Annotated in this window: 82 protein-coding genes, 4 pseudogenes and 1 other annotated feature; of the genes and pseudogenes, 3 read left to right on the top strand and 83 right to left on the bottom strand. The window is 28.0% G+C overall.

Going from position 1 to position 91,007, the window contains the following annotated elements:
• Window positions 1-217 (top strand): IS3 family transposase (locus tag Tmeso_RS09340; RefSeq protein WP_145993145.1); only part of this gene is annotated, 217 nt, incomplete at its 5' end.
• A gap of 440 nt (window positions 218-657) precedes the next feature.
• Here Tmeso_RS09340 and Tmeso_RS09335 read toward each other — a convergent pair.
• The 42 genes and pseudogenes from Tmeso_RS09335 to Tmeso_RS09140 all read right to left on the bottom strand — a co-directional run bounded on the left by Tmeso_RS09335 (window position 658) and on the right by Tmeso_RS09140 (window position 49,087).
• Window positions 658-1,125: an Imm30 family immunity protein gene (locus tag Tmeso_RS09335; RefSeq protein WP_099190504.1), complete on the bottom strand. Its 468-nt coding sequence runs from the start codon at window positions 1,123-1,125 to the stop codon at window positions 658-660.
• A gap of 16 nt (window positions 1,126-1,141) precedes the next feature.
• Window positions 1,142-1,429 carry a hypothetical protein gene (locus Tmeso_RS16715; RefSeq protein WP_207653844.1) on the bottom strand — a complete coding sequence of 96 codons (288 nt, stop codon included), beginning with the start codon at window positions 1,427-1,429 and terminating at the stop codon, window positions 1,142-1,144.
• 240 nt (window positions 1,430-1,669) lie between these two features.
• Window positions 1,670-1,921: pseudogene (locus Tmeso_RS17175) on the bottom strand (RHS repeat-associated core domain-containing protein); the annotation flags it as partial.
• A 1,185-nt stretch (window positions 1,922-3,106) separates the two neighbouring features.
• Window positions 3,107-3,376 carry a hypothetical protein gene (locus Tmeso_RS09325; RefSeq protein ID WP_099190502.1) on the bottom strand — a complete coding sequence of 90 codons (270 nt, stop codon included), beginning with the start codon at window positions 3,374-3,376 and terminating at the stop codon, window positions 3,107-3,109.
• Window positions 3,377-3,395: 19 nt separating this feature from the next.
• Window positions 3,396-10,610 (bottom strand): RHS repeat-associated core domain-containing protein, encoded by a 7,215-nt coding sequence (locus Tmeso_RS09320; protein ID WP_099190500.1) that lies wholly within the window; start codon window positions 10,608-10,610, stop codon window positions 3,396-3,398.
• Between the two features lie 35 nt (window positions 10,611-10,645).
• On the bottom strand, window positions 10,646-11,080 hold the full coding sequence (locus tag Tmeso_RS09315) for a hypothetical protein (protein WP_099190498.1): 435 nt from the start codon (window positions 11,078-11,080) through the stop codon (window positions 10,646-10,648).
• Between the two features lie 305 nt (window positions 11,081-11,385).
• Window positions 11,386-11,718 (bottom strand): hypothetical protein, encoded by a 333-nt coding sequence (locus tag Tmeso_RS09310; RefSeq protein ID WP_099190496.1) that lies wholly within the window; start codon window positions 11,716-11,718, stop codon window positions 11,386-11,388.
• Between the two features lie 145 nt (window positions 11,719-11,863).
• A complete protein-coding gene (locus Tmeso_RS09305; protein ID WP_099190494.1) occupies window positions 11,864-12,355 on the bottom strand; it encodes a hypothetical protein in 492 nt (163 codons plus the stop codon).
• A 7-nt stretch (window positions 12,356-12,362) separates the two neighbouring features.
• The gene (locus tag Tmeso_RS09300) at window positions 12,363-14,015 is read right to left on the bottom strand and encodes a DUF4280 domain-containing protein (protein WP_187296291.1); all 1,653 of its coding nucleotides are present in this window, start codon (window positions 14,013-14,015) and stop codon (window positions 12,363-12,365) included.
• Window positions 14,015-14,533, bottom strand: coding sequence for a hypothetical protein (locus Tmeso_RS09295; protein WP_099190490.1), 519 nt, complete (start codon window positions 14,531-14,533; stop codon window positions 14,015-14,017). Before Tmeso_RS09295 ends, Tmeso_RS09300 begins: the two co-directional genes overlap by 1 nt.
• A gap of 2 nt (window positions 14,534-14,535) precedes the next feature.
• Window positions 14,536-15,519 (bottom strand): pentapeptide repeat-containing protein, encoded by a 984-nt coding sequence (locus Tmeso_RS09290; RefSeq protein ID WP_099190488.1) that lies wholly within the window; start codon window positions 15,517-15,519, stop codon window positions 14,536-14,538.
• A gap of 13 nt (window positions 15,520-15,532) precedes the next feature.
• On the bottom strand, window positions 15,533-16,966 hold the full coding sequence (locus Tmeso_RS09285; RefSeq protein ID WP_099190486.1) for a contractile injection system protein, VgrG/Pvc8 family: 1,434 nt from the start codon (window positions 16,964-16,966) through the stop codon (window positions 15,533-15,535).
• A 22-nt stretch (window positions 16,967-16,988) separates the two neighbouring features.
• Window positions 16,989-17,615, bottom strand: a complete 627-nt coding sequence (locus tag Tmeso_RS09280; protein WP_099190484.1) for a hypothetical protein — start codon at window positions 17,613-17,615, stop codon at window positions 16,989-16,991.
• A 348-nt stretch (window positions 17,616-17,963) separates the two neighbouring features.
• Window positions 17,964-18,587, bottom strand: coding sequence for a tetratricopeptide repeat protein (locus Tmeso_RS09275; RefSeq protein ID WP_242967903.1), 624 nt, complete (start codon window positions 18,585-18,587; stop codon window positions 17,964-17,966).
• Between the two features lie 1,124 nt (window positions 18,588-19,711).
• Window positions 19,712-20,680, bottom strand: coding sequence for an Rpn family recombination-promoting nuclease/putative transposase (locus tag Tmeso_RS09270; RefSeq protein WP_099190480.1), 969 nt, complete (start codon window positions 20,678-20,680; stop codon window positions 19,712-19,714).
• Between the two features lie 129 nt (window positions 20,681-20,809).
• A complete protein-coding gene (locus tag Tmeso_RS09265) occupies window positions 20,810-21,514 on the bottom strand; it encodes an IS6 family transposase (protein WP_099190478.1) in 705 nt (234 codons plus the stop codon).
• A 36-nt stretch (window positions 21,515-21,550) separates the two neighbouring features.
• On the bottom strand, window positions 21,551-21,784 hold the full coding sequence (locus Tmeso_RS09260; RefSeq protein ID WP_099190476.1) for a hypothetical protein: 234 nt from the start codon (window positions 21,782-21,784) through the stop codon (window positions 21,551-21,553).
• 750 nt (window positions 21,785-22,534) lie between these two features.
• A pseudogene (locus tag Tmeso_RS09255) lies at window positions 22,535-22,930 on the bottom strand (SMI1/KNR4 family protein); the annotation flags it as partial.
• Between the two features lie 788 nt (window positions 22,931-23,718).
• Window positions 23,719-23,892 (bottom strand): annotated as a pseudogene (locus Tmeso_RS17170) (IS6 family transposase); the annotation flags it as partial.
• Window positions 23,893-23,997: 105 nt separating this feature from the next.
• The gene (locus tag Tmeso_RS09250; protein ID WP_099190474.1) at window positions 23,998-24,444 is read right to left on the bottom strand and encodes a hypothetical protein; all 447 of its coding nucleotides are present in this window, start codon (window positions 24,442-24,444) and stop codon (window positions 23,998-24,000) included.
• Between the two features lie 6 nt (window positions 24,445-24,450).
• Window positions 24,451-26,340, bottom strand: a complete 1,890-nt coding sequence (locus Tmeso_RS16430) for a CdiA C-terminal domain-containing protein (protein ID WP_207653843.1) — start codon at window positions 26,338-26,340, stop codon at window positions 24,451-24,453.
• 597 nt (window positions 26,341-26,937) lie between these two features.
• A complete protein-coding gene (locus tag Tmeso_RS09240; protein ID WP_099190472.1) occupies window positions 26,938-27,408 on the bottom strand; it encodes an SMI1/KNR4 family protein in 471 nt (156 codons plus the stop codon).
• 885 nt (window positions 27,409-28,293) lie between these two features.
• On the bottom strand, window positions 28,294-28,800 hold the full coding sequence (locus Tmeso_RS09235; protein ID WP_099190469.1) for an ankyrin repeat domain-containing protein: 507 nt from the start codon (window positions 28,798-28,800) through the stop codon (window positions 28,294-28,296).
• Window positions 28,801-28,822: 22 nt separating this feature from the next.
• Window positions 28,823-31,813, bottom strand: a complete 2,991-nt coding sequence (locus tag Tmeso_RS16710; protein WP_207653842.1) for a hypothetical protein — start codon at window positions 31,811-31,813, stop codon at window positions 28,823-28,825.
• Window positions 31,814-31,864: 51 nt separating this feature from the next.
• On the bottom strand, window positions 31,865-32,263 hold the full coding sequence (locus tag Tmeso_RS09225) for a DUF4280 domain-containing protein (RefSeq protein WP_099190467.1): 399 nt from the start codon (window positions 32,261-32,263) through the stop codon (window positions 31,865-31,867).
• Window positions 32,264-32,284: 21 nt separating this feature from the next.
• A complete protein-coding gene (locus Tmeso_RS09220; protein WP_099190464.1) occupies window positions 32,285-32,809 on the bottom strand; it encodes an imm11 family protein in 525 nt (174 codons plus the stop codon).
• A gap of 19 nt (window positions 32,810-32,828) precedes the next feature.
• The gene (locus tag Tmeso_RS09215; RefSeq protein WP_099190462.1) at window positions 32,829-33,455 is read right to left on the bottom strand and encodes a hypothetical protein; all 627 of its coding nucleotides are present in this window, start codon (window positions 33,453-33,455) and stop codon (window positions 32,829-32,831) included.
• Entirely contained in the window at window positions 33,452-34,858 is a 1,407-nt protein-coding gene (locus tag Tmeso_RS09210) for a phage baseplate assembly protein V (protein ID WP_099190460.1), read from the bottom strand. The genes Tmeso_RS09215 and Tmeso_RS09210 overlap by 4 nt, the downstream gene beginning before the upstream one ends.
• On the bottom strand, window positions 34,859-35,431 hold the full coding sequence (locus tag Tmeso_RS09205) for a hypothetical protein (protein ID WP_099190458.1): 573 nt from the start codon (window positions 35,429-35,431) through the stop codon (window positions 34,859-34,861).
• Window positions 35,432-35,456: 25 nt separating this feature from the next.
• Entirely contained in the window at window positions 35,457-36,035 is a 579-nt protein-coding gene (locus Tmeso_RS09200) for a hypothetical protein (RefSeq protein ID WP_099190456.1), read from the bottom strand.
• A 53-nt stretch (window positions 36,036-36,088) separates the two neighbouring features.
• Entirely contained in the window at window positions 36,089-36,865 is a 777-nt protein-coding gene (locus Tmeso_RS09195; protein WP_099190454.1) for a hypothetical protein, read from the bottom strand.
• A 251-nt stretch (window positions 36,866-37,116) separates the two neighbouring features.
• Window positions 37,117-39,696: an acetate and sugar kinases/Hsc70/actin family protein gene (locus tag Tmeso_RS09190; protein ID WP_099190452.1), complete on the bottom strand. Its 2,580-nt coding sequence runs from the start codon at window positions 39,694-39,696 to the stop codon at window positions 37,117-37,119.
• A 25-nt stretch (window positions 39,697-39,721) separates the two neighbouring features.
• Window positions 39,722-40,417: a hypothetical protein gene (locus Tmeso_RS09185; protein ID WP_099190450.1), complete on the bottom strand. Its 696-nt coding sequence runs from the start codon at window positions 40,415-40,417 to the stop codon at window positions 39,722-39,724.
• Window positions 40,414-41,694, bottom strand: coding sequence for a normocyte-binding protein (locus Tmeso_RS09180; RefSeq protein ID WP_099190448.1), 1,281 nt, complete (start codon window positions 41,692-41,694; stop codon window positions 40,414-40,416). The genes Tmeso_RS09185 and Tmeso_RS09180 overlap by 4 nt, the downstream gene beginning before the upstream one ends.
• A gap of 14 nt (window positions 41,695-41,708) precedes the next feature.
• Window positions 41,709-43,529: a PP2C family protein-serine/threonine phosphatase gene (locus Tmeso_RS09175; RefSeq protein ID WP_099190446.1), complete on the bottom strand. Its 1,821-nt coding sequence runs from the start codon at window positions 43,527-43,529 to the stop codon at window positions 41,709-41,711.
• An 18-nt stretch (window positions 43,530-43,547) separates the two neighbouring features.
• Window positions 43,548-44,375, bottom strand: a complete 828-nt coding sequence (locus tag Tmeso_RS09170; RefSeq protein WP_099190444.1) for a PP2C family protein-serine/threonine phosphatase — start codon at window positions 44,373-44,375, stop codon at window positions 43,548-43,550.
• A 5-nt stretch (window positions 44,376-44,380) separates the two neighbouring features.
• The gene (locus Tmeso_RS09165) at window positions 44,381-44,887 is read right to left on the bottom strand and encodes an FHA domain-containing protein (RefSeq protein WP_099190442.1); all 507 of its coding nucleotides are present in this window, start codon (window positions 44,885-44,887) and stop codon (window positions 44,381-44,383) included.
• A gap of 19 nt (window positions 44,888-44,906) precedes the next feature.
• Entirely contained in the window at window positions 44,907-45,464 is a 558-nt protein-coding gene (locus Tmeso_RS09160; protein ID WP_187296289.1) for an FHA domain-containing protein, read from the bottom strand.
• Window positions 45,465-45,709: 245 nt separating this feature from the next.
• Window positions 45,710-45,904: pseudogene (locus Tmeso_RS17165) on the bottom strand (DnaJ domain-containing protein); the annotation flags it as partial.
• Window positions 45,905-45,958: 54 nt separating this feature from the next.
• On the bottom strand, window positions 45,959-46,384 hold the full coding sequence (locus Tmeso_RS09150; protein WP_099190436.1) for a membrane-associated protease 1: 426 nt from the start codon (window positions 46,382-46,384) through the stop codon (window positions 45,959-45,961).
• Between the two features lie 34 nt (window positions 46,385-46,418).
• A complete protein-coding gene (locus tag Tmeso_RS09145; protein WP_099190434.1) occupies window positions 46,419-46,844 on the bottom strand; it encodes a membrane-associated protease 1 in 426 nt (141 codons plus the stop codon).
• 77 nt (window positions 46,845-46,921) lie between these two features.
• Window positions 46,922-49,087: a transcriptional regulator gene (locus tag Tmeso_RS09140; RefSeq protein ID WP_099190432.1), complete on the bottom strand. Its 2,166-nt coding sequence runs from the start codon at window positions 49,085-49,087 to the stop codon at window positions 46,922-46,924.
• Between the two features lie 461 nt (window positions 49,088-49,548).
• On the opposite strand from Tmeso_RS09140, the gene Tmeso_RS09135 reads away from it, so the two are divergent.
• Entirely contained in the window at window positions 49,549-51,447 is a 1,899-nt protein-coding gene (locus Tmeso_RS09135) for a M4 family metallopeptidase (protein WP_099190430.1), read from the top strand.
• 51 nt (window positions 51,448-51,498) lie between these two features.
• On the opposite strand, the gene Tmeso_RS09130 is transcribed toward Tmeso_RS09135, so the two are convergent.
• The 39 genes from Tmeso_RS09130 to Tmeso_RS08940 all read right to left on the bottom strand — a co-directional run bounded on the left by Tmeso_RS09130 (window position 51,499) and on the right by Tmeso_RS08940 (window position 84,635).
• A complete protein-coding gene (locus tag Tmeso_RS09130) occupies window positions 51,499-53,025 on the bottom strand; it encodes a YifB family Mg chelatase-like AAA ATPase (RefSeq protein ID WP_099190428.1) in 1,527 nt (508 codons plus the stop codon).
• Window positions 53,026-53,039: 14 nt separating this feature from the next.
• On the bottom strand, window positions 53,040-53,393 hold the full coding sequence (locus Tmeso_RS09125; RefSeq protein WP_099190426.1) for a YraN family protein: 354 nt from the start codon (window positions 53,391-53,393) through the stop codon (window positions 53,040-53,042).
• A gap of 71 nt (window positions 53,394-53,464) precedes the next feature.
• On the bottom strand, window positions 53,465-53,734 hold the full coding sequence (locus Tmeso_RS09120; protein WP_099190424.1) for an EscU/YscU/HrcU family type III secretion system export apparatus switch protein: 270 nt from the start codon (window positions 53,732-53,734) through the stop codon (window positions 53,465-53,467).
• Between the two features lie 4 nt (window positions 53,735-53,738).
• Window positions 53,739-55,202, bottom strand: coding sequence for a hypothetical protein (locus Tmeso_RS09115; RefSeq protein ID WP_099190422.1), 1,464 nt, complete (start codon window positions 55,200-55,202; stop codon window positions 53,739-53,741).
• Window position 55,203: 1 nt separating this feature from the next.
• Window positions 55,204-55,971 (bottom strand): ribonuclease HII, encoded by a 768-nt coding sequence (locus Tmeso_RS09110; protein ID WP_408646057.1) that lies wholly within the window; start codon window positions 55,969-55,971, stop codon window positions 55,204-55,206.
• A 65-nt stretch (window positions 55,972-56,036) separates the two neighbouring features.
• Complete coding sequence (gene ylqF, locus Tmeso_RS09105) at window positions 56,037-56,906, bottom strand: ribosome biogenesis GTPase YlqF (protein WP_099190508.1); 870 nt, start codon at window positions 56,904-56,906, stop codon at window positions 56,037-56,039.
• A gap of 81 nt (window positions 56,907-56,987) precedes the next feature.
• Complete coding sequence (gene rplS, locus Tmeso_RS09100) at window positions 56,988-57,329, bottom strand: 50S ribosomal protein L19 (RefSeq protein ID WP_099190418.1); 342 nt, start codon at window positions 57,327-57,329, stop codon at window positions 56,988-56,990.
• A gap of 110 nt (window positions 57,330-57,439) precedes the next feature.
• Window positions 57,440-58,165 (bottom strand): tRNA (guanosine(37)-N1)-methyltransferase TrmD, encoded by a 726-nt coding sequence (gene trmD / locus Tmeso_RS09095; RefSeq protein ID WP_099190416.1) that lies wholly within the window; start codon window positions 58,163-58,165, stop codon window positions 57,440-57,442.
• On the bottom strand, window positions 58,165-58,668 hold the full coding sequence (gene rimM, locus Tmeso_RS09090) for a ribosome maturation factor RimM (protein WP_099190414.1): 504 nt from the start codon (window positions 58,666-58,668) through the stop codon (window positions 58,165-58,167). The genes trmD and rimM overlap by 1 nt, the downstream gene beginning before the upstream one ends.
• Window positions 58,669-58,784: 116 nt before the next feature.
• On the bottom strand, window positions 58,785-59,015 hold the full coding sequence (locus Tmeso_RS09085; RefSeq protein WP_099190412.1) for a KH domain-containing protein: 231 nt from the start codon (window positions 59,013-59,015) through the stop codon (window positions 58,785-58,787).
• Between the two features lie 27 nt (window positions 59,016-59,042).
• Complete coding sequence (rpsP, locus tag Tmeso_RS09080) at window positions 59,043-59,288, bottom strand: 30S ribosomal protein S16 (RefSeq protein ID WP_099190410.1); 246 nt, start codon at window positions 59,286-59,288, stop codon at window positions 59,043-59,045.
• 21 nt (window positions 59,289-59,309) lie between these two features.
• On the bottom strand, window positions 59,310-60,665 hold the full coding sequence (gene ffh / locus Tmeso_RS09075) for a signal recognition particle protein (protein ID WP_099190408.1): 1,356 nt from the start codon (window positions 60,663-60,665) through the stop codon (window positions 59,310-59,312).
• Complete coding sequence (gene ylxM / locus Tmeso_RS09070; RefSeq protein ID WP_099190406.1) at window positions 60,662-61,030, bottom strand: YlxM family DNA-binding protein; 369 nt, start codon at window positions 61,028-61,030, stop codon at window positions 60,662-60,664. Before ylxM ends, ffh begins: the two co-directional genes overlap by 4 nt.
• 91 nt (window positions 61,031-61,121) lie before the next feature.
• Entirely contained in the window at window positions 61,122-62,339 is a 1,218-nt protein-coding gene (ftsY, locus tag Tmeso_RS09065; protein WP_099190404.1) for a signal recognition particle-docking protein FtsY, read from the bottom strand.
• Between the two features lie 10 nt (window positions 62,340-62,349).
• A complete protein-coding gene (gene smc / locus Tmeso_RS09060) occupies window positions 62,350-65,910 on the bottom strand; it encodes a chromosome segregation protein SMC (RefSeq protein ID WP_187296288.1) in 3,561 nt (1,186 codons plus the stop codon).
• Window positions 65,911-65,924: 14 nt separating this feature from the next.
• The gene (locus Tmeso_RS09055; RefSeq protein WP_099190400.1) at window positions 65,925-66,992 is read right to left on the bottom strand and encodes an elongator complex protein 3; all 1,068 of its coding nucleotides are present in this window, start codon (window positions 66,990-66,992) and stop codon (window positions 65,925-65,927) included.
• Window positions 66,992-67,702: a ribonuclease III gene (rnc, locus tag Tmeso_RS09050; RefSeq protein WP_099190398.1), complete on the bottom strand. Its 711-nt coding sequence runs from the start codon at window positions 67,700-67,702 to the stop codon at window positions 66,992-66,994. Before rnc ends, Tmeso_RS09055 begins: the two co-directional genes overlap by 1 nt.
• A 130-nt stretch (window positions 67,703-67,832) precedes the next feature.
• A complete protein-coding gene (locus Tmeso_RS09045) occupies window positions 67,833-68,267 on the bottom strand; it encodes a CD1247 N-terminal domain-containing protein (RefSeq protein WP_099190396.1) in 435 nt (144 codons plus the stop codon).
• Between the two features lie 66 nt (window positions 68,268-68,333).
• Window positions 68,334-68,891 carry an elongation factor P gene (efp, locus tag Tmeso_RS09040; protein WP_099190394.1) on the bottom strand — a complete coding sequence of 186 codons (558 nt, stop codon included), beginning with the start codon at window positions 68,889-68,891 and terminating at the stop codon, window positions 68,334-68,336.
• A gap of 25 nt (window positions 68,892-68,916) precedes the next feature.
• Window positions 68,917-69,981 carry a M24 family metallopeptidase gene (locus Tmeso_RS09035; protein WP_099190392.1) on the bottom strand — a complete coding sequence of 355 codons (1,065 nt, stop codon included), beginning with the start codon at window positions 69,979-69,981 and terminating at the stop codon, window positions 68,917-68,919.
• Window positions 69,981-70,424 (bottom strand): type II 3-dehydroquinate dehydratase, encoded by a 444-nt coding sequence (gene aroQ / locus Tmeso_RS09030; RefSeq protein WP_099190390.1) that lies wholly within the window; start codon window positions 70,422-70,424, stop codon window positions 69,981-69,983. The genes Tmeso_RS09035 and aroQ overlap by 1 nt, the downstream gene beginning before the upstream one ends.
• A 47-nt stretch (window positions 70,425-70,471) precedes the next feature.
• Window positions 70,472-70,984 (bottom strand): shikimate kinase, encoded by a 513-nt coding sequence (locus Tmeso_RS09025; RefSeq protein ID WP_187296287.1) that lies wholly within the window; start codon window positions 70,982-70,984, stop codon window positions 70,472-70,474.
• A gap of 1 nt (window position 70,985) precedes the next feature.
• Window positions 70,986-71,261 (bottom strand): late competence development ComFB family protein, encoded by a 276-nt coding sequence (locus tag Tmeso_RS09020; protein ID WP_242967902.1) that lies wholly within the window; start codon window positions 71,259-71,261, stop codon window positions 70,986-70,988.
• A gap of 15 nt (window positions 71,262-71,276) precedes the next feature.
• Complete coding sequence (locus tag Tmeso_RS09015; RefSeq protein ID WP_099190386.1) at window positions 71,277-71,780, bottom strand: prepilin-type N-terminal cleavage/methylation domain-containing protein; 504 nt, start codon at window positions 71,778-71,780, stop codon at window positions 71,277-71,279.
• Window positions 71,773-72,195, bottom strand: coding sequence for a hypothetical protein (locus Tmeso_RS09010; RefSeq protein WP_099190384.1), 423 nt, complete (start codon window positions 72,193-72,195; stop codon window positions 71,773-71,775). Before Tmeso_RS09010 ends, Tmeso_RS09015 begins: the two co-directional genes overlap by 8 nt.
• Window positions 72,196-72,219: 24 nt before the next feature.
• Window positions 72,220-72,897, bottom strand: coding sequence for a hypothetical protein (locus tag Tmeso_RS09005; RefSeq protein ID WP_099190382.1), 678 nt, complete (start codon window positions 72,895-72,897; stop codon window positions 72,220-72,222).
• Window positions 72,894-73,244 carry a type II secretion system protein gene (locus Tmeso_RS09000; protein WP_099190380.1) on the bottom strand — a complete coding sequence of 117 codons (351 nt, stop codon included), beginning with the start codon at window positions 73,242-73,244 and terminating at the stop codon, window positions 72,894-72,896. The genes Tmeso_RS09005 and Tmeso_RS09000 overlap by 4 nt, the downstream gene beginning before the upstream one ends.
• A gap of 466 nt (window positions 73,245-73,710) precedes the next feature.
• Window positions 73,711-74,697, bottom strand: coding sequence for a TolB family protein (locus tag Tmeso_RS08995; RefSeq protein ID WP_099190378.1), 987 nt, complete (start codon window positions 74,695-74,697; stop codon window positions 73,711-73,713).
• A gap of 637 nt (window positions 74,698-75,334) precedes the next feature.
• A complete protein-coding gene (gene aroE, locus Tmeso_RS08990; RefSeq protein ID WP_099190376.1) occupies window positions 75,335-76,180 on the bottom strand; it encodes a shikimate dehydrogenase in 846 nt (281 codons plus the stop codon).
• A 31-nt stretch (window positions 76,181-76,211) separates the two neighbouring features.
• Window positions 76,212-76,733: a tryptophan transporter gene (locus tag Tmeso_RS08985; protein WP_099190374.1), complete on the bottom strand. Its 522-nt coding sequence runs from the start codon at window positions 76,731-76,733 to the stop codon at window positions 76,212-76,214.
• Window positions 76,734-76,855: 122 nt separating this feature from the next.
• Window positions 76,856-77,114, bottom strand: a binding site (T-box leader).
• A 76-nt stretch (window positions 77,115-77,190) separates the two neighbouring features.
• Window positions 77,191-78,366 (bottom strand): NAD(P)-dependent malic enzyme, encoded by a 1,176-nt coding sequence (locus Tmeso_RS08980; protein ID WP_099190372.1) that lies wholly within the window; start codon window positions 78,364-78,366, stop codon window positions 77,191-77,193.
• A gap of 9 nt (window positions 78,367-78,375) precedes the next feature.
• Window positions 78,376-78,936: a Fe-S-containing hydro-lyase gene (locus Tmeso_RS08975; RefSeq protein WP_099190370.1), complete on the bottom strand. Its 561-nt coding sequence runs from the start codon at window positions 78,934-78,936 to the stop codon at window positions 78,376-78,378.
• A 9-nt stretch (window positions 78,937-78,945) separates the two neighbouring features.
• Window positions 78,946-79,788, bottom strand: coding sequence for a fumarate hydratase (locus Tmeso_RS08970; protein ID WP_099190368.1), 843 nt, complete (start codon window positions 79,786-79,788; stop codon window positions 78,946-78,948).
• Window positions 79,789-79,944: 156 nt separating this feature from the next.
• Window positions 79,945-80,160 (bottom strand): hypothetical protein, encoded by a 216-nt coding sequence (locus tag Tmeso_RS08965; RefSeq protein ID WP_099190366.1) that lies wholly within the window; start codon window positions 80,158-80,160, stop codon window positions 79,945-79,947.
• Window position 80,161: 1 nt separating this feature from the next.
• Window positions 80,162-81,319, bottom strand: coding sequence for a Ger(x)C family spore germination protein (locus Tmeso_RS08960; RefSeq protein WP_099190364.1), 1,158 nt, complete (start codon window positions 81,317-81,319; stop codon window positions 80,162-80,164).
• An 18-nt stretch (window positions 81,320-81,337) separates the two neighbouring features.
• A complete protein-coding gene (locus tag Tmeso_RS08955) occupies window positions 81,338-82,849 on the bottom strand; it encodes a spore germination protein (RefSeq protein WP_099190362.1) in 1,512 nt (503 codons plus the stop codon).
• Window positions 82,850-82,970: 121 nt separating this feature from the next.
• A complete protein-coding gene (locus Tmeso_RS08950) occupies window positions 82,971-83,606 on the bottom strand; it encodes a nitroreductase family protein (RefSeq protein WP_099190360.1) in 636 nt (211 codons plus the stop codon).
• A 104-nt stretch (window positions 83,607-83,710) separates the two neighbouring features.
• A complete protein-coding gene (locus tag Tmeso_RS08945; RefSeq protein ID WP_099190358.1) occupies window positions 83,711-84,151 on the bottom strand; it encodes a MarR family winged helix-turn-helix transcriptional regulator in 441 nt (146 codons plus the stop codon).
• Window positions 84,152-84,386: 235 nt separating this feature from the next.
• The gene (locus Tmeso_RS08940; protein ID WP_330400335.1) at window positions 84,387-84,635 is read right to left on the bottom strand and encodes a sigma-70 family RNA polymerase sigma factor; all 249 of its coding nucleotides are present in this window, start codon (window positions 84,633-84,635) and stop codon (window positions 84,387-84,389) included.
• 133 nt (window positions 84,636-84,768) lie between these two features.
• Between Tmeso_RS08940 and Tmeso_RS08935 the strand changes: the two genes are divergently transcribed.
• The gene (locus Tmeso_RS08935) at window positions 84,769-86,382 is read left to right on the top strand and encodes a Na+/H+ antiporter NhaC family protein (RefSeq protein WP_099190354.1); all 1,614 of its coding nucleotides are present in this window, start codon (window positions 84,769-84,771) and stop codon (window positions 86,380-86,382) included.
• A 34-nt stretch (window positions 86,383-86,416) separates the two neighbouring features.
• Here Tmeso_RS08935 and Tmeso_RS08930 read toward each other — a convergent pair whose 3' ends face one another.
• Both Tmeso_RS08930 and Tmeso_RS16425 read right to left on the bottom strand, forming a co-directional pair.
• Complete coding sequence (locus Tmeso_RS08930; RefSeq protein ID WP_099190352.1) at window positions 86,417-90,622, bottom strand: 2-hydroxyacyl-CoA dehydratase; 4,206 nt, start codon at window positions 90,620-90,622, stop codon at window positions 86,417-86,419.
• Window positions 90,623-90,711: 89 nt separating this feature from the next.
• Window positions 90,712-90,870, bottom strand: a complete 159-nt coding sequence (locus Tmeso_RS16425) for a hypothetical protein (RefSeq protein ID WP_187296286.1) — start codon at window positions 90,868-90,870, stop codon at window positions 90,712-90,714.
• Between the last annotated feature and the right edge of the window lie 137 nt (window positions 90,871-91,007).

Raw genomic sequence — 91,007 nt, 5'->3', positions numbered from 1 at the left:
AAAAGGATGCCCTTATGATAATGCCGTAGCAGAAGCTACATTTAAGGTTATAAAAACTGAATTTGCTTTCAATAAAATATTTGAAAATTTCGAACAACTAGAATATGAATTATTTGATTATGTAAATCGGTATAACAATCACAGAATACACGGGTCATTAGATTACCTTAGCCCTATAGAATATAGGTTATTGATGTCCGACAAAAAAGTGTCCTAAAAAGTGTTGACAATCCAAAGGTTTGTTTAAAGAAATGAAAAATCAGCTGAGTGGCTTTGCCTTAAGAAATGAGGTAATTGCTTAAATTTAAAAAATCACAAAAATCATTCTGTTATCTTTATTTTAGTTCCTTATCCCCCTCTAATCCAAATGAATACAACGTTTTTCCTTATTTAATTTTTACTTTTCATAGGCTCATTGATTTTAAAATCTTAAAATTTTGAAACTCGCTATCGCTCAAACAGTCAAAATTTCTTAACAGATTTTAAAATCAATTTCACCTTGAAAACTATAAAATTAAATAATAAGAAAAACTTATGTATTCACTTTGTATTAGGGGTATTTTGTGCTTATTTATATGTTAATGCTTTAATGTATAGAATTACATTCATAATTTTTCAGTTATTATAACATTGTCTAGTTTTTAATCTAAAAATATTTTATTTTTTCAATAGTTCAGATATTATTTCGTTAAATTTTTCTATATACTCAGATTCATAACTTTTTATTTCTTCAAGTATATCAACTATTATTTTTTTTTCAGAATTATTTAATTCATGTATGGCTCTTTTATATTCTTTTGTCCAAATTTCACTGTTTAAAATTCTAATATTAATAATTAGTATCCATTCTTCTGCGTGCGGAAACATAAGTTTGAAACCTCTTAAGAGTTCTAATAATCCTTTTCTTTTGCCTATCCTATCTGATATATAGAATATCGTATCACTTACTAAATCTAAACCTTCTATAGAAGATACTTCATCATCAAATATCTCACATAAATCTTTAATAAGATTAACATCTTCTTCATATGCTAATTTATTGATTATTTTTTCAAAAGTTTCTAAATCTCCTTCGTTATCTAAAAATTTTATTTCTTTAAGTGTTTGAACTTCTTTCTTTAACATACTATATTCCTCCTAATTACTTTTTAAAAATATCGGGAAAAACATTTTTAGACATTTCTATATATTCTCTAAGTATTTTTCTAGTTTCTTTATTGTACAATCCATCTTCTATTAAAATTCTTCGTGTATCCCATATATCAAACGCCAATGCATCTCTATTTGATAAAGCCATATATAAATTTTTTCTATTTCCACCAAATCCATATGTAAAGGTTCTTCTATGTCTTCCTCCTACACCCGGTGAATATTGTTCTAAATTCATTGCCAAACTTTGTCTCATTTTTATATTATTTTTACTTTTCATAAATTGATTAGCTGGCATATGGTGTCCAGTAAGATCATCTCCTGGTTTTCCTAGCTTTCCATAAGCTCCGAATGTTAGCTCATCATCAAGTAAAGTATTACTAGTTTGAGGTATATTCTTTCTTTTGTTTTCAACAAATACTTCATATTCTTTTTTAAGTTCACTTTTTATCTTTTCATATTCAAGATTATCTGCAGAGGCTCTTTCTTTATTTATACTGCATTTATACCCACTTGGATCATAATAAAGTACAGGGTTATTACTACAATATGCATATAAATTCAGTCCATCTCCACGATATACATCTTCTTGTGTAAATCTTCCTATTATAGGATTATAGTATCTTGCCCTTAGGTAATATTGTTGGGTTATACTATCATATTGCTGTCCTGTATAGGTGATTCGATTTTCCAGATTTTCTTCACTTTCTAGTATAACTCCAAATGCATCGTAGTGGTAATGGTTTTGTACATTTTCATTGTTATCTGTTATGTACAGTGTACTTCCTTGTTCATCTTGTTGGTAATAGTAAGTGTTATCTTTAATATCACTTGATATTATTTCATATCCTCTTGCAAAGCGTGATATTTGATTATCTTGTTCGTCTAGTTCTACTAGGATATTTTGTTTATGGAAAATGAATTTTGCTAGTTTTTCATTTTCTTCTATTTCTGTTCTTAGTCCTAAGGCATCGTATCTACTTATTAGGGTGTTTCCTTCTTTTGTTATAGCTTTTGTTTGTTGATTTAAGGCATTGTATTTGTAGATGTTTGAGCCTTGTGGGGTTTCTTCTTTTATTGTATTTCCTTGTTTATCATAATAGAAACTTGTTAAGCCTTGGGTTGTAACTAAGGTTGTCAGTTGATTTTTTACGTTATATGTATATTTTTCTATGCCTATATCGGTTGTTTTTATTAGTCTATTTCCTACGTTATCATAGGTAAAGCTTTCTTTTTTGTTATCGTATTTAGCACTTGTAAGTCTATTTAGACTATCGTATGTGTAATATGTTTGGTGTTTAGTTCCTACTTTTTCAAGTGTATTTCCATTTAAATCGTGTTTGTAGTTATAGTCTACAATTATTTCACCTTTTGATGTTTTTGTTATGAGGCTTGATATATTTTGATCTTTATCATATGTATAATTTATTGATGTGCCGTTAGCGTATATTATAGATTTAATACTATAATTTAGATTATATATATTGTGATGAGATATTGCTTTTTATTGACTAGCATTTATTTTCCTATTTTGAGTTAGTTGTTTTTACAAGAGATTTTATAAAAAGATTTGTTTAGAGAAATGAAAAATCTGATGAGAGGCTTCACCTTAAGAAATTAGGTAGTTGCTTAAATTTAAAAAAACACAAAAACCATACTGTTATCTTTATTTTTGTTCTTTATCACCCTCTAACACAAATGAATACAACGTTTTTCCTTATTTAATTTTTACTTTTCATAGGCTCATTGATTTTAAAATCTTAAAATTTTGAAACTCGCTATCGCTCAAACAGTCAAAATTTCTTAACAGATTTTAAAATCAATTTCACCTTGAAAACTACAAAATTAAATAATAAGAAAAACTTATGTATTCACTTTGTATTAGAGGGGGGTTTGTGATTATTTATATTTTGATATCTTTAATTAAAAAATAAAAATATTCTTCCTAAATATATTCTTATGGAAATGGTATAATTTTAATGTCTTCTTTTCCTTCTTTAGCCCACCATTCAGAATCATGTCCATAGCAAATTTCCTTAGCCCAAAACTCGGCTGTTTCATGATATATTATATCATAACCTTCAATAGCTTCTTCATTTGACCAAAACCAATTTATTCTTTCTATTGCTTCTTCTTCTGTAATTTTAAATAACTTTTTCATTTCATAAACAATTGATATACAAAATTCTTCTGATTTTTTATCAGTCCTAAAAACAAATTTACTCATTTATTATCCTCCATTCTAATTACTTATTCTGTAAGCTTTTATTTAAAAGTTCAATAGCTTTATCTGTATGTACAGAAATTTGATTACCAAATGACTCTAGTTTTCCATCATCTATAAATGTAGTAGGATTAGCTAGCATAGGTCCCTCTACAAAGTCATACTTATGAAGTTCTCCTCCTAACCTATTATGTTTTATAAATTCTTCCCAATCAATATTTGCAGAATCAAATACCTTTCCATTTAGTTCATTAAACTCTAATTTTGGTACTTTAAATACCAATACTTCTCCATTACCCCTAAACTTTCTTTTAACCCACTTAATTGCTTGGTTCTTTTTACGTGTAACATAAAATCCTTTTCCAAAGTCAGTAGTACTTCTGTATGTACTTATATCTATACCACTTTTCTTTATTGATTTTGCTCCTTTATAATTAGTTCCATGATATACTTCAATGAAATCATCTTTACTAGTAACATTAGTATTCCTATTGGCAGAAGCCCGTTCTTTATTTATACTACATTTATACCCACTTGGATCATAATAAACTACAGGGTTATTACTACAATATGCATATAAATTTAGTCCATCTCCACGATATACATCTTCTTGTGTAAATCTTCCTATTATAGGATTATAGTATCTTGCCCTTAGGTAATATTGTTGAGTTATACTATCATATTGCTGTCCTGTATAGGTAATTCGATTTGAAATATTTTCTTCACTTTCTAGTATAACTCCAAATACATCATAGTGGTAATGATTTTGTACATTTTCATTGTTATCTGTTATGTACAGTGTACTTCCTTGTTCATCTTGTTGGTAATAGTAAGTGTTATCTTTAATATCACTTGATATTATTTCATATCCTCTTGCAAAGCGTGATATTTGGTTATCTTGTTCGTCTAGTTCTACTAGGATATTTTGTTTATGGAAAATGAATTTTGTTAGTTTTTCATTTTCTTCTATTTCTGTTCTTAGTCCTAAGGCATCGTATCTACTTATTAGGGTGTTTCCTTCTTTTGTTATAGCTTTTGTTTGTTGATTGAAGGTATTATATTCGTAGATGTTTGAGCCTTGTGGGGTTTCTTCTTTTATTGTATTTCCTTGTTTATCATAATAAAAGTTTGTTAGCTCTTGAGTTGCAGCTAAGGTTATAAGTTGATTTTTTACGTTATATGTATATTTTGCTATACCTGTATCGGTTGTTTTTGTTAGTCTATTTCCTACATTGTCATAGGTAAATCTTTCTTTTTTGTTATCGTATTTAGCACTTGTAAGTCTATTTAAGCTATCATATGTGTAATATGTTTGGTGTTTAGTTCCTACTTTTTCAAGTGTATTTCCATTTAGATCGTGTTTGTAGTTATAGTCTACGAGTGTTTCACCTTTTGATGTTTTTGTTATGAGGCTTGATATATTTTGTTCTTCATCATATGTGTAGTTTGTTGATATACCGTTACCGTATAAAATAGATTTTATGCTATCATTTGGGTTGTATGTATATTGTGCTAATGTATTAGATTTACTGTCTAATATTTCTTTTACTCTATTTGCTGGGTCGTATATATAGTGTGTTGATTTGCCTGTTATGTCTGATATTGTTTTTGTGTTTCCGTTTTTGTCATAGCGGTATTCTAGTAGAGTTTTGCCACTTGCATGTTTACTTTTTAGTCTACCATCTTTGGTATATTTATAAGTGTATGTTGTGTTATTTGCTTTTGCTAGGTTTAGTGTTCCGTCTAAGTTATATTTGAATTCTTCATATATGCCTTTTTGGTTATTTTTATTGTATCCTTTTCTAAAGGTTATGTTATTGTCTATATTGTAACCATAAAGGACTTTGTTCTCATTTCTATCTATGTGTTCTACTTGATTTCCTTCTTCATCATAGTAAAAATATTCGCTGTATCCTTCTTGGTCTTTTATTTTGCTTACTTTATTAAAGTTGTTGTATTCATATGTAATTGTATTTTCGTTTGCGTCTGTGGTGCTTGTTATGTTTCCTGCGTAATCGTAAGTGTATTTCTCTACTGTTCCTTCCGCTGTTACAATTTGTATTATTCTACCCCAGTCATCTAGCTCGTATTTAGTGTTGTTTCCATTACCATCACATATTCCTGTAATGTTACCCCTTATGTCGTATGTATATTTTTGTATTTCTTTGTTTTGTTTTTTACTATTTGGTGTTATTATTTGTTTTATGTTACCTAATAGATTATAGGTATATTCTACTTTATTGTTTACTCCGTCTACTACTGATATTTTGTTTCCTTTATAGTCGTATTCATTTTTTTCGATGGTTTGTCCTAATGGATTTTTAGTTTCTAGTAGTTGTCCTTTTATATTGTATTTATAAGTAGTTCCTTCTCCATCATCTATTTTTTCATTATATTGTTGTGGTAATACTTCTTTTATTATTCTATCATTTTTATCATAGAATAGTCTTGTTGTGTTTTTTAATTCATTTATATAGTGTGTTAGTCTATTTTTGCTGTCATAGATATATTCTTTTGTTATATTGTTAGTGTTATTTATTGTTTTAATTATGTTACTTGTTTTATCGTATTGGTATTCATATTTTCTTTGTATATTATTAGTTTTATCTGTTTGATTTTCTTGTGTTAATCTATCTATTTCATCATATACCCGATTTATAGTGTGTCCTTTTGGTGTTGTTATATTAGTTATATTACCATTTTTATCATAGCTATATTTTGTTATAGCAAAGACTGTTTTACCTTTTACTGCTCCTAATAAATGTTCTCCATCTATCTCTTCTTTCTTTTCTATTAGTTTTCCTGTATTGTCGTATTTATAGTGGATTATTTTGTTTGCGTTATCGTTTATTCTGAATTTTTCATATATCTTATTATTTAAGCAGTCATATTTATATTCTAGTTTTGCACCGTACTTATCATTTACACCTGTTAATCTATTATTTTTATCGTATGTAAAATGTATTTCATGGTAATACAGAGGATAATCTTTTTGATTTACTGGGTCTTTTCCGTGTTTTTCTTTTATCTTATTTGAGTTTTTATCATACTCATAAACAGTTATTTTGTATTTAACTTCTTCATCTATTTTATCTACTGGTTCTCTTTTTTCAAGTATGTTTCCTAGTAAATCATATTTAAATAAAGTAGTGTTTTCTTCTTTATCTATTTCACATGATATATTTCCATATAGGTCATATTCATATTTCTTTTCTATTTCTCCGCTAGGGTCTATTATTGTTGTTAGTCTATTCATGCTGTCATACTCATAAGTATAACCTAATCCATCGTCTGTATCGGAGTTATAGTACTCTGGTGTTATGTGTTTTATAATATTTCCTTGGCTATCGTAAAACAGTCTTTCTACTCCACCGTCTGGATATATTGTTTTTATTTTTCGATTGCCTTTATCATATTCATAAACTATTCCAATACCGTCATCTTTTAAAAAATCATAATAATTTGGATTTATTTCTTTTATTATGTTACCTTCCGTATCTCTTTTATTCTTTATAGTGTTCCCAAGTGGGTCTTTTATTTGGATTAGTTTATCCATGCTGTCATACTTATACTCATATGCTTGTCCATTATCAAATTTAGGATTATAGTTATTTGGAGTAACGAGTCTTGTTAGATTACCCATTTTGTCATAGTATTTTCTTGTTATACTACCATTTGGATCTTTTATATATGTTATATAATTTAGTCTATTGTATCCAAATTCTACTTCTCCATATTCTGTTATAATGGATGTATTTCTTCCTACTTTGTCATAAGTGTATTCATAGATATTATTTTCACTGTCTTTTATACTACTTGGTTGAGGTAATACTCTTTCCCCATTTTCATATTCAAAGTTTTTGATATTTCCTAATGGATCTGTAGTTTTAACAACTCTAGAATAAGAGTCATATTCGTATTTTATTGTTTGCCACAGACCTGTATTTATTTTATTTTTCTCTTCTATAATATTTCCGTTTGTGTTATAGGTATATAGTGTTTCTCCCTCATTATTATCTGATTTTTTAATTAGGTTTTGTTTTTCATCGTATTCGTAATTAACAATAAGCGCATTTGGAAGTTCTTGTTTTACTTTATTTCCATATATATTGTATTCTGTTCTTGTAATATGACCATTTCTATCTTTTTCAAATACTTTGTTTTGATAACTATCATATCCATATTCTTCATATGTACCATCTTCGTAGTATATATGAGTAATTAAATAGTTTTGATCATACTTGTACTTTTCTAGTCTTTTACTTTCACTAAAGTAAAAACTAGTTTCTCTATTTGCATCATCATAAGTAATGGTACAAGTATCTTCAGTTGAATACTCTTGATATGTAACTCTTCCTTTATTGTCAAATTCATTAACAGTATATGTGTTACCATTTTGATCTGTTATAGCACTTACATATCCTTGTTTATCATAATCGTATTTTGTTATACCATAATCTACATGGACTACATGAGTTAAGTAATCTCCTTCATACTTATATTGAACGGTTCTTCCTAATTCATCTTTTATTTCTACTATTTTTCCGTCTTTATATATAAAGTTCAATATATAGTTAGAGAATGTTTTTAAAGTCTTAATTGAGCTTCCTTCATATTTGATTACGATTTCATTTTTATTTTTATCTATTATTTTTATAAGTTGTCCATCTTCATTGTATAAGTATTTTAATTTATTATGATTATCAATAATATTATAAATATTTTTATTAATATCAAAGTTTAAGGTATATAAATTACTTTTCCCTTTTGAATTTTCCCATATGTCATCATTTTTATAAAATATCTCTATATGACCATCAGTACAAAGTAATATAGCTCTTTCTTTTTCTAAATGCAATTTACTTTCATAATTAAATGTCCATCCCTTACCTAATATACCTACTCTATTGTTAACTGAGTTATATTTTCTTTCTATTTTAAATTCCGAATTGATATCAGGTAATACTAAGTCTGTAGCTGGTATGTATAAACTTCCTGTTGATACATTTACAGGGTCTCCTGAGAAAATAGAATTAGTTATTTTATTACTTACCCCTGAACTTATTAAGTTGTCCCAGATGCTTGTATCTCCTGTTGCAGATACATCTCCAACCATTCCTAATCCAGTGTCTAGTGCTGTTTGTGCTGCCCATTTCTTTCCTTTAGTCATCTTGTCAAATCCAAACTTTTTGCTAGTTGCTCCACCAAATGATACCATAGCTATATTAGTTGATGCATTTTTTACATAATACTCTATTCCGTTATTTATTTTTCCATCATCCATATAGTCCATGCCCATTTCTACGGCTGTATTTATACCTGTATCAAGCAAGCTATCTACTACCATACACGCGCCTCCTGCAGCAGCCACGCCCAATCCAGATATAATAACGGATCCATATTTCACTATATTATATATATCTTTTCTTCCTCCACATACAGTATCTCTCATAAAGTTATATGATTCAGAGAAATCTCCACTTTGAGCTTTTGTATAGTCCTGCATTCCTTCACTAGTTTCACTTGCTCCAACACCAACAGCTGCTATACCTGCGGCTGCAATACCAATAGCTAGTCCTCCTGTAAGAACTGTTGCTGCTGCAAAAATAGCAGCTCCTCCTATTGCCATAGCCATTGCTCCAAATCCAATTTTCGATTTACCAGCATTTAGTTTATCTTCAAGTTCTTTTTTAGCACCTGCATTATACTCAGCTATTAATTGTGCATCTTGTGCACTTTGATCATATTCTGATGCTAAAATCATAGGTGGATTTTTATCAGTTGCATTAATTTTTATAAACGTTCCCATTAAATGTGTTTCTTCTTCTAAATTAATACTATTATTGAAATCATTTCTTGTAATCATAAAGCTTTCTTTTGCAGATATTTTTATGCTTTTAGGTCTTAATGGCTCCACATCAGAATTTGGTGGAGGATTTCTTACTCCCAGTTCTATACTTTTAGCAGAAAATGTGATATTTTTACCAGATACATCTATATTGCCACTTTTTTGAAGCTTCAAACTTATATTTTTTGCATCATCAGCTGCAAATATAATATCATTTTCAGTCATTTTCATCTCACTTCCTGTTGTATTTGAAAATGACTTATGATTAGGATTACTTATTTTATCTGCATATTTTGCTTGTCCACTTGCACTTCTTATTGAATGTACTGCTATAGCTTCTTTTTCATCATTAGTTGGAAAATATATATGTACCTTACTTCCTTCTACTGGCATGCAATACCATGAACTACTTTCAAGAGCATATGCGAAAAATTTATTATTTGGTTTTTTAATATAAGTATTGTCTACTTCAAAATGAACTCTAACACTATTCCCTTTTCTTTCTTTAATGATAGCAGGTATAGACATACCGTATATTTTAGGATTCACAGTGTATATACTTTTTACTCCACTGGAAATTTGAAGGTTGTATGCATACCTTATTTCTTCTTTGTATGTATAAATATATACTTTTGTTACTTGACATTGTACGTTATTAAATACTACTTCTTCACCTAGATACAATCTTATATTCGTTACTATTTCCCAAGATGTATAGTCTTGAAGCATCAAAGGAGTTTTACTTCTACTTTTATATTCTTTATAATTTTGAATATTTTTTATAATACTGTAATCATTTTCACTAATTTCTACATTATTGTTTATTTTTGGTAGTCCAAAATATATTCTCCCAAAACTCGCAGCAGCATCAGGTAGTAATAAAGCTTCAAAATGAGTTGCAAGTCTTTTTATAAATTGCCAATCCGTCTCTTCATACTGAAGCAAAAAATCATTTATTTTTGTATTATTTGTAGCCATATCCTGAAAATCTTTCTTAGGATATGCTGATAATATATCTTTAATAACCTGATTGTATGTAAGTTCTAAATCACAAAATGTACGACTTACTTTTTTTATATCAAAGTCATGTGTAAAAGAAATACACGAAAGTTCTAAAAAGTGTAGATTATCTTGGTAGTTTATCTTTACATTTTTAATTTTTCCTTGAAAAATTGGTACTTCTCTTTGTATATGTCTGTTGTATTCATATACTACAATTTTTTTATTAGACGATTCTTCATTTATATACTCAAATACTTTATCTTCTTCTATTAAAATTCTTAAATTAAGACAAATATGATCATTAATATTTTCTTCTAAAGACATATATTCTATTTGTAAAATATCATATGGCAAGTCTATTTTGAATCCTTTATAAGTAACTAACATACCCTCACCTCCTTAAGATCATCACATTATATTTATTAATGCAATTGTTTTTTAGCAGTTATTTTATTCATAAAATCATCTAAGTTCGTAAATCTATTATTATTAAGCATTATTATATTGTTATCATAAAAAACTTTATAAGTTATAGACCCAGTAATACCACTCATAGTTTTTATCTTAGATATATTCTCAATATCTTTTAAATCAATTTCTTTGTCCCCAATAAACTGCTTAATTATTATTTTTTGTCCTTTCATTGTCAATTTTAATGGAAATATTGAAGAATATTTTTGAAATAAAATAGTCGTAATTAAGCTACTAGTAAAAACTCCAATAACAATAGATTGTATGGAAGTATCTTCACTATTTATATTAAGAAAAAATAGTACAGTTGTCATACACATTACAACTATAATAACTGCAATAATAGTATCTACTATTACACTTAAAAGAGTTCTCTTTATATCCATTTTGTTCATCACTCTTTTCTATTTTCAATTTACCCTTTTATAATTTATTTTTTATATTGTTATATACCTTATTAGCTCCCACAAATCTACAAATTGATTGATATATTTTTAAAGGTATAAACATAATAATTAAAGAACCTAACATAAGCACTAGATATAACAATAAACCTTTAAAACTCTTTAATAAGTATATAAATTTAAAAATCCCCATAATATATAGTACTCCACACATTAATAGAAAAGGTCTCATATATTCATCAAAATCAAACATCTTAATAAATTTTTCTTTAAATTTCAATTTATGTTTAATAACTATATGGTATCATTCCTTTCTCTATTAAATCATTTATAATCAAAATCTCCTTTATTTTATAAACATTTGTAATCAACAAAAAAATAAGTAAAACTAAAGTAACTTTATTCTTTCTCCCTGTAATAAAACCTATAATAGATAAAAAAATACTTAATCCTGAAAAAAGAAAAATTATTATTATCGAATTAACCTCAACAATATATGGTAACTCTGTTCCAGAATATTTATAAATCGGATGGATGTAAGCAACTACTACTAAACATATTGCTAATATATTTGAAATCCCACTTAAAACTTTCCTTAATATTTTTATATATTTATTCATCAAGTAACTCCCTGAATAATTTTTTCCTATTATTAATTTGCTCTCCATATTGAGTCACTATAACTTTTTTCTGAATTAGGACCAAAATTAGATAATTGAGCTTATTTCTCAATTATTTAATCTCATTCTATTTTTCAATTCGTTTTTACCATTTTCCTTTATATATCTCTTCTGATTTAGCAAAATCATTCTGAAATTCATCTAATTCACTTATATAAATCGTTATTGATTCAATATATTTGTAATATGCATCTGGCTCTATTATAACCCCATTAACACCTTGAATTTTATAGCATTCTTCTTCATCATCATAAATAAGATTTTCTTCTTTCTCTAATGCTTCTTCAAGCGACATTCCAATTTTTATTTTATCTAATAAAATACCTTCATAATCTTTAAGCGCAGTCATTTTCATAAGCTTACCATTCAAAATATCAAAAATCATTATGCATATATTCTCCTTTTTATATCCTACATGGAAACTTGACATACATTCTGGGATCCAATTCTTTTTATTTCTCCAATCAAAATTATTTAATACATCATAATATTCATTTAAATGTGTTCTCAATTCTACGCCTCCAAGCCCTCTTCCAGGTATTATTGGGGCATATATATCAATAAAATTATCTTTCATAATTAATCTACTCCTTTAACCAATAAAATTCGCACTTCTCAAGTTCAGGATTCCCTATATACTCACTACTTGAACCATTTACTATCTTGTAACTTACATTATTTCCTTTTACTTTAATATAGTCTAATCCATGTCTTCCGCCTCCATTATGTACTTGAATAGTATTAATAGTCCTAGGACCCTTCATACCATCAATTCTTATCATTGTTGCTTTTCCTGATTTAGAAGGTTCTATTCTAACATTATACCCAGAATCCTTAAATATTTGAGCAATCTCATCTACACTTTTAGTATAAATATTTTTCACATTAAAGTTCTCTGTGTTGTTCATAAAGTTATCAACTGACTGTTCATAACTTGTGTCAGTTTTTTGTACAACTTCAACTACAGGCTCATTAATACTTTTCTTTGTGCTACTAGTTATCTTTGATTTCTGATAATTCTCTATTGATTGTGCATTCCATACAGTAAGAAGTGATCCTGCAAGTAAATTAGCTGTCTCGCTTATATCTTTAGTATTATCGACATGATTTGATCTATATAAATAATCCAGCTTATCTACCGTTACTTTTGTTATATCTCCATAAGGAGCAATTTCTTTTAAACGTTCATCAAACCCAGCATCAAAATTAACAAGAAATCCAGTTCTATTTTTTGGGTTTGTTGCTATATATGCTTTATATACTCTAGTTGTAGGATCTTTTTCATTCTTATATTTTTCAAGTTCTGATATATACTTTGCCTGCTCAATAAGAGATTTATTATCATTTTTATAGATATAATTCACATTATTTATAAAACTTACTACACTTGCAAGTTCATCAGCCCGTTCTTTTATTGATTTATTTTCTTTTAAATATGCTTTTCCTGATTGATAATCATAATAGGATGGAGATAATGAATTTTTCTTTTTCTTTTGATCTTTTATAAATATATTTTCTAAATGCTTTTCAAGAACGGCTTTAGTCCTAGGCCTTAAATTTTTAACATTTAACCCTAGCAACACTTTATATTCTCGCTCACTTAGGTCATACTTTTCTTTTAGCCTTGATGCGTATGCTTCAGTTTCTTCCCTCATCCCGTCACTATTTTCATCTAAAGATGGTGGTGGAGATTCCATGGCATCTTCTACCTGTTCTTGCCCATTATCAATTATTGTTATATTTCCACCATAGATACAGCTAAGTGTACTGGTAGTCAATAGTGCCATTTTATCTTCTACTAATACGTCTTCTTTTCCACCTTCCCATTCAATCTTTATTATTGGTATACATTCTCCTGCGCATTTTTTTACAAAATCTTCATTGACTTCTTCCTTTGGCTTTTTGCAAAAAAAGTCCATTACACGGTCCATAAATCCTTTTTCTCTTTCCTGTACTTCCTTCATTATTTTTTCTGCTGCTGCTTTGACAGCTGGATTTTCTGGACTCGTACATCCTCCAAATGATAATATATTTTCGTTTGGTTTGCTATCTCCTATATTTAACTGTGGCATGTTATGTATGAATTCACCATGGCTTAATTGTACAACAATATTGCTTAACCTTAATCCACAAGAACACTGTATTGTTGCTCCATGTACTACGTAACTAGTGGGTTTCTCTGTAACTGCTTTTATAGCGCCATATATACCCGCAGCAACAATTTCTGCACCTATCATCATATCACCTCTACTTCTTCAAAACTCACTCCTACAAAACCTCTTCTTAGAATACTTTCTGCCACATCTAATGAAACAATGAAGTAATTTTTAGTAACTCCTTTTATTTGGAATATGTTGTGATTTTGTATTTTACTTTTATCAAGTACAATATTTTTTTCCCAATCGTTTTTGTAATATGTTGTTTCATCACTGATTGCATCTATAATGTCTGTTAGTACCATATGGTATACTTTTTGTATCTGTTGCTCTATATTAGATAGTACAACTGTTTTATATATTAAAGTATGCTCATGCATTTCAAATACTTTTTTCAATTCTTTTGATATTAAAAATACAGGATTTTCTATAAAATCTGTATAAATGCTATCTTCATCTCCAGTTACAAATATTGTTGAAATCTCATTTAATGTACTTTCTTGATCTTTTGTAAATATTACATGCTTGTTACTTTGAAAATCTCTCAATTTTATCGAATTTACTGTTTCATTATCTTGATTTACAATAAAATATTTCATATTTAATCACCTTTTATATAAATTACTTGAAGCTGTGATGATGAAAGATGTAAAAACGGAACATCCTCTTGATTAAATATTGCTCCATCCAATATAGCTTCCTCAAACTTAACATCTTCAAATTTAACACCGATAAAGTTAACTCCGACTAAATTAGTTTTATTAAAATTTACATTTTGAAGAATAGCATTTTCAAAACTTGCCCCTAATAAAATACTTTTTTCAAAGCTTAAATTACTTATTTTACTATTTTTGAAATTAGAAAACATCATATTTTTTTCTATACAAATAACATCTGAAATTTCAGTATCTTTCCAAACAGAATATACAAGTTCATCTTTATGTGCTTCTTCATTTGTCAACCCTAGGACTTTTATAAAATCATTCATCGTTTTTTTATTATTATCCATTATGTAAACTAACTCACTTTTGTCTTGGTATTCTCCCCATCGAATAAAATAGATATCTGTTTTTTTTACTTTATCAAACCATTCTTCCTTTTCTATATTTTGAAGAATAAATCGTACTGTATAAGCTATATATTCGTTATATTTCATTGCCTGACTTAAAATTATTTTTTCAATATCATATTTGTTTATTTTCCCTATGAATTTCTTACTTTTTTGGTATAGTTCATTATACAAATTCTTTAAAGATTTAAATAAAAAAGACATATCTAATTCCATATGTTTTGCGTTGTCATCTAAGTACCATTCTTGATTATATGTACTCAAAAGAAAAATGTAACTTTCACTTATAATACTCGTCCTTAGTATAGAAAATTGAAAATATTTTATTTTGTAATACTCTAATTCATTTTGAAAATCAGATATATCTTCACATATATTTTTCAAACTATCCATTACAGTACTTCTTAATAAATCTTTATTTTCTATTACATCTTCATAAAATATTTGTTCATATTTGTTTAGTAATTCATTTGTATATTCCTCATTAAAATTAATAAGCGCATCTTCTCTTTTCATAAAAATCACCTTTTTAGTTATTTTTTACTTCTGTTCCTTTAACTAAAACTTCTCCTGCTTGTGTTAATTCTATTTTTCCACCTTTATCACATAAAAGATCTATGGTTTCATTAGCTGTCATTGTTAATGTTTTTTCTGCTCTAATGTCTATAGTTTCTGCTGCATTTACATTTATACTATTTTGCCCTGAAATACTAATACTTCCATCTTTATTTAACTTAATTGATGAAGCTCCACCATCACATGATATTAATATTCCATCTGGAGTAAATTTAACTTCTTTATCATGTGCTGTTCTTAAATATTTAACATCTGGATTTCCCATTCTATCTCTTTCACTTGTATTCTTTGGTACATAGCCACTTACAGAACTAACTGCATAGGATTCTTTTTCTTCTTTTGTTGGAAAGTAGACTCTAACACTATCGCCAATCTCAGGCATACAATACCATCCGCTACCATCTGGAGAAGCTGACATTGTTGAATAGGAAAACCAGTATGCTTTTGATTTATCCTGACTTTTATCTATTTGAAGATGTACTTTTACTGTATCCCTATTTACTTGTATGATTTTGCCACCTATTGATATTCCTATAATTTCTTCATTGTATAGTTTTTTTTGTCTAAGTCCATTTTTCAACTGTACCTTGTACATATTATGTACTATACCATTTCTTAAACAGTGCTCTACGGAACTTATATAAAAATCTTTTTCTTGAAACTTAATATGACTGCCTAACTTTAATATTTCAAATATCTCTATTTCATAAATCGTGTAATCTATTTCTTTTGCATCATTCATATGATTTGCTTTAATATATTCATACATATCTAAATCTTTATATACTGTGTAGTTATTAATCTTTGATGAAATATTTATAAATACATCTGGAGTTCCTATAAAATAATGTATATCTTGAAACTCTATTGCAGGGAATAACCCAGCATTGTATCTAGATATAAATCGTTTTAAAAACTGCCAATCTGTTTCATTATATTGTATAACTATCTCACCTATAGGAACATTGGGAACCTGTATAATATGATTTGATGTACTATAGTCCTTCATAACTTGTTTTATAAGGTCATGAGAGGACATATTTTTGTCTTGAAAAGAACGTGATTTTTTTGAAATGTCCATAAGATGAGTATAGCTCTTTGCCTGTACATATATGTTATATACTTTCTCAGCAACATCTATTTTTATTTTCGTTATTACCCCATGAAATATAGATATCTTCTCATTTTCTTTCATGTAATATACCTCAATAGGGGTATTTTCCTGAGTTGAATGTATCTGTTCCTCTTTTCTTTCATTAACTAATACACCATTAAATTCTAGATATCCATGTTCATTAATATTGTTTGTGATTTTTAAATCCTTTATATATTCCATCTCATATGTAGATATTCTTATATCTTCATATGATAATGCATTTATATTCATATAATCACCCCCCCTGTTTCTTTTATATATTGATTTGTACTAAATTTATTATCCCTTTGATAATATTTTCCCAAACTGTAATATCTTTATAGAAGCAATTAAAATTACCTAGTATAAGTTGTGTATTTGTATTGTCCTTCATAAAAAATATTAAATTATATGTATATCCTTTACCTGTTGGTGTTTTAAATATTCCATACTCTAAGACCATGTCATCTTTTTTAATGTCACCTTCTTCAATCCATTCTAGATACAACTCCATATCTTTAAAATTTTGCTCCATACCCCTTTTAAATTCATCAAAAGTCTTAGTTAAAATTTTTTCTTTAATATAACTACACATAAAACTTACGCCTTCGGTCTCATTCTGTAATGCTATTGCATTAGAATCCTTTACTACTTCTTGAAAATAATTTTCTACCATTGGAATACGTATTTTACCATCTAAGTAATCTACTGTTTTAAAATCGAATTTTCTATCTTCTATTTCTAGGTATTCATTTTTAATACACTCTATAATTTCTTCTAAAGATAAATTTGTATTGTTCTCCTCTTGTATTGTAGAATCTTCTTTTTGCTTAATTTCCTCTTCTTTTAATATTCTTTTTGATTGCTTAAAAGATGCTATTTTTTCATCTAAAAAATCCATATTATACCTCCTCTTTTTAACTAGTCTAAAAGAATTTTTCTTGATAATACACAATTTGGAAGTTTCTGCTCTATATAAATCAAATAACTTCCTATAAATTATAATTTTAATAAATATTTCCATTATTGTAAATCGTCCATTCGGTCTATTTTCACGTTTAGATGACGTAATCGACCTCTAGACCCTTAACCTATAAAATCCTATAAAAGAACCTAATAAAAAGTTAGTACTCAAAACACCTACTAGATTTCTCCTCTTTTTAAAAAAATATATTTTATTATATAATCTTAGTATTATAAAATTAAAATATTTATTTAATAAAAAATAATTTCAATAATAACTTATGAATTAGTTTATAACTACTTCCCCATTATAAATCTGTTTTAGCCACTGCAAACCTTCGAAGTTCAATTTTTTTGCATGTTCATAGAATTCATCACGTTTTTTATAATCACCAAGATAATGATAACCAACAGATAAATAAGCTGGTATATCAGCATATTCTCTGTTTATTTTCCAAGCCTTTTCACCATACTCAACTACTTTTTCAAAATTATTTTCTTTCAGTTCTATTGATATTAAACTTGCGTATGCAATCACTTCGTTTGGATTAATTTCTATTGCCTTAGCAACACATTCTCTAGCTTTTTTTAAATTTCCTTGCTCATTATACATAATACTCTTACCAAGATAAGCTTGATCATTTTCTTTATTTATTTTTATAGCATTATCAAAACATTCTTCTGCTTTATTTAATTTATTTAACCTTAAATATGCCCATCCCACAGCATCTAAAATCGAATCAGAATCTGGATTTTCTTTTAAATACGTCTCACCTTCTTGAACAGCTTCACCATACGCTCCTTTTGCAAATTTTTCGTTTACTTTTGAAAGGGTATATTTTTCCTTATCGTAAGAACACCCAGCTATAGATATTAAAACAATCATCACAGTAACTAAAAGTCTATACATTTTTTTCACATTTAATTCCTCCTTATGATAAACATTATTCATTATACAAAAGCATATAATTTATTTTTGACGTAATAAAATACTTTCAGTTTTTTTTAAAGCTTCAAATAAAACCTCGATTGTTTATTAAATTTATCATTTGAATAATTGTAAATTATTTGCTTCGTACTCTTCTGTATCGGAAGGCTACACTCTTCCTTTTATGGGTATTTTTTACTAATTCAAGCATTGATTAAATATCACTGTTGCTTGTATATGTTTTAATTATTTTTGATTATCACTTGGAATAAAACAACATATATTTCCTTGTTTATCGGTATCTGTCAAAGATTTACCGTCTTGAAATAGAAAATCCAGTATAACTAACTAGAAAAATTAGTATACTGAATTTTTAAAATTTATTTCTTATTTTTGATTTGAAATTCCTCAGTCAAAGTATCTGACCAAGGCATTATTGCTAGTAAGTTTTCTTTGGTGCTTTCTATATCTTCCAATTTCGCCATCTCGTTCATTAAATATAATAGATATTTTTCCGTCTATTACGAAGGGCTTTATAGCTCTTTCAGTCTATTATTATCTATCTCAAAGATTAATCTTCTAATACAGCTTCAATTTTAGGTGATAGCTTTCTGATATATTCTAGTGATCTGGTCAAAGGCCTCTTTGGCAATGCATCTTTTATTTCTCTATCTACATAGTCTTTAAATTCTTCCAATAGTGGTTTTAATTTTTCAAGTCATATATTTATCTAACTTTCGTTCTTTACCGCCTCTACCACAAATGAATACAACGTTTTTCCTTATTTAATTTTTACTTTTCATAGGCTCATTAATTTTAAAACCTTAAAAAAAGACAGATTGAGTCTTTTTCAACCTGTCCTTTCGTTTAATAATAATGTACTTCCAGTCTATAAAAATCCTAATTTATTGACTTTATCTAATATCACTGTTTAAATCTTTGCACCAGAACCTAGCTTTTTATTTTATTGTTAATTTTCAAAAAACAAAAAAGGAAAAACTATATTTCTAATGAAATTTATAGCTTTTCCTTTTTTTATTTTATACGTATTATTTTTGTAATTTTTAATACTTTAGATTATAATTATAATATTATTTTTACAGACATTAATTAACTAACTGTTCTTTTACTTTTTCTATTTCCTCCACAGATACTTCTAATATTTCCATAATGATTTCTATGCTATATCCTCTTTTCAATGCTTTTTTTATTCTTTCTATCTGTTCTTTCTTTATTTTATCTCTTTCATGCTGTGCTCCTTTTTCTTCTCTATGTTTCAATTCTTCCTCTAACTTTTTACCTAAATTACTTACCATATCATCCACCTCCATTTTAGATGTTTCTATTAGTAATTCATATATATTGTCTTTTACTTCTCCTTTAAATCGGTTTCTAAATATATTTATAATCCAACTTCTAAATGCTTTTTCTTGTTCCTTTGTTGCACCTTTTTTTATTATTTTTCCTATTATCTTTAGCCTATTTATTATTTCATCTACTTCTACATTCTGATCTAGTAAAAATATAGAACTTACTACATTTGCTATCTCTATTAATTCTTCTTTATCCATTCTATTTATATCAAACAATAAATATCTAAAATCTATTATATTGTCTTCAAATAATTCATATCCATTTAATATCTCTTTAAAATTCCTTGCTGCTGTCCAGTTATTTTTACCGTTATATAACACTATCGGAATAATTGCAGGTAATCTATAGTCTTTTCTCTTTTTTATATTATCCTTTGTATTTTTAAGTTCATCTCTCCATATTTCTGTCATATACATTAACAGCCTTATTGGCATTCTAAAGTCTACTTTTGATTGAAGTTCTAATAATATATAAAATATTATATCTTTACCATCTATATTTACTTTATATACTATATCTGCTTCTTCCTCTTTAAAATCCTCTTGTATAAATTCTTTATCTATTAATATTAGATTTTCTTCTTTTATTAAATCCACCCAATCTTTTTTTACAAAACTTCTTAAGAATTCCATGAAATTTTTCTTATGTGAAAGTATATGTTTATATCCTAAATCATGTTCGTGATTTATATTATCGTCCATCGTTATCACCAGCTTTTTCTTTAATTATACCATAGAAGAATCTATTTGTTCCACTTCATAATTTTTGTCCTTTTGCCTCTGGTGCAAAAATCAAAATAAAGAAAATTATTTTGCTAAATCAGTATAATCTTATGCAGTCGCTCCCATAATTTTGTTTATCAATCGAACCTCAGAAAGGACACATTGAATTTCTTCAACCTGCCCTTTCCTTATCATATTCATTATTTCAATTCCACAAATAGTTTTTTGTGCTGTTTCAAAGTTTTGAAATCCCATCATAGATTTTATCTTCCCTTTGATAAATCTATGATCCTGTTCCACAATGTTATTTAAATATTTTATTTGCCTAAAACTTGCTCTACAACTTAATACTCCACCATAAATAAGTTCTGGTATAGCCACCTCATAAGCTTTATTCTTATCTACCGTTATCATTCTTGGCTGCTGGTTATGAATTGAGCCTAAGGCTTTCTTAAAGAAATTCTTGGCAGCTTGTTTATTTCTTTTTTCACTAAAATAGAAATCAATTGTATTTCCATTTGAATCAACTGCTCTATATAAATATTTCCATTCTCCTTTAACTTTTATATAAGTTTCATCAACACGCCATGAATCATTTGTTGGCTTTAGATATTTCCTTATTTTCTTATCAATAATAGGAGAATATTCATGTACCCATCTCATTATTGTCGTGTGCGATATTGATAAACCTCTTTCACTCATCATTTCTACTAAATTTCTATAGCTTAACGAATATTTTAAGTACCATCTCACACATAAAAGAATAATTTCTGATTCAAAGTGCTTCCACTTAAATAAATTTTCTGACATAATCGTTTCTCCAATCTTACAATTTTTGAGATAATTATATCACTGTTTTAATTTTTGCACCAGAATCCTCAGAGGTTCTTTTGTGGCACCTTCTAGTTTTATGCTATCTGGTTTTATTGAAAGTTTATTTCCATGTTCACTTCTAAGGTATCTGTTATTTGGGTTATGTAATTCACTACAAGTTTCAGCATTTTTTCTTACACATGAATCGCAAAATGCATCTTCTTTATTTGTTGGGAAATACAGATTTGTATGACTTCCAACTTGTGGCATAGAGTAAAGAGAGTTTCACTTTACAGGTGAATATATGTAATCATGTGCCTTTTATTTTATCATTGAAAATAGTATTTTGTCTTATAGAGTTTAGTTATGATAGCATATATTTATATAGATTTATCTTCCATATAAACATTGCATTAGATCAGTACTAACTTATGTGATCATTCCTATAATTTTATTTATAAATTTAATCCAATAAAACAGCTATCATACGATAACCTCCATAACTTTAAAATTTATTTAACAATATTATTTTTTCTTTTATATCTCCTAATATTATATTTTAAAGAAATATATTCATCACTTATTTTTCTAACTTAATACAACAACATCATTACTAGTTTTCTATATTTCAGAAATGTATAATACAATTTTTAAATGATATCTATAAATGTGCTTAACTCCCACGAAATTACTGATTTTTATCTTTTTACAATTTACTAAGCAATATATTTACTGTACTTTTAATTTTTTTGATTATCTTATTTTATATTATTCAATACATCAACCATGCTCATTTTTATTTCATAATCTACATTTGCAAGCGTATACTATAACTAAATCTTATCTTATAATTTTTAGTTTCCAAAACACAAAACATATATTTATCTAACTTTCCCTCTTTAGCACCTCTAACACAAATGAATACAGCGTTTTTCCTTATTTGAAACTTAGAATCTTTATTGAAAAGATAAAAATTTATATTACTCTTTTAAATTCCGAATCTAAACCAAAACTTTAAATTTAAGCAATATATAGATTTTCAATAAATTCTGTGAAATTTCTACTTACCAACCTTATACAATCTATCTCTAATATTCCATCTTCTTCTATATAAGCCATATCACAATGATAAGTTGCTCCCTTATTATTTCCTTCTACAGAAATGCCTATTAAATTTTCTACTGTATCTATTCCTATAGGAAGTAACTTAGATGGTATTAATTTTCCTTCTTTATTGTATACACAATAATTTTTTTCAAGATTAAACTCTACCTCATCTAAAAGAGGGTAAAATAACATAATTGAAGAAGTTATAATTCCATTATCATTTTCATCTTTAGTATCAAATTTTCTTCTATCCGTCTTTCCACCATTATTTAATAGTAAAAACTGCCTATAATCATTAGGAAGTTTAAACCCATACTTTTTTCAAAAGCTTCAATATCTTGTACCTCAATAGATTTAAATATATAAAAAATATTTATAACTGAAAACCCCTTATTTTCTACATCAAAGATCTTTTAATAAGTTCTAGTAAGTTAAATGATTTTTCTGATGCTATTTCTAATTCGTCTTCAAAAGATGGATGTTTTTTTCTTCCGTTGGCTTAAGCTACTATTTTTGTTTTACAGTTATACTATAAAATCATATTATTTAATTTTCAAAGTGCAAAAATATATACATTAAACTTAATCTAAAAAAAACAGCTATCACTTGATAACTGTTTTTCCTTTAAAAAATTATTTAACATTATAAGTAAATCTTGTTTTTCATTCTTAAATTCAAAAACAAAACATATATTTATCCTAATTTCGTTCTTTAGCGCCTCTACCACAAATGAATACAACGTTTTTCTTTATTTAATTTTTAGTTTTCATAGGCTCATTAATTTTAAAATCTTAAAATTTTGAAACTCGCTATCGCTCAAACAATCAAAATTTCTTAACAGATTTTAAAATCAATTTCACCTTGAAAACTTAAAAATTAAATAATAAGAAAAACTTGTGTATTCACTTTGTGTTAGAGGTGTTTTGACGTCTGTATATTTATATTCTATAATAAAAATCTATAAAACCTTTTATTAAATCAGTATTATTTTAATATAATAGTGTAATTCATAAATTCATTTTCAAAAAAGAAAGATTGAATTTCTTCAACCTTTCTTTAGTTTAATAACGATGCACTTATAGTCTATAGAAATCCTAATTTGTTTTCTTTAGGTATTTCCTTATTTTTTTATCAGTAATAACAGAATATCCATCTACCCATCTCATTATTGTTATGTGAGATATTGATAAAGCTCTTTCACTCATCATCTCTAATAAATTTCTATAGCTTAACGAATATTTCTGATACCATGTAACACATAAAAGTATTATTTCTGATTCAAAGTGCTTCCACTTAAATAAATCCTATGACATAATAGGTTCTCCAATTTTTGGGATACTTATATCACAATTTCAGTTTTTGCACCAGAACCTTAATTATAACTTTACTTGAGTATATGGAATTTCAAGTTCGTTGAAGTTATAATTATCAAAGCTACTATTGACCTCTAAAATATTGCTTTTTCTTTTCAAAACTTGATTTGATCCATTTTCTAGTAACAATACATCACCATTAATTAGATTTAATAGCTTTCCAATAATTCTTAATACTTTTGGCATTCCCAAGTCGAAAGTATTACAAAATATTTGAATATCTATGCATAAGTTTATATCCAAATCATAGTTCTTTTTTATAAATTCCAAATCCGCTATATCTTCTATTTCTACGCTCATGGAAAAATAGCTACATCCAATATAAATCTCATCTTCTTCATATACTTTCATCTCAATATCTTTTTCTACAATATCTTTTGCTATATCAATTAACATATTAGCCATATACTCCGCATTATAAGTTGAAAATAAAAATAATTCGTAATCCATATTGTTTTACCTCACAAACTTTCTTGTAATTTTACCATCTTTCACAATAAATAATTCCTGTAAATGTTTCAAATCTCCATTTGGATTAGCCTTTCTAGATATGTTTTCTATCAATTCGTCCACTTTTTCTATAGGATAATCGTCCAAATTAAGAACAATCCTTTCAGCTTGTTTTTTAGTTTTCTTTGTTATTGTTCTACATATATTATTAATACTGGTATTTACATCTGGTGCATAACAATCAAAAGGCTTTCCATCTATTAGAAAATCTGGATTTGATGTAGGTTTTATACCGTGTCCATTCCCTCCGTTTACTTCACTTAACATCTCTATATCATATCCCTCATTTGCAAATAAGTCAGCACTTTCATTCTGTCTGCAAATACCTCTATCAACCTCATTTTCATAATTCCCTTTCGGTTTGCCACCTCTCTCTAGTGAAGGTTCTGTTAATTTAGTTTTACTTGTGTCCTCAATAACATTATCTACATTCTTCTTACCCGTTTCTGCTGCTTCATCACTCATTTTAAATATATCATTAGTTATTTTAGATAATTTAACTTTTTCTGTATAAAATCCTAAGTCACCAAAACCAGCTAACTCAGGTACTTTTCTTAGAACTGGTACTTCTATATCTCCAATTTTTTTAGATATATCTTTTGCATTTTTTACTACATCGTCTATTTTTGTTCTAACACTTATTGGTATATTGTTTATATTCTTTAGTACATCATCTGCAAATTTTAGTTTATTAAGCTTATTTACAAGATCAGCTTTTTCTATTATGCTCATTACTTTTACAAATGCATTTGTATTTGATATACCCTTAACTATATCTATGCCTTTGATTGCCATTTCCATTTTTTTGATTTGAGCCAGTTTTTCAATTTTTGAAATTGATCCAACTTTATATGGAAGCAGGATAGTCCCTACTTCAAATACACTTCTACCAAAAAATCTTGCTCTTGTATTTCCATCTCCATTGATTACATTATCTACGAAAGATTCCCCTATTGATAATCCAATAGCTAACACTGCTGCATCAGGATCTTCTAGAATTTGTAATAGTCCTTGTCCAGTCCTTATTGGATGTCTAAACATATCATATATACCTATAACCGTATCGTTTATACCATCACCAGGACCTGCCAATAAGTTCGCTATCCTAGATAACATAGTTGGCTCTTCTACTTCTTCTTTAAAGTATCCCATGGCGCCCGTTGTCGCTTCCCCATCTATGGGGTACTCGGGGGCAAAGATAGCATCGGTCAGTGCTTTTGGTTTAGTTGCCATGCTTATAAGGGATAATGCTCCTACTGCTAGTCCTATTGCAACTGTTGCTCCAAGTCCAATTACTGCAACACCTGCTAATGCAAATGCACCTATTGCTCCTACTGTTACTACTGCTGCAACTACATTTGCCATAAGTTCTAGTAGGTTAAATGGTTTTTCTGGGGCTACTTCTGGTTCGTCATCCTTATAAGGTTCATAAGTTTCTCTTTGTGTTGCTCTTGGTACTATGTCTGCACCTAGGAAGTTATGGCTTCCTTCTATGTAAAGAGATTTTTTGCTGTTAGTTTTTTGGGCTACGAGTTTTGTTTCTGCTTTTATGTTTATTTTTTTTGGTGTGTTAAATTCTATGCTATCTTTGGCAGTAAGTGTAATAGATTTATTGCTTAGTATTTGTATCCCTTCATTTTCATCTAAGGATATACTAAGTGGTTCTTTTGTGGCACCTTCTAGTTTTATGCTATCTGGTTTTATTGAAAGTTTATTTCCATGCTCACTTCTAAGGTATCTGTTATTTGGGTTATGTAGTTCGCTACAAGTTTCAGCATTTTTTCTTACACATGAATCGCAAAATGCATCTTCTTCTTTATTTGTCGGAAAATACAAAATTGATGCACCTTTTATTTTATCATTGAAAATAGTATTTAATCTAAAAAACAGCTATCATACGATAACCGTTATAACTTTAAAATTTATTTAACAATATCATTTTTTCTTTTATATATCCTAATATTATATTTTAAAGGAATATATTCATCACTTTTTTTCTAACTTAAACACAAAAACATCATTGTTATTAGTTTTCTATATTTCAGAAAGGTATAATACAATTTTTAAATGATCTCTATAAATGTACTTAACTCCCACAAAATTACTGATTTTTATCTTTTTACAATTTACTAAGCAATATATTTACTGTACTTTTAATTTTTTTGATTGTCTTATTTTATATTATTAAATACATCAACCATGCTCATTTTTATTTCATAATCTGTATTTGCAAGCGTATAATATGACTAAATCTTATCTTAAAATTTTTAGTTTCCAAAACACAAAACATATATTTATCTAACTTTCGCTCTTTAGCACCTCTAACACAAATGAATACAGCATTTTTCCTTATTTGAAGCTTAGAATCTTTATTGAAAAGATAAAAATTTATATTACTCTTTTAAATTCCGAGTCTAGACCAATACTTTAAATTTAAGGAATATATAGATTTTCAATAAATTCTGTGAAATCTCTGCTTATCAACCGTATACAGTCCATCTCTAATATTCCATCTTCTTCTATATAAGCCATGTCACAATGATAAATTGCACCCTTATCATTTCCTTCTACAGAAATGCATATTAAATTTTCTACTGGATCTATTCCTATAGGGAGGAACTTAGATGCTATTAATTTTCCTTCTTTATTGTATACACAATAATTTTTTTCAAGATTAAACCCTACCTCATCTGAAAGAGGGCAAAATAGCACAATTGAAGAAGTTATCATTCCATTATCATTTTCATCTTTAGTATCAAATCTTCTTCTATCAGTCTTTCCACCATTATTCAATAGTAAAAACTGTCTATAGTCATTAGGAAGTGTAAACCCATACTTTTTTTCAGAAGCTTCAATATCTTGTGCCTCAATAGATTTAAATGTATATTCAAATTTGATATTCATAACCATTCCTCCAAAAATTCATAAATTTATACCATTTTAATTTATCTTATCAGCATTTATACAAAAACTCATAATCTAATATATAGAAAATATTTATAACTAAAAACCCCTTATTTTCTGCATTAAAAATGTTTTAATAAGTTCTAGTAAGTTAAATGATTTTTCTGATGCTACTTCGTCTTCAAAAGGTGGATATGTTTTTCTTCAGGTGGCTTTAAGCTACTATTTTTGTTTTACAGTTATACTAACAAATTATATTATTTAATTTTCAAAGTTCAAAAATACATATGAAAATTGTATTAAATCCATACTGACTTATATAATTAATGTTATTTATAAATTAAATCTAAAAAAACAGTTATCATATGATAACCGTCATAGCAAAAAAATTATTTAATATTATTAAGTAAATCTTACTTTCACTTTTTAATTTCAAAAAAACAAACATCTATTTGTCCAAATTTCGTTCTTTAGCCCCTCTACCACAAATGAATACAACGTTTTTCCTTATTTAATTTTTACTTTTCATAGGCTCATTTCTTTTAAAATCTTAAAATTTTGAAACTCACTATCGCTCAAACAATCAAAATTTCTTAACAGATTTTAAAATCAATTTCACCTTGAAAACTTAAAAATTAAATAACAAGAAAAACTTATGTATTCACTTTGTGTTAGAGGTATTTTGTGGTTATTTACTTTCAATTCCATTGAAAAAATACAATATTATAAAAATATTAAATTAAGTTTTTATGTATTAATAAAAACTCTTTAAATAAACCATTTATTCGTCAATATTGTAATTTTTGAGATAGTTATACATTCTTTTATTTTTGCACCAGAAATTCAAATCACTCATTAAAACTCAATCCAACGACTTATGATAAATTACATTTCTTGAAGCTTTTGTTTTAGGTACTCGGCTATATCTGTTTGTCCTCTTTCAACGGCAAACTCATAAGCACCCATATTTTTCATATTATCACCCGTGTAACGTATAGATATATCTATCCCTGCTCCAATCAGCAGTTTCACAATTTCTTTGTGACCACCATATATTGCAGCAAAAAGAGGATTTCTATCTGGCTCACTAGTATCTATTTCAATGTTTTGATTAAGAAGATATTCTACTATATCATAATGCCCCTTTGTTGATGCTCTCTCAAGTGCATTAGTTGAAAAAGTACCGCCCTGTGAGTTAACATCAAAGCCTGTTTCAACTAGATATTTAACTATCTCTAAATGTCCTTGAGCTGACGCTACATGTAACCATGTTCCAAATGGTGTCATACTGTTTAGCATTTCTGGTTGTTTTTCAAGTATAGATTTCACTTCTTCTAGATTAGCCTCTTTAATAGATCCACGTAATTTTTTTGCAATTTGAATATTATCCATTCTACTTCCTCCCTTTGAATTTTTATTTTCTAGAAGCTGCTTGTTTACCAAGGTCTTCTAGTATTTCAACAAAGTCATCATAATCCCCACCTGCAGCATCAACAGCTTTCAATTGATTCACAACATTTTCTAATGCTGAAATATCATGTTGACCTTTAATTCTGTTTGGTGCCCAAATAAGGTTTTCTTTACCAATTATCGGGTCTATACCATGTTTTCTTAATATTTCTTGACCTTCTTGAACAATTTCTTGCTGAGCCTCACCAAGTCCTTTCTTAAATAGAGTATGATGTGCATGAGCATTTATCATATCAGCAGGTGGGTCACCAATTAACCCTTTAAGATACTTACCAAAATTAATTTTTAATAATTGCTCATTAAACTCCGAAGTAATACCTAGATTTTCCATATTTTTTTTAATTTCAGAAAGCTCATCTGCAGTGAACTTATTATTTTGAATGGCGTTCTTAAGCTTCCTCATCTTAGTAGTATTGATATTACCAGACACATCAACTACACCATCAAGATATTCGCTTACAGGTTTACCCTTACCTGATCCGCCAATCTTTTTTGATATATCATTATATATTTCAGATATCTTAATATTTTCTGTATCAAACCCTAAATTAAACTTAGTATTTGGCATTGTACCTCGAGAGTTAAAGGCAAATTGACGTTGACGTTCAAATTTTATTCTTGGAATCGGTACTTCTATATTTCCAATTTTTCCAGGTATTTTCTTAACTTCTTTTACTACTTTATCTATTTTGGTTACAACACTTGCTGGTACATTTTTTATACTTTTTAGTACATCATCTGCGAATTTTAGTTTATTAAGCTTATTTACAAGATCAGCTTTTTCTATTATACCAGCTACTTTTGCAAATGCTTTTGTTTTTGATATACCCTTTACAATATCTATGCCTTTGAGAGCCATTTGTAATTTTTGTGCCTGAACCATTTTTTCAATTTTTCCAACTGATGCAACTTTAGCTGGAATTACGATACTTCCTACTTCAAATACCGTTCTACCAAAAAATCTTGCTCTTGAATTTGCATCTCCGTGGATAACATTATCTACAAAAGATTTTCCTATTGCGTCTCCAATTGCTGTAACTGATGCTGGAAAACTTAAAATAATCTGTCCAAGTCCTTGTGCAGTTCTTATTGGATGTCTACACATATCATAGATCCCTGTAACCATATCAGTTACACCATCACCAACTCCACCTAAGAAATTACCTACTACAGATAGCATGGTTGGTTCCTCGACTTCTTCTTTAAAGTACCCCATGGCACCCGTGGTCGCTTCTCCATCTATGGGGTATTCGGGCTCAAAGATAGCGTCGGTAACAGCTTTGGGTTTGGTTGCTGCACTTATAAGAGCTAATGCACCTGCAACAAATCCTATTGCAACAGTCGCTCCAGCACCATATGTTGCTACTGTTGCTGCTATTCCTATACCTATTACTGCTACTGTTGCTACTGCTGCAAGTGCATTTCCCATAAGTTCTAGTAGATTAAATGGTTTTTCTGGAGCTACTTCTGGTTCGTCATCATCATAAGGTGGATAGGTTTCTCTTTGGGTTGCTTGTGGTACTATATCTGCACCTAGGAAGTTATGGCTTCCTTCTATGTAAAGAGATTTTTTGCTGTTAGTTTTTTGGGCTACGAGTTTTGTTTCTGCTTTTATGTTTATTTTTTTTGGTGTGTTAAATTCTATGCTGTCTTTTGCTGTAAGTGTAATAGTTTTATTGCTTAGTATTTGTATACCCTCGTTTTCATCTAAGGATATACTAAGAGGTTCTTTTGTGGCACCTTCTAGTTTTATGCTATCGGGTTTTATTGAAAGTTTATTTCCATGTTCACTTCTAAGGTATCTGTTATTTGGGTTATGTAATTCACTACAAGTTTTTGCATTTTTTCTTACACATGAATCGCAAAATGCATCTTCTTCTTTATTTGTTGGAAAATACAGATTTGTATGACTTCCAACTTGTGGCATAGAGTAAAGAGAGTTTCCCTTTACAGGTGAATATATGTAATCATGTGCTTTTTCTTTGTCTTGGTTTTTGTCTAAGGATAAGTGAACTTTAAGTGTTTCGCCACTTACACTTAGTACTTGTCCTTCTATTGATGCGCCTTTTATTTTATCATTGAAAATAGTATTTTGTCTTATAGCTTTTCGTTGTGATAGTATGTATTTATATATAAGTTCCCCTTTAATAATGTTTACATCTACGCTTGTTACATAAACATCTTTAGATTTAAAGATTATTTTGTCTCCTAATTTATATCTTTGATAGGTTTCTATTTCGTAATAGAAAAAATCCGTATCATTAAATCCGTTTTCAGATCCCCCACTTTTGTTGAAAAGTTCAAGGTTTTTGTAAGCTTTATAGGGTAGATTCTCTTTTATATTATATGTATTTCCCTCTTGATATCCAAGGTGAAGATGTGGTGTTTCTTTAAGTGTATCACATACCAAAATATCATTGAACATGCTACTTAATCTTTTTAGGAATTCAAAGTCTGTTTCTTGATATTGAATTATTGGTTTTCCTATTGGTGTTTTAAATTTTTCATGTGGATTGCATATAAAAGATGCATAGTTTTTTTTCATTATGTCAACAATATCAATGTATGTTGTATTTTTGTCTTGAAACGACTTAGTTCTTTTTTTAATATCCAATAATATTGTTGTAGATATAGCTTTTACTATAATATAGTATACACCATTTTCCATTTCTATTTCTAGACTATCAACAAAACCTGTGAACAAAACTTCATCTTTATTATAAACTTGTATCTTATCTTTAAAAGATGTGGTTATAATTTCAGATAAAGTATTATTTTGAGCACAATAATTGTGATTTTCTATTTCGTTTATGTTTTCAACGATACATCGTAAATATAGTTTTCCGTGTTCATTTATGGTATGTGATATATTAATGTCTTCTATATTTACTATGTTAAAACGAGATTTAATTTTTATATCTAAAAATCCAGACATATTCAACTCCTTTCCACTCACTCAAATTTCAAATATTTAAAGCGAATTACTTTATTCTTCTTGTTCAACTTGTCCTGAGTTTTCAAATGCTACACAACCACCATGTTCACATATTATGTAAGAATCAGTTTTTAGGGCACCTACACCATCAATAATACAGTCTTCTTTCACATTTTCCCAAACTCCAAGAAAATTCCTTTCGCATTTAAAGCCTTGAATTTCACCTCTTTTAGGCGATACTAGATTAATAACTTCAGCCCCTGAACTGCTTGAATTTGAACATATTCCAAAGTAAGGTATATTTTCAAGAGTACAATCATTTTGATTCATCTTTGGTTGATCTTTTATATATACTCCATGGCACTCGGGTAAGTTTATTTTTCTCTTATGAGAACCACAACTACAAATCATCCTCGCTCCCCTTACTACATAAGCATGTGTTTCTGCCATATTGCACCTTCTTTCTTATAACTACTTCACTTTAACCTCTTCAAGTTTAACCCCTATAAAAGATCTTCTAAGTATGCTTTCTGCTAGATCTAGGCTTACAACAATTTGAGTTTTTTCACCTTTGTTTATCTTAAAAATCTTTCTATCTTTTATCTTGTTTTTATCTAGTACAAGCTTTTTTATAACACTTTTATCTAGATTGAACTCACTTGATTCATGTAGTGTATCAATCTCGAAGAATATTGGTAGAAAGTATTTTCGTTGAACCTTATTAACTCTATCTATTAAAAAAACAGTTTTATAAATAATATTAGGTTCATATTTACTTATTAAGTCCTTTAATCCACTCGAAATAAGATAAATTTGTCTTTCTAGAACATCCATAAATACAGAGTTTTCACTTGCATTTACATGAAATATCATCATATCATCCAGTTTTTTGTAGTTTTCAATATTTATATTTCTTTTATCAACCTTACTAAATAAATCTATAATCATTGGAAAATCATTATATCGTTCATCTTGTTTTAATAAAAAATACTCCATTTTACCTCCAATTCAATATTTATTCTTCTACACTACTTTCACTCAGTACGAATTTTTTCATTATCTCAAAATTATCCTTATATTCACCAAATACCACTACTAATTCCTTATCTTTCTTTAACAAATCAAAGTTCTCACCTTTAAAAATTGTATCTATATTTTCTTTAAGAATTTCCTTTGCTAATAGATTATATTTTAAAGATTCGTATAGTTTAAAGTCTTCTACATCAATGCTAGTTACTTGTCTCATATACATTGAATCATCTTTTTTCTTTTCAATCTCATCCATTTTTTTAAACAATGGTTTAAATATAAAATTCATGTCAAAGTAACAATGACACTCATCTTCATCTAAAAAAATCCTATCATCATAGAAATCCACTCGATAATTTGAACTATTTCTTAATATTTGAGTTCTTAAAAATGAAATGAAAATATATTTTATAGGTTCTTTTTCTTCATTTTGCTGTAGCTTATATATTTCTTCACAGGTTTTATTTATGGTATTTTGAATATTGTCTATTATGGTATCCTTATTTTTGATATAGTCATCTTCTATCTCAATAAAGACTTCTTTATAGCTATTTTCTATGTAATTTTCATAAAAGTGTGTAATCTTGTCCATTTTATCTGCTTTTTTTATCATTTTACATTTACCTTAGAGCCACTTATATCTATTTTGTCTGCGATATTTATATTTGAGCTACCCTGTTTTAAATTTACACCTGAAGAACCCTTAATTGATATATTACTTCCACTTAAGATATTTATATCATCTTGTGCTGAAAGTGTTATTTTTTTATCACTGTTAATAACTATTCCTCCATCATCCAACAGTTTTATAAGTAAATTCCCATTAGCTACAATTTCAACTGCCCCTGGCTTAAATACAATCTCTTTTCCATGTTTAGTACTTATTCTTTTTATATTACTATCGCTACGCTTTGAACTATTTGTCTGTAAGTCAACACTACTTTTAGCATATGCTTTATCTTCATCCACACTAGGAAATTGAAGTATAACCCTATCATTTTTTTCTGGCATAAAGTAAAATCCACTACCATCTTTTGATGAATATGGAGTTGAATAGTTATAAAAAAACGCTTTTCCTTCATCGAATTTATTATCAATATCTAGCTTAACCTTAATCTTGTCCTTAGATATATCAACCACATTCCCCTCAAGTGAAAGCCCCTGAATCGAATCATTTTTTAATTTGGGAACAATAAATCCATTGTCATTCTTTAGCACACAAGTATTTTGTAATAAACCATCTATTAATTCGATTTTGCTTGAATATACACGATAGATTAAGTTTTTAAACTCAACCTTATTCCCTAACTCTACCATTTGATTTGTAATTACTTCATAGCTTATTAAGTCATTTTCATTTATATCTGATTTATAGTTTTGATTTATTATCTGATGTTCTTTAATATCTTTTTTAACCTTATAATTTGAAGCCTGTAATGGCTCGTTGCTTGTTATATCTGGTAACCCTATATGTATTTTTACTCCATCTAATCTTGAGTTAGCAATCACTGGCATATTAAAACTTGATGCAACTCTTTTTAAAAAGTCCCAATCTGTTTCATTATATTGCGCTAATATATGTTCAATACTAGAATCATTTGAAGCCATATCAATAAAAGTCCCCTGGTTGTATGACTTACTCATAGTATTGAAAAAATCTGTATATAACATTCCTTTACACTGATATGTTGTTTTCTTTTTCTTAAAATCTGCAAAACATGTGAATGAAGTTGCCTCCAAATTTAAAATTCTTAATTCTCCATTGTTTTCAATATCTATGTTTTTTACAGATCCTTTGAATATTATTTGATTTCCATCTTCCTTTTTCAACCCAACCTCTATAACTTGGTCTGAGGAAATGTTTTCAACATACTCGTCTTGCATTTCAAAGGGTATTATTCCTCTTAATTTGAGGATTGTATGTTCATTTATTTTTTGTGTAATACTTAGATTTAGAAGCTTTTCAAACTCAAATGAGGATACATATATTTGGTTATATGTTATAAAATCATTCATTTATTCTTCCTCCTTCACCCTTACACTCTTTACTATATCTAGAGCAACTTTTTTCCATACATCATGTTCATTGAATGGACATACAAAGTTTCCCATAATAGTTTCTTTTTTAAATTCAAAGAAAAACATTAAATTATATACAAAATCATCTATAGCACTATTTTTAAACTCTAAGCAACCTATGTTTTTTTCGTTTACATTAATAGTTTTGTTATCATATATAACATTTAGAGGATTTTGTTTTTTAATTATTTTTTCCATACTCTTTAGTAGTTCCCCAACTAATTCATTTGTTAGCCCGCTTTTTATATGTGTTAGTGTTATATTTATATTGTTTGAATCATCGGTTTTTATTATTTGAGGTCTTTTTACAGATGGATACTTTATATCTTGAATATCCATAGGCATGTCTATAAATTCTTTTGGTATTTTTAAAGATATTTGATCTTCAAAAAAATATGTGTCCACGAACTCATATGAATTATTATTTATAACTATTGGTCCTTCATTTATGTCTTTATTAAGTTTAGATTTATTTATTAATTCTATTATTTTCTCATCATCATATCCCATAAACTATACACCTTCCTAATTTATTTTATAATTCTGCTTCAGGTTCTTTTTTTAACATTTTAGTTTCACTTTCTATTGCTACTGTAAATGCCCCCAGCATATATCCCATAAAGCTCGAAATAAAACAAATCCAATTCCAAGTTGCATTAGATCCTAAATCAATCCTTTCACTGCTACCCTTACGTCTCATTGTTCTTGAAGAATTTGAAATAGAATCCTCCATATAAGTAACAAAATTGATTGGTTCTTCACTTCCATCAAATGTATAATTGCTAATGTGTTCACCATTGAATGAATAATTAATGTCCATATTACTATCAAGATAAGTACTTGTATAAACAAGGTAATGTACCCCAACAAAACCTATAACAATAATTAAACTTGACAAAATAATATGGACAGCTTTGTTTTTTGCTTTTTTACACGAAAATTTTACATCTGCAAAATAGCGCCCACAACTACTCAACGCACCAACACCAAACCCACCTATTGGAATAATAAAAAATGTAGTCAGGCTTATAAAATCCTGATTCCCAAGTGAAAGAATCAAATAGTTTGCCACTATTGCTATAATCGAACTTATAATCCATAAAATATAAAACATATAAACTCCTCCTTTATTGTCATATTCTAGCCATGAACATGTATTATATATTTTTAATCTAATAAAATTTTATTTGATATATAATTTCTATCTCTTTTTTCTCCTCTGTTATACTTGATATCTTGAAGAATTTCTACTAAAAACTTATACATTCTCTCATTTGAATACTCCTCATATTCTTGATCCAGTCTTGATGATATATAGCTTATAATCAATTCCTTATTTATTGCCTTTTCACTTTGAAGGCACTGCATACAAAACGATATATCTAGTGGATTGCTTAGTTTATATTTAAAAGCTTCTTTAGCGAAGTATTTTAAAACAGATGGAGATATTGTACTATTTTCATATGCTGCAAATTGTGAGTTGATGATATTTATAGTATTATACTCCGTTGTCATATCTTCAAAGTCAGTGTAATTATTTCTTAACTTTGCTCCTGCTTTCAATTTGAACCTACATATTTCTATTTCATCTTTATATACATTAGTATCATTATCTATGAATACCTTAGTTATATAACTCACAAAATCTTGATTTGAATCTTCTCCTATGAATTTAACTTTAAGTACCGATGTTTCATTTGTATGTGTGTATGGTATTTTATAATTTTCTTTCAATATGTATATATCTTCATCAAAGCAGATTATCCCAGGTGATATAATAATATAATCATCATTAACTGAAAGTCTGCATCCTATTAATATTCCATTTGCATATCCATTAATATGTACATTTACGATATCTTTTGGAAAATCTCTTATGCAATCCAGCATTTCAAGCTTTAATATTCTTCCTCTACTGAATACAGGGTATTTATTTGTAAACAATCTATCCCCTCTTTCTCTCTTCTATATAGCCAATGCAAAATTTAAATGATGTATGTAAAAATATAAGTGAATGCCTTTGAAAATTTTGTAAAAAAACTTGTTGCATGGAATAAAAAATCCGTTAAGAAACTTCTATGTCTGAGCCTTAGCGAGTTTTTGAAGTTTTAGGATTTTTTATGGAATTCAACTTAGTTTTTTCAAAATTTTCATTGTATGAGCGTTATTTTTGCATACATCATTTAAGCACTACGCTACTTTAATCCATCAAAGAAGTTAGTTTCCCAAGTTCCATTTTCAAAACTAAAGAATTCTTCTTTCCCTATAAGCAACATTTCATTATCTCTTAATACTGGTACTACACAAAATCCCCAATGATCTCTTTTTGCCCATACGAAGAACTTAACCTCTTTATTAACTATATTGTCTGTTTCTTCTTGTGTAATAATATCCTTGTACTTTTCTTCTATTTCATAAACTGTTGTTTTAGTAAACTCTTCTGGTTTATTCTCATACTCGTATTCATATCTTGTATGATTGTTTGCATCTTTTAGATAAAGCTTTAAAGTGATTCTTTGCATTGTTCTTGAAATACTTCCGCTTGTATTGTTCTTATCTAAGCTATGTATAAGTGTTTTTTCATCTCCTCTATGGTTGTAGGCACTTATTACATATGGAAGTGTCGGTATTTTGGTATTTATATTTACATTCATATAACCAAATTTCTTTGCTTGTAGATACTTAAGTGCTCCTTTTATACAGGTTAGCTTTAAGTCGTAATTTTCTTTTTGTCCTTTTTTATTTTTTCTAGATTGTATAATTCTACCCGGTATAAATTCCTTTAGTGCTTCTTTAAATATATCTACTTTACAGGATTGTCCAGTAAGTTTGATGATTGAGTATTCTAAAAGCTTATCTTCTTTATATATATTTTCTAAAAACTTTTTGATAATATTGTATATATCAGCCTTTAACAAAGTTTCTATATCGTATATATTTAATTTTAATTCTAAATTATCTTTTATTTGATTTAAGCAACCATCATTATATGTATGGATTTTCCATCTATCAAAATATATAATTTCTTTATCACAGTCAGTATCTTCTTTTGATGTAATAAGTATTTCTAAATTATGTTTGTTATTAAAAAATTCTTTTTTTACTTTCTCAGCTAATTCAAATAACAAGTAGTAGTTGCTTTTTACTTTGAAATAATCTTCACTACTTTTATTCTCATGATTTTTAAACTTAGTTGGTATTATGTCTTCTACTTTTTCATATTCCTCATCTAACCTTGTGTATATTTCACGTACTCCATGCTCATCTACAAATCTAAATAAGTCAATATCAAAATCATCCAATACATTTTTCTTAATGTTTTCCTCACTATTCATTAATCTGTGTGCAAACATGATTTTTATTAACTGTATTATCTTAAAGGTGAGGTTATTGCCTCCAAAGTCAGTATCTCCATTTTCATATGATGTTTGTATGTCTATTTCATAAGAGATTCTGTTGTTTTGTATATTAAAATCACAAGAGGATAAATCAGTAGTTCCTCCTCCACAATCTATAATTAATGCTTTATATGTCATTGCTTCTTTATATCTTTGTTTTTGTATTAATTCAGATATAGTATTGAATAATACTGCTGCTCCTTCATCTAACATATTTTCATATTCTATGTCATAGTCACTCAGTATTTCTTTAAAAAGCATATAAAATTTGTATTTTTGTTTTGATGGACATGATATATGTATTTTTTTAAAGTTATATTTGAATCTTTGTTTTGCAATATTTATAATATATTCAAGATAGGCTTTTATCATATGCTTTCTTTTTATAAAAGTCCTTTGTCCATTTATGTCTGTTATTTTTTCTTCTTTTTCATAATCACTTATCCATCTTTTTATATCATAGAATATGCATATTCCATCATCTACATAGCTTAGTTTGGATAACTTGATAGCATCATACCCAAATGTATATTCTACATTTTCGTCTTTTATAGACTTTATACCTACAACGCTTGGAATAAGAGGTGTTATGTTTAAATCATTAGAAGTTGTATCTATAACCTTAGCTACACTAATATCATCTAAGACTTCATTATTTGTATAAATTCCAGCTGTAGTATTAGTTGTTCCAAAGTCTATTGCAAGATGATTATCTGTATCCAGTAATTTTTTAATATTAAAATCCAGAACATTTAATTTATAAAGTTTTAAATATTTTGGTGTATTTTTAATATTGTTATTATATATGTCATATATAATATCTGATTCACGGTTATCAAAATATAGTAAGCTATACTTCTTATCAATACTTTTTGAAGCTTTTATATTTTCATTTTTTACTAAGTAATAGTTCTCATCGTTTCCGTTAATTAAGTTAAATATAGTACATATATTAAAGTCTTCATCTACCAATAAAATGTTTGATTCATCTAAATCGTCATTTGAACTTATAGTATAATTATCAAATATTTCTACACTTAATTTATCATACAGAATAATTTTTGCTGGTGAATTTATATTTTTATCATCCATTATTATTTTTTCTGCACTTTTTATAAAATCTTGTAATCTTTCAAGCCCAGTATCACTTTGATGCTTTATAAGTAAGCTTTCATTTATTCCTCTGTACCTCATGATAAGCCTTATAAGTTCTTCTTTATTTAATGGGTTTAGCAAATTTTTGATCAACTTTTCCTTTATACATATTTCTCTTAATTGAAATGTTGTCATTTTTGTTAGTTCATTTTCTTTATATCTACCTATTTTCGTATTTTCTTTTTTATCATTATTTTTATATAATTTGTATGAATATCCCATATTTTGATCACCTAAATTTCTTAATCTAGTACAACACCATATTCTCTATTTTCATAGTATCTTCTACTCCCAAAATTCCAAAATGGTATTGCCAATATAAAAACACTTTAAAATCTATATGTAAAAACAGATCCATTAACACATCTATCTTGTTTTCCAGTTCTTGTGTTCGTTTTTGTCCAATGTATATTAATATTTCTTTCTTATTATCATTATTTATGTAAGTAGTACTTTTTTTAAACATTTTGTTCACTATGCTCTTAAATATTTCTAACGATACTCCTGTTGTGTATAATTTTATAAGACTAGATATTACAATTTCTCTTTCTTTATCATTAAAGATTTGTATGCTTTTTTTTATCTTTTGAGAGAATATATTTTCTAATATATCTTTTATAATATATTTTTTATAATATTCTTCTTTAGAAAGCCCTTGTTTTAAATCAACATTTCCTAGGAAATGTATTAAAATATCAAATAATACTTCTCTTAGTTCAATGCTCTCCTCAAAATTAATATCAAATATATCTTTAAATATAGGAAAAAACCTATAGTATGGATTTATTTCTACTATAAGTGATTCATCAATTTCTGATTTGTTTAAATCTTCAAATGCAACTTCCATATATGGACTATATGTTTTTGCACATTTAAAAGTTATATTTTCTTTTTTTATATTTTGTTGGTCTGCTCTGACTAATATATCCCAGATGTAATTCATATTAATCTTCCTTCACACTTATATTCTGGATAATTAAGTTGTATTTGCGAGACTATAAAGCTTAATAAATCTCTTATTATAAAGCAGTTATTTTCTTTTAAAGTAAAATATAATATTAATCTTTTAGCATAATCCTGATCTCTTATCTCATCTATTATAAAAGAATTCATATCATAAGTTTCTTCTTTTAGATCATCTTTTATATCTACTATTTTTACATCTTTAAACTCAAGATATTTAGATACTTCAAATGAATTTATTGTTCTTATAAGCTCTGCCTTTGTTTTAATATTAACTTTATTTTTACTACTTAGCTTTTCTATAAAGCTTACTTTTTTTGAATTAGATACTAATTCATAACTGTATTTATCAAGTTTTGATTCCCTTATTTTTAATATTTTAAATATGTCCCAATCTCTAGCTTCTTCTATTTCACCTGTTATCATTAAGCTATCCTTTGTATGTCTTATATGATTTATATCTTCATTGTCATATACAACTAAATATCCATGTTCTACTCCTTCACTTTTCAAAGAAATAATATGCTCAAAATTTATTTTATCTTCACACGGCATAGGAAATCCTGTGCTTTTCAAAGTTCGCTCTTGTATATTCCAAATAGGAACCATATCATATTCTATGTATTTTCCAAATTCTCCAAAATCCACATTAACTTCTTGTATCATCTCATCTTTTGTAATACCTTCTTCATATTCAACTAATACTACATCAACTATTCTCGATATGTACGGTGCATTTATAGTTGTCCATGGTATATTATTTCTTATAAACATTTGATATAGTTTGTATATTTGATTTTTGTACTCTGTATTTGTTTTTATCTTAAAACAAGCTTCATAGTCATTCTTATTTGTTTTGATATTACCTTTAAATACTACATTGTCTTTTAATATATCTTTAAATATTAAATAATCACATTTAAAAAATACTTTGAACATATTTACTTGCTTGTTTTCAATCATCGTCTCCAATATATACTTAAGGTCATATTCTTTATCCTGTATATCTTCTTTTATCATTGGAGCTAAGAAATAATGTATAGGATCAAAATCTTGTTTTTTTACTATACTTGTATATACACTATAGTTTTGTTGAGTATATTCAATTTCTTCAAAGACTCTATCTTCAAGAGAAGTATACATATTCTCGCTATGCTCATATAACGGTATGAATACTTCACTCAATAATTCTTTTAACAAAGCCCTGTCTTTTAAATTTTCAAGTTTATTTATTTTTTCATGAATGTTATCTTTCATTTATCCTCCTACTTTTATAAGTTTTTTGGATTTTTTTTATCTATTAAAGTATTTATTACTTTTATTTTTTCTTCTACTGATTTTAAATCATCTTCTAAATTAGCTTCCTCATATATGTCTTTTGCAAATAAATATAGTATTTTAGCTTCATTTAAATTCCCTTGATCAAATTTAGTATTTGCATCTTTTACATATGTATCTGCTTTTGCTTTTTTTATAGTAGCTTCTTGTATTTTTTTGTCTGTCAATAGTATTTTCTTTTCTAATTCATCTGAAAAACTATACATTCCTATTTGCTTATATATCTCTTGAGCCATAATATAATACATCTTTGAATCATGATAACTTCCAATACTATAGCTTAAATCACCTTTTTTAGCCATTTCTATAGCATTAAGTTGAGCATCAAGTTTTTCTTTAGCTTCTTTTTCTTCTTCTTCATCTGTTTTAGCTTGTTCTTCTTCTAAAGCTTTTTCCTCTTCTTTTTCTTCTTTTTGTTTTTTTGCTTCATCTTCATTTATTTTATCTAATTTATCTTGAGCTTCTTGTTTTGCTTCTTTAAAAAATATTTTAGCAGCTAAATCTCTTGCAATTGTATAATCTTGTTTAGCTCCTTGTATATCTTCAAACTCCATTTTTTTATCTGCTTGCTTTAATACATCAAGGACTAGTATATGTTGATTTGTTTTATTAGATTGTTCATTAATATAGTCTTTTCCTAAGTTATCTGCATAATAACCTTTTTCTTTTGCATTTAAATATTCATCTAAAGCATCTTGATATTTTGAATCTTGAAGATATTTGTCTGCATTAATAATTATTTCTGTAAGTTTAAAGTATTTATCTATGTCACTTCTTTTCTCTTCTAACTTTAATTTTTTAGCTAAATCTAGAGCATTTTTATATTCTTCATTTGCTCTTATAAAATTCTCATCTTCTATATAATTGCTAGCGTTTTTTATACAATAATTCATTTCATTTATTTGTTCAGTTCTTTTTTTATTCTTGAAATAAAATACTGAACAAACAATTAATATAATCAAAATTATTGGAATAAGTGTAAGTACAATCTTTTTTATTTTTTGCTTTAATTTTGGATTTTCATATATTTTATCTATAAATATAACCGCAAGTGTGTAATTTTCAAGGTCTTTAGGTTGCTTCGATAAAAGCATATCCTCTACATTATCTATAACTTCTTGTGACTCAGTTGCTTCAACTAGTCCATCTCTTATTTCAGAACTATCTATATTTTCCCAAATACCTTTAGTTAAAAGAGTTATAATATCTCCATTTTTCAATTTTATTTTTTTTGATATATATGGTGTCAAATTTTGGTCTTGTCCTAAATAACAATATAAATTATTTCTTTCTTCGTGATTTGCAAGTTTATCAAGTTGTACTTTTTCTTTATCAACCAATTGTTGAGTTAATGACTGATCTTGGCTCTTATATTTTAAGAACCCTTCTCTAAATAAACAAAACCTAGTATTTCCTACAAATGCATATCTTATTTTTACATAGTTAGTAACAACTATAGTAAGAGATGCTTTTAATCTTAAGTTTTTGCTTTGCTCTATCAATTCTTTATTAGCAAGATTTAATAATTTTTTTAAAAACCCTTTTCTCATACTAGGTGCTTCACTAAAATTACTTATTATATTAGATACTGCTATCTTTGCACTATCTAAATCTGCATCACTGTCTATTCCATCTGCAATTACATATATTGCAAATTTGTCTAGTTCCACAAATGCAAAGTAATCTTTATTTTGTAAAAAACTACCTGATTCTGATATAAATGTTGTTATGAATTTCGAATTTATTTTTCTCATTATATTACACCCTTATTTTTAATGTCCTTTATATTTCATTACAATAATACTAGCATTATCTTTATTTTCTAAATAAATATCATTTAACTTATTTATTATATTTTGTGCTATTTGATTACATGTTAAATTTTGTTTTAAAATATATTCAAGATTATTCCATGGCACATAATTATGTACTCCATCACTCATTAATATAATTATATCTTCTTTTTTTAGTTCTATTGGTACATCATACACTTCTATATCTTTAAACCCATCTTGTCCTACATAATTCAATAATCTCTTTTCTTTTAATGCCCAAAGTGCATGTTGTTTACTTATTTTGCCTTCATAAAATCCTTTTTTAGCAAGTACATTTGCAGTATGTCCTTCACTTAAGGATATAAGTTCATTATTCCTAAAAACTGCAATCATTGTGTTTCCAACTAGTGCATAATGTAATAGGTTATCTATAACAATTGAACATACTATACTTGCCCCACCTTGATTATCATCTAACTTTTTCAAAATCTCTCTATTTGTTATATTAAAAGCTCTTTTAAAAAAATAATTAATATTTGAAATTGAGTTATCATGTTTAAAAAGTTCTACAAATATTTTTGTTGCTAATAGACTTGAAAGCTTACCAGCTTTATTTTTTCCTCTTCCATCTGCTAAAACTGATAATGTTGCATTGTCTATACAAGCTATATCCATAGAATCTTCTTGAAATTCTCTATCACCAATTAAAGAAGCTTTTCCTATTTCTAATTTACTTAACTTAATATTTTTAGCTTTTAAGCTTATAATTTCTCTTATTAAGATTAATCCAACTATTATACTAATTAAAATAACTAACTCTTTCATACAGGTTACTCCCTACCTATATCATCCCACTCAAAGTGTTCACCACAAAATGGAATAAATAAAAATTTACTATTCCCAAGTTCTATTACATCATATGGTGATAATTGCGTTGGAACATATACTGCATCATCATTTAAATAGGCAATACCTGATGCATCTCCTGGTAACAAAACTGAATTTCTCTTTTTAGGATCGTATACTACAATAGCATGATTTCTTCTTGAAATTTTGTTATCACCTAAAATTTGTATGTCCATATCATCAGATCTACCTATAAAATTTTTGCCTTCTTTTATTTTATAATCTTTTCCCACTCTAGATCCTTCGATGCAAACAAGCCAACCGCATACGGGCTGTACTTCTTCTTTTAATAGTTCATATTCAATATCAAAATCTTTTGAAGGTAATTCTGGTTTTTCCTTTAACGCTGTTTCTATATTACAATAAGGACATATAGTTCCGTATCTTCTCGAACTGAACATATGCCCATTTTGACATCTAATAAGGCTCATTTACTAACACTCCGTTTCATCATCTAATCAAAAGTTTAGTTTTAGCTATAAAGACGACATCTCCTTTAAATATTGTACAAGGTTTATCTTTTGATAATTTATACCTTATTTTGTCTTCAACTTTTTCTATGCTAATACCATTTTGTGAATATAAATCTTCTATATACCAACTACCTGATGCAAAATTCAAAACTGCGTGTTGCGAATCTATTAATGATGCATATGTAGCTTCACTTAAATCTATATCAACTTCATTTTCTTTATTATTTTTACCTATTAGTAAAGCTGTTTTATTAAACAAATCCCATTCTTTTATTATTTGATTTTCTTCATTTACTAGTGCCAGACTACTTATATTATTAATGGTTTTTACATCATCAATTTCAATAGGGTCTGTTAATTTTGTAGTGAATACTCTTATCATATAAACAGCTGCTATTATCCCAAGCAAGTACATTGATGTGTTTTTTATTAATTTGTTATCTATATTCATATATACATATATACCTGTCATTATTGAAATAATAGATATTGTAAAGTCAATAATTTTTATGTTATTTGAAATCGACTTTTTCAAAGTCATCAACTCCATTAATCTCTTTTTACTTTAAAGAAAGAATTAAAAATATTTGTTGTATCAAAAGGGTCTTTCCTTTTATTTACAAAATTTTCTTTTGTCTCTTTAGTTTTTGGATTAAAACCAAAGAATCTTTCAAATTCAAAGTCTACGTTCATTCCATCTGGTTTTTTCATATTTTCTTTTTTATCTTTACTAAAATTATCATTTGTTTTATTTGTTTTTTTGAAATTTAATAATTTATTATCATATTCTTTTCTCTTTTTTTCATCACTTAATATTTCATATGCCTGTGCTATTTCTCTAAACTTGTCACATGCATTTTTATCATCTGGATTTATATCCGGATGATACTTTTTAGCTAGTTTTCTATATGCCTTTTTTATTTCACTTTGAGATGCATTTTTATCAATTTCTAATATCTGATATAAATTTTTCATAACTTTTATCCTTTATCAATATAGATGTCCTAAAAAGGACATCTATATATTTTTTTAGGCTCCATATCCGCCTTCTATAGTTACTTTGTCTAACTTATCTTTTTTCTGTTTGATAACTAACTCAAATGTTCCTACACCTTCTGTATCTCCAAAAGATTCTTTATAATCTACTACAAATGCATTTGGGAAGAATATTTTTCTTACTACTTGATCTGCTGATATTACTTGTACTGTAACTTTTCTATAGCAATCTGCTTTTTCTGCAGATACTAATGACCAAAGTCCCATTTGTCTTGTACTATCAAAAGGATCTCCATCTACTGCTGTTAATATCTTTCCACTAATAACCATTGTAGACCCTACATCTTTTGTACGTGCATTTGAATCTGTAGGTATATCTGTTTTTAATTTTACTGTTTGTACACTTTCAACACTAAGGTCTATAGTTTCAGCACCTTCAATTTTTACTCTAAAACCCATATTTACACATCCTTTCTGCGATTTTTATATTTTACTATAATTCAAATCCACCTTCTAATTTTACAGCTGGAGTCTTATCTTTCTTTTGTTTCATATGTAAGTAGAATGTTCCTACTCCTTCTTCATCACCATAATCTTCTGTATAATCTACTATAAAAGCATTTGGTAAATCAATCTTTCTCACCACTTGTGATGCTGATATTACATCTACAGTTACTTTTCTGTAACAATCAGCTTTTTCTCCAGGTACTAATGACCACTGAGCAAGTTTCATTGTAGCATCTGCTTCTTCTCCATCTACTGCTGTTAATATTTTTCCTTTAATTATTAAAGATGTACCAAGATCAGTAGAGCGTGCATTTGAATCATTTGGTGTATCTGTGTTAAATTCTACTGTTAATATGTTTTCAAGTCCTAAGTCAATAGTCTCAGGTCCTTCAACTTTAAGTCTAAATCCCATAAAATTTCCTCCTTTTTTTATTTAATATATATTTATTAATACTTAAACAGTATCAATATCTAAGTTAGTGTTTCACTTTATTTAGCTGCACTTGTACTCTTTGTAATTGTAACTTCAAGATTTTTAACATTTCCATTAAATACAAGGTCTATATAACATAAATTACTCTCATCATCTATTACGTAGTTTAAATCATCCCCGTCTTGAATGATTGAGTTTTCTGATTGCTTAGAATTTATCCATTTACTCTTTTGACTGTTTGGATTACTACTAAAGAATTTAACAATATTATCTTGCTTAAAGTCATTTGTTTGGAATCTTAGTATTCTCTCAATATAAGTACTTACAAGGGTTTTATAAATAGAATCAAATCCATCTTCTGTAAGTGCAAGACTTCTAGCTTTATAAACAGTTATTCTTTTTATATCTTTCCCATCTAACTGTGCATTTTCAGATGAGAAAACAAATCCAAAGTTTCTTCTATTTATAGAATCTTTTATATTATTTGTAAATCCTGATATTTCTTTGGCCATAGTTGTTACTACCTTTAAATTGTTCTCACCTGATTCTATATCAAATCTAACCCCTGGATATTCTCTATTAATATTTTTAAAAGATTCTTTCAAATATTCTGGGCATTGATACGAAGCTACTATTCCAGCCGCTATATAAGCAGCATCTACATATACGCCTTCTATCCATAACTTTAATATGTCTTCTTTTTCTTGTGATAGTTTTACTCCCTCATTTGTTTGTAACATCTTACTATCTATTACTAATCCAGATTTATCTTTAGGAATTATTGTAAAGTTTGGCATACAAGGTATAGTAAATTCACTATAATCTTGACGAGTTAACATCTCACATTTTTCCATGTACTTATCGATTCCCGCTGTAGCCATGTTATTGAATGTCGTATCTTCATTAGCTTGGAAATTAAAGAATGTTTGCACCTTATATTTTTTTATTACTTCAAGAAGTGCAGTCAATGACTCTATTGTATTTCCTTCTTTATTTGTAGATTGTTGATTTCCTCTGAATCTTTGTCTTCTAGTCTTTACTTGCCCTACAGACTCCATTTCTATAGCTGGAACTATACCAAACCAAATTGTATCATTAAAATCATTTTTAGCATTTACAGTATTTAAATAAGTCTCTAATCTAGGTACATTATTATTTTTTACTGTCATGTCTAATTTACTATTTGTAATAATTAAAGTTGGTTGCATTCCTTTATTTTTAGTGTCATATTGGTTGAAAAACATTTTTATACCCAATATTTTTTCTACTAATGGTTTTGCTGTCTTTACAAAATCATCTTTTGCTTTTTTATAAAATTCAAGATAAGTATTGTAGTTTTGAACTTCTCTTTCTATATCTATTTCTGATTGTACTGCAGGTAAAGGACAAAATGTTCTTACTACAAGATCTTTTACATAATCAGATTTACTTTCTGTAATAGCATCATAATCTTCTTCGAACACACCAACAAGGCTGTTATTTCCTTCTTCATTCATAACCATCAAGTCTGTGGAATCACTCTTTGGTGCTTCTAATATTTTCAATTCCCCATTATCACCCATAGTTAACATACCAATTTGTATTGCCTCTGCTTCATCTCCATCTTGAGTTTTCCCAAATAAAAGTCTTGTCTTAATATCTTCTATTGCAAGAGGTAGCATAGCCATAACATTATTATAATTTTGACTAGCTTCTTCAAATTTATAGTTAAGTTTGTCTCCAAGTTCAAGTTTCTTTGGATCCTCTTCTTCTAATTCTTCATATTTATTATAAAGATAATGTACTTCTTTTCTTACCTGCTTTATATCTTCAATTATTTTTTTTGGTGATATCATATCTAGTACTTTTTCAAACTTGAAATCAACATTTTTTATACCTTGACTTCGCTTTGCATCTATAAGCGTAAATAACATTTTTAAGAAATCATTATCTTGATTAAGCTTAATTTCTGAAATGCATTCATCTGAAAGATTTTCAGGTTTTTCTAGTGTGTAAACTACATTTTGATTTGCAGCATTATAAAAAGAGTATACGCTTGGAGAAAATTTTTCTAAAAACTCATCAAAATTTTTCACAAGAAGATGTTCATTAATTTCTTTTATTTTTTCATCACTTAAACTGTCTATCCCTTTGACATCTCCGACAATTGTAATAAGATCGAGTTTTTCTGGATTAATCTCCTCAAAAAGTATACTTCTATTCGTTTGGCGAATAGTATCCATTTTAAACCTCCTTATATATTTTCTATGATTTTGAATAATAGCTTATTTTTAAAAGTTTATGATTTTTTTTACAATTATAAAGAAAATATTACCATATGATTTCTTTTATTTCAATATCTTACATTATTTTTGGTACTTATTTCCTATAATATAAAAAATATAATTCTTTTTGAAAAAACGTTAAAAAAGTGATTTTCATATAATCATTTTCCTTTTTTATTCAATTAAACTCTATTTTTATAACAACATATCAAATCTTGAACTAAATATAATTTTAAATTTCAAATAAATTTGATAAATCAATACATAAGTAGTTTTCATATAACTAAACCACTTGTTTATTCAATCAAACTCCTTTTATATGACTCTTTTGAAATTTGCGTTAATTTTATGAATTTTGTATCATTTAAATTGATTAATAGTTTCGAATTTTAAGTTATTTTTAACAAGGGGGTATATTTATGAAAAAAAAATTGAGTTCTATAGCACTTTCTACAGTTATGACAGGTTCACTATTATTAACACCAATGGCTAATGCGGAGGAGCTAAATACTAACAAAATAACAATATCTGAAGACACTCAAATTTTTACTCAACAAGAAGATCAAGATACAAAAATCACAGGAAAAGAGATTGAAAATAAAGAAATAATCAAAGAAGAACCTAAGCAAGAAATTAAGGAAAAGGTGGACAAGGAAGATGTAATACAAGAAAAGTCAATAGAAAATAAGGAAGACAATATTGATAAAAAAATAGAGAAAACCGAAGATAGAGTATTAGAAGAAAAACCGAAAGAAATAGATACTAAAATACAACAAACTATAGAAAAACAAAATATAAATATAGTTAAATTTGATAAAGATAACGAGTTAGGATTTTTAAAGGGAACACTTTCAAGCGAAAAAAGTTCTAATATAGATGGAGTTGTAGAATTCTTTGAAGAAAACAAAGACTTATTTAAGTTGAATAATCCAAAAGAAGAATTAAAAGAAATAAGTACTAAAACAGATGAATTAAGAAATACACATATTAAAGTTCAACAAATGTATAAGAATACTCCTTTATTTGGAAAACAATACATAATTCATTTCAATGAAGATGGAGTAATATATGCTGTTAATGGGAAAATAGATAATAATGTATATAATAAAATTTCTGATAAAGACCATAAAAAATTGGAAATTAGAGAACAAGTTGCTATAGAAGTTGCTAAATCAGAAGTTAATACTGATACAACTGCTAAAGATCCAGATGTTAAAAGCTATTTCTATGAAATGGATGGAAAATATATACCAGTTTATGAAGTTAGAGTACTCAACTTAGGGTCTGAACCAGGTGATTGGAGCGTTTTCATTAATGCTAACAATGGTGATGTTATAAAGAAATACAATAGAATTCAAACCACAAGTGCTAAAGGGACTGGAAGAGGAGTATTAAATGATGAAAAAGAATTAAATCTTGAATATAAAAATGGCGCATATTATATGATAGACAATACTAAAAATGGCGTAAGTATAAAAACATATACTGCTAAGCATGTTCCAGAAGACGAAAATATAATGCACCATTTTCTACCTGGATTAATGATGTATAATGAAAAAAATGACTTTTCTGATGAAAAATATAAACCTGCTGTAGATGCTCATAAGTACGCAGAATATGTATATGATTACTATAATAAAAAATTTGGAAGAAATAGTATAGATGATAAAGGAATGGATATTATATCATCTGTTCATTATGGAGATAACTACGTAAATGCTTTTTGGTTCTATGATCAAATGACATATGGTGACGGAGATGGTTTTACATCATTGCCTTTATCAGGAGCATTAGATGTAGTCGGTCATGAAATGACTCATGGAGTTACAGAAAATGAAGCTAATCTTGTATATGAAAATCAATCAGGTGCTTTAAATGAATCTTTTTCAGATGTATTTGGCACATTCATAGAATTTGAATATCAACCAAATAAAGCTGATTGGTTATGTGGCGAAGATGTTTGGACACCATATAAAGATGGTGATGCATTAAGAGATATAGCCGACCCAGGAAGTACTAAAGCCTATAGAGCTCAACCAACTCATATGAATGAATATGTAAATACTACTAAAGATCATGGTGGAGTTCATACTAATTCAGGAATACCAAATAAAGCAGCGTATCTTGTTACTAGTGAGTTAGGTGTTCATAAAGCTGAAAAAATATATTATAAGGCTTTAACAAATTATTTGACTTCAACATCTAATTTCCACGATGCAAGACTTGCTTTAATCCAATCAGCAGAAGATTTTTATGGAGAAGATAGTTTTGAGTCTAAAGCTGTAGCTGATGCTTTTGATTCTGTAGGAATAAAATAAATTCAAAACAAAAACTGTGGGTTAGTTCCGCAGTTTTTGTTTTTAAATAATTTATGCCCAATAATTATAATAAGCCTTTCTAAAAGAAAGAGCCTCAGCTATGTGGCAGACCTTTATATCATCTTCATCAAGGTCTGCTATAGTCCTTGCTGTCTTTAAAAGCTTATGATAACTTCTTGAACTGAATTTATATTTTGTAAATACAGTCTTTACAAAATCCTTACACTCTTCGTCCAGATAACAATAAGTATCTATTTTCTTAGTATTTATATCATTATTAGTATATATACCGTCTCCTTTATATCTTTCACTTTGAATTTTTCTAGCCTTTTCAACTCTTTTTTTTATTTTTTTAGAGGTTTCTTCTTTATTATTGCTTTGAAATTCTTCAAAATTTATAGGAGTTACTTCTACAAATAAGTCGAATCTATCAAGAAACGGACCTGATGCTCTATTTAAATATCTATTAATTTCACTATTAGTACATTTACACACTTTACCACTTTGATCCGAAAAAAAACCACAAGGACAAGGGTTCATAGCAGAGACAACCATAATATTACAAGGATACGTTTGATTCATCTTAACTCTAGATATATTTATATATTTGTCCTCTATAGGCTGTCTTAATGTTTCTAAAGTTCTTCTATCAAATTCAAGCATCTCATCTAAGAAAAGAACTCCTCTATGAGATAGTACCACTTCTCCAGGTTTTGCATCTCTTCCCCCTCCAATTAAAGCAGTTTTTGTAGCAGTATGGTGTATAGACCTAAAAGGTCTTTGAGTTATTATTCCTATATTTTCATCTATAAGTCCACCAGCACTATATATCTTACTAACTTCTATAACCTCTTCTTCTGTCATGTCTGGTAGTATAGTATTTATTCTTTTAGCTATCATTGTCTTTCCACTTCCAGGTGGTCCTATCATTAGCATGTTGTGGTTTCCAGCAGCTGCTATCTCCATAGCCCTTTTCACAAAATAGTTTCCCTTTATATCAGAAAAATCTAGTATATAATCTTCAGTTTTAATTAACTTTTCTTTTTTATTATATCTATCAATCTTTGTTTTGCCAGCTAAAAAATCTATAACCTGTCTCAAATCATCAACAGGATATATTTCCACTCCATCTACGTAAGATGCTTCTTTCAGATTCTGATATGGTATAAATACCCTTTTAATATTATTATTTTTTGCATTTATTATTATAGGAAGTATTCCTCTTACTTTTTTCAACTTTCCATCAAGAGATAATTCACCTAAAAACAGAGTTTGACTCATATACTCATCACTTAATTCATATAAATTATTTAAAATTCCAACAGCCATAGAAAGGTCAAAATACGGACCTTCTTTTCTTATATCAGCAGGTGAGAGATTAATAACTATCCTAGAATTCAAAAAATCATATCCTGAATTTAATATAGCAGATTTTATCCTCTCTTTAGCTTCCTTAATCGATGTATCAGGAAGTCCTATTATATTAAATATCGGTAACCCCTTTGTTATATCTACCTCAACATCTACAATAAATCCATCTATTCCTATTAAGCAAGCACTCTTTATTTTACAAAACACATAAACACCACCTCTTAGTTAACGCAAAAAGCATTCTCTATATGATTGATATTATTATCTCTTAAATATACCTCTATAACATCAAAAGCTATATCTATATTCTTTATATTTTTATACATTATATACTGCTTTGCAGTATATATTATCTTTTTCTGTTTTTTATAATTTACAGCTTCACGTGGATATCCATAATTCATAGTATTTCTAGATTTCACCTCTATAAATGAAAGTTTATTATCTTTAAATGCAATTAAATCTATCTCTCCTATTTTTGTTCTATAGTTCTTTTCTAATATATGAAAGTTATTTTTTATCAAATAATTACAAGCAATTTTTTCTCCTAAACTCCCTTTTTCCTTGTTGTTCATATTTCCCTCCATATAAAAATACCCATAATCTTTTATTTAGATTATGGGTATTAAACACCGAATTTATACTATTAAATTTTAGAATCTATATCAGATACAAATATCAATATTTGAGCCACAGCTTCATAAAGTTCTTGTGGTATTGATTGCCCTAACTCTAGATTTTCAAGCTGTTTTGCAAGTTTATCGTCTTTGTATATAGGTATATTATTTTCTTTGGCTGTTTCTAATATTTTATCAGCAACCTTACCCTTACCCTTACCTATAAGTTTTGGAGCATCATCTTCATCTATGTTATACTTTAATGCAGTAGCTATTTTTATTCCCTTATTTAACTTCATATTATCACACCCACATATTAAAATTAGAGAATTTATTGTTGATATAGTCAATATTATTTAGTATTGGCTCATTCTCAATTTTTATCTTGTAGTTTACATTTATATTTTTTATTCCTATACTTTTCAACACACCTACTAGTTTTTTTTCATTCTTTTCAAACATATTCTTTATTTTTTCATTGTTTAATCCAAAGACTATGCTTAATTCCTTGTCACAGTAGTTTAGCACAGTATCTATTCTACTTAAATTGTGAGTATTCAACGATATAAGTATGCTTATAGATTTTTTATTATCTTTTTTATTTTTTGTTTTCTCTGATAAAATGATTTCAGCTAAATTCTTATATTCTTTATATTCAAATGGAATTTGAAAATACATATACTCATTTGATATATCATTTAAAAGCTCTAGCTTTTGATTTACCTCATGAAATTCGCCTTTAATACTGCCACCTAGTTTTATTTCATTTTGCATATTTAATATTTTTACCAATGAGTCCATATCCTGCTTTATTTTATCTACATCAACTTTTTTATCTGTATTTAAATTTTGAACCATACTTTTTATTATCCTTTTTATATCATCCTTAGGTTGCATATCTTCTTTTAAGATATCTTTTTGATTATGAAATTCACTTGTATTTTCCTTTATTATATTAAACTTTTGTATCTCATCTTTTATATTCTGAAGATTATTTTTTTGAATATCCCCAGTTATTCCTTTACCAAATGTAAATTCGTCATCTATTATAGAGTTTATTTCGTGTAATATATCATCTAGGTTTTCTCCTTTTAATAGAGAATCTAGATTTTTCATATTATCTATATTTATTTTAAACTTGTTTTTAAATAAAAATAGTATATTTTTTTCTTTAGAGCCTATATCCTTTAAATCTTTTAAAAAATTTAATATATTCTTACCTTCTTTATTTATATATATATCTTTAACTACTTCTTTTACTTCCTTAGTCTCTATGTTTTGTATATTCTTGTTTAATATCTCAACTTCTTCTTCGGTAAGTCTTGATAATATATTAAATGAACCTATATTGTCTTTTATAGTTTTCATATTTTTAATATTAACCGGAATATTTTGCTTTATCATTTCTTTTATAAGTGATTTATTTTCTTCATTATTAGGTAGTTTAAGATCACTTATCAAATTGTTTATCTTAGCATCTAACTCTTTTTCAAGAGCTGTTCCCTCTATTTGAGGCTGCAAAACTAGACTTTTATCTCCATTCAAAACCTTAAAATTAACCTCTTCTCCAAGTAAATTTTCAAGAGGTATATTGCTATTGGCTATAAATTCTTTTCCATTTTGAAGCAGTATTTTTACTGCATTAGATTTGACCTCTAGTATCTTTCCTGTTACTGATTCATTATTGTTTATAGCATCATTTATTTCTTTACTTGCCTTAGTACCTATAGTTCTTAAATTAAAATCACTATATCCAGAAATCCTCATATTAGTCTCCGTTTAAAATAGATTTGAGAAAGGACCTTCTATGGATAGGAGTTATCCCATAAGTTTTAATAGCTTCATAATGCTCTTTTGTTCCATACCCTTTATGCTTTGAAAATCCATACTCACTATATTTATCGTCATATTCATACATAAGTTTATCCCTTGTTACCTTAGCTAAAATACTAGCTGCTGCTATTGATATGGATTTACTATCTCCTTTTATTATAGCTTTTTGTGCTATTTCTATATTAGGTATAGTAACCGCATCTATTAATAAACAATCCGGTTTATTCTTTAAATTATTTATAGCTTTTTTCATAGCAAGGTATGTAGCATTTAATATATTTATTTCATCTATCCTATCATTATCAACTATTCCTACACCATAATCTAGAGCCTCATTTTTTATTATTTCAAATAATTCATTTCGCTTTTCTTCACTTAATTTTTTAGAATCATTTATATACTTTATATCCACATCCTTATCAAATACAACAACAGCTGCTACAACAGGTCCCGCTAAAGGCCCTCTTCCTGCTTCATCTATTCCACCTATATAAGTATATCCTTTTGAATAAGACCATCTTTCAAATTCCTTTATTCTATGTATTCTCTCTTCCTCTTTTCTTAAATCATCTAATTTCTTAGATAATTTAAGCGCTATCTTTTGAACAGACTTTCTCCCATCTTTACTCAAAATATCTATATATTTCATATAATCATTTTCATCTACATTATTTATAAAATCATTTATATCCTTTACTTTCATATTATCAAACATATTTTTCTCTCCTTTTATATAAAAATAGAGAAAGAATTAATTCTTTCTCTAGATTATTTTTCAAAGTCCTGAGGTACTTCTAAAGTCATTTTCCCTGTTTTGCCTTCTCTAAATTCATTTAAAACTATCTTTGCAACTCTTGTATAGTCTATTTCCTTACGTGCCATTAGACATCCTCTCTTAACACCTATCATCTCCATAGTTTCAAGAGGTGTTTGACCTAATTCTTCTAGCTTATATCTTTCTTTTAAATTCTCAGGGTATATATCTACCATCTTTTCTATAAATCTTAAAGCTAGTGTTTCTACATCTAATATCTCATCTTTTATAGCTCTAGTAAATGCTAAATTCATAGCTACATTTTCATCTTCAAATCTTGGCCAAAGTATTCCAGGTGTATCTAAAAGTTCTAAGTTTCCCTTTAATTTAACCCATTGATTTCCCTTTGTAACTCCAGGTCTATCTCCAGTTTGAGTGCTTTTTCTTCCTGCAAGTTTATTTATAAGTGTTGATTTTCCCACATTTGGAACTCCAACTATCATAAGTCTAATAGCTCTCTCTTTTCTTCCTTTTTTTATTAAGGCCTCCATCTTTTCTCTTATAGCTTCTCTACATTCTTGTATTATCTTATCTACACCTTTTCCAGAGATTGTATTTACAGGTATGGCCTTAACGCCTTGTGCTTCATAGTAGTCTTGCCATAATTTTATCTTGCCTGGGTCTGCCATATCAAACTTGTTTAAAACTACAACTTTTGGCTTATCCTTTATTATATTATCTACATCTGGGTTTTTACTACTAAATGGAATTCTACTATCTAATAACTCTACTACTACATCTATTAATTTTAAGTTTTTTTGTAATGACTCTTTGGTTTTTTTCATATGTCCTGGATACCAGTTTATATTCATTCTATTATCCATATTTTCCATATTATCACATCCATCTTATATTATAATTTTTCATATATATATTAAAAGGGACTGAAAAACAGTCCCATTAAATTACTTAGCTTCTTTAATTTTAGCTTTCTTTCCAACTCTTTCACGGATGTAGTAGATTTTAGCTCTTCTAACTTTACCTTTTCTAACTACTTCGATTTTTTCGATTTTTGGAGAGTGAACAGGTAATACCTTTTCAACACCTACACCAAAAGATATCTTTCTTACAGTGAAAGTCTCTCTAGCTCCTCCACCTTGTCTTTTGATAACTACTCCTTCAAATATCTGAACTCTTTCTCTTTTACCCTCTTTGATTTTGATGTGTACTTTTACAGTATCACCAGTTCCAAATGTAGGTATTTCTTTCTTAAGTTGTTCTTGCTCAATAGCTCTTAATATATCCATCTTTCTTCCTCCTAATCATAGACGTTCTTAATACTTCTAATAACAGAGGAACGCCCGTTATTTTCAACCATTAAATTTTATCATTTTTTTTTACTATTTACAATAGTTTTTTATTTTTTTCGTATATATTTCTTATCTTTATCTGTTAATGCAGCTTTTTTCATCAAATCAGGTCTTTTTTGTATAGTTATATCTATAGATTTTTCTCTTCTCCACTGATCTATAACTTTATGATTTCCAGATAACAATACATCAGGCACTTTTTCATCCATAAATTCTCTAGGTCTTGTATAGTGAGGATACTCAAGTAAATTGTCCTTAAAGGATTCTTCTTCAAAAGATTCATCTTGACCTAAAACACCAGATATTAGTCTTGATATAGAGTCTATTAGTATAAGTGCTGGAAGCTCTCCTCCAGTTAAAACATAATCTCCTATAGATATCTCATGAGTTACTATAAGATCTATTATTCTTTGGTCTACGCCTTCATAATGTCCACATAAAAGGATTATGTCATTGTCAGTTGAAAACTTTTCAGCCATTTCCTGCTTGTATACCTTTCCTTTTGGAGTTAGATATATGACCTTTGGATCTTTTATATTAAATTTTTGTATTATATGCATATAAGTATCATATATAGGCTGAGGAGTCATAACCATCCCAGCTCCTCCACCATATGGATAATCATCTACTTTTTTATGCTTATTCCCTGAAAAATCTCTTATGTTATAAAGTTTTATATCTATTAAACCTTTATCATTAGCTCTTTTCATTATACTTTCATTTATATAAGATTCAAATATCTGAGGAAATAATGTCATTACGTGAATTCTCATTATAACATTCCTTCGATTGGATCTATTATCATTTTTTTATCTTCAATACTAAGTTCAGGAACGAATTTTTTAATAGCCGGGATTAATATTTCTTTGTTTTCATCATTTTTTATTAAGTAAACATCATTGGCTCCAGTTTGTAATACTTCATGTAAAACACCAATATATTCTCCATCTACTGTATATGCTTTTATCCCTATCAAATCAGATATAAAGTACTCATCATCTTCAAGGTCTCTAGCATTTTCTCTTGGTATTTTAAGATATTTTTTTATAAGTTTTTCAGCATCATTTATAGTATCTATTCCTTTTATTTTTAAAATAACTACGTTTCCTTTGTATCTTACCTTTTCTATTTCATACTTAGTTTCAGTATCGTCTGAAATATATACCCAGTCTATTTCTTCAAATCTCTCTTTATAATCAGTTAATGGGTATACTCTCATATCACCTTTTAATCCTTGTACTTTTACTATCTGCCCAACATTAAAGTATTCTATCATTATTTTTACCTACCTTTTTTTATAATGAGTAGGAAATTATATTCCTATTTAAATTATGGATAAGTATAATTTCTATTTATTATGCACAAAAAGGACTAGGGTTAACCCTAATCCTTTTATTGAACAATTTCAACACTAACTTGTTTATTCTGCTTAATAGCTGCAGATTTAACTAAGGTTCTAATAGCTTTAGCTATTCTACCTTGTTTCCCTATAACCTTACCCATATCTTCTTGGGCAACTCTAAGTTCTATGATTATAGAGTGTGTTCCTTCTGTCTCTTTAACAACAACTTCATCAGGGTTATCAACTAGAGCTTTAGCTATCTTTTCTACCAATTCTCTCATGATACCACCTCCTATTTAGAAGGATATCTATTCCATAATTCCGTTTTTCTTAAATAAAGACTTAACAGTATCAGTTGGTTGAGCACCATCTTTTAACCATTTAGAAGCTCTCTCATCATTTATTTTGATTTGCTTTGGCTGAGAAACTGGATTGTAGTATCCGATTTCTTCGATGAACTTACCATCTCTCGGAGAACGAGAATCAGCAACAACTATTCTATAAAAAGGTTTCTTGTTAGCACCCATTCTTTTTAATCTTATCTTAACTGCCATGTATTTCACCTCCCTTAAAATTTATAATTTATTTCCAAAGAAAGGAAGTTTCATTTTTCCTCCCTTTTTCATACTCTTTTCTAAATCTCCAAATTGTTTCATCATTTTTTTAGTTTGTTCAAACTGTTTTACAAGCCTATTAACCTCTTGTACTTTAGTTCCACTACCATTTGCAATCCTTCTTCTTCTACTTGCATTTAGAATTGATGGATTCTTTCTTTCTTTTTTAGTCATAGACTTTATGATAGCTTCTATTCTACGAATTTCTTTATCATCAAAATTTATATTTTTTAACTCTTTTGATCCACTCATACCAGGAATCATTTCCATAATCTTATTCAAAGGTCCTAAGCTCTTTACTTGTTCCATTTGAGTCAAGAAGTCTTCAAAATCAAATTCCTGATTTTTAATCTTGGCTTCTAATTCCTTAGCCTTTTTAACATCTATAGCTTGTTCAGCTTTTTCTATTAATGATAGAACATCTCCCATTCCAAGAATTCTCGATGCCATTCTATCTGGGTGAAAAGGTTCTAAATCATCAAGCTTTTCTCCCATACCTATAAATTTTATAGGCTTTCTTGTAACAGATCTTACTGAAAGTGCAGCTCCACCTCTAGTATCTCCATCTAATTTAGTAAGAACAACTCCATCTATTCCTAATGCTTCATTGAAGTTCTCAGCAACATTTACAGCATCCTGGCCTGTCATAGAATCTATAACTAATAGTATTTCATGAGGCTTAACCTCAGTTTTTATATTTTTTAATTCATCCATTAAAAGTTCATCTATATGAAGTCTACCAGCTGTATCTATAATAACAACATCGTTATTATGATTAAGTGCGTGGCTAATTCCTTCTTTTGCTATATTAACAGGATTTTCTTTATCTCCCATTGAAAAAACAGGTATTTCAAGTTGACTTCCTACAACTTGTAGCTGTTTAATAGCCGCTGGTCTGTATACATCACAGGCTACTAATAAAGGCTTTTTACCTTGTTTTTTAAGTAATCCTCCTAGTTTTCCTCCAGTAGTAGTTTTACCTGCTCCTTGAAGTCCAACTAACATTATTACAGTAGGAGGCTTTGATGCAAAGCTTATTTTACTTTGAACGTTTCCCATTAAATCTGTAAGTTCTTCATTAACTATCTTTATTACATGCTGTCCTGGAGTTAAGCTTTCCATTACTTCTTGACCTACAGCTCTTTCCTTAACTTTATTTACAAATTCTTTTACAACCTTAAAGTTAACATCAGCTTCAAGAAGTGCAAGTTTTACTTCCCTCATAGCATTTTTAACATCTGCTTCATTCAATTTACCCTTGCTCTTTAATTTCCCAAGAGTACTTTGAAGTTTCTCTGCTAATCCTTCAAAAATCATCTCAACAACTCCCTACAAATTTCTTCTAGATTTTCAATCTTAGGGACTAAACCATTAAAATTATTATCAACTTTAATTTCTTCTTTTATATCAATAACTTTTTCATACAAGCTCTCTATTAGCTCATTTCTTTTATTGGATTTTTCTACTAGATTTAATTTTTTTTCATAATCCTGTAAAATCTTTTCAGCTCTTTTTAAAGTGTCATAGACCCCTTGTCTTGAAATTTTAAGATTTTCGCTAATCTCACCTAATGAATAATCTTCATTATAGTATAGATTAACTGCTTCTCTTTGTTTTTCAGTTAAAAGTTCTTTATAAAAATCGAATAAAATACCAATCTCTATGACTTTGTTTAATTCCATATTAACACTTCCCAAAGAATTATAAGTGTAAAGCTTGTCGCCTTTACAGATGTATTTTATATCAGATAATTCATCTTGTCAATAATTTTTATTAATTTTCGTCACCAAATAATGCTTTTACAAAATCTTTAGCATTAAAATCTTGAAGATCTTCCATTTTTTCTCCAACTCCTATAAGCTTAACAGGTACATCAAGTTCTGATTTTACTGCAAGTACTACTCCACCTTTTGCAGTTCCATCAAGTTTTGTAAGTACTATACCAGTTATATTAGCAGCTTCTTTAAATACCTTAGCTTGAGAGACAGCATTTTGGCCAGTTGTAGCATCTACTACAAGTAAAACTTCTCTTATAGCTTGTGGGTATTCTCTATCTACAATTTTAAATACCTTCCCCAATTCATTCATAAGATTTTTCTTATTATGAAGTCTACCAGCCGTATCACATATTAATACGTCTGCCTTTCTAGATTTAGCTGCAGCTATTGCATCAAATATTACAGCCCCAGGATCTGATCCCTCTGAGTGGTTTATCATATCCACTCCAACTCTATCTGCCCAAACTTGCAATTGATCTATTGCAGCAGCTCTAAATGTATCCCCAGCAGCCAACAGTACATTCTTTCCTTCTTTTTTAAATCTATTAGCCATTTTCCCTATAGTAGTAGTTTTTCCTACTCCATTAACACCGACAACTAATATAATAGCTGGAGCTGGTTCTATATTAAGATTTGATTGTTCATCACCTAATATATCAGAAAGTATTTCCTTAAGCTCATCTCTAACATCTATTGCCTCAGTTATTTTTTTACTTTTTACTCTATCTCTAAGCTGCTCTACAATATCCATTGTAGTATTAACACCAACATCTGATGTTATAAGTATTTCTTCTAAATCCTCAAATAGTTCTTCATCCACCTTTACATATGCTTTTAAAAGTTGATCTACCCTATCTGTTATCCCTTTTTTTGTTTTAGACAAACCATCTTTAAGTCTTGAGAACAAACTCACTTTGGATTCTTCTTCAGCTTCTTTAAGTTCTTCTAATTTCTCCTCTATTACTTCTTCTAAATCTTGTTCGACGTATTCGTCAACACTTATTTCATCTACTTTAAGTCCTTCTTTAACTTCCTGTATAGGTTCTTGATATGCTTCCTCTTTAACTTCTTCTTCAGACTCTTCTTCCGTAATTTCTTCAATCACTTGTTCTATCTCTTGTTCTTCAATTTCTTGTTCTATTTCTTGCTCTTGTATTTCTTGCTCTATTTCTTGATCTTTTTTCTTAAACTTATCAAGTATTTTCTTTAACATAATTTACCTCCTAGCTCACATTTTCATTAGTTAATTGTTGTGCTTGTTCTAGTTTTAGACTAAGTACTTTAGATATTGCTTTTTGTTCCATAGTCACACCATATATGTAATCTGATACCTGCATAGTTCCTCTTCTATGAGTTATAGCTATGAATTGAGTTTCTGTAGATAGTCCTCTTAAGAATTCTCCATATCTATAAATATTAGCATCGTCAAGAGGTGCTTCAATCTCGTCTAAGACACAAAATGGTGTAGGTCTTGTCCTTATTATACTAAACAATATAGCTATTGCTGTTAATGCTTTTTCTCCTCCAGATAAAAGGTTTATATTTTTAAGCTTTTTACCAGGAGGTTGTGCTACTATTTCTATATCACTTTGCAAAATATTGGATGGATCTACTATTTTAAGTTCTCCATATCCTCCGCCAAATAGTTTTTTGTAAATAACCATGTAATGCTTATTTATCTTATCAAAGTTAACGCTAAACTCATTTCTCATATTAGACTCAAGATCTACTATTAATCTTTCTATTGATTCTATTGATTTTTCAAGATCCTTCTTTTGCTCTTCATAAAAATCATATCTTTCTTTTACTTCTTTATATTCCTGTATAGAATCAAGGTTTACGTTACCAATTCTCTTTATCTGATTTTTTATATTTTCTATATTTTTCTTATCTATTTCTAGTACATCATTTTTCAACTGTGTAGCATCTTTAAATGTAAGCTCATAATCTTCCCATAATTTATTGAAGTAATTTTCTTGGCTAAGTTCAAGCTTATCTATTTTTGATTCTATTTTATACATACTTTCTTTTAATTGAATATAGTTTTCTTCTTTTATTTTAAAATTTTCTTTTTTATCTTTTATATCTTTTACGATTTTTAATTTATCATTTTTATATCCTTCATACTTTTTATTAAGATCTATCATATGTTCATTTAATTCTTCTTTCTCAACCTTTGTTAAAATCTTCTTTTCACTGACATTTTGTTTCTCCAAATCTGCACTTTTTATCTCTTTTTCTTTTATAAGAATATTGTTTTGTAAATCTTGAATGTAATCTTTAGACATTTGAATTTGAATTTGATTATTTTCATATACTTGAGTTAATTTAGCTATTTCAAGCTTTACTTCATTTAAAATTTGTATATCAGATTCGTATTGATGCTTGTATTCTTGTTTTTTAATATCTATTTCCTTTATAGTTTGCTCTATTTGAGATGTTTTGATATCAATTTCTTTTATTTCTTCGTTTAATTTAGTTATCAATTCATTTGTGTATGAAAGATTGTCATTAAATCCTAGTTCTTCTTTTTCTAATTTAGCTTTTGTTTGTTGTATTGAGTTTATATCTTCTTTAATATTATTAATATCGGAATTAATTTTAAAAATTATTTTTTCCTTTTCTTGTATAGATGCTTCTAAATTAGATATATTATTTTTATTTGTTTCTAATTCCTGTTCTTTATTTAACTTATCATCTAATAAATTTTGTATTTCTATTTTTTCTTTTTCTATATTTTCTTTAAATTCTTCTATTATTCTTTTTCTAGATAATAGGTTGTTTACCGACTTAACGCTACCTCCAGTTAATGACCCTCCTGAATTAAATACATCTCCTTTTAATGTTACTATCTTGTACTTGTAGTTAGTCATTTTACCAAGATTTATAGCACAATCTATATCATCTACCAATATAGTTCTTCCAAGTATATTTTCTATTATATTTTTAAATTCATCGTCAAACTTTACTATATCACTTGCAATACCTAATAACCCATCTATTTTAGGTATTTCATCTATGTTTACTTTTCTAGACTTTATTATATTAATAGGTAAAAAAGTTACTCTTCCAAGGTTGCCTTGCTTCAAATATGAAATAGCTTGTTTTGCACTGTATTCATCCTTCGTTATTACATTTTGAAGTGAAGATCCCATAGCCACTTCAACAGCTACCTCATATTCCTTCCCTACCTTTATAACCTCTGCAACTGCACCCTTAATTCCCTGAAGTTTTTTATTTTTTAGTACCTCTTTCACACCTCTATAAAAACCCTCATACCTATTTTCCATATCAACATATACATTTAACTTAGAATTGTATTCATTTATTTTAAGTTTTTTATTAGTAATACTAGATTCAATATTTTTAAGATTTAAAATGGATGAATTCAGATTATTTATCTCTTCATTTTTATTCAATTTCAAGTTTTTAATAGTATCATTATTTTCTTTTTCAATTTCTAAGTTAGTTTTTAGTTTAGATTTTTTTTCTTCAGCCTGTAAACTTATCTCATCTATATTTCGTCTGACTTCTACTTTTCTATTTTGTATATTTTCAACACTGGTATTCAAACTTGAAAGTCTTATATTTTTATTGTTTTTTTCATCTAATAAATTTATTGCATCATTTTTTAAATTTTCAACCTTTTGCTCTATAGAATTTAGTTCAAGCATACCTTTATCTGTGCTACCTTGAACCTCTTCCTTATTTTTATTTAGATTCTTAAGATTTAAGAAAAGTTTATCATTATCATCGATTAAAACCTCTAATTCTTCTTCTTTTTGAAGTTTTTTTGATTTTAATTCTGATAATTCTCTTTCATTTCTTTGCTTATTAATCTGCAGATTATTTATTTTTTCATTTATTAAATTTAAGTCTGCTATTTTTTTATCTATACTTACTTGAATCTGATGTATATTATCATTAGATTCAGTTATTTTAATCTCTAATTCAGATAATTCACTTTCTACATCTGTAATCTGTTTTTCTTGACTTTTCTTTGTTTTCTCTAAATCTTCAAGTTGCTCTGAGAGTATTTTGCTATGATTGTTTATTTCTTTTAATTCAATATCCAATGTTTCTATTTCTCTTATATAAGAGTTCACTTGAAGTACTTTAAGCTCATCCGTAAGCTTTATATATTTTAATGACTTTTCCTTTTGTATCTCTAAGGGTTTTAATTGATTCTCTATTTCATAAAAAATATCGTTTATTCTCTCTAGATTTTCTTTTGTATTTTTAAGATTTTTTTCTCCTTCTTGCTTTTTATATCTATATTTAGATATACCACAAGCCTCATCAAATACTTTTCTTCTATTGTTTATATTACTCCCTAATATTTCATCAATTTTTCCTTGTTCTATTATAGAATATCCTTCTCTTCCTATTCCTGTATCAAGGAGCAATTCTTTAACATCTTTTAATCTGCAACTTTTATTATTTATATAAAACTCACTTTCTCCTGATCTATATGCTCTTCGCTTTATGCTAACTTCGCTATAATCAATATTTATTATATTTTCACTATTATCTATAATAAGAGATACCTCACAGTAATTCATAGGTTTTTTATTGTCAGCTCCTATAAATATTACATCTTCAAGCTTATCTCCTCTTAAACTCTTTATGCTTTGTTCTCCAAGCACCCATCTTATGGCATCCAATACATTGCTCTTGCCACTTCCATTTGGTCCTACAATAGATGTTATTCCTTTTTCAAATACTATTTCTGTTTTATTAGGAAAGGATTTAAAGCCCTTTAATTCCAACCTCTTTAAATACAAAAAAATCCCCCCAATTAAATTTTATATATATTATATAAAGTTTTATATATTTCATTTAATTTTATTTTATTTAAAACTTCTTTATGCTCAAATGAAAATTCATCTACATCTAAGTCAGCTTCTTTAACTGACATTTTTACATTATATTTTTCATATAAGTATATTATATTGCTTTTTTTATTTCCAACTATTTTCGATATATTTTTCTTATTTACGTAAACAGTAATAGAATCTTTTATATTGTTGTTTTTTATTGTATTTTCTATATAGTCTCTATGTATTTTAGATTCAACAAGCTCTCTAAGAGATGGATGATGAGGTCCGCATACAACATCTTTTCCAAGAGATATATCCTCTGTAGTTTGAAGACCAACCCTTATTACCTTTATGTTTTCCAGTTGAAACCTTATTAAAAGCTTTTTTGATATTTCTATAGTAGTATCTAAATCGAACGGACTATACTTACTTTCATTGTATAAATTTTCAAGACCTGTATCCTTTACTACAAGAGTTGGATATATCCTTACAAAACTCGGTCTTAAAGCTATAAATTTATCAGCAGTTTGTATACATTTTCTTTCATTATCACTAGGAAGACCTAGCATCATTTGAAGTCCAAGTTCGAACCCATACTTTTTTATAAGATTTGCAGCCTTTACTACATCTTCTTGACTATGACCTCTTATACTTTGCTTTAATACATCATCATCCATAGATTGAACTCCAAGTTCTATAATACTAACTTTATGATTTTTTAAGTTATCAAGTATAATTTCATCTATGCAGTCTGGTCTTGTTGAAAGCCTTATATCCTTTATTATTCCTTTATCTACATATTCTTTAGCAACCGATAATAGTTCATTTTGGATATTTATATCTATTGCAGTAAAGCTTCCTCCAAAAAATGCTACTTCTATATGAACCTCGTCATCCATAGTCTCTAAGCATTCTTCTATTATATTTTTAACATCATTTGCACTAACATCAGTTGATACCCCAGTTATTTTCTTTTGATTGCAAAATATGCAATCATGAGGACATCCCTTGTGAGGTACAAACACTGGTATTATCCTTCTTTTCATTAACAACCCACTCTCTTTAATGCCTGTTTTGCAGCCATTTGTTCAGCTTCTTTTTTACTCTTGCCTCCGCCTTTTCCTAAAACTTCTTTTCCAAGCCTTACTTGAATAATAAACTTTTTATTATGATCTGGTCCAATCTCCTCCATCACATCATAAGTTATTTTCTCGTTAGTTTGACTCTGAAGTACTTCTTGAAGATGTGTTTTATAATCTCTAAATATTTTTCCTTTTATAGAATCTTGTATTATGTCTTGCATATGATTTATAACAAAATCACGAGCCTTTTCAAGTCCACCATCTAAATAAATAGCACCTATTATTGCTTCAGTAGCATCGGCTAGTATTGATATACGTTCTCTGCCTCCTGTTACCTCTTCTCCCTTACCTAGTAACAAATATTTTCCAAGTCCGATCCTTTTTGCAAGTTCACTTAAAGATTCCTCACAAACTATATTTGCTCTAATCTTTGTAAGTTCTCCTTCGGGTAAATTCTTCTTATTTTCAAATAAATAATGACTAACTACTATTCCAAGAGCTGAATCTCCCAAAAATTCTATTCTCTCATTATACTGTATATTTCCCTTTTTATTTTCATTTGCATAAGAGCTATGTGTTAAAGCTTCTAATAAATATTTTTTATTTTTAAATGTATACTCAATTTTTTCCTCTAATTCTTTTTCATAATTTTTTACTTGTTTGTTCATTATCATATTGTTATACCTCCTAATTTTGAAGGAACTCTTATTAAATTATAGTTTACTATTTATCAAGCAAATTTGTAAAGAAATTTAAATAAAAAACGACTGCTAAAAGCAGTCATTTTTTATACAAACTTCTATATTATTCACCACAATTACAATCGTGATCTTCTGCCGAATGACAATTTCCATCACAGCAATCATCTTCAGCAAATAATATTACTTCTCTGCAATTAGGGCAAAGAATATCTACATCTTCATCATATAGTAATTCTTCATCTATTTCTACATCTTCTTTACAAGTCGGGCACTGGAATTGAACGTAATTAAAGCTTTCTTCATCATCCAATTCTTCTTCATATACTTCATCCTCTAAATCTTCTAAATCTTCGTCTATAGTCTCTATGTATTCAGATATTTCATCTTGCTCTTCTCCAAGTTCTACTATAGCGTCTGCAAAATCATCTAAAATATCAACCATGTTTATTAATAATTTTCCTTCTTTAGTGCTCTCGTCAATACCTAATCCCTCTGCTAATCCTTTTAAATAAGCTACCTTTTCATATAAATGTTGCATAATAATTACCTCCTTAGAAACTTATATTTTGTTCTATATATTAATTATATCCAACAAGCAAGTATATTAAACTCTTGATAAATATTCTCCAGTTCTAGTGTCTATCTTTATTTTATCTCCTAAGTTTATGAACATAGGCACTTGAACTATAGCTCCAGTTTCAACAGTTGCATTCTTAGTTACATTAGTAGCTGTATCTCCTTTTACCCCTGGCTCTGTTTCAGTTATTTCTAACTCAACAAAGTTTGGTGGTTCAACTTGGAACGCTTGTCCTTCGTGGAATCTTATAGTTGCTGAATCATTTTCTTTTAAAAACTTTATAGCATCTTCAACTTGGTTATAGTTAAGTGGAACTTGATCAAAAGTTTCATTGTCCATAAAGTAGTATAACTCTCCATCATTATATAGGTATTGCATTTGCTTAGTTTCTATATTAGCCTTAGGGAACTTATCGTTTGGATGAAAGGCTTCTTCTCTTGTAGATCCCGTCTTTAAGTTTCTGTACTTAGTTCTAACAAAAGCTGCTCCTTTACCTGGCTTAACGTGTTGAAAATCTATTATTAAGCATAGTTCTCCATCCTTTACAAAAGTAACTCCTTTTCTAAAATCACCTGCTGAAACCATTGTTATCCCTCCATAATTTAAATTTCTAGTAAGATAGTTCTATTAGTTCTTTAGTCGAGTTAGATAATACTTCATATCCGTCGATTGTGATTACAATCAAATCTTCTATTCTAACTCCTCCAAAATCTGGAATATATATACCAGGTTCATCTGTTATTATCATTCCAGGTAAAAGAGTATTTTGTGCATTCGGGTTAACGTTAGGCATTTCATGTACTTCAAGTCCTACTCCATGTCCTAAACCATGACCAAAATATTCTCCATAACCTGCATCTGTTATTGCATCTCTAGCAATCTTATCTAGTTCAAAACCAGTCATACCTGGTTTTATATTTTCTAAAGCTCTCATTTGAGCATTTAAAACTATATTATATATTTCTTTTTGTCTGTCGCTTGCCTTTCCTACAACTATTGTTCTAGTCATATCTGAGCAATATCCATTATATACGCAACCAAAATCTAATGTCAAGAAGTCCCCTTCTTCTATTATTTTGTCACTTGCAACTCCATGTGGAAGAGAGGATCTCTTTCCCGATGCTACTATAGAATCAAAAGATAGTCCAGTAGCTCCTTTTTTCTTCATGAAATACTCAAGTTCAAGCGCTACATCTATTTCACATACTCCTGGTTTTATAAAAGTAAGGATGTGAGAAAAAGCTTCATCTGCAATACTTGCAGCTTTTCTTATAATATCTATCTCTTGTGCATCTTTTATAGCTCTTAATGCGAGCATATGTCCTTTTAAAGGAACGAAGTTTATATTTTCAAGTTCTTTACTGAATCTAGAATAAGTTGAAAAGTCCATATAGTCATCTTCAAATCCTAAGTTTTTTATATTCATATCTTTTAAAAAATCTGTTACAGGCTTTTCTCTTGATATTTCTACTATCTCAAAGTTTTCACATTGATTTGTAGCCTGTTGTATATATCTAAAATCTGTGAAGAATAAGTTTTTATCTTTTGTTATAAGAACATATCCTGTAGTTCCTGTAAAGTGAGATAGATATCTTCTGTTTTCAGCTTTATAAATTAAAACTGCATCTAAATCACTATTTTTCATATGTTCTCTTAATTTATTTATTCTATTCATTATTTTTCTCCCCCTATGTAGTTTATTATACTATATAAGCCTAGTATATAGCTATAAAATCCAAACCCTGTTATTTGGCCTATACACGCTTTTGCTGTAACACTTTTTTGTCTGAATTCTTCTCTTTTATGAATATTTGAGATATGAACCTCAACAAATGGCTTGTCTACAGATTTTATAGCATCATAAATAGCATAGCTATAGTGCGTATAAGCCCCTGGATTTATTACTATTCCATCATATGTATTTACACTACTTTGAATCTTGTCGATTATTTCCCCTTCGTGGTTGCTTTGAAAAAATTCTACTGTTATATTCATCTTCTTTGATTCTTCTAATATTACTCTATACAAATCTTGTATATTATCTTTCCCATATATATCTGTTTCTCTTTTCCCTATTAAATTTAAATTAGGACCGTTTAATATGAGCATATTTTTCATCAAAACACCTCTGTTTTTCTCTCATATATAATTATACCATTATAATATCATATTTTGGCTAAATTTAGTAGTATATTAGACACTACTTCGTTTATATTTTTATCATCTGTATCTATTTCAAAGTGAGCACATTTTGAGTATTTACTTAATCTAGATTTCATAAGGGATTGTATTTTTTGTTCTTTATTTTCAACCTTTAGCAAAGGTCTTTCTATTTTAGAATTTTCTAAGTTTCTTATTATAGTATCTGTACTTGCTTTTAGCCACATTACTACTCCTATTTTTCTAAGTAATTTTATATTTTGATCATTACTTATTATCCCTCCGCCAGTTGACAATATTATATTTTTTTTATTTGAAAGTATTTCCAGGCTCTGTTTTTCTAAATTTCTAAAATGTTTTTCTCCTTTTTTATGAAATATTTCATTTATACTCATATTCTCTTTTTGTTCAATATATATATCTGTATCTATTAATTGCATATTTAGTTTTTTAGAAAGTAATCTTGCGACACTACTCTTGCCGGTCGCCATAAATCCTACTAAAACTATATTTTCCACTTTACTCATCTCCACCATGAGGATTTTTAGAGACCTTTTCTATAGCTTTTATTATCTCACTTATTATTTTTACATTAGACTCATTTGTGCTTTCATCTATTCTTATAAATAGATTACCTCTTTGAGTCACTCCATATCTAGGTTTTAAGTTATTAAGTGCCATAGCTTTTATATCTAAAATACATCTATTACATTTACATACATCTTTATATTCTTCTAATAATTTATTTAGATGGATATCTACTAAATCCTCCATATAATTCTTTAATTCGTTCAATACAATTCCCCCTAATTAATTATGATAATTTCTAAAATAAATTAAAAAACTAGTACTTATATTTTCACTTCCCTTTTGTAATTTCAATGAAATTTCCGCACCACTCCCATTGTCTATATTCTTTATATTCATATTTTCTATATAGTCACCAAACTCATATCCATTATAATTCAAATTCTTTCTAAAAAAAACCTTCTTTTTGTTGTCTATATGATATATACTGCATATACGTCCATCCACATTAAATCTCACTTCTTTTATATCTGCTTCATTAAATTCATTTATATTAATCTTATCTCCATTTTTGTTTATAACACTGTCTATCCCAGATGATAAATATAAATTGTTCTCTATGAAATTTTGTATTATTTGAGCTTGTTCTTGTATTTCAACATTTGAATGTGAAATATTGTATACTTTAGTACTAAATATAAATACATTGAATATTACCATCAGTAAAACACTTATAAGCCCTAAAGATATTATAAGTTCCATGAGTGTTATGCCTTTATTATTCATATATTCCCTCTTTTATTAAAACCCTTCCACTAATTGGAACTATGGTTATGATTTTAGTTTTGTTACTTATAGTATCTTTTATCTTTATAGTCTCACCTTTTTGTTTGACAACTCCATTTAATCCAAACTCTATTTTTTCAACATTGTAAGATAAATTCATATTCTTTGGAAATTGAACTTTTCTTTTTATTTTTCCAGAATCCTTTAATATATATGAAATAGTATCTTCATCTGATTTTTCATAATATATATAAGTGGAGCTATCATAATTCATATTTTTCATTCTAGTGTATCGTATATCACTACACATTTGTCTAGTAAACGAATCTATTTTATAATCTCTTATATTTATTTTGTACATAGGTATTAATGAGATAATCATAATTAAACTTATAGTTATCAAAAGTTCTATCAAAGTCACATTCCTTTATTATCCATCTTATTTCCTCCTAAACCAATTTCTAAGATTAATTAACTTTCCTATATTTTCTTCATTATATATGTCGTCCTTATTTGGCACATCTATGTAGTAACCTTGTACTAATTCATTAGTCATTTTGTCCTTTGTATAGCAGGTCAATATTTTAAAATTAATTTTGTCATCTATAATATCAAAATTTTCATCTATAATATTTAGTTTAATATACTGTGAATTTAATTCTTTTATATTTTTTACTAATAATTTATAATATTGGCTTCTTAGAAAGCATTTTTCGTATTCTTCTTTAAACATTAGATTTAATTTTTCATCTATCTTTTCTTTATTTATTACAAAATGTATTCCAGTTTCGTCCTCTACCAAGTCTACATATTCACTATCTATTCCTTGCATTTCTTTATTTTTTTCTTCCTGCAAGAAATTATGATATTCATTTTTCATAAAATATTCAATTTTATTATTTGCTCTTTCTATGCTAAATTCTACATGTTTCACAACTTCTAAATATGCTTTATCAAGACCTCCTTCATTTTTATAAAAAGCTTCTTTTGATTTAACATATATATCTTGTATCTCATAGTTTGTTATGCAAATGCTTATTAATGTTGCGGCAATTACCATAATAAGTATGAAAATTAAAAGTGAACTTATCAATATATATCCTTTTTCATTTTTCATCTTCTTATAACCTTTAATGTTTTTAGATTTACGATTTCTTTTTCATCTTTTTTAACTTTAACCAATACCTCAAACAGATTATCATCATCCTTTTTATTTATATCTGTATCTACTTCATATTTACCATAAATATCTTTTGAATCATCATATTTTATAAAATTTTCATAGTCTTGCTGTCTTATAGTTTCTATATATTGTTGAGCTATATTTAAAGCTTCTAGTTTTTCTTTTGACTTCATATTAATCATGGCACAGGTCGTAATTATACTCATAAATACAACAACGGTTATTTGAATAAGAGCCAATGATATTATGATTTCTATCAACGTCAAGCCTTTATTATTCATATATCACCTACCTTTTAAGTAAAATTATTGACTTTTGATTGGTAATTAATACATAATATTTTTCTAAAAATCAGTCATAACAAATTTTTCTCTTAAAATTTCTATATTAATACTTTGAGAATATAAAAATGCTACCCATTAAAATATCACTACTGTGTTAAATATTTTTATAAAACTAAATATTATGTCTTATTAAATATCCTAAAACTTCTAAACTCGCTTAAGCTCAAACAACGAAGTTTTTTAACGGATATTTAAACGCCATAATCTAAGTTTTATTGAAAAATATTTAAATCAGTAGCTAACATTTTAATGAGTAGCATTTTTTAACCTACCAACTGCTATCGCAGTCTATCCTATGTTGAATATGGTAAACTGATATTTGATTCTCTAAAAAACAAAGTACTAGATTTAATTTAGGATAGATGAACATAAGAGATGGTTTATTTTTCGAACAATACATTATTTACTTAGAATTAATAGTAATATCTACGTTTTCTATATTATTACTATTAGTATCAAGTATACAAATCTTATACTTTGAAGGATTATTAGGCCAATTCATATCTTGTGAAAATAAAATTTTATTACTTTTATGGAAATACACAGGCTTACTAACACATGATTTTAGATTTGTAATATGTTTACATTCTTTCGTTTCCATATTCATAGTAAAAAGTTCATATTCAAAAGTTCCAGTTTGATTCGCAACTGCAGAAAATGCTACGAATTTATTATCCGGAGATAAAGCTGGATCATATACTTCTTTCTGTTCAATATTACTGTAATTTTCTAATGGTTTAATAATATCAACTTTTTTAGAACTATCTAAATAAAAGAAATGTATATTATTATTCTTTTCAAAAATTAAAGCATTACCATTAGACGTTATGCCCAAATCTGAAATATTGTATGATTTTTCAGATGTAAGCTGATTTAAATTTTTTCCATCAATATCTATAGAGTATAAATCGAAATCATGAAAAGTTTTTCTAGCTATAGGTGAATAGTTTTTGTAGTTTCCTGCTTTTGAAAAATATATATGTTCTTGATTTGGTGAAAAAACAGCTTTATTAATAAAACCATCAGCTTTTAAAATCTCTTTTTTATTACTTCCATCTTTGTTCATTATCCAAATAGAAGATTTTAAAGTAGTCTTGTTTTTAGGTGTCGAAATAAAAATAATCTTAGATCCATCGGGAGAATAAACAGGACATAAATGGGAATTTTTTTTATCTTTAGTCACTTGAACAACATTTGAACCATTAATTTTTGAAGTATAAATAGAAGCAACTCCTTTTTGATAATAAGAAAAAACGATTCTATCATCATTTGGAGAAATATCTATATTATTATCCAACCCTACAAAATCATTAGAAGCAGACATAGTAGGTAATGTTAATATAAATATTATGCAAATTATAAAAAATAAAACAAAAAAATATTTTTTCATTTAAAACACCCGCCTTATATATTTCTATTTAACTATAAATGACTCACTTTAATTAATTCCAAAATATACCATTTACAAACTTATCATATCAAATATATATACATAGTTCAATTATGCAATTTTTTTATTTTAAATATTTTTTCTCAGAGTAACTTTGTTCATGGAAATTTATAGTAGAACTACATAGGTATTGATATAATATCATCTATAAAATCCAAAGAAAAATTTAGTATAGTAAGTCGTATCTGTTGATTTTATATAGTTGTACGAGGTAAACTTGAATTTTATAATATAGTAAATACATTTAAAACTTCCTATGAAAATGTTAGTGAATGCTTTTAGATATTTTGACTAATATAACTTAGTTTTTGGTGTTTAATAATCTGTTAAGAAATTTGCGTGTCTGACCGCAGGGAGTTCGTAAATTTTTCGATTTATGCTACCGCATAGCTCATGTCGCCAACGAGTCCTAACGGGTTCCGTTGCTCAAAATAGTTGCAACTTTAGTTTACTTATCAATGTTATCCTCAAGTTGAAAGTCATATAATTTACTATAGATCAAAAAAGAACCCAGATTTCGTTCCTACGAAATCTAGGTCTATACTAATGTATATTTACTTAATTTTATGATTAATTATTAAAATCTAAGTTCTTCAACTTCCGATAAATCTTCTCTTTCAGGTCTTACTCCAATCCATATATAAAAAGCCTCTAATCCTTGATTTATAAGCATATCTATACCACCTAAGGTATCTAAATCATTATCTTTTGCCCACTTTAAAAATCTTGTCTCTTTTGGATTATATACTATATCACAGACTAAAATATCTTTATCAACCTTTATTGTCTCATCTATTGGATTTTGATATATATTTGGAGACATCCCTAATGATGTTGTATTTATTAATATATCTATATTTGCTAAGTCTTCCTTAGTTATATTAATATCCCCTGTTTTAACAATAGATTTAAAGTTTTCCTTTATAATATTCGATATACTTTCTGCTTTATTTAAGGTTCTATTTCTAATTTCAATAGACTTTGCATTATTATTTGCTATTTCTACAGCTATACTTCTAGCTGCTCCTCCTGCCCCTATTATCATTATATTTTTATCTTGTATTTTATATCCTTTTCTAATTACTGAATTTACAAATCCAACCCCATCTGTGTTGTATCCTATTAATCTTCCATTATCATTTTTTATAGTATTAACTGCACCTATTAATTTCGCATTAATATCTATGTCATCTAAGTAATTAATAATGTCTACCTTATGAGGTACAGTCACATTAGCACCATTCATTTTTAGTGCTTTTATAGCATCCACTGCATCGTTTAAATCTTCTTTATCTACATCAAAGCACATATACTTTGAATTTATATTGTATTTTTCAAATAAGCAATTATGAATACTTGGTGAAAAGCTATGCTCAACTGGTCTACCTATAAGACATGTTAGTTTTGTACTACCGTTTATCATACCTATCATCCTCCTATAGGTATATTATACATTATCTGCTCACAAATTTTGCACCTGATATTCTAATAGCAGTATTTACACAGTTATATATAAGTGTAGTTACGAATATATTTGCAAATGATGTAGGTAGAACTATAGTTAAAAACAGTGTCTTGAATGGAGCAGGAAGACCTACCATAAATAATGCTGATATCAAGAATACACTTCCACTTATTATAGTTGCTAAAAACGCTATACTAGCTATGCTTATTTGTTTTTCTTTATACTTACCTATTAATTTAATGATAAGATACACTGCTATGCAAGTTACAAATTTATCTATAACATTAGCTATTTGTCCACCTGGAAATGTAGTAGTCATTGCAGTTATAAAGCCACCTATAACCCCTGTTAAAAGAGCATTTTTAAATTCACTATTTATTAAAATGGCTACAACCATAATAGAAAGCATCAGGTCAAATTTCATACCAGCTACAACACCAGGTATTATTTGGTGTAGTATAAATCCTATTGCAAGTAATAAAGCTGTTAATATATTTTTTCTTAAATTCATAATAAATCTCTCCTTTTTTATGTTATTTAATTAATCAATCAAAGTACCAATCTCCTTCAGTTCATAACATATATATCAACCCCTTATAATTTTTTGTATAAAAAAAAGCCCATCATCCCTATAAAAGGGACGAAAGACTTATAGTTTCCGCGGTACCACCCAGATTAAATAGCTTATAGCTATTTCACTTTACAGATACGAAGATTTCTCTTGATATCCTGTTTCTATAACGGGAAACACCCGGCCTTGGCTAATTTCATTCGATTTCGCCTAGCTTCTCACAGGTCCATTCATTAAAAGGCTAACAATGGGACTTTCACCAATCTCCCACTCGCTGATTATTAAACAGTTTAACTACTTACTCCTGATCTTAGAATTTATTCTTGCTTTTTTATAATTATATTAAATGAACAGTTAAATTGCAACTAGTTTTTATAATTTTTATATATTAAAAAAACTATATTCTATTTACACCTGTTTTTATAGCCGCCTCTTTTACTGCATTTGCAACATTCTTACCTACATTTTTATCAAATGCCTTAGGTAGTATATTGTCAACCGAAATTTCTTCATCAGGTATAGTATTCGCTATTGCTAAAGCTGCGGCTATTTTCATTTCTTCGTTTATTTCACTTGCTCTAACATCTAATGCTCCCCTAAATATTCCAGGAAAAGCCAATACATTGTTTACTTGATTATCAAAATCAGATCTTCCTGTTCCTATTATAAATACTCCTGCTTCCTTTGCTTTGTCTGGCATTATCTCTGGTATTGGATTTGCCATGGCAAATACTATAGCCTTATCATTCATACTTGCAACCATCTCTGTTGTTAAAATATTAGGTGCAGATACTCCAATAAATACATCTTTTTTACATATAATATCCTTTAAAATTCCTCTTTCATCGTTTTTATTCGTTATTTTTGCCATTTCCTGCTGAGCCCAATTTATATTTTCTTTTCCTTCAAATATAGCTCCATCTTTATCGCATAAAACAATATTTTTAACTCCCATACTTATAAGAAGTTTAGATATTGCTATACCAGCAGACCCAGGACCATTAACTACAACTTCTAATTCCTTTATATCTTTGTCTGCAAGCTTTAAGCTATTTATAATACCAGCCGCAACTACTATTGCAGTCCCATGTTGATCATCATGAAATACAGGTATATCCAAAACTTCTTTCAATTTATTCTCTATTTCAAAACATCTAGGCGCAGATATATCCTCTAAGTTGACGCCTCCAAATACAGGTTCCATAAGCTTTACAGTTTTTACTATCTCATCTACATCATTAGTATCAAGACAAATTGGGAATGCATCCACATCTGCAAATTCTTTAAAAAGTATAGCCTTTCCCTCCATAACTGGTATAGATGCCTTTGCACCTATATTCCCAAGTCCCAAAACTGCACTACCATCACTTACAACAGCAACCAAATTAGATTTTGATGTATAATCATATACCTTATTTTCATCATCATGTATTTCTCTACACGGCATTGCAACACCCGGAGTGTACGCTATTGATAAATCATCTTTATCTTTTACTGCAACCTTACTATTAACAGATATTTTACCTTTATTTTCCTTATGCAATTTTAAAGCTAACTTATTATAATCCTTCATCTAAAATACCTACTTTCTTTCGTATTTTTTTCTTTCTATATCGTATAAATTATTACCTTTGCTATCTATAACTACAACTACAGGAAAGTTTTCAACCTTAAGCTTTCTTACAGCTTCTGCTCCTAAATCTTCATATAGTATAACTTCACTTTCCTTAATACAACTAGATATTATAGCTCCAGCTCCACCTGTTGCAGCAAAATATACACAATTATTATCCTTTATACCTTGAATTACTTCTTCTTTTCTATATCCTTTTCCTATCATACCTTTTAGCCCTCTTTCAAGCAAAGGAATTGTCATATCATCCATTCTATAACTTGTAGTAGGTCCAGCCGATCCTATAACCTCACCTGGCTTATTAGGAGACGGTCCTACATAATATATTACACTCCCCTTTAACTCAAAAGGTACTTCTTTATTATTTTCAATACATTCTATAATTCTCTTATGAGCCATATCTCTTGCTGTGTATATTGTGCCACTAATATGTACTAAATCTCCTGCGTTTAAATCATTCACTATATTATCATCAAGTGGCGTCTTTATTAACTTAATATCTTTTCTCATAAAATCCCCCTATAATATAATTTCTTCATGTCTTGATGCATGACAATTTATATTAACAGCAACAGGAAGGCCTGCTATATGAGTTGCAAATGTCTCTATATTAACACTAAGAGCAGTAGTCCTTCCTCCAAGACCTTGAGGTCCTATCCCTAAATCATTTATTTTTTTTAAAAGTCTTTTTTCCATATCCTTTATATGATCCAATTCATTGTTATCTCCTATTTTTCTAAGTAAAGCCTTCTTAGACATATATGCTGCCTTATCCATAGTTCCTCCTATCCCTACCCCAACAACTATAGGAGGACACGGATTTGCACCTGCATTTGATACCGTCTCTATTACAAAATCTTCTACGCCTTTAATCCCATCAGAAGGCTTGAGCATTTTTATCCTACTCATATTCTCACTTCCAAACCCTTTTGGAGCAAAAGTTATTTTTACTTTGTCACCCTCTACTATCTCGTAATATATTATAGCAGGTGTATTATCTTTAGTATTATTTCTAATTAATGGATCTTCAACTACTGATTTTCTCAAGTACCCATCCTTATATCCCTGTCTTACCCCTTCATTTATAGCATCAGTTACATTTTGACCTTCAAATAAAACTTCTTGACCAACCTCTAAAAAAACTACAGCCATTCCAGTATCTTGGCATATAGGCATACTATTTTTTTTGGCGATTTCTGCATTTTCAATCAACGTATCTAATATATACCTACCTATATCAGACTCTTCTTTTTCTATATTTTCCTTAAAAGAATTCATTACATCATTGCATAAATTTATATTAGAACTTATACTCATTTTCTTTACAGCCTCTAATAAATCTCTAGTATTTATTTTTCTCAATAATACCCCTCCTAAATTATACTATCCTTTTATACCATTTTATTTTTAATATTAACATTTTTCAAGTTTTTTATTTTAATGTTCGCATATAAAAAATAATGCTCATTTCAATGAGCATTATTTTTAGTTAATAATCTAATTCTAAATTATTATCCTCTATTTTTTTCCTATAACCATCAAAACTACCTTTTCTATATACTTAGCAGGACTTGGTATCTCAACTCCAAATGCTAAAAGAATGCTTATTACTAAAGATATTGAAAATATAGAACAATAAAGGATTAATTCCTTTTTTTTATGCATTTTGACTAATGGTACTATTTCCAAAAAACCTATTATTAAATAAGCTAATATTATCATAAATACTACCACATTAATCACCCACCTTAATAGGCTTTGATGTTAAAGCACTTCCCTTTATATTTACTTTAACATTTACATCCACCTTTAAATGTGGAAACATTTCATCCCAATCATCCTTAATTTTTTTCCATTCATTTGGCATCTTTCTATAAATATTATTTCCAAAACCAAATATGTCACTAGCATAATCTTTTTGTACTCTTTGTATAGTTTTTAACACTTCTTTTTTTACATATTCTTCAGCTTCAGCCTTTAATTTTATTCTTCCTGGTTCACTTATTAAATCTTCACTTCCTACTATTTCTGCTATTGATACATCCAATTCCGAATCTATCTTCATAATTATATTTCCATCTCTCATAACAGGCTTAACATCTGTTTTACTTTTAAATATTTCAAGCGTACAATCTGTATTAGAATTGTTAACATTCTCTATTACCAACAAACCTGCTTTCAATTCATCCTTTATAAGCATCATGTTCATTGTCTCTATTCCATTTATATACCCTACGAGTTTATCTTTCTTAAATACAGCCATTCCATCTATTTCTGGAACTGTTCCGTCATTCCCGTGTTTTGCTGTATAAACTGCTGGAATTGTACATGAAATTCCATCCCCCGATAAGTCCTTTAAGAATTGGTGTAGTTCTATAGATTCATATTTAGAAATGGAGTCTTTATTTTTAAGTTTATCTTCTAAATGTGCAGATATAGTATAATGTAACTTAGTCTCACACTCTAATATCTGCTTTGCCATTTTATCCTTAGATATTAAAAGCCATATATCAGATCTTACTTCTGCATCTCTATTTATAAAATCTATAACTTCAGTAACACCTTTTTTGGCTATATCTTCGCTTATTATAAATACCTTAGCATGAGGCCAATATCCTCTTTTACCAGAATGAGTTATCATAGTTCTCACTGCATCAAATATAGATTTTCCTTTTTCAGATATAAGGTCTGCCTCAAGTTTAAACTCTTCACCTGCAAGGGGTTTTACAATTTCAACAGTCAAAACATAATCCTCTTTTTCTTCAGATAAATCTACTGCTGCTCCATTTATTATATTAACATCATTGATTTCTCTATAATTCCAACATCCAGAAAGTATAAGCATAGAAATTGGTATTATGAAAAATACAATTTTCATCTTTAATCTAATCATAATTTTATACCTTCTTTCTTATTTAGTGGAATTTTTCTTTCTTATTCTGTTTTTTCTATTACTTATAAACTTTGGTCTATATTCCATGCACCACCACGGCGCTCTTATAGCTGTATCCTTTATATCTTGATATTCTGTACTTACTAAATCCATCATATAAGGTACTCCAAATGATCTCATAGACATTAAATGTATAAATAATCCTATAACACCGAATATATAACCATACAATCCTAAAAATGAGGCTAATAATAAAAATATTACTCTAATAATTATAATTGCACCTAACATTTTAGGTACTAAAAAACTTGAAATACCTGTCAAGCCTACAATAATTACTATAGGAGCACTTACAAACTTTGCCTTAACAGCTGCATCTCCTAAAACTAAAGCTCCAACTATACTTATTGTGGCACCAATTGGCTTTGGAAGTCTTACTCCAGCTTCTCTTAATACTTCAAATACAAACGTCATTGCCATAGCTTCAAATATAGTTGGAAACGGAACTCCTTCTCTTGCAGCAGATATACTTATAAGAAGTGGAGTTGGTATCATCTCTTGATGGTAGGTAACAAGAGCTAGATAAATAGCAGGTGTGCTGGTAGTTAAAAAAAATCCGATATATCTTAACATTCTATTTATAGATGAGTATATGAAGTTATTATAATAATCCTCATTTGCCTGAAAATACTCTATGAACAAAAACGGAATTGTCAATACAGCTGGTGTACCATCACATATTAAAGCGACTTTTCCTTCTAATAAATTGGCTGCAACAACATCTGGTCTTTCTGTATAACCGATTGTGATAAATGGGGACAATGGTTCATCCCTTATTAACTCATCTATATATCCAGAATCTAATATTCCATCTATATCTATATCATCAAGTCTTTTTTCTACCTCTTCAACTATTTTATCTGATGCTATATTCTCCATATAGCATATACATATTTTAGTTTTTGTTTGTTTCCCTAAAATTTTATATTTATACTTTAAATCTTTACTCAGTATTTTTCTTCTTATTAACGACAAATTTACATTTATAGATTCTGTAAAACCTTCTCTTGGACCTCTTAATACAACTTCTGCTTCAGGTTCACTTATATTCCTTATTTGCCATCCCTTAGTATCAAATATAGCTGCTTTATTATTGTTGTCCTCTATCAGAACAGTATCTCCATACAGAATGGCATCTATTAATTGATCTAAATCATCCATTGTCTTCATACCTGAATAACATATAGTATCGTTTAACAAATCGTCTATATTACTTCTTGATTCTTCATTTTTCATTATAGGATCTATTATGTACTCATTTATAGAAGGCTTATCAGCCATACCATCACAATATATTATACAATACTTTCTTTTATTTGAAGTTTTATCTATAAATGTTCTATATATTATAGAATCATTATTTTCTAATACTTTTTTGAATATATTTATATTTTTATCAAGCGATTTTGTAAGTTTAGTAGTTTTATTTTCATCTTTATTCAAAATCTTGTTTTTAATTTTTTCTAACACAAAAACACCTCTTTTAAGTTTTAATCTATTGTATAATTATTTCCATATTATAATTATGTATTCAATTTTATTACACAAAAAAGCCTATGGCATGAATTTTCATACCATAGGCTTATTCGAACTAATCTATAATTGTCATAACTTCTTCTACATCTTTTCTAGGAGGACTTATTACATCTCCATCAGGTATTCCTATAGGAGTCATAGCTGCAAAAGTATATCCTTCCTTTTTAAATCCTATAAAGTCTGATATTTCTTCTTTTGCATAATTTGGTCCTGTCATCCAGCAACCTCCATACCCCATATTAGCAGCAGCTAATAATAAATTTTCCATAGCTGCACCTATATTTTGTATTCCAGGAGATGGTTTTAAAAGAGAATGTATTTCTTCTTTTGATGCTCCTCCTTCTTTTAATAGTTCCAGTGCTGTAACAGGATATTCTCCGGCATATACTATGACAACTGATGGAGCATTTTTAAATATAGTGAAGTACTTTAGAAATTTCATAAATTTTTCACGTTTTTTTTCATCCTTTGTATAAGATGCTACTTCTTCATGCTTTTTCTCTATTATTTTAGCCATCTCTTCTATTTTGTCTTTATCTCTAACTACTACAAAATGCCAATTTTGAACATTATGTCCCGAAGGTGCATATGTTGCAGCCTTTATCATCTCTTTTATATCTTCCATTGGCACTTGTTCTTGTTTGAATTTTCTAACACTATGTCTTTTGTAAATAAAATCTAAATTACTCATAGAATCCTCCTTATAAAATCTTAATCGTACTGTATTTAATTATAGTTTGGCATCAAACTATTGTCAACCAAGTTTTTTACTTTTATATTTCATTGTTATATTAATTATTCTAAGTCAAAATTCTTATTAATTTTATTTATTAAATAAAAAAACATTTCTTCTTCTTCTTTAGTAAATCCTTTATATGCAGTATCTATTAATTTTTTAGATATTTTTTCAAATTCTGGTCTTATGCTCGTTCCCTTCTCTGTTAAAGTTATGTAAGTTACTCTTCTATCTTCCTTACACTTTTCTTTTTTTATGTAACCGAAAGAAACTAATTTATTACATAAAGATGTAACAGTAGATTTATCTCTTCTTATAAGTTGAGATATTTCTTTCATAGTTAGTCTTCCGTTGTTTTTGTATAAAACCGAAAGTATAGAACCATGAGATGGGACTATATTTTCTATATTATGCTCTTTTAATTCTCTTTCCAAAAATTTTTGATATTTTTTCCTTGTAGTACTTATATATCCTACAATATAGTTTCTATATTTATTCATAATTTATCCCTCTTTTTATAATTTATTGTTAAACTATATAAAGTCATTTAAAAATATATAGATATTATAAACAATTTCGAATTTATTTACAAATAAAAATTCTCACTATTCTTTGACTATGCTAATTGATTAATTAATAAAAAAATCCCGATATTATTTTTCAATACGGGATTTTTTATAGAGTTGTTTTTAGACGCAAACATATAAACTTCAATTAAGTACAAGACTAGTGCAATTAGTGTCCTTTTTGTAGATTAAATTCTTTTTTGAGCTTTTTTAAGGCTCTTTTTTCTATTCTGGATACATATGACCTAGATATATCTAATTTTTGTGCTATTTCCCTTTGAGTTTTATAGCCATTTTTAGTAAGTCCGTACCTCAGTTGCACTATTTCCTTTTCTCTCAATGTCAACACTTCGTCTATTTTCTCATACAGTTTTTTAACTTGTATTTTGAATTCTACTTCATCAATAACATGATCCACATCCGTTCCAAGTATGTCTATTAAAGATATTTCATTATCTTTAATAGATTATCAACGAAAACCCCAATTAAGTTATTATTTATTAATCATTTGAATATATTTAAATAATTAAATTTATGAGGAGGTTTTTATTATGCATCATTATGGATTATTATCTATAATCCCGCCTATAATGGCTATATTTTTAGCTTTTATAACAAGACAAGTTCTCCCCGCTTTATTTATAAGTATATGGATAGGTTCAACTATAATTTGCGATGGTAATTTCTTGTTGGGATTTGCAAAAACTGTTCAGGATTATATAGCAGGATCTATAGCAAGTCCATGGAATGCCGGTATAATAACATTTGATATAGCTCTAGGAGGAATGATTGGTATTGTAGCTAAATCAGGAGGTGCCAAAGCAATTGCTGATTGGTTGTCTAAAAAAGCTAATACTCCTAAAAGTGGACAATTTGCAACATGGGCTATGGGCCTTATTATATTCTTTGATGATTATTCCAACACTTTGCTTGTAGGAAATACTATGAGACCACTTACTGATAAACTTAAAATTTCTAGAGAAAAGTTATCATATATTTGTGACTCTACAGCAGCTCCAGTTGCTAGTATGTCTTTAATTTCAACATGGATAGCATATGAGTTAGGACTTTTGAGAGATTGTTTTTCAGCTATAGATGTAAACATGAATGCATATTCAGCTTTCATTCAGTCAATTCCATATAGATTCTACAGCATAACCGCCGTATTCTTCGTATTAGCAATTTGTCTTTCAGGACGCGATTACGGTCCTATGCTAAAAGCAGAAGTTAGAGCTAGAAAAACAGGAAAATTAGTTGCAGATGGATCCACTCCACTTGCATCAAAAGAATTAACTGATATGAAAATAAAAGAAAATATTCCACTTAGATGGTATAACGCACTAATCCCTGTATTTACAGTCGTTATTATGGTTATAGTCGGTCTTTACATAAACGGATATAGCGCAATAATGAAAGGTGAAGATCAAGAACTCATAAAGGCTATTAGTGCTCATCCTTATTCTTTCTTATCAATAAGAGATATAATAGGTAATTCAAATGCAGCAGTTGCTATGATGTGGGCGGCATTTACAGGAACTATAGTTGCAATGATCCTAGTTATATCACAAAAAATACTTACATTTTCTGAAGCTATGGAAGCCTGGGTTGATGGAGCGAAATCTTTGGTTATGGCTCTTATGGTTTTGGTTGCAGCTTGGGGTATTGGTAAGATGTGTAAAGATTTAGGTACTGCACACTTTTTAGTTGGAATTTTACAAGGAAATGTTTCTGCAAGAATAATACCTTTAGTAGTATTTTTACTAGGATGTATAATTGCTTTTTCAACAGGGACATCTTGGGGTACAACTGCTATTTTAATGCCTATCGCTGTTCCTCTTGCTTATCAACTAAGTGGCGGAGAAGTTGGAAGTCTATTATTTGCTACAATAGGTGCCGTATTTACAGGTGCTGTATTCGGAGACAACTGTTCTCCTATATCTGATACTACTATAATGAGTTCTATGGCTTGTGCTTCTGATCATATAGACCATGTTAAAACACAGATGCCATACGCTATAACAGTCGCGCTAATAGCAACTCTTATAGGATACATACCCGCTGCATTTGGTGTTAACCCTTTAATTTCTATATTTGTTTCTATAATAATAGCATTTACTGTAGTTAGAGTATTTGGTAAGAAAGTTGATGATATTATAAAAAACTGAAAATGAGAACATAAAATAAGAGGCTAATAGCCTCTTATTTTATGTTCTCAAATGCAGTTGATAGCATAAGCTTTATTCTATTTATTTGATTTACTTCACTTGCACCAGGGTCATAATCTATAGATATTATATTCGATCTTGGGTATCTACTTTTAAGCTCTTTTATTACTCCTTTTCCAGTTATATGATTTGGAAGACAAGCAAAAGGTTGCATACATATTATATTTTCAACACCATCTTCTATAAGTTCTATCATTTCTGCTGTTAAAAGCCACCCTTCTCCTGTTTGATTTCCAAGTGATACAATAGAGCTAGCTTTGTCTGCAAGTTCATATATATTCTTTGGAGAATTGAAATTTTTGCTTTTATTCAAATAATTTCGTATATAATCTCTTATATATTCTACAAAATTTATTATAAATTTGCTCAAATAACTATTAATTTTTTTACCTGATAAATACTCACATCTGTATATATTTCCATAAATACTGTACAAGAAAAAATCCATAAGATCTAAAACTATAACCTCTGCTCCTTCATTTTCTAACATATCAACTATATTGTTGTTTGCTAAAGGGTGATATTTTACTAATATCTCTCCTACTAACCCAACTTTTGGTTTTGATTTATATAATATTTCTAAATTATCAAAATCATTTATTATATTCTCTATATTTTTTTTGAATTGATTAATTTTTCCATTTTTAATATTTTCAAAGCATTTTAAAGCCCAATCATCGTATAGTTTATTTGCAGAACCTGCAACCTTCTCATAAGGTCTTATTTTATATAATACCCTCATAAGCAAATCACCATATACACAACCCATGGCAGCCTTTTTCATAAGAGATATACTTATCTTAAATCCAGGATTTTTCTCAATTCCAGATAAATTTGCAGAAATAACAGGAACATTATTAAATCCCGCATCTTTTAAAGCCTTTCTCAAAAACCCTATATAATTGCTAGCTCTACAACCACCACCTGTTTGAGATATTATTATTGATGTATTATCTATGTTGTATTTGTTAGATTTTAAAGCGTTTATTATTTGCCCTATAACTATTATAGACGGATAGCATGCATCGTTGTTTACATATTTAAGCCCTTCATCTATGCATTTTCTATCCAAAGACTCTATTACTTCTAAATTATAGCCCTCACTTTTAAACGCCTCTTGTACAAATTTGAAATGTATAGGAGACATTTGAGGGCATAATATAGTATGAGTTTGCTTCATATCCTTAGTAAAGACTACCTTTGTATCATTTGATTCAACTTTTTTTATATTATTATTTTTTTCTTTAATTGCAGATATTAAAGACCTTATTCTTATATTAGCAGCACCTAGATTATTTACTTCATCTATCTTAATTAAAGTATATATCTTGTAATCAAGTATTTCCTTAACTTGATCGCTAGTTACTGCATCAAGACCACAACCAAATGAATTAAGCTGTATAAGCTCTAAATTATCATTCTCTCTAACATAACTTGCAGCTAAGTAAAGTCTAGAATGATACATCCATTGATTAAGTACCCTTAAAGGCTTTTCAATATTTCCTAAATGAGATACACTATCCTCCGTTAAAACAGCTATAGAATTAGATGTTATTATATTTTGTATTCCATGATTTATTTGAGGATCTATATGATACGGTCTACCAGCTAACACTATTCCTATCTTAGAATTTTCTTGTAAGTATTTTATAATTTCTTCTCCTTTTTTTCTTATGTCCTTTTTAACTTTAATATCTTCATTCCAAGCTTTATTTACCGCTATATCTATTTCTTGTTTTGATATATTAAAACTGCTTAATATATAATACATCCTTTTTATAAGCCTTTTCTTATTATTATAAGGTATAAACGGGTTCATAAATTTTACGTTATTATCCTTTATTATGTTCATATTATTTTTTATAACTTCAGAATAAGATATTACTACAGGACAATTAAAATTATTGTTTGTATTTTTGAACTCTTCTTTTTCATATGATATACAAGGATAGAATATGAAATTCACTCCTTTTTTAATAAGATACGCTATATGACCATGAACCATTTTGGCTGGATAACAAGTTGATTCAGATGGTATACTATCCATTCCAAGCTCATAAATTTTATTCGATGAATGGGGTGATATCTCTACCCTGAATCCTAATTCATTAAAAAAAGTAAACCAAAATGGATAATTTTCATATATATTAAGAACTCTAGGTATCCCAACAACTCCCCTTTTAGCTTTATCTTTATCTATAGGAGTATAATTGAATATTTTATTGTATTTATAATAATACATATTAAATTCATGCTGAGATTTCGTCTGATAAGCACCCTTTTCACATCTATTTCCAGATACAAATATCTGTCCATTTTGAAACTTATTTATAGTAATTGAGCAGTTATTAGTGCATTTTTTACATCTTGTAGATATCGCCTTAATCGAAAATTCATTTAAATCTTTTTCTTTTAAAAAATTAGTTTTATACCCATTATGATATCTGTTTTTTGATATTATGGCGGCACCATATGCTCCCATAAGACCTGATATATCAGGCCTTATAACTTCTTTTTTTAGTATTTTTTCAATGCATCTAAGTATAGAATCATTATAAAAAGTACCACCTTGAACTACTATATTATCTCCTAAGTCGTTTGCATCTTTTATCTTTATAACTTTATAAAGAGCATTTTTTATTACAGAGTATGAAAGCCCAGCTGATATATCCGATATATCATATCCTTCTTTTTGAGCCTGCTTTACCTTAGAATTCATAAATACAGTGCATCTTGACCCTAAATCAACTGGTGTTTTTGCCATTAAAGCTTTATTAGAAAATGTATCAACGTCAATATTAAGAGACTTTGCAAACGTCTCTATAAAAGATCCACACCCAGATGAGCAAGCTTCATTTAACATTATATCGTCTATTATTCCATTTTTTATTTTTAAGCATTTCATATCTTGTCCACCAATATCTAAAATAAAATCTACCTCTGGCAAAAAATATTTAGCTGCATTATAATGTGCAACTGTCTCAACCTCTCCATAATCCATAGATAAAGCTGATTTTAACAATTCCTCTCCATATCCTGTGGAAGTTGAGTATACTATATTGGCTTCTTTTGGTAATTTAGTATACATGTCTTTTAATATTTTGACTGTAAATTCAAGAGGTTTTCCATTATTTAATCCATAAAACGAATATAGTAAATTTTTATTATCATCTATAAGTACAACCTTAGTTGTTGTAGATCCAGCATCTATACCCAAATAGCAATTTCCGTTATATTCTGTAATATCATTTATCTTAATTTTATTTTTATTGTGTCTTTTTCTAAATTCCTCAACTTCATACTTATTATTAAATAAAGGTTCTATATTTGAAGATCTTATAATTTTCAAATCATCTAATTTATGTAAGCTATTTTTCAAGTTCTCAAATTTTATTGTATTTTTTTTCTTAGACTCAATAGCTGCTCCTAGTGCTACATAAAATTGTGCATTTTCAGGAAATATAACTTCATTATCACTTAAACTTAGAGTTTCTTTAAATCTTTTCCTAAGCTCAGATAAAAAATGAAGCGGACCTCCCAAAAACATTACTTTTCCCTTTATAGCTTTTCCACAAGAAAGACCTGTTATAGTCTGATTAACAACAGCTTGGAATATAGAAACCGCTATATCTTCCTTACAAACTCCTTGATTTATAAGAGGTTGGATATCACTCTTTGCAAATACTCCACATCTAGCAGCAACTGGATATATATTTTTATAGTTTTTTGCAAGTTCATTAAGTCCGTTAGTATCTGTATTTATCAAAGATGACATCTGATCTATAAAAGCTCCAGTACCTCCTGCACAAGTTCCATTCATTCTTTGCTCTAATGAACTTTCAAAAAAAGTTATTTTCGCATCCTCTCCTCCAAGTTCTATACAAACATCAACATCATTCGAGCTATATTGAATTGCCTTTGTACAAGCTACAACTTCTTGAATAAAATCTAAATCTAAAATTTCAGCTATACTAAGACCTCCAGAGCCTGTTATCATACTAGTTATACTAAAATCTTTGAATTTATCTAAAACATTACTTATAATTTCTTTAATAGTTTTTTTTATATCAGAATAATGTCTTGTATATTTTTTGAAAATTATATTGTCATACTCATCTATTAAAATTAGTTTAACTGTAGTAGACCCTATATCCAATCCCATATGTAATAAATTATTCATATAATCTACAGCTCAATAGCTGAAACTCACCCCCCACGCCTTATGTGAATTGTATTTTTAATTATATGATTATCATTAACTACTTATCTCTATTTTTTTAATATATTTTCAACAATTTCTCTACTAATACTGTAGAATTCTTCCAATATATAATCTATCTCATCTTTCGAATCTATAGTAGGTTCTACTACACATACAGTTGCATTACCTATTATGTGGATTTCATTATATTTTATATTCTCACTCATATTATTCCCTCCTTGTATAATGTAGTTATAACATTTGATAGAAAACTTTCTAATTATCTAACGAACATTAATAACTTTTCTAAAATTTCAATAATGCATAAAATCCTATCAGATTTCAAAACATTTCATACTATCGT

Source organism: Tepidibacter mesophilus (genome assembly GCF_002724055.1).
GTDB lineage: Bacteria > Bacillota > Clostridia > Peptostreptococcales > Peptostreptococcaceae > Tepidibacter_A > Tepidibacter_A mesophilus.
This window is presented reverse-complemented; position numbering and strand designations above follow the sequence as displayed.

Coding starts and splice junctions, on each gene's coding strand:
- ftsY (WP_099190404.1), bottom strand. CDS start 62,339: ATGTTAAAGAAAATACTTGATAAGTTTAAGAAAAAAGATCAAGAAATA.
- Tmeso_RS08960 (WP_099190364.1), bottom strand. CDS start 81,319: ATGATTAGATTAAAGATGAAAATTGTATTTTTCATAATACCAATTTCT.
- Tmeso_RS09140 (WP_099190432.1), bottom strand. CDS start 49,087: ATGGATACTATTCGCCAAACGAATAGAAGTATACTTTTTGAGGAGATT.
- Tmeso_RS09175 (WP_099190446.1), bottom strand. CDS start 43,529: ATGAGAAAAATAAATTCGAAATTCATAACAACATTTATATCAGAATCA.
- Tmeso_RS09310 (WP_099190496.1), bottom strand. CDS start 11,718: ATGAATAAATATATAAAAATATTAAGGAAAGTTTTAAGTGGGATTTCA.
- trmD (WP_099190416.1), bottom strand. CDS start 58,165: ATGAGAATTCACGTAATGACATTATTTCCTCAGATATTTGAATCTTAT.
- Tmeso_RS09125 (WP_099190426.1), bottom strand. CDS start 53,393: ATGAACAACAAGGAAAAAGGGAGTTTAGGAGAAAAAATTGCTTGTAAT.
- Tmeso_RS09135 (WP_099190430.1), top strand. CDS start 49,549: ATGAAAAAAAAATTGAGTTCTATAGCACTTTCTACAGTTATGACAGGT.
- Tmeso_RS09120 (WP_099190424.1), bottom strand. CDS start 53,734: ATGAAGTTAAATAAGGGAATAAAAATAGCTACTGCATTAAAGTATAAC.
- Tmeso_RS09035 (WP_099190392.1), bottom strand. CDS start 69,981: ATGAATAGAATAAATAAATTAAGAGAACATATGAAAAATAGTGATTTA.
- Tmeso_RS09270 (WP_099190480.1), bottom strand. CDS start 20,680: ATGGACGATAATATAAATCACGAACATGATTTAGGATATAAACATATA.
- ylxM (WP_099190406.1), bottom strand. CDS start 61,030: ATGGAATTAAACAAAGTCATAGAGATTGGTATTTTATTCGATTTTTAT.
- ffh (WP_099190408.1), bottom strand. CDS start 60,665: ATGATTTTTGAAGGATTAGCAGAGAAACTTCAAAGTACTCTTGGGAAA.
- Tmeso_RS09000 (WP_099190380.1), bottom strand. CDS start 73,244: ATGAATAATAAAGGCTTGACGTTGATAGAAATCATAATATCATTGGCT.
- Tmeso_RS16425 (WP_187296286.1), bottom strand. CDS start 90,870: ATGAGTGAGAATATAAAATATAATGAAATCCACATAATAGGTAATGCA.
- Tmeso_RS09275 (WP_242967903.1), bottom strand. CDS start 18,587: ATGTATAGACTTTTAGTTACTGTGATGATTGTTTTAATATCTATAGCT.
- aroE (WP_099190376.1), bottom strand. CDS start 76,180: ATGATAAACGGTAGTACAAAACTAACATGTCTTATAGGTAGACCAGTT.
- Tmeso_RS09295 (WP_099190490.1), bottom strand. CDS start 14,533: ATGAAATATTTTATTGTAAATCAAGATAATGAAACAGTAAATTCGATA.
- Tmeso_RS08945 (WP_099190358.1), bottom strand. CDS start 84,151: ATGAATAAATATAGAAACTATATTGTAGGATATATAAGTACTACAAGG.
- Tmeso_RS09165 (WP_099190442.1), bottom strand. CDS start 44,887: ATGAGCCTTATTAGATGTCAAAATGGGCATATGTTCAGTTCGAGAAGA.
- Tmeso_RS08995 (WP_099190378.1), bottom strand. CDS start 74,697: ATGAAAAAATATTTTTTTGTTTTATTTTTTATAATTTGCATAATATTT.
- ylqF (WP_099190508.1), bottom strand. CDS start 56,906: ATGGATAATAGAATGAATATAAACTGGTATCCAGGACATATGAAAAAA.
- Tmeso_RS09320 (WP_099190500.1), bottom strand. CDS start 10,610: ATGTTAGTTACTTATAAAGGATTCAAAATAGACTTGCCATATGATATT.
- Tmeso_RS08935 (WP_099190354.1), top strand. CDS start 84,769: ATGCATCATTATGGATTATTATCTATAATCCCGCCTATAATGGCTATA.
- Tmeso_RS09170 (WP_099190444.1), bottom strand. CDS start 44,375: ATGAAAGAGTTAGTTATTTTAATTAGTATAATAGTTGGATTAATCTTA.
- Tmeso_RS09190 (WP_099190452.1), bottom strand. CDS start 39,696: ATGGGATATTCATACAAATTATATAAAAATAATGATAAAAAAGAAAAT.
- rplS (WP_099190418.1), bottom strand. CDS start 57,329: ATGGATATATTAAGAGCTATTGAGCAAGAACAACTTAAGAAAGAAATA.
- Tmeso_RS09290 (WP_099190488.1), bottom strand. CDS start 15,519: ATGAAAAGAGAAGATGCGCTTATTAATTTTAATGAGGAATATACAAAT.
- Tmeso_RS08930 (WP_099190352.1), bottom strand. CDS start 90,622: ATGAATAATTTATTACATATGGGATTGGATATAGGGTCTACTACAGTT.
- Tmeso_RS09220 (WP_099190464.1), bottom strand. CDS start 32,809: ATGGAGTATTTTTTATTAAAACAAGATGAACGATATAATGATTTTCCA.
- Tmeso_RS08975 (WP_099190370.1), bottom strand. CDS start 78,936: ATGAGAAAAGATATTAAGTTAATAAAGACGCCACTTGATGATAATATA.
- Tmeso_RS09015 (WP_099190386.1), bottom strand. CDS start 71,780: ATGAATAATAAAGGCATAACACTCATGGAACTTATAATATCTTTAGGG.
- Tmeso_RS09150 (WP_099190436.1), bottom strand. CDS start 46,384: ATGGGTTTTAGAGTAAAAATTGAAGGTGCTGAAACTATAGACCTTAGT.
- Tmeso_RS09185 (WP_099190450.1), bottom strand. CDS start 40,417: ATGAATTACATCTGGGATATATTAGTCAGAGCAGACCAACAAAATATA.
- Tmeso_RS09115 (WP_099190422.1), bottom strand. CDS start 55,202: ATGAGGATTTCTGGATATAGTGATTTTAATTTAAGAACTATAGGTACT.
- Tmeso_RS09215 (WP_099190462.1), bottom strand. CDS start 33,455: ATGATAAAAAAAGCAGATAAAATGGACAAGATTACACACTTTTATGAA.
- Tmeso_RS09300 (WP_187296291.1), bottom strand. CDS start 14,015: ATGATAGGTGCAGAAATTGTTGCTGCGGGTATATATGGCGCTATAAAA.
- Tmeso_RS09335 (WP_099190504.1), bottom strand. CDS start 1,125: ATGTTAAAGAAAGAAGTTCAAACACTTAAAGAAATAAAATTTTTAGAT.
- Tmeso_RS09280 (WP_099190484.1), bottom strand. CDS start 17,615: ATGGATTTTTTAGATGAAAAAATAGCATCTTTTAAGCAATCAAAAAGA.
- Tmeso_RS16710 (WP_207653842.1), bottom strand. CDS start 31,813: ATGTCTGGATTTTTAGATATAAAAATTAAATCTCGTTTTAACATAGTA.
- Tmeso_RS09240 (WP_099190472.1), bottom strand. CDS start 27,408: ATGAATATCAAATTTGAATATACATTTAAATCTATTGAGGCACAAGAT.
- Tmeso_RS16715 (WP_207653844.1), bottom strand. CDS start 1,429: ATGAAAAGTAAAAATAATATAAAAATGAGACAAAGTTTGGCAATGAAT.
- Tmeso_RS09200 (WP_099190456.1), bottom strand. CDS start 36,035: ATGTTTTATATTTTATGGATTATAAGTTCGATTATAGCAATAGTGGCA.
- Tmeso_RS08980 (WP_099190372.1), bottom strand. CDS start 78,366: ATGAAGGATTATAATAAGTTAGCTTTAAAATTGCATAAGGAAAATAAA.
- Tmeso_RS09110 (WP_408646057.1), bottom strand. CDS start 55,971: ATGAAAGTAAAGGATATAAATGATTTTATAAATAATGTAGATGAAAAT.
- Tmeso_RS09325 (WP_099190502.1), bottom strand. CDS start 3,376: ATGAGTAAATTTGTTTTTAGGACTGATAAAAAATCAGAAGAATTTTGT.
- Tmeso_RS09205 (WP_099190458.1), bottom strand. CDS start 35,431: ATGGGATATGATGATGAGAAAATAATAGAATTAATAAATAAATCTAAA.
- Tmeso_RS09285 (WP_099190486.1), bottom strand. CDS start 16,966: ATGAATATAAATGCATTATCATATGAAGATATAAGAATATCTACATAT.
- Tmeso_RS09085 (WP_099190412.1), bottom strand. CDS start 59,015: ATGAGAGAATTGGTAGAAAAGATAGCTAAAGCTCTAGTTGATAACCCT.
- Tmeso_RS09315 (WP_099190498.1), bottom strand. CDS start 11,080: ATGGATATAAAGAGAACTCTTTTAAGTGTAATAGTAGATACTATTATT.
- Tmeso_RS08985 (WP_099190374.1), bottom strand. CDS start 76,733: ATGAATTTAAGAAAAAATATATTAACAGCTTTATTACTTGCAATAGGA.
- efp (WP_099190394.1), bottom strand. CDS start 68,891: ATGGTTTCAGCAGGTGATTTTAGAAAAGGAGTTACTTTTGTAAAGGAT.
- Tmeso_RS09210 (WP_099190460.1), bottom strand. CDS start 34,858: ATGAATGATTTTATAACATATAACCAAATATATGTATCCTCATTTGAG.
- Tmeso_RS09235 (WP_099190469.1), bottom strand. CDS start 28,800: ATGGATAATATTCAAATTGCAAAAAAATTACGTGGATCTATTAAAGAG.
- rpsP (WP_099190410.1), bottom strand. CDS start 59,288: ATGGCAGTTAAGATAAGATTAAAAAGAATGGGTGCTAACAAGAAACCT.
- Tmeso_RS09305 (WP_099190494.1), bottom strand. CDS start 12,355: ATGAAAGATAATTTTATTGATATATATGCCCCAATAATACCTGGAAGA.
- Tmeso_RS09225 (WP_099190467.1), bottom strand. CDS start 32,263: ATGGCAGAAACACATGCTTATGTAGTAAGGGGAGCGAGGATGATTTGT.
- Tmeso_RS09145 (WP_099190434.1), bottom strand. CDS start 46,844: ATGGGATTTAGACTTAAAGTTGAAGGACCTGAGACTATTGACTTAGGA.
- Tmeso_RS08950 (WP_099190360.1), bottom strand. CDS start 83,606: ATGAGTAATTTAGATTTTATTTACAAAAGACATAGTGTTAGAAAATTC.
- aroQ (WP_099190390.1), bottom strand. CDS start 70,424: ATGAAAAATATGCTCATATTAAACGGTCCTAATTTAAATTTAATAGGG.
- rnc (WP_099190398.1), bottom strand. CDS start 67,702: ATGATAATGAACAAACAAGTAAAAAATTATGAAAAAGAATTAGAGGAA.
- rimM (WP_099190414.1), bottom strand. CDS start 58,668: ATGATAGAATACTTTAATGTTGGGCAGATAGTAAAAGTACAAGGATTA.
- Tmeso_RS09055 (WP_099190400.1), bottom strand. CDS start 66,992: ATGAAAAGAAGGATAATACCAGTGTTTGTACCTCACAAGGGATGTCCT.
- Tmeso_RS09045 (WP_099190396.1), bottom strand. CDS start 68,267: ATGCAACATTTATATGAAAAGGTAGCTTATTTAAAAGGATTAGCAGAG.
- Tmeso_RS09250 (WP_099190474.1), bottom strand. CDS start 24,444: ATGGATTACGAATTATTTTTATTTTCAACTTATAATGCGGAGTATATG.
- Tmeso_RS09005 (WP_099190382.1), bottom strand. CDS start 72,897: ATGAAAAATGAAAAAGGATATATATTGATAAGTTCACTTTTAATTTTC.
- Tmeso_RS09260 (WP_099190476.1), bottom strand. CDS start 21,784: ATGCCACAAGTTGGAAGTCATACAAATCTGTATTTCCCAACAAATAAA.
- Tmeso_RS09180 (WP_099190448.1), bottom strand. CDS start 41,694: ATGAAAGATAACATTCATGAAAAAATAAATAAACTTGAAAATTTAAAA.